The organism is Streptomyces sp. NPDC101237 (assembly GCF_044767465.1).
Lineage (GTDB): Bacteria > Actinomycetota > Actinomycetes > Streptomycetales > Streptomycetaceae > Streptomyces > Streptomyces gramineus.
Genome location: NZ_JBIWNY010000010.1, coordinates 56,698 through 155,682 on the forward strand (window position 1 = coordinate 56,698; position 98,985 = coordinate 155,682).

General features: G+C 72.7%; 92 protein-coding genes and 1 pseudogene (1 of these 93 only partly in view). 35 read left to right on the top strand and 58 right to left on the bottom strand.

Annotated elements, in window-relative coordinates:
* The 3 genes in view from ACIRQ9_RS17410 to ACIRQ9_RS17420 are tightly spaced (at most 23 nt apart) and all read left to right on the top strand, a layout consistent with a single transcriptional unit that may run on beyond the window.
* Positions 1 to 1,307, top strand: the 3' portion of a protein-coding gene (locus tag ACIRQ9_RS17410) for a sugar ABC transporter ATP-binding protein (protein WP_404173353.1). Its footprint begins 244 nt before the window's first position; 1,307 of the gene's 1,551 nt are visible here — the last part of the coding sequence; the start codon falls outside the window, past its left edge; it ends in the stop codon at positions 1,305 to 1,307.
* The gene (locus ACIRQ9_RS17415) at positions 1,300 to 2,262 is read left to right on the top strand and encodes an ABC transporter permease (RefSeq protein WP_404173356.1); all 963 of its coding nucleotides are present in this window, start codon (positions 1,300 to 1,302) and stop codon (positions 2,260 to 2,262) included. Before ACIRQ9_RS17410 ends, ACIRQ9_RS17415 begins: the two co-directional genes overlap by 8 nt.
* Before the next feature lie 23 nt (positions 2,263 to 2,285).
* Positions 2,286 to 3,290 (top strand): ABC transporter permease, encoded by a 1,005-nt coding sequence (locus ACIRQ9_RS17420; protein ID WP_404173868.1) that lies wholly within the window; start codon positions 2,286 to 2,288, stop codon positions 3,288 to 3,290.
* Between the two features lie 103 nt (positions 3,291 to 3,393).
* Here ACIRQ9_RS17420 and ACIRQ9_RS17425 read toward each other — a convergent pair whose 3' ends face one another.
* Positions 3,394 to 5,253 (bottom strand): glycoside hydrolase family 2 protein, encoded by a 1,860-nt coding sequence (locus tag ACIRQ9_RS17425; RefSeq protein WP_404173359.1) that lies wholly within the window; start codon positions 5,251 to 5,253, stop codon positions 3,394 to 3,396.
* Positions 5,254 to 5,468: 215 nt separating this feature from the next.
* Here ACIRQ9_RS17425 and ACIRQ9_RS17430 point away from each other — a divergent pair, with 215 nt between their 5' ends.
* The 4 genes from ACIRQ9_RS17430 (at position 5,469) to ACIRQ9_RS17445 (ending at position 9,880) form a co-directional block, all read left to right on the top strand.
* The gene (locus tag ACIRQ9_RS17430) at positions 5,469 to 6,533 is read left to right on the top strand and encodes a LacI family DNA-binding transcriptional regulator (RefSeq protein WP_404173362.1); all 1,065 of its coding nucleotides are present in this window, start codon (positions 5,469 to 5,471) and stop codon (positions 6,531 to 6,533) included.
* Between the two features lie 165 nt (positions 6,534 to 6,698).
* Complete coding sequence (locus ACIRQ9_RS17435) at positions 6,699 to 8,042, top strand: extracellular solute-binding protein (protein WP_404173365.1); 1,344 nt, start codon at positions 6,699 to 6,701, stop codon at positions 8,040 to 8,042.
* A 12-nt stretch (positions 8,043 to 8,054) separates the two neighbouring features.
* Entirely contained in the window at positions 8,055 to 9,002 is a 948-nt protein-coding gene (locus tag ACIRQ9_RS17440; RefSeq protein WP_404173368.1) for a carbohydrate ABC transporter permease, read from the top strand.
* 11 nt (positions 9,003 to 9,013) lie between these two features.
* Entirely contained in the window at positions 9,014 to 9,880 is an 867-nt protein-coding gene (locus ACIRQ9_RS17445) for a carbohydrate ABC transporter permease (RefSeq protein ID WP_404173371.1), read from the top strand.
* A 48-nt stretch (positions 9,881 to 9,928) separates the two neighbouring features.
* Here ACIRQ9_RS17445 and ACIRQ9_RS17450 read toward each other — a convergent pair whose 3' ends face one another.
* On the bottom strand, positions 9,929 to 10,606 hold the full coding sequence (locus ACIRQ9_RS17450; RefSeq protein ID WP_404173374.1) for an alpha/beta hydrolase: 678 nt from the start codon (positions 10,604 to 10,606) through the stop codon (positions 9,929 to 9,931).
* 40 nt (positions 10,607 to 10,646) lie between these two features.
* A complete protein-coding gene (locus ACIRQ9_RS17455) occupies positions 10,647 to 10,871 on the bottom strand; it encodes a hypothetical protein (protein ID WP_404173377.1) in 225 nt (74 codons plus the stop codon).
* Between the two features lie 337 nt (positions 10,872 to 11,208).
* Here ACIRQ9_RS17455 and ACIRQ9_RS17460 point away from each other — a divergent pair, with 337 nt between their 5' ends.
* Positions 11,209 to 12,618, top strand: a complete 1,410-nt coding sequence (locus tag ACIRQ9_RS17460; RefSeq protein ID WP_404173380.1) for a peptidase S8 — start codon at positions 11,209 to 11,211, stop codon at positions 12,616 to 12,618.
* Between the two features lie 61 nt (positions 12,619 to 12,679).
* The gene (locus ACIRQ9_RS17465) at positions 12,680 to 13,204 is read left to right on the top strand and encodes a DUF4232 domain-containing protein (RefSeq protein WP_404173383.1); all 525 of its coding nucleotides are present in this window, start codon (positions 12,680 to 12,682) and stop codon (positions 13,202 to 13,204) included.
* A 123-nt stretch (positions 13,205 to 13,327) separates the two neighbouring features.
* On the opposite strand, the gene ACIRQ9_RS17470 is transcribed toward ACIRQ9_RS17465, so the two are convergent.
* Entirely contained in the window at positions 13,328 to 13,900 is a 573-nt protein-coding gene (locus ACIRQ9_RS17470) for a TetR family transcriptional regulator C-terminal domain-containing protein (protein WP_404173385.1), read from the bottom strand.
* A gap of 184 nt (positions 13,901 to 14,084) precedes the next feature.
* On the opposite strand from ACIRQ9_RS17470, the gene ACIRQ9_RS17475 reads away from it, so the two are divergent.
* Positions 14,085 to 15,104: an alcohol dehydrogenase catalytic domain-containing protein gene (locus tag ACIRQ9_RS17475; RefSeq protein WP_404173388.1), complete on the top strand. Its 1,020-nt coding sequence runs from the start codon at positions 14,085 to 14,087 to the stop codon at positions 15,102 to 15,104.
* Positions 15,105 to 15,250: 146 nt separating this feature from the next.
* On the opposite strand, the gene ACIRQ9_RS17480 is transcribed toward ACIRQ9_RS17475, so the two are convergent.
* From ACIRQ9_RS17480 to ACIRQ9_RS17495, 4 genes are all read right to left on the bottom strand, one after another.
* Positions 15,251 to 16,606 carry a mycothione reductase gene (locus ACIRQ9_RS17480; RefSeq protein ID WP_404173391.1) on the bottom strand — a complete coding sequence of 452 codons (1,356 nt, stop codon included), beginning with the start codon at positions 16,604 to 16,606 and terminating at the stop codon, positions 15,251 to 15,253.
* Positions 16,607 to 16,763: 157 nt separating this feature from the next.
* Positions 16,764 to 17,663, bottom strand: a complete 900-nt coding sequence (locus tag ACIRQ9_RS17485; RefSeq protein WP_404173394.1) for an NAD-dependent protein deacetylase — start codon at positions 17,661 to 17,663, stop codon at positions 16,764 to 16,766.
* 146 nt (positions 17,664 to 17,809) lie between these two features.
* Positions 17,810 to 18,052 (bottom strand): hypothetical protein, encoded by a 243-nt coding sequence (locus ACIRQ9_RS17490; RefSeq protein ID WP_404173397.1) that lies wholly within the window; start codon positions 18,050 to 18,052, stop codon positions 17,810 to 17,812.
* Positions 18,053 to 18,061: 9 nt separating this feature from the next.
* Positions 18,062 to 18,337: a hypothetical protein gene (locus ACIRQ9_RS17495; RefSeq protein WP_404173400.1), complete on the bottom strand. Its 276-nt coding sequence runs from the start codon at positions 18,335 to 18,337 to the stop codon at positions 18,062 to 18,064.
* A 184-nt stretch (positions 18,338 to 18,521) separates the two neighbouring features.
* Between ACIRQ9_RS17495 and ACIRQ9_RS17500 the strand changes: the two genes are divergently transcribed.
* Both ACIRQ9_RS17500 and ACIRQ9_RS17505 read left to right on the top strand, forming a co-directional pair.
* Positions 18,522 to 18,962: a VOC family protein gene (locus tag ACIRQ9_RS17500; protein ID WP_404173403.1), complete on the top strand. Its 441-nt coding sequence runs from the start codon at positions 18,522 to 18,524 to the stop codon at positions 18,960 to 18,962.
* A 286-nt stretch (positions 18,963 to 19,248) separates the two neighbouring features.
* Entirely contained in the window at positions 19,249 to 19,401 is a 153-nt protein-coding gene (locus ACIRQ9_RS17505) for a hypothetical protein (RefSeq protein ID WP_404173406.1), read from the top strand.
* Positions 19,402 to 19,430: 29 nt separating this feature from the next.
* Here the strand turns inward: ACIRQ9_RS17505 and ACIRQ9_RS17510 are convergent, their stop codons facing one another.
* Complete coding sequence (locus tag ACIRQ9_RS17510) at positions 19,431 to 19,994, bottom strand: hypothetical protein (protein WP_404173409.1); 564 nt, start codon at positions 19,992 to 19,994, stop codon at positions 19,431 to 19,433.
* A 147-nt stretch (positions 19,995 to 20,141) separates the two neighbouring features.
* Between ACIRQ9_RS17510 and ACIRQ9_RS17515 the strand changes: the two genes are divergently transcribed.
* Positions 20,142 to 20,447 carry a hypothetical protein gene (locus ACIRQ9_RS17515; RefSeq protein ID WP_404173412.1) on the top strand — a complete coding sequence of 102 codons (306 nt, stop codon included), beginning with the start codon at positions 20,142 to 20,144 and terminating at the stop codon, positions 20,445 to 20,447.
* Between the two features lie 20 nt (positions 20,448 to 20,467).
* Here ACIRQ9_RS17515 and ACIRQ9_RS17520 read toward each other — a convergent pair whose 3' ends face one another.
* The 4 genes from ACIRQ9_RS17520 to ACIRQ9_RS17535 form a co-directional block, all read right to left on the bottom strand.
* Positions 20,468 to 21,400, bottom strand: a complete 933-nt coding sequence (locus ACIRQ9_RS17520; RefSeq protein ID WP_404173415.1) for an aldo/keto reductase family oxidoreductase — start codon at positions 21,398 to 21,400, stop codon at positions 20,468 to 20,470.
* Between the two features lie 43 nt (positions 21,401 to 21,443).
* Entirely contained in the window at positions 21,444 to 22,304 is an 861-nt protein-coding gene (locus ACIRQ9_RS17525; RefSeq protein WP_404173418.1) for an aldo/keto reductase, read from the bottom strand.
* A gap of 159 nt (positions 22,305 to 22,463) precedes the next feature.
* Positions 22,464 to 23,993, bottom strand: coding sequence for a PQQ-binding-like beta-propeller repeat protein (locus ACIRQ9_RS17530; RefSeq protein ID WP_404173421.1), 1,530 nt, complete (start codon positions 23,991 to 23,993; stop codon positions 22,464 to 22,466).
* Positions 23,994 to 24,107: 114 nt separating this feature from the next.
* Positions 24,108 to 25,118, bottom strand: coding sequence for a glycoside hydrolase family 26 protein (locus ACIRQ9_RS17535; protein ID WP_404173424.1), 1,011 nt, complete (start codon positions 25,116 to 25,118; stop codon positions 24,108 to 24,110).
* Between the two features lie 218 nt (positions 25,119 to 25,336).
* On the opposite strand from ACIRQ9_RS17535, the gene ACIRQ9_RS17540 reads away from it, so the two are divergent.
* From ACIRQ9_RS17540 to ACIRQ9_RS17555, 4 genes are all read left to right on the top strand, one after another.
* Positions 25,337 to 25,699 carry a hypothetical protein gene (locus tag ACIRQ9_RS17540; protein ID WP_404173427.1) on the top strand — a complete coding sequence of 121 codons (363 nt, stop codon included), beginning with the start codon at positions 25,337 to 25,339 and terminating at the stop codon, positions 25,697 to 25,699.
* 25 nt (positions 25,700 to 25,724) lie between these two features.
* Complete coding sequence (locus ACIRQ9_RS17545) at positions 25,725 to 27,899, top strand: glycosyltransferase (protein WP_404173430.1); 2,175 nt, start codon at positions 25,725 to 25,727, stop codon at positions 27,897 to 27,899.
* Positions 27,896 to 29,161 carry an acyltransferase gene (locus tag ACIRQ9_RS17550; protein ID WP_404173433.1) on the top strand — a complete coding sequence of 422 codons (1,266 nt, stop codon included), beginning with the start codon at positions 27,896 to 27,898 and terminating at the stop codon, positions 29,159 to 29,161. Before ACIRQ9_RS17545 ends, ACIRQ9_RS17550 begins: the two co-directional genes overlap by 4 nt.
* A 66-nt stretch (positions 29,162 to 29,227) precedes the next feature.
* Positions 29,228 to 30,247 (top strand): hypothetical protein, encoded by a 1,020-nt coding sequence (locus ACIRQ9_RS17555; RefSeq protein ID WP_404173436.1) that lies wholly within the window; start codon positions 29,228 to 29,230, stop codon positions 30,245 to 30,247.
* 39 nt (positions 30,248 to 30,286) lie between these two features.
* Here ACIRQ9_RS17555 and ACIRQ9_RS17560 read toward each other — a convergent pair whose 3' ends face one another.
* The 6 genes from ACIRQ9_RS17560 to ACIRQ9_RS17585 all read right to left on the bottom strand — a co-directional run bounded on the left by ACIRQ9_RS17560 (position 30,287) and on the right by ACIRQ9_RS17585 (position 38,520).
* Entirely contained in the window at positions 30,287 to 31,003 is a 717-nt protein-coding gene (locus tag ACIRQ9_RS17560) for a tetratricopeptide repeat protein (RefSeq protein WP_404173438.1), read from the bottom strand.
* 183 nt (positions 31,004 to 31,186) lie between these two features.
* Positions 31,187 to 31,981: an SGNH/GDSL hydrolase family protein gene (locus ACIRQ9_RS17565; RefSeq protein WP_404173441.1), complete on the bottom strand. Its 795-nt coding sequence runs from the start codon at positions 31,979 to 31,981 to the stop codon at positions 31,187 to 31,189.
* A gap of 910 nt (positions 31,982 to 32,891) precedes the next feature.
* Positions 32,892 to 34,319, bottom strand: coding sequence for a ricin-type beta-trefoil lectin domain protein (locus ACIRQ9_RS17570; protein WP_404173444.1), 1,428 nt, complete (start codon positions 34,317 to 34,319; stop codon positions 32,892 to 32,894).
* A 217-nt stretch (positions 34,320 to 34,536) separates the two neighbouring features.
* Positions 34,537 to 36,630: an NAD-dependent DNA ligase LigA gene (gene ligA, locus ACIRQ9_RS17575; protein ID WP_404173447.1), complete on the bottom strand. Its 2,094-nt coding sequence runs from the start codon at positions 36,628 to 36,630 to the stop codon at positions 34,537 to 34,539.
* 365 nt (positions 36,631 to 36,995) lie between these two features.
* The gene (locus ACIRQ9_RS17580; protein ID WP_404173450.1) at positions 36,996 to 37,907 is read right to left on the bottom strand and encodes a GlxA family transcriptional regulator; all 912 of its coding nucleotides are present in this window, start codon (positions 37,905 to 37,907) and stop codon (positions 36,996 to 36,998) included.
* 10 nt (positions 37,908 to 37,917) lie between these two features.
* On the bottom strand, positions 37,918 to 38,520 hold the full coding sequence (locus tag ACIRQ9_RS17585; RefSeq protein ID WP_404173453.1) for an isochorismatase family protein: 603 nt from the start codon (positions 38,518 to 38,520) through the stop codon (positions 37,918 to 37,920).
* A 372-nt stretch (positions 38,521 to 38,892) separates the two neighbouring features.
* Between ACIRQ9_RS17585 and ACIRQ9_RS17590 the strand changes: the two genes are divergently transcribed.
* Positions 38,893 to 39,249 carry a hypothetical protein gene (locus tag ACIRQ9_RS17590; protein ID WP_404173456.1) on the top strand — a complete coding sequence of 119 codons (357 nt, stop codon included), beginning with the start codon at positions 38,893 to 38,895 and terminating at the stop codon, positions 39,247 to 39,249.
* A 133-nt stretch (positions 39,250 to 39,382) separates the two neighbouring features.
* On the opposite strand, the gene ACIRQ9_RS17595 is transcribed toward ACIRQ9_RS17590, so the two are convergent.
* On the bottom strand, positions 39,383 to 39,940 hold the full coding sequence (locus ACIRQ9_RS17595; protein WP_404173458.1) for a hypothetical protein: 558 nt from the start codon (positions 39,938 to 39,940) through the stop codon (positions 39,383 to 39,385).
* 101 nt (positions 39,941 to 40,041) lie between these two features.
* Between ACIRQ9_RS17595 and ACIRQ9_RS17600 the strand changes: the two genes are divergently transcribed.
* Positions 40,042 to 40,731, top strand: coding sequence for a TetR/AcrR family transcriptional regulator (locus ACIRQ9_RS17600; RefSeq protein ID WP_404173460.1), 690 nt, complete (start codon positions 40,042 to 40,044; stop codon positions 40,729 to 40,731).
* Between the two features lie 36 nt (positions 40,732 to 40,767).
* Here ACIRQ9_RS17600 and ACIRQ9_RS17605 read toward each other — a convergent pair whose 3' ends face one another.
* The 6 genes from ACIRQ9_RS17605 to ACIRQ9_RS17630 form a co-directional block, all read right to left on the bottom strand.
* Positions 40,768 to 41,133, bottom strand: coding sequence for an STAS domain-containing protein (locus tag ACIRQ9_RS17605; RefSeq protein WP_404173463.1), 366 nt, complete (start codon positions 41,131 to 41,133; stop codon positions 40,768 to 40,770).
* Complete coding sequence (locus ACIRQ9_RS17610; RefSeq protein WP_404173466.1) at positions 41,130 to 42,227, bottom strand: B12-binding domain-containing protein; 1,098 nt, start codon at positions 42,225 to 42,227, stop codon at positions 41,130 to 41,132. Before ACIRQ9_RS17610 ends, ACIRQ9_RS17605 begins: the two co-directional genes overlap by 4 nt.
* Positions 42,224 to 43,882 carry a PP2C family protein-serine/threonine phosphatase gene (locus ACIRQ9_RS17615; RefSeq protein ID WP_404173469.1) on the bottom strand — a complete coding sequence of 553 codons (1,659 nt, stop codon included), beginning with the start codon at positions 43,880 to 43,882 and terminating at the stop codon, positions 42,224 to 42,226. The genes ACIRQ9_RS17610 and ACIRQ9_RS17615 overlap by 4 nt, the downstream gene beginning before the upstream one ends.
* A 175-nt stretch (positions 43,883 to 44,057) precedes the next feature.
* Positions 44,058 to 44,732 (bottom strand): 3-oxoacid CoA-transferase subunit B, encoded by a 675-nt coding sequence (locus ACIRQ9_RS17620; protein WP_404173472.1) that lies wholly within the window; start codon positions 44,730 to 44,732, stop codon positions 44,058 to 44,060.
* Positions 44,729 to 45,400: a 3-oxoacid CoA-transferase subunit A gene (locus tag ACIRQ9_RS17625; protein WP_404173475.1), complete on the bottom strand. Its 672-nt coding sequence runs from the start codon at positions 45,398 to 45,400 to the stop codon at positions 44,729 to 44,731. Before ACIRQ9_RS17625 ends, ACIRQ9_RS17620 begins: the two co-directional genes overlap by 4 nt.
* Positions 45,397 to 46,599: a thiolase family protein gene (locus ACIRQ9_RS17630; RefSeq protein WP_404173478.1), complete on the bottom strand. Its 1,203-nt coding sequence runs from the start codon at positions 46,597 to 46,599 to the stop codon at positions 45,397 to 45,399. Before ACIRQ9_RS17630 ends, ACIRQ9_RS17625 begins: the two co-directional genes overlap by 4 nt.
* Positions 46,600 to 46,682: 83 nt before the next feature.
* Between ACIRQ9_RS17630 and ACIRQ9_RS17635 the strand changes: the two genes are divergently transcribed.
* Both ACIRQ9_RS17635 and ACIRQ9_RS17640 read left to right on the top strand, forming a co-directional pair.
* The gene (locus tag ACIRQ9_RS17635; protein WP_404173481.1) at positions 46,683 to 47,600 is read left to right on the top strand and encodes a LysR substrate-binding domain-containing protein; all 918 of its coding nucleotides are present in this window, start codon (positions 46,683 to 46,685) and stop codon (positions 47,598 to 47,600) included.
* A complete protein-coding gene (locus ACIRQ9_RS17640) occupies positions 47,597 to 48,538 on the top strand; it encodes an AraC family transcriptional regulator (protein WP_404173484.1) in 942 nt (313 codons plus the stop codon). The genes ACIRQ9_RS17635 and ACIRQ9_RS17640 overlap by 4 nt, the downstream gene beginning before the upstream one ends.
* A 16-nt stretch (positions 48,539 to 48,554) precedes the next feature.
* Here the strand turns inward: ACIRQ9_RS17640 and ACIRQ9_RS17645 are convergent, their stop codons facing one another.
* From ACIRQ9_RS17645 to ACIRQ9_RS17665, 5 genes are all read right to left on the bottom strand, one after another.
* Positions 48,555 to 49,463, bottom strand: a complete 909-nt coding sequence (locus ACIRQ9_RS17645) for a dioxygenase (protein WP_404173487.1) — start codon at positions 49,461 to 49,463, stop codon at positions 48,555 to 48,557.
* Positions 49,460 to 50,506 (bottom strand): maleylacetate reductase, encoded by a 1,047-nt coding sequence (locus tag ACIRQ9_RS17650; RefSeq protein ID WP_404173490.1) that lies wholly within the window; start codon positions 50,504 to 50,506, stop codon positions 49,460 to 49,462. The genes ACIRQ9_RS17645 and ACIRQ9_RS17650 overlap by 4 nt, the downstream gene beginning before the upstream one ends.
* A 3-nt stretch (positions 50,507 to 50,509) precedes the next feature.
* Positions 50,510 to 52,303: an FAD-dependent oxidoreductase gene (locus ACIRQ9_RS17655; protein WP_404173493.1), complete on the bottom strand. Its 1,794-nt coding sequence runs from the start codon at positions 52,301 to 52,303 to the stop codon at positions 50,510 to 50,512.
* 177 nt (positions 52,304 to 52,480) lie between these two features.
* The gene (locus ACIRQ9_RS17660; RefSeq protein ID WP_404173496.1) at positions 52,481 to 52,816 is read right to left on the bottom strand and encodes a hypothetical protein; all 336 of its coding nucleotides are present in this window, start codon (positions 52,814 to 52,816) and stop codon (positions 52,481 to 52,483) included.
* A gap of 94 nt (positions 52,817 to 52,910) precedes the next feature.
* Positions 52,911 to 53,234: a hypothetical protein gene (locus tag ACIRQ9_RS17665; protein WP_404173499.1), complete on the bottom strand. Its 324-nt coding sequence runs from the start codon at positions 53,232 to 53,234 to the stop codon at positions 52,911 to 52,913.
* Positions 53,235 to 53,508: 274 nt separating this feature from the next.
* Here ACIRQ9_RS17665 and ACIRQ9_RS17670 point away from each other — a divergent pair, with 274 nt between their 5' ends.
* Positions 53,509 to 53,763 carry a Smr/MutS family protein gene (locus ACIRQ9_RS17670; RefSeq protein ID WP_404173502.1) on the top strand — a complete coding sequence of 85 codons (255 nt, stop codon included), beginning with the start codon at positions 53,509 to 53,511 and terminating at the stop codon, positions 53,761 to 53,763.
* Positions 53,764 to 53,801: 38 nt separating this feature from the next.
* Here the strand turns inward: ACIRQ9_RS17670 and ACIRQ9_RS17675 are convergent, their stop codons facing one another.
* Together ACIRQ9_RS17675 and ACIRQ9_RS17680 are read right to left on the bottom strand one after the other, a co-directional pair.
* Positions 53,802 to 54,878, bottom strand: coding sequence for a fatty acid desaturase family protein (locus ACIRQ9_RS17675; RefSeq protein ID WP_404173505.1), 1,077 nt, complete (start codon positions 54,876 to 54,878; stop codon positions 53,802 to 53,804).
* Between the two features lie 403 nt (positions 54,879 to 55,281).
* Positions 55,282 to 56,502, bottom strand: coding sequence for a metallophosphoesterase (locus ACIRQ9_RS17680; protein WP_404173508.1), 1,221 nt, complete (start codon positions 56,500 to 56,502; stop codon positions 55,282 to 55,284).
* 164 nt (positions 56,503 to 56,666) lie between these two features.
* On the opposite strand from ACIRQ9_RS17680, the gene ACIRQ9_RS17685 reads away from it, so the two are divergent.
* Positions 56,667 to 56,873: a hypothetical protein gene (locus ACIRQ9_RS17685; protein WP_404173511.1), complete on the top strand. Its 207-nt coding sequence runs from the start codon at positions 56,667 to 56,669 to the stop codon at positions 56,871 to 56,873.
* Between the two features lie 80 nt (positions 56,874 to 56,953).
* Here ACIRQ9_RS17685 and ACIRQ9_RS17690 read toward each other — a convergent pair whose 3' ends face one another.
* Entirely contained in the window at positions 56,954 to 57,832 is an 879-nt protein-coding gene (locus ACIRQ9_RS17690) for a menaquinone biosynthetic enzyme MqnA/MqnD family protein (RefSeq protein WP_404173514.1), read from the bottom strand.
* 152 nt (positions 57,833 to 57,984) lie between these two features.
* A complete protein-coding gene (locus tag ACIRQ9_RS17695) occupies positions 57,985 to 60,156 on the bottom strand; it encodes a SpoIIE family protein phosphatase (RefSeq protein WP_404173517.1) in 2,172 nt (723 codons plus the stop codon).
* Positions 60,157 to 60,320: 164 nt separating this feature from the next.
* Between ACIRQ9_RS17695 and ACIRQ9_RS17700 the strand changes: the two genes are divergently transcribed.
* On the top strand, positions 60,321 to 60,770 hold the full coding sequence (locus ACIRQ9_RS17700; protein ID WP_404173520.1) for a hypothetical protein: 450 nt from the start codon (positions 60,321 to 60,323) through the stop codon (positions 60,768 to 60,770).
* Positions 60,771 to 60,831: 61 nt separating this feature from the next.
* On the opposite strand, the gene ACIRQ9_RS17705 is transcribed toward ACIRQ9_RS17700, so the two are convergent.
* Complete coding sequence (locus ACIRQ9_RS17705) at positions 60,832 to 61,278, bottom strand: anthrone oxygenase family protein (RefSeq protein ID WP_404173523.1); 447 nt, start codon at positions 61,276 to 61,278, stop codon at positions 60,832 to 60,834.
* An 89-nt stretch (positions 61,279 to 61,367) separates the two neighbouring features.
* Here ACIRQ9_RS17705 and ACIRQ9_RS17710 point away from each other — a divergent pair, with 89 nt between their 5' ends.
* Positions 61,368 to 61,949, top strand: coding sequence for a TetR/AcrR family transcriptional regulator (locus tag ACIRQ9_RS17710; RefSeq protein WP_404173526.1), 582 nt, complete (start codon positions 61,368 to 61,370; stop codon positions 61,947 to 61,949).
* Positions 61,950 to 61,985: 36 nt separating this feature from the next.
* On the opposite strand, the gene ACIRQ9_RS17715 is transcribed toward ACIRQ9_RS17710, so the two are convergent.
* Positions 61,986 to 62,999: a cytochrome P450 gene (locus ACIRQ9_RS17715; protein ID WP_404173871.1), complete on the bottom strand. Its 1,014-nt coding sequence runs from the start codon at positions 62,997 to 62,999 to the stop codon at positions 61,986 to 61,988.
* A gap of 276 nt (positions 63,000 to 63,275) precedes the next feature.
* Positions 63,276 to 64,640, bottom strand: a pseudogene (locus ACIRQ9_RS17720) (NAD(P)/FAD-dependent oxidoreductase); the annotation flags it as partial.
* Positions 64,641 to 65,003: 363 nt separating this feature from the next.
* Here ACIRQ9_RS17720 and ACIRQ9_RS17725 point away from each other — a divergent pair.
* Positions 65,004 to 65,561, top strand: coding sequence for a GNAT family N-acetyltransferase (locus ACIRQ9_RS17725; protein WP_404173529.1), 558 nt, complete (start codon positions 65,004 to 65,006; stop codon positions 65,559 to 65,561).
* 32 nt (positions 65,562 to 65,593) lie between these two features.
* On the opposite strand, the gene ACIRQ9_RS17730 is transcribed toward ACIRQ9_RS17725, so the two are convergent.
* Positions 65,594 to 66,898 carry a cytochrome P450 gene (locus ACIRQ9_RS17730; protein ID WP_404173532.1) on the bottom strand — a complete coding sequence of 435 codons (1,305 nt, stop codon included), beginning with the start codon at positions 66,896 to 66,898 and terminating at the stop codon, positions 65,594 to 65,596.
* Positions 66,899 to 67,330: 432 nt separating this feature from the next.
* Here ACIRQ9_RS17730 and ACIRQ9_RS17735 point away from each other — a divergent pair, with 432 nt between their 5' ends.
* Positions 67,331 to 69,232, top strand: coding sequence for an alkyl/aryl-sulfatase (locus ACIRQ9_RS17735; protein WP_404173535.1), 1,902 nt, complete (start codon positions 67,331 to 67,333; stop codon positions 69,230 to 69,232).
* An 83-nt stretch (positions 69,233 to 69,315) separates the two neighbouring features.
* Here the strand turns inward: ACIRQ9_RS17735 and ACIRQ9_RS17740 are convergent, their stop codons facing one another.
* The 13 genes from ACIRQ9_RS17740 to ACIRQ9_RS17800 all read right to left on the bottom strand — a co-directional run bounded on the left by ACIRQ9_RS17740 (position 69,316) and on the right by ACIRQ9_RS17800 (position 87,173).
* Positions 69,316 to 70,605, bottom strand: a complete 1,290-nt coding sequence (locus ACIRQ9_RS17740) for a cation:proton antiporter (protein WP_404173538.1) — start codon at positions 70,603 to 70,605, stop codon at positions 69,316 to 69,318.
* A 69-nt stretch (positions 70,606 to 70,674) separates the two neighbouring features.
* Positions 70,675 to 77,145 carry an SDR family NAD(P)-dependent oxidoreductase gene (locus ACIRQ9_RS17745; RefSeq protein ID WP_404173541.1) on the bottom strand — a complete coding sequence of 2,157 codons (6,471 nt, stop codon included), beginning with the start codon at positions 77,143 to 77,145 and terminating at the stop codon, positions 70,675 to 70,677.
* 29 nt (positions 77,146 to 77,174) lie between these two features.
* On the bottom strand, positions 77,175 to 78,218 hold the full coding sequence (locus ACIRQ9_RS17750) for a ketoacyl-ACP synthase III family protein (RefSeq protein WP_404173544.1): 1,044 nt from the start codon (positions 78,216 to 78,218) through the stop codon (positions 77,175 to 77,177).
* Between the two features lie 141 nt (positions 78,219 to 78,359).
* A complete protein-coding gene (locus tag ACIRQ9_RS17755) occupies positions 78,360 to 79,031 on the bottom strand; it encodes an HAD family hydrolase (RefSeq protein ID WP_404173547.1) in 672 nt (223 codons plus the stop codon).
* A 26-nt stretch (positions 79,032 to 79,057) separates the two neighbouring features.
* Positions 79,058 to 80,407: an NAD(P)/FAD-dependent oxidoreductase gene (locus ACIRQ9_RS17760; RefSeq protein WP_404173550.1), complete on the bottom strand. Its 1,350-nt coding sequence runs from the start codon at positions 80,405 to 80,407 to the stop codon at positions 79,058 to 79,060.
* Positions 80,408 to 80,432: 25 nt separating this feature from the next.
* On the bottom strand, positions 80,433 to 80,711 hold the full coding sequence (locus ACIRQ9_RS17765; protein ID WP_404173553.1) for an acyl carrier protein: 279 nt from the start codon (positions 80,709 to 80,711) through the stop codon (positions 80,433 to 80,435).
* Positions 80,698 to 81,453, bottom strand: coding sequence for a class I SAM-dependent methyltransferase (locus tag ACIRQ9_RS17770; RefSeq protein WP_404173556.1), 756 nt, complete (start codon positions 81,451 to 81,453; stop codon positions 80,698 to 80,700). The genes ACIRQ9_RS17765 and ACIRQ9_RS17770 overlap by 14 nt, the downstream gene beginning before the upstream one ends.
* The gene (locus ACIRQ9_RS17775) at positions 81,450 to 82,883 is read right to left on the bottom strand and encodes an amino acid adenylation domain-containing protein (protein WP_404173559.1); all 1,434 of its coding nucleotides are present in this window, start codon (positions 82,881 to 82,883) and stop codon (positions 81,450 to 81,452) included. Before ACIRQ9_RS17775 ends, ACIRQ9_RS17770 begins: the two co-directional genes overlap by 4 nt.
* The gene (locus ACIRQ9_RS17780) at positions 82,880 to 84,010 is read right to left on the bottom strand and encodes an acyl-CoA dehydrogenase family protein (protein WP_404173562.1); all 1,131 of its coding nucleotides are present in this window, start codon (positions 84,008 to 84,010) and stop codon (positions 82,880 to 82,882) included. The genes ACIRQ9_RS17775 and ACIRQ9_RS17780 overlap by 4 nt, the downstream gene beginning before the upstream one ends.
* Before the next feature lie 10 nt (positions 84,011 to 84,020).
* A complete protein-coding gene (locus ACIRQ9_RS17785; protein ID WP_404173565.1) occupies positions 84,021 to 85,076 on the bottom strand; it encodes a ketoacyl-ACP synthase III family protein in 1,056 nt (351 codons plus the stop codon).
* Positions 85,077 to 85,582: 506 nt separating this feature from the next.
* Positions 85,583 to 85,951 (bottom strand): hypothetical protein, encoded by a 369-nt coding sequence (locus tag ACIRQ9_RS17790; RefSeq protein WP_404173568.1) that lies wholly within the window; start codon positions 85,949 to 85,951, stop codon positions 85,583 to 85,585.
* Positions 85,948 to 86,607: a hypothetical protein gene (locus ACIRQ9_RS17795; protein ID WP_404173571.1), complete on the bottom strand. Its 660-nt coding sequence runs from the start codon at positions 86,605 to 86,607 to the stop codon at positions 85,948 to 85,950. Before ACIRQ9_RS17795 ends, ACIRQ9_RS17790 begins: the two co-directional genes overlap by 4 nt.
* Positions 86,598 to 87,173 (bottom strand): RNA polymerase sigma factor, encoded by a 576-nt coding sequence (locus tag ACIRQ9_RS17800; RefSeq protein ID WP_404173574.1) that lies wholly within the window; start codon positions 87,171 to 87,173, stop codon positions 86,598 to 86,600. The genes ACIRQ9_RS17795 and ACIRQ9_RS17800 overlap by 10 nt, the downstream gene beginning before the upstream one ends.
* Before the next feature lie 157 nt (positions 87,174 to 87,330).
* Between ACIRQ9_RS17800 and ACIRQ9_RS17805 the strand changes: the two genes are divergently transcribed.
* From ACIRQ9_RS17805 to ACIRQ9_RS17830, 6 genes are all read left to right on the top strand, one after another.
* Positions 87,331 to 87,816 carry an Asp23/Gls24 family envelope stress response protein gene (locus ACIRQ9_RS17805; RefSeq protein ID WP_404173577.1) on the top strand — a complete coding sequence of 162 codons (486 nt, stop codon included), beginning with the start codon at positions 87,331 to 87,333 and terminating at the stop codon, positions 87,814 to 87,816.
* Positions 87,817 to 87,897: 81 nt separating this feature from the next.
* Positions 87,898 to 88,065, top strand: coding sequence for a hypothetical protein (locus ACIRQ9_RS17810; RefSeq protein ID WP_404173580.1), 168 nt, complete (start codon positions 87,898 to 87,900; stop codon positions 88,063 to 88,065).
* Positions 88,062 to 88,475: an Asp23/Gls24 family envelope stress response protein gene (locus ACIRQ9_RS17815; protein ID WP_404173583.1), complete on the top strand. Its 414-nt coding sequence runs from the start codon at positions 88,062 to 88,064 to the stop codon at positions 88,473 to 88,475. The genes ACIRQ9_RS17810 and ACIRQ9_RS17815 overlap by 4 nt, the downstream gene beginning before the upstream one ends.
* A 52-nt stretch (positions 88,476 to 88,527) precedes the next feature.
* Positions 88,528 to 89,184 carry a DUF6286 domain-containing protein gene (locus ACIRQ9_RS17820; RefSeq protein WP_404173586.1) on the top strand — a complete coding sequence of 219 codons (657 nt, stop codon included), beginning with the start codon at positions 88,528 to 88,530 and terminating at the stop codon, positions 89,182 to 89,184.
* 30 nt (positions 89,185 to 89,214) lie between these two features.
* Complete coding sequence (locus ACIRQ9_RS17825; protein WP_404173589.1) at positions 89,215 to 89,823, top strand: alkaline shock response membrane anchor protein AmaP; 609 nt, start codon at positions 89,215 to 89,217, stop codon at positions 89,821 to 89,823.
* A gap of 59 nt (positions 89,824 to 89,882) precedes the next feature.
* On the top strand, positions 89,883 to 90,347 hold the full coding sequence (locus ACIRQ9_RS17830; RefSeq protein ID WP_404173592.1) for a hypothetical protein: 465 nt from the start codon (positions 89,883 to 89,885) through the stop codon (positions 90,345 to 90,347).
* Positions 90,348 to 90,464: 117 nt separating this feature from the next.
* Here ACIRQ9_RS17830 and ACIRQ9_RS17835 read toward each other — a convergent pair whose 3' ends face one another.
* The 6 genes from ACIRQ9_RS17835 to ACIRQ9_RS17860 form a co-directional block, all read right to left on the bottom strand.
* A complete protein-coding gene (locus tag ACIRQ9_RS17835) occupies positions 90,465 to 90,806 on the bottom strand; it encodes an antibiotic biosynthesis monooxygenase family protein (protein ID WP_404173595.1) in 342 nt (113 codons plus the stop codon).
* 320 nt (positions 90,807 to 91,126) lie between these two features.
* Complete coding sequence (locus ACIRQ9_RS17840; RefSeq protein ID WP_404173598.1) at positions 91,127 to 92,134, bottom strand: MerR family transcriptional regulator; 1,008 nt, start codon at positions 92,132 to 92,134, stop codon at positions 91,127 to 91,129.
* A gap of 4 nt (positions 92,135 to 92,138) precedes the next feature.
* Positions 92,139 to 92,810, bottom strand: coding sequence for a HEAT repeat domain-containing protein (locus ACIRQ9_RS17845; protein WP_404173601.1), 672 nt, complete (start codon positions 92,808 to 92,810; stop codon positions 92,139 to 92,141).
* 263 nt (positions 92,811 to 93,073) lie between these two features.
* Entirely contained in the window at positions 93,074 to 94,327 is a 1,254-nt protein-coding gene (locus tag ACIRQ9_RS17850) for an MFS transporter (RefSeq protein WP_404173604.1), read from the bottom strand.
* Entirely contained in the window at positions 94,324 to 95,460 is a 1,137-nt protein-coding gene (locus ACIRQ9_RS17855) for a PLP-dependent cysteine synthase family protein (protein ID WP_404173607.1), read from the bottom strand. Before ACIRQ9_RS17855 ends, ACIRQ9_RS17850 begins: the two co-directional genes overlap by 4 nt.
* 119 nt (positions 95,461 to 95,579) lie before the next feature.
* Positions 95,580 to 96,020, bottom strand: coding sequence for a hypothetical protein (locus tag ACIRQ9_RS17860; RefSeq protein WP_404173610.1), 441 nt, complete (start codon positions 96,018 to 96,020; stop codon positions 95,580 to 95,582).
* A 338-nt stretch (positions 96,021 to 96,358) separates the two neighbouring features.
* On the opposite strand from ACIRQ9_RS17860, the gene ACIRQ9_RS17865 reads away from it, so the two are divergent.
* Together ACIRQ9_RS17865 and ACIRQ9_RS17870 are read left to right on the top strand one after the other, a co-directional pair.
* Positions 96,359 to 97,570, top strand: a complete 1,212-nt coding sequence (locus ACIRQ9_RS17865) for an alkaline phosphatase (RefSeq protein ID WP_404173874.1) — start codon at positions 96,359 to 96,361, stop codon at positions 97,568 to 97,570.
* 263 nt (positions 97,571 to 97,833) lie between these two features.
* Complete coding sequence (locus ACIRQ9_RS17870) at positions 97,834 to 98,880, top strand: cation diffusion facilitator family transporter (RefSeq protein WP_404173613.1); 1,047 nt, start codon at positions 97,834 to 97,836, stop codon at positions 98,878 to 98,880.
* The last annotated feature ends 105 nt before the right edge of the window (positions 98,881 to 98,985 follow it).

The following is a 98,985-nucleotide window of genomic DNA, read 5'->3' on the forward strand; positions in this document are numbered from 1 at the left end:
TGCAGGCCCAGCGGGCGGGCATCTCCACCATCTACCAGGAGGTCAACCTCGTCCCGCTGATGAGCGTGGCCCGCAACCTGTTCCTCGGCCGCGAGCCGCTGAACCGGCTGGGCCTGATCGACTTCCGGCGCATGCACCGGGAGGCCGACGAGGCGCTGCGCGGGCTCGGCATCCGGGTCGACGTGCGCCGGCCGCTGCGCGAACTCGGCGTCGGCGCCCAGCAGATGGTCGCGCTCGCCCGCGCCGTCGCCGTCGAGGCCCGCGTGGTCATCATGGACGAACCGACCTCCTCACTCGAACCGCGCGAGGTGCAGACCCTGTTCGAGGTGATCCGCATGCTGCGCGAGCGCGGCGTCGCGGTCGTCTACGTCAGCCACCGCATGGACGAGCTGTACGAACTCTGCGACACGATCACCGTCCTGCGCGACGGCCGGGTGGTGCACACCGGTCCGCTCGCCGAACTCGGCCGGCTGAACCTGGTGGCCATGATGCTCGGCCGGGAGATCGGCGAGGTGCGCGCGGAGGGCATGACCAAGTTCTCCGGAGCGCACGACACCGAGGCCGAACCGGTCCTGACCGCAACCGACCTGACCATACGTCATCAGCTGCGGAAGGTGTCGCTGTCGGTGCGGCCCGGCGAGGTCGTGGGCCTCGGCGGACTGCTCGGCTCCGGCCGCAGCGAGACCGCGAAGGCCATCGCCGGCGCCCTGCCGACCGACTCGGGCCGGGTCGCCGTGGCCGGTGTCCCGGTACGGGCGGGCTCCACCGCGGCCGCGATCCGCGCCGGCATCAGCCTGCTGCCGGAGGACCGCAAGAGCGAGGGCATCCTGCCGGGCCTGTCGGTCCGCGAGAACATCGCGCTCGCCGCGCTGCCCGGCCTGTCCCGCTTCGGCCTCGTCGACGACGCCCGCGTCGACCGGATCGTCGAGACGTTCATGAAACGGCTCCGCATCAAGGCCGCGGGCGCGCACCAGAAGGTCGGCGAACTCTCCGGCGGCAACCAGCAGAAGGTCCTGCTGGCCCGCTGGCTCGCCCTGCACCCGAAGGTCCTGCTCCTGGACGAGCCGACCCGCGGTATCGACGTCGGGGCCAAGGCCGAGGTGCAGGCCCTCGTCGACGAACTCGCCGACGACGGTCTGGCGGTGCTGCTGATCTCCTCCGACACCGAGGAACTGATCGAGGGCAGCGACCGCGTGGTGGTCCTCAAGGACGGCGTCGTGGTCCGCGAACTGACCGGCGACGCCGTCACCGAGGGCGAGTTGATGCGTGCCATCGCCGCCGTACCCGCGGGGGATCGCGATGACTGACCTCACGCTCGCGCGCGGCGCCCTGGACCGCACCCGGCTGCTGCGGCTGCTCCAGGACTACGGCGTGTACACCGGCGTCCTGGTGCTGCTGCTGTTCAACTTCGCCTTCACCCCGCACTTCGCCTCCGCGGAGAACTTCCGCACCCAGGCCGTGCAGGTGGCGCCGGTCCTGATCGTCGCCCTGGGCATGGCGCTGGCGATCGGCACCGAGGGCGTCGATCTGTCGGTGGGTTCGGTGATGGCGCTGGCCACCTCCCTGCTCTCCCTGTATCTCGGCTACGGGCCCTGGCTCGCCCTCCTGATCGCGGTCCTCGCCGGTGCCGTGGTCGGAGTCGCCAACGGCGCGCTGATCGCGTTCGTCGGCGTTCAGCCCATCGTCGCCACCCTCGCCCTGATGGTCGCCGGACGCGGACTGGCCCTGGTCCTGCTGCCCCAGCTCAAGGACGTGCACGACCCGGGCCTCGCGGCGCTCGGCTCCGGCGCGGTCCTCGGCGTGCCCTACCTGGTCCTCATCGCCGCGGCGCTCGCGCTGCTGGTCACGTTCGTGATGCGCCGCACCACGTTCGGGCGGCAGGTGCTGGCCGTCGGCGACAGCCGTCCGGCGGCCCGGCTCGCCGGACTCCCGGTACGCCGGGTCCTGGTCGTGGTCTACGTCTGCTCCGGCGCCCTCGCCGCGGTCGCGGGCGTGCTGGCCACCGCCCGCCTCGCCGCGAGCGACCCCACCTCCCTCGGCACCCTGATGGAGTTGTCGGCCATCACCGCAGTGGTCGTCGGCGGCACCCCGCTCAGCGGCGGACGGGTGCGCATCGGCGGCACCGTCGCGGGTGCCGTGCTCATCCAATTGCTCACCACCACCCTCATCAAGCACGACCTGCCGCCGTCGTGGACCCAGATCGCCCAGGCCGTGGTGATCGTCCTCGCCGTCTACGCGGCCCGGGAGCGAGGCGGGAGATGACCACACAGACCGAAGAGTCCGGTATGCCGGGCGAGACCGTGAACGGCACGGACGCCGGTCCCCGGCGCATGAACCGCTCCGAGCGGCTGAGCGGGCTCGCGCAGCAGCACGGCGCCCTGGTCACCCTCGTGATCGCCATGGCCGTGGCGTCGCTGAGCTTCGACACGTTCCTGACGGGCGACAACCTGGAGAACATGGCGCTGTCCTCGGCGTTCCTCGCCGTGGTCGCCCTCGGCATGACGTTCGTGATCGTCACCGGCGGCATCGACCTGTCGGTGGGCTCGCTGTTCGCCCTCGGCGGTGTGCTCGCCGCCTGGGGGTCGCAGTACGGCACGGCCGTCGCCCTGCTGCTGCCCCTGGCCGGCTGCGGACTGATCGGCCTGCTCAACGGAGTGCTGATCGCCCGCGTCGGGCTGCCGCCGTTCATCGTCACGCTGGCGGCGATGCTGGGCGCCCGCGGCATCCTGCTGGCCATCACCGACGAGGGCTCGACGACGTACCTCGTCGACAAGGACTCCTTCTTCGCCACCCTCGGACAGGCTTCCCTGGGCGGCATCGGAGTGCCCGTGTGGATCACCGTGGCGCTGTTCGTCGTCGGCGCCGTCGTGCTGCGCGGGACCAGGTTCGGGCAGTACGTCTACGCGGTCGGCGGCAACGAGGACGCGGGCGCCCTGATGGGCGCGCCGGTGGCCCGTACGAAGATCTCCGTCTACACGCTCTGCGGCCTGTGCGCCGGACTGGCCGGCGCGCTGAACGCGGCCTGGCTGCTGTCCGGAGTGACGATCCTCGGCAGCGGGATGGAGCTGGAGGCCATCTCCGCCGTCGTCATCGGCGGAACCCTGCTCAGCGGCGGCTCCGGATTCATCAGCGGCTCCCTGGTCGGCGTGCTGCTGCTGAAGGTCATCCAGAACGTGATCAACCAGATCGGCTCGCTCGACTCCGCCTACCAGCAGGTCGTCAGCGGGGCGTTCCTGGCCGTGGTGGTGGTCGCCCAGACCTGGCTCGGCCGGAGAAGGAGAGTGCTCTGAAGCCCTCCCCGCCGGGCCCCCGGAGCTGCCGTCCCGTGCGGACGACCGGGGCACGGGGACCGGCGGACCTCGGCGCGGTCGGCGCGCCGAGGTCCGCCACCGGTCACCGCTCCGCGCCGTCCAGGGCCGGCGGCTCCGGCTTCACCTCGGGGGCGGGCTCGGCGCCGGTGACGATACGGCGGATCGTCTCCAACGGCAGCTTCGGTGAACCGTCCGTGCAGAGCAGGCCGTTGGTCTCCTGGGCGGTGTCCATGAACTGCGTGTAGCAGAAGCCCGCGACGATCGGGCTCGTGTGCAGCACCCCGAAGATGTCGCCGAGCAGAGCGGCGTACTGCGTGTCCGACGTGGTCCGCGTGTAGGAGAACTCGTCCTCCTCGGCGCCCACCGACAGGCCGCCGAACTCGGTCACCATCAGGGGGACTTCGCCGGTGCGGTAGCGCTCCGTCTGCCGCGCGTCGAGGGAGAGGGTCCGGCCGGCCGGACCCGGCGAGGCCAGCAGCGCCTCGAACCCGGCGGCGTCGCCGTAGCGGCGGGTGAGCAGTGCGGGGTCGGACGCGTAGTCGTGCACGCCCATGATGTCGCTGTCGGTGTGCTCCCAGCCCTCGTTGGACATGACCGGGCGGGTCGGGTCCAGGGCGCGGGTGAGGTTCGCGAGCGCGACCGTGTAGGCCCGCTGGGCCGGGTCGTTCGCGATGTCGGAGCAGCCCCAGCTCTCGTTGACCGGCACCCAGGTGACGATCGAGGGGTGGCTGCGGTCCCGCCGCACCAGGTCCAGCCACTCGCGGGTCAGCAGTTCCACGGCCTCGGTGCCGTACTCGTAGGCGGCCCCCGTCTCGCCCCACACCAGCAGGCCGAGCCGGTCGGCCCAGTACAGGAAGCGGGGGTCCTCGGCCTTCTGGTGGATCCGGACCGCGTTGAAGCCCATGGCCTTGATCAGCTCGACCTCGCGGCGCAGTGCGGCGGTGCCGGAGTTCGCGATCAGGGTGTCGGGGCGGTAGCCCTGGTTGAGGACCGAACGTACGTAGTAGGGCCGGTCGTTGAGCAGGAAGGCGCCTCGGCCGACACCGGCGCTGCGCAGGCCGACGTAGCTGTCGACGGTGTCCAGCACCTCCGAGGTGGCCGCGTCGCGGACCGTCACCCGGGCGTCGAGCAGGGTGGGCCGCTCGGGGCTCCACAGCAGGTCCTCGCGGTCGATCCCGTTGCGCAGGGCGGGGACGGCGAGGTCGACGCGGCCGCGCGGGGTACGGACGGCCGTGGTCGATCCGGCGAGCACCGCGCCGTCGTGGCTCAGCTCGATCTGAACGCTCACCGGGCCTGACGGCGCCGCGGCCAGGGTGATCTCGGCCGTGACACCGCGCGCCGGATCGGGGATCCAGGCCAGGTCGGTGACGTGCTGAGCGCCGACGGTCTCGGTCCACACGGTCTGCCAGATGCCGGTGGTCCGCTCGTACCAGACCGCGTGCGGGCGGTCCTGCCAGTCCTGCTTGCCGCGCGGCTGCGCCAGGTCGGCCGGGTCGTCCTCGGCACGGACGACGAGCACGTGCTCCTCGGCCCCCGGGCGCAGCGCGTCGGTGACGTCGGCGGTGAACGGCGTCTGGCCGCCCACGTGTTCGGCGACCAGCCGGCCGTCGAGCCAGACCTTCGCGCGGTGGTCGACGGCTCCGAAGTGCACGAGCGCCCGGTCGCCGCCGCCGACGGCGAGGATCCCGTGCGGGATGCGGCGGCGGTACCAGACCACCGCGTGGGCGGCGGTCTCGCCGATGCCGGAGGCGGGGGCCTCGGGCGGGAACGGGACGGTGATCTCGCGGTCGAACCCGTCCGTGGACGCGTCGGAGAACCACGCGTCGCGCTCGCCCACGCGGGAGTCGTCGTACCCGAACTCCCAGACGCCGTCGAGGCTGTGCCACAGCTCTCGCCGCAGGATCGGCCTCGGATACGTCCCGTCCTGCTCGCTCGCCTTCACGGACCCTCCTCCTGCCTTTTCCGGAATTCCCGGCACAGGCGTTTCTACGATCGAAGCCCTGCCATCATGAGTGATCGTTTGCATCGATGCAAGGCCCTCGTGAGATGCGACGATGGGCCGGGACCTCCCGGTGCGGCAGACTCGGAGGGCCCGCCGGGCGCCCCATCGAGGCCCCGGCAGGCTCCGAGTGCCGACACGACGGGAAGGAGGTCCCAGTGGCCAAGGTGCGCATGCGGGACGTGGCCGAGCACGCCGGAGTGTCGGTGCGGACGGTGTCGAACGTGGTCAACGGCTTCTCCCACGTCAGCCCCGACACCCGCGCCAAGGTGCAGCGCTCGCTCGACGAGCTGGGCTACCGCATGGACTACCTCGCGCGCGGCCTGCGTTCGGGCCGTACCGGCTTCATCGCGCTCGCCGTGCCGTTCCTCGCCGAGCCCTACTTCGCCGAACTCGCCCAGGCCGTGATCAGGGCCGCAGGCCGGCGTGACATCACGGTGCTCGTCGAGTCGACGGCGGGCGACAGTGCGGTGGAGCGGCGGATCATCGAGGGCGGTCTGACCAACGTCGCCGACGGCGTGCTGCTGAGCGCGCTGACCCTGCCGGCCGGTGACATCGCCGCGAAGAAGCCGGACTTTCCGCTGGTCATGCTGGGCGAGCACAGTGTCGGCGACCAGTTCCCGCGGGTCGGCATCGACAACGTGGCGGCCGCCCGGACGGCCGTCGAGCACCTGCTGGAGCAGGGCTGCCGCCGGATCGTCGCGCTCGGCCGCAACGGCAGCGAGAACGGCCGCCAGCGCACCGAGGGCTACGAGCAGGCGATGTCGGCGGCCCGGGTGCGGCGGGTGAACTGGCTGGTCGTGCCCGTCGAGGACTGGACCAGGGAGCAGGGCTACATCGCCGTGCGCGAGCTGCTGGAGGGCGACGGCCCGCTGCCCGACGCCGTCTTCGCCTTCAACGACGCGCTCGCCGTCGGAGCGCTGCGGGCCCTGGACGCCTTTGGGGTGCGGGTGCCCGAGGACGTCGCGGTCGTCGGCATCGACGCCGTCCAGGAGTCCGCCTACACGCACCCGCCGCTCACCTCCATCGCCCCCGACCTCGACGCCATCGCCGAGCGTTCACTGGCCCTGCTGGAGGAGCAGATGCAGGCGGCCGGCCGGTCCGGGGAGCCGGCACCCGGCGAGGAAGCGCAGGCGGGAGGCGGTGCGGCGGCTCCCCAGGTGGCCACGCCGTACCGGCTCGTCGTCCGCGAGTCCTCGCGCCGCGGGCCCCTTCCGGAGTGAGCCGGAGGCGGGTCCGGCAGTGACCCCGGACCCCTTCCGAGGCGGGTCGCGGGCCCCGGCGGCGCCTTCGGGGACTTCTTCGCGGCGGTCTATTGCATCGTTGCAAAACGTGTGCGAGGGTCTGCGCCATCGAGTTCACATCGAATTAACGAGGTGAATACCCCTATGAGCGGAGCGATGGCACGCCGGCGGTTTCTGGCCCTCGGCGGTGGCCTTGCCCTGACCGGAGGGCTCGCGGCGTGCTCCTCCCCGCTCGTGTCCGGCCTGACGGGCTCACAGCCGAACACCGCGGACGTCATCTTCTGGAACCTCTTCACCGGCGGTGACGGCGCCAACATGGTGCTGATGGAGAAGGCGTTCCAGAAGGCCCACCCGGGAACCACGGTCGAGGCGACCGTCCTGGGATGGGGCAACCCGTACTACACGAAGCTGGCGCTGGCCATCGCGAGCGGCACGCCGCCGGACGTGGGCATCACCCACCTCTCGCGGCTCCCGCTCCTCGCCGCCTCCGGCCTGCTGGAGCCGCTCGCACGGACGCCGCTGTCCGAGCTCGGCGTCACCGAGGACAAGTTCACCCCGGCGGCCTGGCAGAAGGCCACCGTGGACGGCACCACGTACGCGGTACCCCTCGACACGCATCCCTTCGTGCTCTATTACAACGCGGACATCGCCCGCAAGGCGGGCCTGCTGAACTCCGCGGGCGACGACCTCGCGCCCCTCAAGGGCAGGGAGGACTTCGTCGGCGCGGTGAAGGCGATGCGGGACGCGGGCGGCGCCCAGTACGGCGCGGTCATGTCGATCACCGCCGACCCGTCCACGGCCTGGCGCTTCTTCAGCATGGTCTACTCCGGCCTGGCCGGCCCGATCGTCACCGACTCCGGGACGAGGATCGCCGTCGACGACGAGGCGATGCGCGAGACGGTCGCCTTCATGCAGAGCCTGACCGGTCCGGACCTGATGCCGAAGAACCTCACCGGAGCCGGCGCCAACGCCCTCTTCAGCACCGGCAAGGCCGGCTTCCTCTTCGACGGCGAATGGCAGATTCCCACCTACCGCCAGGTCAAGGGCCTCGAGTTCAACGTCGTGCCGTTCCCGGCGCTGCTCGGCCCGAAGCCGGTGGCCTACGCCGACTCGCACGCGCTCGTCCTGCCGCGCAACGACCGCGGCGACGAGACCCGCACCCGCAACGCGGCGACGTTCGTCAAGAGCCTCCTCGACAGCAGCGCCGTGTGGGCCGAGGGCGGCCACATCCCGGCGTGGCTGCCGACCCAGCGCGGCAAGGCGTTCCTGGACCAGTCACCGCAGCGCAACTACGTCCGGGCCGCGTTCGACGCCCGGTACGACCCGGTGGCCTGGTACACCGGCGCCGGCTCGGACTTCCAGAGCGTGATCGGCGGCACGGTCATCGAAGCGCTCGCCGGGCGCATCACGCCGACGGGCATGGCGGCCGCGATGCGCTCCGCCCTGAAGCGCTACACCACGTCCCGACCGCCGGTCACGATGAAGTAGGAGGCAGTCACCATGACGACCGTCGTCCCGACGCGACCGGCACCAGCCCCATCCCCGGCACCGACCGCCGCCGACCGGCCCACCCCGTCCGAACGCCGGGCGGGCAGACTCCTGGCCGCCCCCTTCCTCGTGATCTACCTGCTCTTCCTGGTCGGTCCGCTCCTGGTCGGCGTGGTGCTGAGCTTCTTCAACACCACCACCGTCAAGAGCGGCCTCGGGGACTTCGTCGGCCTGTCGAACTACCACGAGGTGCTCACCGACTCCCTCTTCTGGGAGAGCATGTGGCACTCGGTGCTCTTCACCCTGCTCACCACGCCCCCGCTGGTGATCCTCGCGCTGGGCGTCGCCATCCTGGCCTCGCGCATCCGCCGCGGCCGGCTCTTCCACCGCATCGCCTTCTTCGTGCCGTACGTGGTGCCGTCGTCGGTGGTCACCCTCGTCTTCCTGTGGATGTACACCCCGCAGATCGGCCTCATCCCGAAGGTGTTCGACGCCGCCGGACTGCCGGTGCCCGACTTCATCGGCAGCACCTCGGGCGGCTGGACCGCCGTCGTGCTGATGACCGTGTGGTGGACGTTCGGCTTCAACTTCGTCCTCTACACCGCCGCCATCCAGGACGTCCCCGCGGACGTCTACGAAGCGGCCGCCATCGACGGCGCCAGTCCCTGGCAGCAGATCCGCCACATCACGGTCCCACTGCTCGGCAGGACCACCAGCCTGGTGCTGATCCTGCAGATCCTCGCCTCGCTGAAGGTGTTCGACCAGATCTACCAGCTGCTCGGTGGCGGCCCCGACCAGTCCACCCGGCCGGTCATCGAGTACATCTACGACACCGGCTTCACCGCCTACCGAGGTGGCTACGGCGCTGCCGCCACCATGGTGTATTTCGTCATCATCGTCGCGATCTCGGCGGCCTGGTACGGGCTGCGGCGCCGTCGCGCGACCGGCAGCGCGGCCTGAGCGGAGGACCCATGACCACCATCACCCAGCCGCGCACCACCGAGCCGAAGGGCGCGGTCAACGGCGCCAAGCTCTTCAACCGGCTCTGCGCCACCTGCCTGACCCTGTTCGCCCTGATCTGGCTGGTGCCCTTCGCCTGGGCCCTGATCACCTCGCTGCGCGACGACGCGGCCATCACCCGGAGCCCCACGTCGATCTTCGCCGGCGGCTGGTCGCTGGACGCCTACTCGACCGCCTGGGACAACCATCCGATCGGCACCTGGTACCTCAACAGCCTGGTCATCTCGGTACTCGCCGTGATCTTCACGGTGACGTTCTGCTCGATGGCCGGATTCGCCCTGGCCTTCCTGCGGTTCCGCGGCCGGGCCCTGGTCATGGCCGTCGTCACCGCCGGCCTGATGCTGCCCACCGAGGCGCTGGTGCTGCCCCAGTTCATCGAGTACCGGTCCTTCCATCTGCTCGGCACGTTCTGGGCGCTGGTCCTGCCGTCGGTCGCGGCACCGATCTCGGTGTTCGTCTTCCACTCCTTCTTCCGGGGCATCCCGACGGCGCTGATCGAGGCGGCCCGCATCGACGGCGCCGGCTGGTGGCGGGTCTACGCCACCGTCTGCATGCCGATCTGCCGCCCGGCGGTGTCCACGGTCGCGATCCTCACCTTCATCGGCTCCTGGAACTCCTTCCTGTGGCCGCTGCTGGTGCTCAGCCAGACGAAGTCCCAGACCATCCCGGTGGGCCTGGCCTCGCTGGTGGACCCGACCAGCCCCCAGTACGCCGAGGTCATGGCCTCCTCGGTCCTCGGGTTCATCCCGCTCATCGCGGTCTTCCTGGTCTTCCAGCGGCAGATCGTCCAGGGCATCGCCACCACCGGCATCAAGTGACACGGGCCGGGGCCGCCAGGCCCCGGCCCGTCCCGGAGCCTCCGCCGCTCAGGCCGGCCCCGGCGGCAGAGCGCCGAGGACGGCCGCGAGGCCGTGCGGGTCGCGGCGGGCGATGTTGTGGCCGACCGGAATCTCGTGGACCCGCCATCCCGGGTCGGCCCGCAGCCGTTCGGTGAGCGACACGAACGGGCTGCCCGCCCAGGGGCCTCCGCTGACGTACGTCCGGCCGTACGTGCCGCCGCTGCCGCCCTCCAGCCTGACGGACTGGACGAAGCTCGCCATCGGGTGCGGGCGCGCACGAGGATCGAGGCCGTCCGGGACCGCGACCCACCGGCCGTCGCCCCGCGCGCCGGCCACGAACAGCTCCCGGAACACGTCGCTGGTCAGCGACCAGCACGAGTCGCCGTCGTCGGGGACGTAGGCGTCGATGAAGACGAGATGGGCGAGCCGGTCGCCGAGCCGGTCCGCGACACCGGCGATCACCATTCCGGCATAACTGTGCCCGCACAGGGCGAGGGGCGATCCGTCGCTCCGCTCGACCGTCCCGGCCACCTGCGCGATGTGGTCGTCCAGATTCGGCGGACGGTCCGCGTCGGCCGGGGCGTCCGGCTCCAGACCGGACAGGGTCACCGCCTCGACCTCGTGACCGTCCCGGTGCAACTCGGCGGCCACGGCGTCGAACACCCAGCCGCCCTGCCAACCGCCCGGCACCATGAGGAACTTCACCGCGTCATCGTAGAACGGGCGATCCCGCCGGGGGAGGGGGTCACCGTACGACGATGCTGAACGCGGGGAGGTCGTCGCCGGCGACCTGGTCGCCGTTGGGGGTCAGGGTGACGTGGTCGCTCTTGGCGATCGGGTCCTTCGGGCCCCGTACCGTGATCGAGGCGAGCGCGGGCTCGACGGTGTACAGGAGGTCGCCGTCGTCACCGATGCGGACCGGCCCGAAGTGGCAGAAGCCGCCCTGGTCCGCGGGCGCGTACGCGGGCATCCCGGCACCCGAAGGGTGTCTGGAGCCGTCGCGCCGGGGGAGTACCCGCTCGTTCGCCCGTTTCCGCCGCGCCCGGCGGCCGTGTGCCGACGGCCGTGATGCCCGCGCGGCGAAAGGGCGCTTCGTGAGGCGCAGTTGGTCTCCGACGCCGTTGCGCTGACGGCCGGACCAACTCCCGAGGCCGTCGACTCGCCGTGCGATACGCGCCTGTGACGCTCCATCAGAAAAAAAGGCCCCCCTGCGGCGAACTCTTCCGCGTCGGTGTGGATCACACGTGCGTGACGCGTCGTCTCGCGTCGCACCCCCTCAGGGGAACGCAGAAGGGATTCGTGGATCCGTGGATCGTAGAAGAGCAAGAACCGCCCTGCGCGCGGGCGTACGCGCGATCGTCGGCGGCCGTCGGGCGACCGGCGGAGCGGCCGTCCTGATCGTGGTCTCCGCCCTGCTGGCCGGAGCGCCGTCCGCCGCGCAGGCCGTGGCCGCGGCACCCGCGGCAGGCGGCACCGCACGGACGGCCGCCGCCACCGACGGCGGCGATCCGGTCGTACGGCTGCGGCAGGAGGTGCGGGCCGGGTCCCTGCTGGACGCGCACGGCACGCGCAGTGTCTGCCCCCGGTGCGCGGCCCTGATCGTCACGGAGAAGAAAGGCGGCGTCACCCCGCTGAGCGCGCCCGCGCCCGCCGGTTACGGGCCGCAGGACCTCGCCAAGGCCTACGGTCTGCCCGCCAAGTCGAAGAGCACCGCGACCATCGCGATCATCGACGCCGGCGTCGACCCCACCCTGGCCTCCGACCTGGCCACCTACCGCGCCGCCTTCGGGCTGGCCGCCTGCGGCACGGCGTCCGGCTGTCTGACGCTCAAGAACTACACCGGCGGCAAGCAGCCCGCACCGCAGAAGAGCGGCCCCGGCGCGGCGCTGGAGGAGGACGTCGCCGTCGAGACCTCGCTCGACCTCGACGCCGCCTCCGCGGCCTGCCCCACCTGCCATCTCCTGGAGATATCCGTGCCCTGGCAGGACGGCGAGGACGACAACGACGTCTCCACCGGTGACTTCGCCAAGGCGGTCGACACAGCCGTGGCCGCCGGCGCCTCGGCGATCAGCATCAGTTACGGCTACACCGCGGACGTGACCAACACCAGCGGCGCCGCTCTCAAGGCGTTCCGGCACAAGGGCGTCGCGATCACCGCCTCCACCGGCGACTCCGGCTTCAACGGCGGCATTCACCAGGCATGGCCGTCCGACCTGCCCTCGGTGACCGCCGTCGGCGGCGTCACCCTGCCCGCCGACGCCCCCGCGACGGGCTGGTGGGCCGCCGGCAGCGGCTGCGAGACGAACTTCGCCGCGGCCACCGGCCAGCCCGCCGCGGTCACCGCCGCCTGCGGCCACCACCGCGCGTCCGCCGACGTCTCAGCGGACGCCGACCCGGCGACCGGCCTGGCCGTCTACGACACCTACGCGCCGAGCAGCGGCGAACCCTACGACTGGACCATCGTCGGCGGCACCAGCGCCTCCGCGCCCTACATAGCGGGCCTGTACGCCCGCGCCGGGCACCTCTCCGCCGTCCAGGGGCCCAACACCCTGTACCAGGCCCCGGCGTCCGACGTCACCGACGTCACCGGCGGCTCCAACGAGGACTACCACCAGTGCGCCGACTACCCCGGGATCCGCGCGTCGCTGTGCACCGCAGGTCCCGGCTGGGACGGGCTGACCGGAATCGGCATGCCCCACGGTCTCGGCGCGTTCTGACCCACCCCATCCGGCACCCCTGATCCGGCTTCCCCCGACGAGAAACGAGAGGACCCTCCCCATGCGCAGAAGAACCCGGGCCACGGCCGTAGCGGCGGCCCTGTCCGTCATGCTCCTGACCGGCTCCGCGATGGCGAGCGCCAGCCCCGCCAAGCCCGCCGTACGTCCCTGCACCACCGGCAACGTCTCGTTCTACTTCGGCGGCTACTCCTACGGACTCGGCCACCGCAGCTTCGACCTGACCCTGCTCGCGCACGACGGCATCACCTGCAGCCTCAGCGACACCCCGCTGATCACCCTGAACTCTCCGCCGGACCAGACCGACAAGATCCCGGTGACCGTCAACGGCCGCGGCGGCACCCTCGTCCTGCGCCCGGACTCGCCGCTGCACACGACCATCGCCTACTCGGTCCCTGACGCACCCGAGAACAAGGCGCAGGTCAGCGGGCTCCAGCTGGCCATGCCCGACGGCAGCAGCCGTGCGACGAGCTTCCTCTTCCCCGGCACCACCGACATTTACAAGGGCGGGGTGTACATCACGTCCTGGACGACCGGCATCGGCCTGGGCCAGGAAGAGCAGCGCTGACCCTCGCCCGCGGCCGTCCATGACGTGCGGCCCCGGGCGGGGTGATCCGACGTGATCGTGTGGCCGGCGGCCGACCGCCGGCCACACGACCGTGACGCGCGTCGGTGACCCGCGCGGGCGGGCTCAGCGCAACAGGACGTCGAACACCAGCTGGAAGAACGCGTCGATGGGGGCGGAGGACTTGTCGGCGCGGGTCGCGATCAGAGCGCCCTCCCAGGCGCTGAGGACGAAGAGCGCGGTGGCCCGTACGTCGAGCGTGGCGCTGATCTGGCCCGCTTCCTGTGCCTCGGTCAGCACGCGCGCGATGTGCGCGGCCCACTGCTGGAAGCCGCGCTGGACCGCCGATCGGATCTCCTCGGAGTGGTCGGCCACCTCGGCGCCGAAATTGCCGACCAGGCAGCCCCGCGCGAAGCCGCTGTCGACCGTGTCCGCGCCCATGAACGCGAAGTGCGCCCGCAGCCGCTCCAGCGGAGGCTGTCCGGCCGCGTCGAGCATGTCGAAGCGCAGACCGACGCCGTAGCGTTCGAGCGCCTCCAGGGCGCTCTCCTCCTTGCTGGCGAAGTGGTTGTAGAACGACCCCTTCGGTGCGCCGGCGGCCGAGGTGATGTCGCTGATGCCGGTGGCGTTGAAGCCCCGGGCACGAAACTGCTCCAGGGCCGCCCGCGCGATCTCCTCGCGCTTGGATGCGCGTGCCATTCTGATCACCTCCTCATTAATATGGCCGGTCGTCTTGCCTGCCGTCAAGCCCGGTCCGGAAGCCCGCTCCTGCCGCAGCGGCAGAGCTTGACGCCTTCCAAGACGACCGGTCATATTGAATGGGTCGTCTTCACCCGGAGGCCCGCCGGTCCGTACCGGCCGGGCGCGCTACCAAGGAGTTTCCATGTCCACCACCTACCGGGCCTTCGAGGCCACTGGCGTCCACCATCTCCGTCTGGTCGAGCGCGAACTGGCCGACCCGGCGCCCGGACACGTCCGCCTCCGCGTGGAGACCTGCGGCGTCTGCCACACCGACGTCCTCGCCGTGGAGGGCCTGCGCGCCGACCCGTCGAGTCCGGTCGTGCCCGGCCACGAGATCGTCGGCGTGATCGACGCGGTGGGGCCCGGCGTCACCGCCTGGCATCCCGGCGACCGCGTCGGTGTCGGTTTCCTCAACGGGCACTGCGGGGAGTGCGAGCCGTGCCGGCGCGGCGACTTCGTCAACTGTCTCGACCAGGCGCAGACGGGCACGACCACCGACGGCGGGTACGCCGAGGTGACGTACGCGCGCGCCAGCGGACTGGTCCGCATCCCCGACGGCATGCCCGCGGCCGAGGCCGCCCCGCTGCTCTGCGCCGGGCTGACCACCTTCTCCGCGCTCCAGCAGGACTCCGTCCGGGCGGGCACCCTGGTGGCCGTGCAGGGCATCGGCGGTCTCGGGCACCTCGCCCTCCAGTACGCCCGCAGCCTCGGCTTCCGGGTCGCCGCGGTCGCCCGAGGCAAGGAGAAGGAGCCGCTCGCCCGCGAGCTGGGCGCGCACGAGTACATCGACAGCGCGGAGACCGACCCCGGCGAGGCGCTGGCGGCCCTCGGCGGCGCGTCGGTCATCGTCGCCACGGCGGCGAGCGGTGCCTCCATGAGCCCGCTGGTGCGCGGACTCGCGCCCGGCGGGAAGCTCGTCGTGGTCGGCGCCGCGCCGGACCCGCTCTCGGTGACCACCGCCGACCTGATCTTCGGCACCCGGAGCATTGTCGGCAGCCTGACCGGCTCGTCGATCGAGAACGAGGACAACCTCGGCTTCACCCTGGCCCACGGCATCCGTCCCGCCATCGAGACGATGCCCTTCGAGCGGGCCATGGACGCCTACGAGCGGATGCTCTCCGGCAAGGCACGGTTCCGCGTCGTCCTGGAGGTCACCGCCTGACCGTCCGCGCGGGCGCGGGGTGCGGGAGGCGCCCGCCGGGCGGCAGGCCTGAGCGTCACCGGCCGGGCGTCCGCGATGGCGGAGACGGCCGACGGCCGGGCACCGTTCGGCACACGACCCGCCCGGGCCTCTCCGCTCGGGTCGGGCTACAGCTCCAGCAGCGCCTGCTCGACGGCCTCCGTCAGGGCCGGGTGGATGTACATGACCTCGCGCCCGATCCGGTCCACCGTCAGCTTCAGGGACATGGCCTGGATCAGGGACTGGATGAGCGTGGCGGCCTGCGGCCCGATGATGTGCGCGCCGAGGAGCAGGCGGTCGGCGGGACTCGCGAGGAGCTTGACGAAACTGGTGGTGTCCTCCAGGGCCCAGCCGTAGGCGGTCTGGGAGTAGTCGCGGACGCTCACCACGAAGTCCACGCCGCGCTCCCGGGCCTCCTGTTCCGTGAGGCCGACACAGGCGATCTGCGGGCTGGTGAACACCGCGTGCGGGGCCACGTCGTTCGGCAGTGTCCGCATGTCCTGCGGATGGAGGATGTTGTGCCGCACCACCCGCGACTCGGCGTTCGCGACATGCTTGAGCTGGAAGTGGTTCACCGCGTCGCCCAGCGCCCACACGCCGGGCACGGACGTGCGGTAGGCGCCGTCGGTGACGATGTGACCGTGGGCGTCGAGTTCCAGACCGCCGTCGGCGGCCCGCAGCCGGTCGGTGTTGGGCCGGCGGCCGACGCACACCAGCATCATCCCGGCCTCGACCGTCCGCTCGCCGTCCGGCCCCGCGACCCGGGCCGACACGCCGTCCCCCTTCGGTGCCACCGAGGTGATCTCGGAGTCGAGGAGCACGCGGTGCCGACGTGAGGCGAGTTCGGTGAAGCGCTGCGAGATCTGCTCGTCCTCCGTCATGAGCAGGCGCGGGCCGCGCTGCACGATCGTGACGTCCACCCCGAACGACTGGAACACGTGCCCGAACTCGGCCGCGATGAAGCCGCCTCCGAGCACCAGGAGGGACGCGGGCAGGTCGTCGATCCGCATGATCGTGTCCGAGGTGTGGAAGGACACGGTGTCGAGGCCGGGGATGTCGGGCACGATCGGCCGGGCCCCGACCGCGACGACGAAGGTCTCGGCGGTGATCCGTTCGGACCCGACCTCCAGCACCTTCGGGGCGACGAAGTGCGCCGCCTCGGTGAACACGTCGACGCCCTGGCCCCTGCGGTACTCCACCGCGCTCTCGTGCAGCGGATCGATGCGGTTGAACACGCGGTCCCGGACCGACTTCCAGTCGACGTGCTCGACGCTCGCGTGGACACCGAGGCGGCGCGCCGCCCGCGCGTCCTCGGCGGCGTCCGCGGTGACGACGAACATCTTGCTCGGGATGCAGCCCCGGTTCAGACACGTGCCGCCGAAACGGTCCGGCTCGACGATGGCGGTCCGCAGGGTCGCGAATTCCTCGGACAGCAGCATGTTCCCGCTGCCTGCCCCCAGGATGACTAGATCGTAGTGCCGCATGTCCTCCACCTTCCGCCGGCGGGACACCGGCCTCGCGGCGACTGACTGTGAGAAGCGGTCGTGACTGGGCAAAGCAGTCGAACTGATCACAATTCTGTCCGCATACGCCGCCCGCCACCACCGCCGGGCGGGAGCCACCGGAAGGATCGGCGCGGCGTCAGCCCGTGAACCCGCCGCCGACCGGGATGCCCAGTCGGCGGGCCACGGTGGTCAGAGCGGGCCCCAGGGGGAGCGCGACCCGGGTGACGGCATGCGGGTCGCCGCGGGTCGGGTCCTGGTTGACGATCAGCACCGGCTTGCCCTCCTGGTGCGCCTGGCGGACGAACCGGAGCCCGGACATCACCGTCAGCGAGGAACCCAGGACCAGCAGCGAGGACGCCTCCCGGACCAGCCGGCGGCAGTGCTCGACACGGTGCGGGGGCACCGCCTCGCCGAAGAACACCACATCCGGCTTGAGGACGCCGCCGCAGTCGGCGCAGGGCACGACCCGGAAGTCGCCGACCTGCGCGTCGGTGAGGTCGGCGTCGCCGTCCGGGTTGATCCCGGCGGCCACCGGGTCGAACCCCGGGTTCTCGGCCTCCAGCCGCCGGGCGAGGTCGCGGCGCGCGCTGAAGGTGCCGCAGGAGAGGCAGACGACCCGGTCGAGGCTGCCGTGCAGCTCCACGACGTCCTCGCTGCCCGCGGCCTGGTGCAGGCCGTCGACGTTCTGGGTGATCACACCCGTGAGGTGCGCGTGCCGTGCGTAGGCGGCCACGGCCAGGTGCCCGGCGTTGGGAAGGGCGCGGCCGAAGGTGCGCCAGCCGAGATGGCTGCGCGCCCAGTAACGCCGCCGCGCGTGGACGCTGCCGGTGAAGTCCTGGTAGGTCATCGGGGTGTGCCGGGTCAGGCTCCCGTCCTTGCCCCGGTAGTCCGGGATACCCGACTCCGTGGAGATGCCCGCCCCGCTGAGCACCAGCACACCACCGGTGCTCAGCGCGTCGACGACCGGTCCCAGGTCGGTGGTGCCCGGCGGCAGATCCGCGGTCGGGGTCCAGCTCAGGGTGGGGCGCATGCGCATGCCGCCAGGGTACGGAATCGGCTCGGGGTCAGGGCCGGGCGGGCGGATGCCGAATCGGCGCACGGCGGCCGGGGTGCGCCCTGCCCGCGGGGCGGATGCGGCGGAACGCGTCGACGGCCGGTCTCACCGGGGGCGGCGGCGCGCTCTCATCCGTCGCCGTGACAACGGAACTGCGCGTCGATCTGCGCGGCGGTCCTGGCGCCGGCGCGGGTCCAGTACTGCCCGTCGCGGAGGTGTGCGGTCCGGGCTCTGCGGATGTCGAGCAGGTCGCCCGTGCCGTCTCCCGTGCCGGCGAACGTCACGGAGACGTCGAGGTTCGCCGGCAGGGCGGCGGGCCGGGTGCCCGAGGTCGCCTCGCGGAAGCCGTCCGCGTTCCACAGCGTGATCACGCCCCGCCGCTATTCCGGGGTCCTGGGGCCGGTCGCCCGCCACAGCGGAGTCTCGGAGTCGACGTCGTAGACCTCGACCGTCGCCACCTCGTCCGTGCGGCAGGTCGGCATCTTGACCGAGACACGGGAGCCGTCGACGCGGACACCCGCCAGGAAGGTCGTCGCGGGGTCCGCCATGCGGTGGACGACCCACACCCCACTGGCCACGGCGGCGAGAGCCGCCAGACCGAGGACCGGCCCGATCAGCACGAACGGCCGGACCGGTCGGTGCCGAACCGTGTTCACCAGCGAGATCCCCGTCCCTTCGACCCGGCGCGGCAGCCCCGCTCCGGCCCCGCGACCACTGTACTCAGAGGAGACCTTTTCGGTGCTCGGCGGTCCGCCGTCGGATGTCGAGAACGTGCCACCGGCTCCGTCCCGGGGACGTCAGCGGCCTCGAGCGGCCGCAGAAGCAGAAGGAGGGATCATCATGGCGATTCAGCGGATGGACAACGTCGGCATCGTCGTCGAGGACCTGGACGCCGCCGTCGCGTACTTCGAGGAACTCGGCATGGAACTGGAGGGCAGGGCGCGGGTCGAGGGCCTCGTAGCCGACCGCTGCACCGGGCTCGACGGCGTCCGGTGCGACATCGCGATGCTCCGGACACCGGACGGCCACAGCCGCCTCGAACTGGCCAGGTACCGCAGCCCCGCGGCGATCGGCGACGGACCGCGCGACCGCCCGCACAACATCCTGGGCACGCACCGCGTCATGTTCGCCGTCGACGACATCGAGGACACCGTGACCCGGCTGCGCCCGCACGGCGCCGAACTCCTGGGCGAGATCGCCCGGTTCGAGGACAGCTATCTGCTCTGCTACGTCCGCGGCCCGGAGGGCGTCATCGTCGGCCTGGCCCAGCAGCTGAACTAGGCGCCCTTCCGCACGCCTCACCGCTCAGCGGCATGCTGATGACGCCATATATCGCCACTTCGGTGTCGGTGCGGCGTGGGTGGCCGGCGCGGTTGCGTCATCTGACGCGTTCGGATGCGGCGCGGGCGGCGGGGCTTGCGGTGACGGACCGTACGGTGCGGGCGTGGCCGGCGGGTTCGCGTGCTCCGTCGCGGGGGAGTCTGGAGCGGATCGAGTGGGCGTACCGTGCGGTGCGGCGGGCGAACGTGGCGCGTCGTCTGCCGGCGCGTCTGAACCGGGGTGGGCGGTGACCGAACTCACCCGGGCGCGGACGACCGGTCCGGACCGCTTCGTCGCCACCCAGCACCTCCAAGGCGACTTCCCCGGCGGGGTGGTGGACCTGCACCACCGCCTCACGCTCGTCGACGGCCGCGTCGCATCCCTCGTCATCGAACCCTGAGGGACCGTCACCCCGGTGGCGCCGGGGTGTCAGCGCGGTGGAGCGCCCGCCCGGCACGGACGGCCGGCGAGCCAGAAGCAGGTGCCCGTTCCCAGGCCGAACAGGAGGTGGGCGCTCAGGTCCTCGGCCAGGGTCCGCGGGCTGTACTTCCAGATCGGTTGGTAGAGCCCGGTCTCCGGCAGGGCCAGGTACGCGGTGGTCCACACGGCCGAGCCGAAGGGAACGCCGAGCAACGGGTTCGGACGCCGGACCGATCCGGCGACGATCCCGTACACCGCGCCCCACGCGGCCCCGTACGACCAGTGCATCGCGGTGCTGACGAGCCAGGCCCACCGGTCGGGGACCTCGCGCTGCGTGAACCCCTCCAGCAGCCGCTTCCCCACCTTGCCCGGATCCGGGGCCTGTGCCCAGTCCGTGACCGGCGCGAACTCCCATCGCCACGGACTCTCGGTGCCTCCCGACCGCCGATAGCGCAGATACCGCGCGGCATCCATGCAGACGGTCCCCGCGACGCCCGCGACGGCGCCGTACGCGACGGCGGCCAGCGGCGTGAGGGACCCCCGTGGTGGACGTCCCGTCCTCGTGATGTCCATCGCTTCCACCGCCTCGGGCTACGGCCGGCGCCCACTGTCGGGCCGGCTTCCCTCGCGTTCCGGGAAGTTCAGAATCCCACCGGTCGTCATCGCGCGCACGGCGTGCCGCCGTCCGGCGTGCTCGGGCTCGAACCCGGGGAAGCGGCGGTGATCCGCGACGTCGGCGGACGCGTCACACCCGGGCCGGGCTCGGTCGTCCGTGACCGGGACGGCCAGGTGCTCGGCACTTGGGCACTGGACGTCGTCGACGGACGGATCCAGACGATCCGCGCGGTCAACAACCCGGACAAGCTCGGCCACGTCGGCCCGGTGGCGGACGCCTGGGAGGCACTGCGCACGGCGACGAACCGGGCGCAGCGCCCGGCGGCGAGCGTGATCCGGGGCCCCGGACGTGACCGCCGGTCCCGGATCGGCCCGGCGCCTCAGGACGCGTCCGGCATCGGCGATGCGTGACGGAGCGGCGCCGGTGACGGTCAGGGCACGATGTGCCCGGCGGCGCGGAACAGTTCGTACCACTCCGCGCGGGTCAGCGGCACGTCGGAGCCGAGGGCGGCGTCCGCGACGCGCTGCGGTGTGGTGGTGCCGATGACCACCTGCATCCGGGCGGGGTGGCGGGTGATCCAGGCGGTCGCGATGGCAATGGGCGGTACAGCGTACCGCTCCGCCAGGCGGTCGACGACGGCGTTGAGTTCGGGGTGGCGCTCCGAGCCGAGGAACGGGCCGTCGAAGAAGCCGGCCTGGAACGGCGACCAGGCCTGCACGGTGATGTCGTGGAGCCGGCAGTAGTCCAGGAGCCCGTCGTCACGGCTGACCGACTGGTCCAGGCCCTGCATGTTGGCCGCTACGCCCTGGGCGACGAGCGGGGCGTGGGTGACGGACAGCTGGAGCTGGTTGACCACCAGCGGCTGGCTCACGTGGCGCTTCAGCAGGTCGATCTGGCGGGGGGTGTGGTTCGAGACGCCGAAGGCCCGCACCTTGCCCGCCGCGGCGAGGTCGTCGAAGGCGCGCGCGACTTCCTCGGGCTCCACCAGGGCGTCGGGGCGGTGCAGCAGCAGGATGTCGAGGTAGTCGGTGCCGAGCGCCTTGAGCGAGCCCTCCACCGACTCCACGAGGTGGTCGTAGGAGAAGTCGAAGTAGGGGCCCTCGCGGACGATGCCCGCCTTCGACTGGATGATCAGGTTCTCGCGATGTGCCGGGGTCAGCCGCATGGCCTCGGCGAACCGGCGCTCGCAGCCGTGCAGTTCACGCCCGTACACGTCGGCGTGGTCGAGGAAGGTGATGCCGGAGTCCATGGCGGTGGCGAGGAGTTCGCGCACCTCGGCGTCGCTCTTGTCCTGGATGCGCATCAGGCCGAGCACGATGTTCGGCACGACCAGGTCGGTGCCGGGCAGCTTGAACGTCTTCACGAGCGGGTCCTTGTCGTTGAGCGGGTGTGCGGTGCCAGGCGTCTCAGGCCGCCGACAGCCGGGCGATCTGCTCGGGCGTGAGGTCGAGGGCGGCGGCGGCCGCCGAGTCGCGGATGCTCTCGGGACGGGAGGCTCCGGGAATCGGGACCACCACAGGCGCGAGGGCGAGTTCCCAGGCCAGGGCCACGCGGTGGACGCCGGCGCCGGTCTCCTCCGCGACCTCGCGGAAGGCGGCGTGCCGTGCCGAGAGGTCGGGGGCGTTCGCGATGCCGCCGAGCGGACTCCAGGGCAGGAACGCGATCCCGAGGGCGGCGCAGTGTTCCAGCTCGGACAGGCTGGAGCGGAAGCCGGGGGAGAACTGGTTCTGGACCGAGGCGAGTCGGCCGCCCAGGATCTCGTCGGCCTCGTCGATCTGCTCGACGGTCGCGTTGGAGATGCCCGCCATCCGGATCACGCCCTCGTCCAGCAGGTCACGGAGCGCACCGATCGAATCGGCGTACGGGACGCGCGGGTCGGGGCGGTGGAACTGGTAGAGGCCGATGGCCTCGACGCCGAGGCGTCCGGCCGACTCCTTGGCGGCCCGCTTCAGGTGGAGCGGATCGCCGTTCACGGTCCAGCTGCCGTCGCCGGGCCGCAGGTGGCCGCCCTTCGTCGCCACGAGCACGTCGTCGGCCGCCCGGCCGTACGCGCGCAGCGCTTCGGCGATGAGCTCCTCGTTGTGCCCGACCTCGCCGGCGTCGCGGTGGTAGGCGTCCGCCGTGTCGATGAGCGTGACACCCGCGTCCAGCGCGGCGTGGATCGTCGCGATCGACCTGCCGGTGTCGGGACGGCCCTCGATGGACATCGGCATGCCGCCGAGTCCGATCGCCGAGACCGTCCGTCCGCCGATCGTGCGCTGCTTCATCGGACGTCTCCTTTGGACGTGGAAGACAGGTGGCCGAGGCCTTCGCGTACGGAAGGCCTGCCCGACCGAGCCTAGGAACCGATGATTCAGAGGTCCAACATTTGTTTCGCATGGGACTGAGAAACCGCGTCGCTGAATGCGGCGGTGCGGGTGACGGCCCTACCGGTACATCCGCACGCCGCCGTTCGTTCCGAGGGCGTTGACTTCCAGCACACCGCCGTCCGCGGTGACGTACACCGTGCCCGAGGCGAAGTTCCAGGGGCCGGCGCCCGTCGGCAGGCCCGCGACCGGCGTGGTGCGGCCGGTGCGCGGGTCGATGCCGACGAGTTGCGGGGGACCGGACGTGGTGACGGCGTACACCGTGTCGTCGGCGCCGGGGGCGGACGCGGCGAGCACGGCGGAGTGCAGGGTCCAGAGTTTCGCGCCCGTGGCGGTGTCGAAGCCGTCGATGACGGTGCCGGCGTTCGTGGCGGGGGTGACCAGGACGTCGCCGTGGACCCGGGCGGAGTGGTCGGCTTCGGTGCCGTTGCCGCCGGTGAGCTCGTCGTCGCCGACGGCGAGTTTGCGGCCGGATCCGGTGGAGTCGAAGACCCGTACGGCGTCCCGGTGCGCGGTGTGGACGGCGGCGACCAGCGGTGAGCCGGACAGGATGTGCGTCACGTCGGAGTGGGCGCTCTCCGGCCTGCGCCAGATCTGCTTTCCGGTCCTCCCGTCGTACGCGGTCAGCGTGAACCTGGTCTTCCGGTCGAGGCAGAAGTCGCTCACCATCACGGTGCCGTCGGTGCCCCAGTCGTAGGCGTTGCAGTAGTGGCCGCGGGCCCGGTAGCCCCAGACGCGGCTGCCGGTGCGGACGTCCACGCCGCCGAGGAAGTTCTCGCTCACGACGGTGGCGACGTCGCCCTGGAGGTAGGTCGAGGCGGTCATGGCGCTGGGGTGCTTGTCGTCGGTCAGCGGCATGGTCCACAGGATCCTGCCGGTGGACGCCTTGACGCCGGCCAGCCAGGTGCAGGTGCTGCCGTCCTTGCCGAAGGCGACGGTGCCGATGCCCCGGCTGCCGAGCGCCGGTGACATGGCGCAGGGGACCGTGCCGCGTCCGGCGGCGCGGGCTGCGGGCGCGGCGCTCCAGACCTGCTTGCCGTCGGCGAGGGCGTAGGCCCGCAGGCCGCCTCGGGTGCTGGCCCGGACGAGCAGGCCGTCGGTGAGCCAGCTGCCGGTCAGCGTGTCGTCGGCGGCGGCTGCCGGTATCTGCCAGGCCTGCGCGCGGGTCTCGGAGGCGACGGCCGCGGCGTCCTCCTGCCTGAGCAGGACGGCGGCGGTTCCGCAGGCGGCGACGAGGACGGCGAGCACGAGCGCGATCCGGCCCGTCGGCCGGGCCCTTCGGACGCCCTTGCCGTCCGCGCCGGCGTGCGGGACCTGCGGTGCGGCGGCCGGAGGGTCGAGGACGGCGGTGGCGGCCGGCGAGGGGCCGGGCTCGTGGTCTGCCGTGCCCGCGCGCCGGGGCCGGCGGTCCGGCTCGGGCACCGCCTCGTGGGAGCCGTCGCGTGGCTGCGGCATGCGCAGCGGCATGGTGGAGTCCCACCGCGTGCCGGAGGCCGTCGCGTGCGGCCGGTCCGACGGCGTGCGGGGCCTGAAGGCCCAGCCGGGTTCCTCCGGCGGAGTCCCCTGGCCCGGTGACGAATCGTTCGTCATCTCCGTGATCCCCCCTGGTCGGGTGTTCGCTTGCGCATGCGCCGATCGCATCGCCGCGCGGTGGAAAGGGTCGTTCTCGCGGGTGCGTTCCCGGTTCGTCCTGCCCGCTCCGGATCAGCCGTTCCGGAAGGAGTGCCCGAAGCCGTTGCGGGCCGATTCCACCTGGAACGCGGCCAGGGCTCCGGTCGAGGTGCCGATCCGCCAGTCCATCAACTGGTCGCTGCCCGGCCAGTCCTTGCGCTGGTCGTACCAGACGAGTCCGATGACGCCGGCCTTCGCCGCCCCCTGGAACAGGTCCCGGATGTGCGCCTCTTTGTCCTTGCTCTGCGCCACGCCGGTCTCCGCGATCAGCACCGGTTTGCCGGAGAAGCGCGAGACCTGGCGCAGGGTGGGGGTGAACAGGGTGGCGAAGGCGGCGCCGTCGATCGGCCCGTAGTAGCCGATGAGGCCCACCCAGTCGACGTAGGCGTCGCCTGGGTAGTAGGGGCGCAGGGGTGCGGTGGCGCCGGTGTCGACGACGTGCGGGGTCCACACCCAGATCACGTTGGTGACGCCCTGCGCGGTGAACAGGTCGTGCACGTGCTTCCATGCCGCGACGAAGTCGGCGGGACTGGTGTGCCCGGGACCCCAGGAGTTCCAGGGGCCGTTCATCTCGCCGGCGAAGGAGAGGGCCAAGGGGCCGTCGTAGGCGGCGATCTGGTCCGCGAGCCGGTGGACGTACGCGTCGTCCGCGCCCTTCGCGATGTCGGCGAGCGAGGTGTCGGAGGGCACCAGCGCCATCATGGGCAGCCGCCCGTGCTTCCACAGGAAGGCGTTGCCCTCCGGGTCGAAGTCGTCGCTCCAGGAGCTGTAGTACTCGCGGATGTCGGGGGCTCGTCCCGTCTCCCGGGTGAAGGCGGTGACGATGCCGTACTGCCAGGGCGTCTTGTCGTCGACGACACCCAGCGCGCGGCCGGACGGCCTGAGCATGGACGAGACCCGGAAGTGCGCGGGCGCGGCGGTGGCCCGGCCCTGCTCGGTGCCGTCCTCGCCGCCCGCGCCGCCGCAGGCGTTCGCCAGCAGGCAGACGACGGCCATGAGGAGCGCGGCGGCCGTGAGGCGGCTGCGGGGGCGGGCTGTGGCCATGCGGGAGGTGTCCGATCGAGCGGGAGTCAAGGTGACTAGCAGGGACTCTACGAGACCCGCGTGACATTCACTGAATCTCCATACTAATCTTGCCGCAAGATCGGGAGGCCCGAGATGGCCTCCCCTTTCGGTGAGTTGAACGCTTTTCCGTACTATGTACCGTTCTCGGCAGCTCCGGGCCGGCAGTTGTACCACGACTAGGAAGCCTGAGGCTGTCGATGACCAGTGCCTCCACGGAGGTCGAGTCGGCTCCCGTCTTTGTGGACCAGACCGGTCTGCGCGGCCGCCGTCTGCGCGGCCTCGGCTGGGTGCTGGGCCTCGTCTGCGCCGGCTTCGTGGTCGCGATGATCTCGGGCCTGGCCGGAACCCAGTCGCAGGCGCCCGCGCTCACCGTCCCGGGCACCGCGGACACCACACCGCCCGGCCGGTACCTGAACGCGCCGCTGCCCGCGGCTCCCGGTACCGCCGGGCCCGCACCGGACACCGCCGCCGTGACCACGCCCGACGCCACCGCGTCGGACGCGGCGACGGCGACGGCCGGTACGGCGGACCCAGGCTCCGCCCCCGCCACCGCGCAGTAGCCCGACGCGACCGACCAGGAAGTCCATGTCCCGCTCCCGCCGTCAACGTTCCCGGCAGTCCATCGCGCGGCCGCGCAGACTGGCCGCCCCTCCCTTGCGTTTCTTCCTGCCGGTGACCGTGCTGGCGACCCTGCTGGCGCTGATGGTGCTGCGCGGCATGGCGAACAACGAGGTCTTCCACGACGAGCGCATAGCCGTCTCGGTGGACAAGGGCACCGTCCCCACCCGGGTGCTGGAAGGAGGGCCGGTCGTCGACGCACGCGGCGACAAGAACGGCAGACCGGTCAACTACACCGTCCCGGACAAGACCGTCGTCCTCTCCTTCGACGACGGGCCGTCCGCCCAATGGACCCCCAAGATCCTCCAGGTGCTCAGGAAGGAGGACGTCCGCGCCGACTTCTTCGTCACCGGCTCGATGGTCACCCGCAACCCGGAGCTGATCCGCCGGATCGTCTCCGACGGCCACGAGATCGGACTGCACACCTTCACCCACCCCGACCTGGCGCTGCACTCCGGCACCAGGCTCACCTGGGAACTGGGCGAGACGCAGCTCGCGCTGGCCGGCGTCGCCGGCATCCACTCCAGCCTGTTCCGGCCGCCCTACTCCTCCACCGTGGACGCCCTGGACGACTGGTCCTGGCCGGTGACCCGGCAGGCGGGCTCCGAGGGCTACCTGACCGCCTTCATCGACAAGGACACCGACGACTGGAAGCGGCCCGGCGTCGACTCCATCGTCAAGTCCGCGATGCCCGACCTGCCCGGCCAGGGCGAGATGATCCTGCTCCACGACGCGGGCGGGAACCGGGCGCAGACACTGGCCGCGCTGCCGGTCATCATCGCCAAACTCAAGGCGCAGGGCTACGCCTTCAAGACGATCGGCGAGGCGCTCGGCACCGGTTCCGCCAACACCGCGGTCACCGGCTACAACCTGTGGGTCGGCAAGGCGTTCCTGTGGTGCACCACCTTCTCCGTACGGCTGCTGCCGTGGCTGGTCGGGCTGCTCGCGGTCGTCGGCGTCCTCGTCATGGCGCGGTTCGCGCTGATGCTGGTGCTCTCGGCCGTCCATGTGCGGCGCATCCGCAGACCGGGCTTCTCCTGGGGCGACCCGGTCACCGGACCGGTCACGGTGGTGGTGCCCGCGTACAACGAACAGGAGTGCATCACCAACACCCTGCTGTCGCTGGCCAGAAGCGACCATCCCGTCGAGGTGATCGTGGTCGACGACGGGTCGACCGACGACACGGCGGCCATCGTGGAGGAACTTGACCTGCCGATGGTCCGGCTGATCCGGCAGCAGAACAGCGGAAAGCCCGCCGCCCTCAACACCGGTGTGGCCGCGGCCTCCTACGACCTGATCGTCATGATGGACGGCGACACGGTCTTCGAAGCCGCCACCGTCCGCGAACTGGTGCAGCCCTTCGGCAACCCGCGCGTCGGCGCGGTCGCCGGGAACGCCAAGGTCGGCAACCGCGACACGCTGATCGGTGCCTGGCAGCACATCGAGTACGTGATGGGCTTCAACCTCGACCGCCGCATGTACGACGTGCTCGGCTGCATGCCGACCATCCCCGGTGCCGTCGGCGCCTTCCGCCGCACCGCGCTCCAGCAGGCCGGCGGCATGAGCGACGACACGCTCGCCGAGGACACGGACGTGACCATGGCGCTGCACCGGTCCGGCTGGAAAATCGTTTATGCCGAGGACGCCCGCGCCTGGACCGAGGCACCCGTCAGCATGAAGCAGCTGTGGTCGCAGCGGTACCGCTGGAGCTACGGCACCATGCAGGCGATGTGGAAGCACCGGCACGCGGTGCTGGAGCGCGGCCCGGCCGGCCACTTCGGCCGCGTGGGCCTGCCGTTCGTCGCCCTGTTCATGGTCGTCACGCCGATGCTCGCGCCCGCCATCGACATCGGCATGGTCTACGGCGTGGTCTTCGTCGACGCCTACCGGACGCTCGCCGCGTGGTTCGCGGTGATGGCGCTGCAGGCGGTCTGCGCCTGGTGGTCCTTCCGCCTGGACAAGGAGAAGGCGTGGCACCTGATCACGCTCCCCGCCCAGCAGGTGGTCTACCGGGTGCTCATGTACATGGTGCTGATGCAGTCCTTCATCACCGCGCTGACCGGGGGCCGGCTGCGCTGGCAGAAGCTGCGGCGCACCGGCGAGGTAGGGCTCGACGTCACGACGGGGGCGACTTCTTCATGAGTACCGCGGAACCGGGAGCCCTCGGCACCCAGGACGCATCCACCGTCGCCCTGCGGGTGATCGACCCCGCCGCCACGCCGGTCCCGCGGCCCTCCCTCCCGGCCGAGGAGACCGCGACGGCGCCCGCGCGCCGACCCGGCCGGGACCGCTACCTCGACCTGCTGCGGGCGCTCGCCCTGGTCCGCGTGGTCGTCTACCACAACTTCAGCTGGAACTGGCTGCCGATCGTCTTCCCCTCCATGGGCGTGATGTTCGCGCTCGCCGGGTCGCTCATGGTGCGCTCGCTCCACCGGCCGGCGCTCAGCGTGATCCGCGGCCGGCTGCGCCGTCTGCTCCCGCCCATGTGGCTCTTCGGAGCCGTGGTGGTGCCGCTGATGCTCCTGGAGGGCTGGCGGCCCGACGTCCACCACCCCACCTGGTGGTGGGCCGACCTGGCCTACTGGGTCCTGCCGCTGAGCGAGCCGCCGTTCGGCGCCACGCTGCACACCTTCGGCGGACACCTGCCGAGTTCCTGGGCCGAGCAGATATGCGTACCGCTGTGGTACCTGCGCGCCTACCTCTGGTACGTGCTGCTGTCGCCGCTCATGCTCAAGGCGATGCGGAGACTGCCGTGGGTCACCCTGCTGGTGCCCGTAGCGCTCGCCTTCCTCGTCAACTCCGGCCTGGTCGACCAGTCCGGCCGGCTGATGGAGGCCGTCACCGACTTCACCACCTTCGGTGCCTGCTGGCTGCTCGGCATGGCCCACCAGGAGGGGCTGCTCCGCAGGATCCCCCAGTACGTCGTGCCGTCCCTCGCGCCGCTGATGATGGTGTTCGGCTACTGGTGGCTGCTGCGGTCGCCGGTCGACAACCCGCGGCTCGGGCACGACCTGGAGGCGGTGCCGGTCGCGCAGGCGATCTGGTCGCTCGGCGCGGTCCTGCTGCTGCTCCACCTGAGCCCCTCCTGGGAGACCTGGCCCAGACCCCTGGAGCGGTTCAACGGCGTGATCAGCCTGCTCAACTCCCGCGCGGTCACCGTCTACCTGTGGCACTCCTTGGCGCTGGTGCTGACCGAGCCGCTGATCGACCCGCTGTGGAGCAACGGCTTCTTCTACGACCACCTGCAATGGCTGCTGGCCAGCCAGTGGACCCCGCTCGTGATCGCCGTGCCGCTCATCTGCCTCGCCGTCCTCCTCTTCGGCTGGATCGAGGACGTGGCCGCGAAGCGCCGCCCACGGCTCTTCCCGTACCCCCGCAGGCCCAAGGGCCGCCGACGCGGGTAGGGCGTGGTCGAGTCACCGAACCGGGAGGACGCCGGCGGCCGGGTGGACTCCGCTACGGTTCGGGCCGTGGACGCAGACGTGAAGCCGGACGCGGAGTCCGACGAGGACCGCTGGGAGGCGCGGCACCGGGCCGCCTACGGGTGCGGTGCCTGGGAGCGGGCGCGGCGTCAGGGCGGCCTGATGACCGCCTGGCACCGGGAGCAGGATCCTCTTCTCGGCCCGGCGGCTCGGCGATCCGGTGCCTCCGCCGCGGACGCACGGGTGAAGTGGCCGTGGGGCAGCGGCCCGCACACCCTCGGGCTGCTGCTCTGGCGGGCCGCCCACGAGGCCGGGATCCTGGTCGACGAGGTCCTCCTGGCCGACGTCCTGCCCTACTGCGACCCCGCGTCCGCCCCCGCGGCGGCGGCCGCGACGCCCGACGGGGCCCGTGACGGCGGGATCGGGGTCGGCGGCGCCGACGCGGTGGCCGCAGCCAGGCAGGTACTGCTCGCCCACCTCACTCCCGACCGCCCGCGCGCGGTCTTCGCCGACGCGCGGCCCGCCGCGACCGTCGGTTACCGGGTCAGGGAACTCCTGGCGTCACCCGACTGGGAGGCGGGCGACTGGCCCGCGGTGATCGCGTCGGCCCGGCAGGCGATGCGACGGGCGGACGACCTGCGGGAGCGAGGTGCCTGGCGGCCCGGCGCCGGGGAGCGGTCCCTGTACGGACGCCTGTCCCTGGACCGGGAACCGGCCGACGGGACCGGCGCGCCCGAGGACCGCCTCCCGGACTGGCCGGCCCGGGCGACGCACCTGGCCGGCCTCGCCGACGTCCTGTCCGAGGCCGCCGCCGCGCTGCCGGTGGGCGACGGAGGGGCACCGGCACCGGCGGCCCAGGTCCTGGCGGCCACGGCACGCGCCTGCGCCGGACTGCGGTCGGGCTCCGAGGAGACACGGTTCCTGTGGGCGGCAGAGCCGCGCCGGCCCCGGGACCCGGCCGCCTGGGAGGCGGCCCATGTTCCGGACGCCCTGCGGGTCCAGATCGAGGAGACGCGGGACCTGGTGCGGTCGCTCTCCGCCTTCCTGTGGACGCTGGCGTGCGCCTGACCTCTCGTCGCGCCGTGCCGGGGTCCCGGGTCCGCCGTCTCAGATGAAGTCGCCGCGTCCTTCCATCGGGTTGACGGCCTCGCGTCGCTGCCGCGCCGCGCGGGCGGCCCGCGTCGCGGCCTCCTCCCGCAGGTGCGCCTGGCTCTGCAGGGCCATCATCGAGCCCAGCGCGTGCCGGCCGGTCATGGGGTTGTCGATGCACGCCCGGTACAGGACGGCGGCCCGCTCGATGTCCTGGTAGAGGGTCCGGTAGATCTCCGCGGCACGGTACTGGGCATAGGGATGGCCGCACTCGGCCGCCGCCAGGAAGTACTCCAGCGCGTGCTCCGCGGGCGTCCGCGTCAGCGGCAGCAGGCGCTCCAGATACAGCTCGCCCAGGGCCAGCATCGCCTCGGGTTCGCCCAGTCCGGCCGCGGCCCGGTAGTGGTGGGCCGCCTCGTCGAACGACTGCGCAAGCCCGGCCTCGGGACAGCCCTGTTGGTACAGCGTGGCGAGGTAGTAGGCGGCACGCGGCGAACCGGTGCTCCGCCGCAGCAACGGCACCGCGATCGCGTAGTGCCCCTGCGAGTAGGCGATGTGCCCGAGGAGTTCGACGGCGGCCTCGTGACCGGCGCCGGCCGCGGTCTCCAGGAAGTAGGGGGCCGCGGCGCGGTGTGGTGCGCTGTTCCAGCAGTGCAGGCCGATCCGGTAGTGGTCCTCGGCGCTCACCGGCTCGCGGCCGTCCACGGTGAAGTCGGTTCCTTGCCAGTGCGCCACGTCGCGGCCCCCTCGCCCCGGCCCGCCACGGCGGGCGTCCAGGGTCAATTCTGCCTCAGTTCGGCGCGTTCGCCGGGCCGGATCGGCGCGGCGACCGGCCGAGCCGTGGCCTGTCCGCCGGACAGGCAGACGGTCCGCGCGCGGGTGCCCGGGTGACCCGGACGCCCGCGCGCGGTGCGCCGGTCAGCTGTTGGCGTTCAGGACGGGGTAGAAGCCGGAGGCGTGGCCGGTGGCGGTGGGGTGGTACGACTCCCAGCTCGGCGAGATGACGATGGAGTGCAGCCAGTCGTCGCCGGAGCACAGCTCGTGCCCGTTGAACGTGGTGCGGACGTCGCCGAAGACGAAGCCGTGGGCGGCGGCCCGGCCCTGGATGACGCTGTCCAGGACGTCCGAGGCCTCGTCGATCTTGCGGTGCTTGGTGTCGCTGAGTCCGACGCAGAAGACGTTGAGGGTGTACAGGTGCGGGTAACCCAGCACGACCACCTTGGCGTTGGGTGCCTTGGCACGGATCGCGGCGTAGGTGGCGTCGAGACGGGCGGGCAGGGTGTTGCGCGCGTAGGTCTCGGCCTGGTTGACGCGGTTGACGCAGTCGGAGTCCGAGTCCGTGGCGCAGGCCGTCATGACGTCGGCGAAGCCCGCGTCGTTGCCGCCGATGGTGACGGAGACCAGGGTGGTGGCGGAGTTGAGCGGGCCCAGCTGGGAGTTGGTCACGTCGGTGGTGAGCGCGCCGGAGCAGGCCGTGTCCGCGAAGGACGACGGGGCGTGCGCGTTCTTCCAGAGGTAGGGGTAGGAGCTGAGGCTGCGGTGGCAGCTTCCGCTCGCGCTGTCGTAGTTGCCCGCGCCGTTGCCGGCGGAGTACGAGTCGCCGAGCGCGACGTACACCGGGCCGGCGGCCTCGGCGGGAGCGGCCAGGCCCAGGCCGACGAGTACCGCGGCGCCCAGGGCGGCGAGCAGGGACAGCGACTTGGTCGATCTCACGGGACCTCCAGAAGGGGGAATGCCGGTCTGCTGCGGGTGGCGCACGAACGGAGTGTGTGAGTGACGTGGGCATGACATTTCAACCCTCGGGCGACACCCCGCGTTAGCCCCTGGTCGGCCCCGGAGCGGGGTCAGGGAGCGGATGAGCAGGGAGAACCGCCGCGAGGGCGCGATGGGCGCCCCCGGCGGACCGGGTGGGGGCGGTGCGGGTGCCGCGGGGGCGCGGCCGATCGGACGTCAGCGCATGCCGGTGCCGTGCGTGTCCGGTGAGGCGGTCACGGGCCGGGGTGGCGGGAGGGGGAAGGTGCGCTATGCGCCCGGTGCGGGTGCGGGTGCGGGTGCGGGTGCGGGTGCGGGTGCGGTGGCGGGCGGACGCGTCTGCGTCGCGGGCGCTGCCCTCGCGACGGCGGGCCGGGGCCCGGCGGAATGAGGGTGGGGTGCCGGCGGGGAGTCGCCGGAGCCGGCGGTGGTGTGCGGGGCGGGGGCCGTGGGTGCGGCTTCCGTCGTCGGGTCGGACGCTGTGAGGATCGGTCCCGTGCGTCTCGCGGTGCTGGGCTTCTTGATCCGCATGCGTTCCTCCTGTGGGGGGATGCGGGTCAGAGGGGCGAGCGGGTACAGCACGAGCCCGCCGGTGGGCGGCTCGGACGTGCTCCTGACAAGTTCAATCCTGAATTGTCGTCAGTCCAGGGGGTGTCGGCAAGGCATCGGCGGCAGAATTTACGCGCGTAACACCAGGGCTGCCGGGGGCGCGCGTGGACCGCGCTGTCGCGGAGTGCGGGCAGGCTGAGCCGGTCGCGGGACGGACCGCGCGCGCTGCCGCCCGGCGCGTGGAGTGCGCGCCGGGCGGCAGCGGGTGTTCCTCTTGATCGGTCAGCCGGTCAGCCGGTCAGCCGGTCAGGCCGGCAGCCGGTCAGGCCGGCAGGTGGAACTGCTGGTTGGTGCCGCCGGCGCAGGTCCAGATCTGCAGCCGGGCGCCGTTGGCCGTCGACTTGTCGGTGACGTCGAGGCACTTGCCGGACGCGGGGTTCACCAGGGTGTCGCCGGTACCGTGCTGCCAGACCTGGGCGCCGGTGCCGTTGCAGTCGTACAACTGGACCTTCGTGCCGTTGGCCGTGCCGGCGGACGCGAGGTCCATGCACTTGCCCAGGCTGCGGAGGGTGTTGTCGGAACCGACGGTCCACTGCTGGGCGGTGGTGCCGTTGCAGTCATACATCTGAACGGCGGTGCCGTTGGCGCTGTTCGCGGCGGCCACGTCCACGCACTTGCCGCCGAGGCCGGTGATCTGCCCCGTGGAGCCGGTGGGCGGCGGGGTGGTGGTGCCGCCGGTCAGGGTGTTGAAGGTGCTGGAGAACTGCCAGGCGCTCTGCGGGGTGCCGCTGCAGGTGTCCGAGAGCTGGCCGTTGGTGGCGCAGGCCTTGTCGCGGCCGAGCGCCCAGAAGGCGAGTTCCTGGATGCCCTTGGACTTCGCGAAGCCGGTGAGCGTGGTGGCGTTGCCGGTGGTGAAGATCTCGCTGGTGTCGTCGTTGACCCCGATCATCGGGGTGTTGCCCTCCATCGCCCACAGCTGGGCGTCGGACTTCTCCGGCCAGATGCTGCCGAGCTGCGAGCGCAGGGCGGTGGCGGCGTCGGTGGCCGCCTTGCCCATGTCCCGCGTCCCGTCGTAGTAGTCCATCGTCATGATGTTGACGAGGTTGACGTTCAGCCCGTTGCTCTTGGCGTTCGAGAGCAGCTTCGTGCCGTTGCCGTCGAGGCCGTTGGGCATGGACGGCAGCGTGTACTGGACGTCCAGCTTGTGTCCCGCCGCGGCGTAGTCCTGCTGGAGCTGCGCGAGGGCCTTGTTGCGGCGGTCGTTGGCGGCCGTGTCCGCGATCGCGCTGCCCTCGATGTCGAAGTCGACCCGGGTGAGGTTGAGGGTGTCGATCACCTTCTTGTACTGGGCCTTGAGCGTGGCCACGGTGGTACAGGCCTGCGCCTCCTCGATGCCCGAGGCGCCGCCGAAGGAGGCGATGACGTCGCCGCCCGCGCCGCGCAGGGAGTTGATCGCCGACGTCCAGCCGGCGTCGGTGACCGGCGTGTCGCCGTTGAACATGGCGTTGCAGCCGCCGCCGTCGATGACGAAGGCCAGCGTGTAGTACTTCAGGCCGGTGGCGTTGCGGGCGTTGGTCATGGCCGAGGGCGAGTTCCACGTCTCGACGTACGGCGCGGCGTAGTGGGCGGGGAAGCCGGGCCCGGGGTTGGCCGCGGCGCTCGCGGAGCCGCCGGCGGCGACCAGGACGGTGGCGGCCGTCGCGAGGACGGCGGGAACGGCGACGAGGGCTCTGGCAGCGGATCTGATCACAGGACGGCTCCTGTCATGAACGCGGGGCGCGCGAGGTGGGGGTGACGAGACACGTTCGGAACCTGCAGCAGCTGTTCACACAGCTGAACGATGGTTCCTCTGTTGAACCATCGACGGGTGATGACGGTATGGACTAGACCAGCTGCGCGTCAATACCCCGTACGCCGACAGCAGTTCGGCTCGTCGCCCCCTAGGCGCGGACAGCGCTCGCGACGGCTCAGGCCAGGAGCTCCGCGACCAGAGCGCCGAACTCGTCGGGTGTGGCGAGCCGGACGCCGAGCTGCTCGGCCTTGGCCCGCTTGGACCCGGCGTTCTCTCCGGCCACGACGAGCGTGGTCTTCTTGGAGACGCTGGAGGAGGAGCGCCCGCCCGCCCTCTCGATCAGTTCGTTCATCTCGTTGCGGGAGAGCTTCTCCAGGGCTCCGGTCATCGCGCCGGTGACGACCACGGTCATCCCGGCCAGCGGCCCGGCCGCCGTGGTGGGTGCGGGCGTCCCGTCGCCGGCCATGTCGTCGGAGACCGGCGGGAGCGGCGGGACGGCGCCCGGTTCGGTCATGTTGACGCCGGCGGCGGCGAGCTTGTCGATGAGCGGGGCCAGTCCGGCCAGTTCCGTGACGATCGACGGCGCCTTCTCCGTCCCGATGCCGTCGACCTGCCGTATCGCTTCGGCGTCCGCGGCACGGAGGTGGTCCATCGTGGCGAAGTGGCGCGCGATGCGCCGGGACATGGACCGGCCGGTGCCGCGCACACCGAGGGCGCACAGCACCCGCGCCAGCGGCTGTCGCTTGGCCCTCTCGATCGCGGCGAGGAGGTTGTCGGTGCTGGTGGCGCCCATCCGCTCCAGGCCGAGGAGTTGGTCACGGGTGAGGGTGAACAGGTCGGCCAGGTCGGCGACAAGGCCGGCGTCGACGAGCTGGACGACCCGGGTGCGGCCGAGGCCCTCGATGTCGAGCTGGTCGCGTCCCGCCGCGTAGGAGAGCGAGGCGACGAGATGGCAGGTACGGCCCTGCGCGCACCGCCAGCGCTCCTCGCTCCTGTCGATCTCCGATCCACAGCGCGGGCAGACCTCGGGGAACTCGACGGGCCGCTCCTCGCCGGTGCGCAGGTGGGCGACGGGGGCCTGGACACGGGGAATGACGTCACCGGCGCGGTGGACCATGACCTGGTCGCCGAGGCGCAGGTCGCGACGGGTGATGTCGGCCGGGTTGTGCAAGGTGGCGTAGGTGATGGTGGAGCCGTCGATGACCACCGGTTCCAGGACGCCGCGCGGGGCGATGATCCCGGTGCGGCCGACGTTCCACTCCACCGCCAGCAGCCGGGTGATCTTCTCCACGGCCGGAAGCTTGTAGGCGATCGCCCATCTGGGCGCGCGCGATCCGGATCCGGCTGCCTGCCGGTCCGCCGCGAGATCGGCCTTGACGACGATGCCGTCGATCCCGAACGGCAGTCCGGCACGGGCCGCGGCGATCTCCGCCACGCGCGCCAGGACGTCCTCCGCCGTCCCGGCCACGGTGTCAGGGACCGCGGTACCGGCGCTGGTGTGGACGCCGAGGTCGGCGGTCAGACGCATCAGGTCGCCGTGCGCGGACCCGGTCAGCCGCTCGGCCAGCAGCGGGTCGGTGCCGGGCAGGGGCAGCAGCCCGTAGCCGAAGAACGTCATCGGCACCGTGTAGACGCGGTCCCTGGCGCGCAGGGTGCCCGCCGCGGCGTTGCGCGGGTTGGCGAACGGCAGCCCGCCGTGCTGGGTGCGCACCTCGTTGGCGTACTCGAACTGGGCGTCGGTCATGAGGACTTCGCCGCGCACCTCCACGGTGACCGGCTCGGCCAGTCGCTCGGGCAGCCCCTCGACGGTGCCGATCGCGTGCGAGACGTCCTCCCCGGCCGTCCCGTCGCCGCGAGTGACCAGCCGGGTGAGGCGGCCGCCGGTGTAGCGGGCGGCGATCGCGAGGCCGTCCAGCTTCGGGCCGACGTGGAAGCGGGTCACCTCGTGCCCGACACGGCGGGCCAGCGACTCGGTCCAGGCGGTGAACTCCCGCGCGGAGAACACGTTGTCCAGGCTGAGCATCGCCACCGTGTGCGGGACGTCGCCCTCCGCCGCGCCGCCGGCCACCTTTCCGGTGGGGGAGTGCGGCAGCACCTGCCCGGGATGCGCGGCCTCGTACGCGGCGATCGCGCGCACCGTCCGGTCGTAGGCGTCGTCGTCCCAAGACGACGTGCCGCCCGCGTAGTACGCGGCCGCCGCCGCGACGGCGTCCTCGATCGCCCGCGCGTAGGCGGCGGCGTCGACGATCTCTGCTGCAGGTGATGTCATGCCCCGCATCCTGCCGCCCACCACTGACAACGCCTGCGGACGGCGCTCGGCGCGGCCGAACTCCGCGGCCGCGCCCGCTCCTGCGGCGCCGTCGTCGGGGCCGCAGTGACGTGGTTCAGCAGCGGCACGGTGCAAGGGACGCTCCGCCCACCGCGCGCGGCAACCGGCCGCGCCGTGCTTCGCGACCAGGTTCCGGGCGGCGAGCGAGACCTCTCGTCCCCCTCGACCAGCCGGAACCTGGCCGAACCACGGTTCACCGGTTGCCACTTCACCCGTCAGCCGCCCTCAGGGGCCTGTTCCGCGGACATGGTTCCGGACCGCCGCGGCCCACCGGCCGCCGTCCCGGGCCCGAGCACCTCTGCCCGTCACTTCCCGCGCGCTCGCAGGCGGCGCAGCATGCGGGGGTCCTCGAAGCCGACGGCGCGGGCCGCGGCGTCGGTCGTGGCGCCGTGGCCGATGAGGTGCTCGGCGCGTTCGAGCCGGAGGGTCTGCTGATAGCGCAGCGGGGTCAGACCGCCGGTGGCGCGGCTGAACAGACGGGTCAGGGTCCGCTCGCTCACCCCCACCGCCGCGGCCAGGGCGGACAGCGGCAGCGGCTGGTCGAAGCGGGCGTCGAGCAGGTCCTGCGCGTGGTGCACGGTGTCGTCGAGGTGGGACCGGTAGCGGAGCATGGCGCTGGCCTGCGGATCGTGGCCGTTGCGGCGTGCGTAGACCACCATGTCCCGGGCCACCTGCGCCGCGAGGGCGGGGCCGTGCCGGGTGGCGATCAGGTGCAGGGCGAGGTCGATGCCGCTGGCGATGCCGGCGGAGGTGACCACACGGTCGTCGGCGGTGTACAGGACGTCGCGGACGACCGTCGTCCGCGGGTAGCGACGGGCGAGTTCGTCCTGGACGTCGTGGTGGGTGGTGCAGCGGCGGCCGTCGAGCAGACCGGCCCGGCCGAGCGCCTCGGCTCCGGCGCAGACACTGGCGACGGTGCCGCCCGCGGCATGGTGCTCCCGCAGGCGCCGCAGGGAGGCCTCGCCGACGGTGGGGCTGCCCGCGAGGGTGGGTGCCCGCCACCCGGGCACCACGATCAGGTCCTCGGGGCCGAGGGCGGGCCAGTCGAGCCGGGCCACCAGCGGCAGGCCCTGGGCGGTGGGGACCTCCGGCCGCTCGGCGACGTAGCCGAGGGTGTACGGCTGCCCGAAGTCGGCGGCCGTGGAGAAGACCTGGGCCGGACCAGCCAGGTCCAGCAGGTGGAGTCCCGGCAGCAGGAGGAAGACGATGTGGCTCACGATCCGGTCATCATGCCGGAGATCCGGCCGTCGCCTCCAGTTGCTCGACGGTGGCGATGGTGGCGAAGCGCCCGGCGAGGGCGTACTCGGTCCGCCGGATGATCTCCTCGGCGCTCAGGGTGCGGGGATCCGACAGCATGTCGGCGACGCTCAGGTCGGCGGGAGCGTCGCGGTGCGGGATCGGGTTGGTCGCGGTGGCGTCGATGACGAGGGTGACCAGGTAGCCGAGGTCGGAGGCGACACGGGTGGTGGTCTCCACGCACTGCTCGGTGCGGATCCCGCAGACGGTGAGGTCGCGGATGCCGCGCTCGGTCAGGAGTTGCTGCAGGTTGGTGGTGGTGAACGCGTTGTGCGAGGTCTTGTGGATCAGAGGCTCCGTGTCCTCACGGCGCTCCAGCTCGGACATCAGCCGGACATGGCCGAGGGCGGGATCGAAGACGTCCCCGCTGCCGGGCTCCGCGTGCAGCACCCACACCACCAGGTCGCCCGCCCGCCGGGCCAGCCGAACCAGCCGGTCCACCCGGCCGGCGATCTTCGGATCGGAGATGGTCTCCCACAGCGGGCGGGCGCGGAAGGATTCCTGGACGTCGATGACGATCAGTGCTCGGGTCATGCGGCCCAGCCTGACGGACGGGGCGTACGCGGCGACAGGCCTCATCGGGTCCGGAGGCGGACCGATCCGGTCACCGGACGAGGCGGCCGCGTGCCGTGCGTGCTTCCGCCGTGGAGCGTTCACCCCCGGTATCGAGTCCGCGGCGGACCGCGCCGACCGGAATCCGTGATTTCCCCGGTCGGCCGCCGAGGCGGCGTTCGGTCGCGGCTTCACCCGTCTGCCGTCCGAAGGATCGATTTGCCGGCCCTCGCACGAGTGATCCTCCGTATCCGGGCGCCGTTGCGCGGGGGAGGGACCTCGTGGCGGTCACGGCCGCCTCAGGAGTCCCCGGGCTCTCCCGGGAGTCGTCCCTTCGACCGGAACAGGGTTCTCATGCGTCTTCTCCGTAGTGCCGCCGCCGTCGTCGGCGCGCTCGCCCTCGTCGTCACCTTGCCGGCCTCCGCGAGCGCCGCCACGGGTGACTTCTCGTACCAGTTCGTGGGTCTGGACGGCAAGGCCCAGGCGGCGACCGTCCACGACCCGCGGAGCCCCGGCTGCCTCGTGCTGCCCGAGGTCGCGGACCCGGGCTCCTCCGCGCCCGCGTTCGCGCCGCACAACGACACCGACGAATGGGTGGTCGTGTTCACCGGACCGGAGTGCACCGGTGACTCCTGGAGTCTGCGGCCGCACGGCAACCCGGCTTCGGACCGCCTGAAGCTGCGTTCGGTGTTCCTGACCGGCAGTCACTGACCGAAGCGCCTGCTCTCCCGGTGGCGCGTGGCCGGCGGTCCCGGTCGTCGCCACGCCGCCACCGGCCGGGACGGCGCGCGAGCACCGCCGTGGCCGTCCGCGCGCCCGCCCCGCGCTCGACGGCCGGCTCGGGTCAGCCCCTGGAGGCCGCGCGGGACAGGCGGATCGCCGAGACGAGGAAGAAGACCCCGCCGAGTGTCGCGTAGCCGGCCAGGGCGGTCAGGGAGGGGTCGTCCTGTGCCGCGCTCCGGAAGAACGAGGCGCCGGCGAGGACGGAGAGGGAGCCGCTGAGGATCATGGCCCACTGGCCGCCCATGGCGCGGCGCGCGAGGCCCACGAGGAGCTGCACGAGTCCGGATACGACCGCCCAGGCACCCCAGACCCGCAGCACGTCGGCGGCGCCCGAGGTGCCGGCGACCGCGATGCCGACGGCGGCGAGCACGCTGACGGCCATGTTGGCGTACAGGGCCTTCACCGGACCGGCGGCCTGTGCCGACCTCGCGTCCACGACGGCCGCGGCCACGTCGAAGGCCGGGTAGAGGACGAGCAGCAGCTTGGTTCCGACGGTGAGGTGGGAGCCGGACGCCAGCAGGAGCGCGGCCCACACGGCGGCGAAGACGAAACGGGCGAGGTACAGCCGGCGCAGGGCGGGCGCGGCACCGACGGTCTGGGCGGGGGCGGTGGATGCCATGGGGTTCTCCAGTGACGGGATAGAAGAGAGAACGTTCTCTCTTGAGCGCAGCCTGGCACAGCTCGGTCAGGGAAACAAGAGAGAGCGTTCTACCCGCTACCATGGGCGATATGACCACGACGGCAGCAGGCGCAGGCACCGGCAAGCGAGTCTCCGAGGCACGGGCACGGCTCCTCGCGACCGCCGCACGGCTCTTCTACGCGGAGGGCATCCACACGGTGGGCGTCGACCGTCTGGTCGCCGAGGCGAAGGTCACCAACGCCACCTTCTACCGCCACTTCCGCAGCAAGGAGGACCTCGCCGTCGCCTACCTCGACAGCGTCGACCAGGCGATCCGCACGCAGATCGGCTCCCTGACGGCCTCCGAGGTACCGCCCGACGGCATCCTGCGCGGCATCGGCGCCTCCCTGGTCGAGCAGATCGGCTCGCCCGGCTACCGCGGATGCGCCTTCCTCAACGCGGCGGCGGAGTTCCCCGATCCCGGGCATCCGGTACACCGCGCCGTCGTCGAGCATCGCGCGTGGTTCCTGCGGACGATCACCGGTCTGTTCGCCGAGATCACGACGGCGCAGGCCGACCGCGCCGGACGGCACTTCGTCATGCTCCGGGACGGCGCGATGAGCGCCGGCTATCTCGGCGATCCCGTCCTGGCCGGCGAGACCCTGCTGCGCGGCATCGAGGGCCTGCTCCGGGTCCACACCGCGCGCGGTGGCGACGACGAGTCCGGCACCTCCGCACCCGTGCAGCCCTCCCCGGCGGCCACGACGGTTCCCGACGTCCCGTGCCGGTGACGCCCTGACCGGCGCCGTCGGCGAGCGGCCCCGGCGTCAGCCGGAGACCACCGGTCCGGCGGGGGGCGGTGCCGTGAGGAGTTCGAGGGTTCCGGTGATGTCGAGGAGGCGCTCCAGGTTCGCGGGCCGGTCCTGCAGGCGCAGGCACACGTCCGCGGCGGTGGTCCTGCGGTGGATCATCAGCAGGACGGACAGGCCCGTCGAGTCGATGGTGCCGAGTCCCGCGCAGTGGATGTCCAGGTGCCTTACACCGGGCCGGCCGGTGAGCCGGACGGCGACCTCGTCCTGGAGCAGGTACGCGTTCTCGTAGTCGAGGTCTCCGTGGATCTCTATGCGGACCCGGTCCTCGGCGTCGACCGTGGCCAGACGCAGGTGGTCGGACGGCATTGGCATCGTGGTCATGCAGGATTCCCGGCGGCGGTGATGTGGTCGGTCGTGGTGAGGGCTTCGGTGCCCCGCTCAAGGATGCGGGCGGCCCGCGGGAAGTCCTTCAGCTCATGGGCGAGCAGAGCGAGCGCGGGAGGCAGTGACCGCGCGGGCACTCCGCGGGCGACGAGGATCCGGGCCGTCCAGGTGAGGAACGACCGGAACAGCTCTTCGTCGCCGAGATACAGGGCGGTGGCGAGGAACTCCACGATGTGCGCGAGATCCTCGGCGGTGCGTTCGCGCTGCGGCTCGTCGTAGCCGCGCATGGCGGGGAACGCGTCCTCCAGAGCGGTGAAGACGGTCCGCACCAGGGCGGGGGCGCTCCGGGCGACCATCGTGTACTCCTGGTCGGCCAGGTGCGGCAGGTCGTCGACCTGCTGGTGGTCGAAGTGCGGGCGCGGCAGCGGCCCGCGCGCTAGCCGGTCGGCAGCGGCGCGGGCGTCGGGGGCCCAGGCGTCGGCACCGAGCAGGCGGGCGTAGCGTCCGTCGGGGCCGAAGGCGGCGCCGCCGACCAGGACCGGGACCCCGACCGCCTGGCAGGCGGTGATCGCGGCGTGCGCGGTCGGCAGGCGGGTGGCGATCGAGCTGGACAGGGCGACCGCGTCGGCGCCGGTGGCGTGCAGGTGGGAGATGAGGTGCGGGGTGGGCACCTGGGCGCCGAGGTAGTCGATCTGCCAGCCCCGCAGCTTCAGCACCTCCGCCAGGAGCCGGGCGGGCAGCGCGTGCCACTCCCCGTCGACGCACGCCACCGTGACCCGGCCGCGGGAGGGCGTGGTGCGGGCGACGGGGTGGGTCGCGAGCGCGCCGACGGCCCGTTCGTTGATCGCGGTCGCGGCGTGCTCCTGGGCGACGGTGATCCGGTTGGCGGCCCACTCCTCGCCGACGCGTCCCTGTACGGCGGCGACGACGTCCAGCAGCACGCTCTCCGGGTCGACGCCCTCGTCCAGGGCGTGGGTGACGAGTTCGGTGGCGGCGTACTCGTCACCGGCGTGGACGGCGTCCCACAGCCGGCCGGCGAGCGCATCGAGGCCGGTGGTGCCGGGGGAGCAGGGCGGGGTACTGGTGCTCATCCGGTCAATGTGCCCCGGATGTGCCCGTTCACCGCGCTCGGACGACGGGTGCGGGGCGCGGAGATCACGACGACCGCCATGTCGTCGTGCCGGCGGTCGCCCAGCCACTGCGCGGCCAGCATCTGCACGTGCTCCGCGATGCCCTCCGACGGCATGCCCGCGCATCCGGCGAGGGCCTGCTTGAGACGCGCCTCACCGAACAGGGCGTCGCCCATCGGGCCGCCCTTGGCCTCGGTGATCCCGTCGGTGTAGAGCACGCAGGACTCGCCCTCCGCGAGCGTGACCGAGGCGGTGCGGGCGTTGACGTGCGGGACGGCGCCGACCAGGGTGCCGCGCGTGTCCGCCTCCTCCACGGTGCCGTCCCCGCGGATGATCAGCGGGGCCGGATGTCCGCCGCTGGTCACCCTCAGGTCCACGCCGTCCTCCTTGCGGGACACGGAGGCGAGCACCAGGGTGGCGAACCGGGTGTGCTGGGAGTTCAGCAGTGCCGTGTTGAGCAGGTTCAGCATCCGCTGGTGGTCGTCCGCCAGCGGCAGCAGCGCGTGCAGCGTGTTGCGGATCTTGCCGGTGAGGACCGCGGCCTCCAGACCTTTGCCGCATACGTCCCCGAGGGTCACCAGGGACGGCTCGCCGTCCACGGCGGCGGGGTGGACGTCGTAGAAGTCGCCGCCGATCCGCTCCTCGTCCGCGGAGGGACGGTAGCGGCCCGCGAAGTCGACGCCGGAGATCCGGTGCAGGGTCGGCGGCAGCAGCTCCTGCATGAGCACGTCGGTGATGGCCGTCTGCTCGGCGTACAGGCGGGCGGCCGACATCGCGGCGCCGGCGCGGGCGGCGAAGAGCCGGACGAAGACCTCCTCCTCCTCGGTGAAGGCGGCGGTCCGCACCTTGCGCAGCAGGACCAGCGCACCGGCGGGGACGCCGTGACCGGGCAGCGGGGTGATCACGACCGAGCCGACCGCGCCGAACCCCTCCGGGACCATCCATTGCGGGGCCGTGGTCGGATCGATCCACCGGGAGGGGACCGGCGGGAACCCGCGCAGGGCCTCCCCGAGGCCCGGGATGTCGTCCGGGTTGACCCGCTCCTGGCTCTTGGTCGGCTTGCCGCCGCGCAGGCAGGTGACCACCGGCAGTTGCTTGCCGCGCGAGGGCGCGATGGCCAGTGCCGCGTCCGCGAGGCTCTCGGCGGCCATCTGCGCGGTCACGTCCATGCAGCGGCCCAGGTTGAGGGAGGCGAGCAGGGTGTTGGACGCCTTCGCCAGGAACGCCGTCCGCTCCCGTTCCACCCGCAGGGCCTCCCGGGCCAGTCGGTGGTCGGTGTCGTCGACCAGCCACCAGGCCACCGTGCCGTCGTCGTGGACGCTGGGGTGGGCCTCGAAGTGACGGCCGTCGATCGTGCCGGTCAGCGGCTGCGGGGCGTCGAGGTCCGACTCCCTGCGCGGGCCGGGGAACAGCAGCGCGTGATGGGCCGCGGCCAGCCACGGCGGAGCCACGTCGTCCAGGCGGGCTCCCGGCTCGGCCCCGGGCAGGAGCGCGGCGGCGATGTCGTTACGCTGGACCAGCGTGCCCCGCGGGTCGGCGACCAGAACCGGATAGGGTGCACTGCCCCACGGGAAGTCCCTAGCCGGTACGGGGGTCTGCGCTTGCGTGGAAGCCAAATATCGAGGACCCGCTACGCGAATCCCTCACCTCTTCGTCTCGATGGAAACATTGCACTAAGGCAACCATCCATCACTGTGGTGCTTTGTGGCAAGCAGCCACCTCCGTCTCCTCGGGATGCACACAACGTGAAGAGCGGCAGGTGCGTGCGCGGCACCCCGGCCGACCGTGCCCCTACCGGGACGCGCCGGTCTCCAGCGGGAGGCCGAGGCGGTCGGCGAGTTCGGGGACGCCGATGCCGAAGGTCTGCCGCACCCGCACCCCCTCCGGCGTGATGTCGAAGACCGCCAGGTCCGTGTAGACGCGGTCCACGCAGCCCAGGCCGGTCAGCGGATAGCCGCACTCGGGGACCAGCTTGGGCGCTCCGTCCCGGGCGAAGAGGTTCATCATCACGAACACCTGCTTCGCGCCGATGGCCAGGTCCATGGCGCCGCCCACGGCGGGGATGGCGTCGGGTGCGCCGGTGTGCCAGTTGGCCAGGTCGCCCCGTGCGGAGACCTGGAAGGCACCGAGGACGCAGATGTCCAGGTGACCGCCGCGCATCATCGCGAAGGAGTCCGCGTGATGGAAATAGGCGGCGCCCGGCAGTTCGGTGACGGGCACCTTGCCCGCGTTGGTCAGGTCCGGGTCGATCCGGTCCTCGGAGGCCGCGGGACCCATGTTGAGCATGCCGTTCTCGGTGTGCAGAACCACACCCGAACCGGGGGAGAGGTGGTCGGCCACCAGGGTCGGCTGGCCGATGCCCAGGTTGACGAACGATCCGTACGGGATGTCCCGGGCGATCAGGGCGGCGATGGCGTGCTTGTCCAGCGGGCCCTGGCCGCCGGCCGTCGGAGAGGTCGAGGTCATGAGTGATCAGCCACCTGCACCACGCGGTCGACGAAGATACTGGGTGTGACGACGGTCTCGGGATCGATCGCGCCGGTCTCGACGACCTCGCGGACCTGGGCGACCACGGTGGTGGCCGCGGTGGCCATGACGGGACCGAAGTTCCGCGCGGTCTTGCGGTAGACGAGATTGCCCATGCGGTCCGCCCGATGGGCGCCGATCAGCGCCACGTCGCCGTGGATCGGGTATTCGAGCACGTGGACGCGTCCGTCGATCTCGCGCACCTCCTTGCCCTCCGCGAGCAGGGTGCCGGCGCCGGTGGGGCAGTAGAAGGCGCCGATGCCCGCGCCGGCCGCCCTGAGCCGTTCCGCGAGCGTGCCCTGGGGGACCACTTCGAGTTCGACGCGGCCCGCCCGGTACAGCCCGTCGAACACCCAGGAGTCCGTCTGACGGGGGAAGGAGCAGATCACCTTGCGGACGCGCCCCGCGGCCAGCAGCGCGGCCAGGCCGGTGTCGCCGTTGCCCGCGTTGTTGGAGACGACCGTGAGGCCGGTGGCGCCCTGCCGGATCAGCGCGTCGATCAGCGCCACCGGCATGCCCGCCATGCCGAAGCCGCCGACGAGCACCGTGGCGCCGTCCTGGACACCGGCGACCGCCTCGTCGGTGCCGGCGCACAGCTGCGTGGTCACCGGCTGCTCCCGGCGACGTTCTCCAGGACCACGGCGAGCGCCTGCCCGACGCCGATGCAGATCGCCGCGACGCCCCACCGCCCGCCGGACTCCCGCAGCCGGCGGCTGAGCGTGCCCAGCAGCCGGCCGCCGGACGCACCGAGGGGGTGGCCGAGCGCGATGGCCCCGCCCTTCGCGTTGACGATCTCCGGATCGACGCCCCACGCGTCCACGCAGGCCAGCGCCTGCACGGCGAACGCCTCGTTCAGCTCGACGGCGTCGACGTCGGACCAGGCGATGCCCGCCCGCTTCAGCGCCCTGTTCACGGCCTCGACGGGCGCGTAGCCGAACATCTGCGGGTCCACCGCGGCCACGCCGCGGCCCGCGACCCGGGCCAGCGGGTCCGCGCCGATGCGGTCGGCGGCCGCCGCCGAACCGAGCAGCACCGCGGAGGCGCCGTCGTTCAGCGGCGAGGCGTTCCCGGCCGTGATACGGCCGTCGGGCCGGTAGGCGGGCTTGAGGGTGGCGAGCTTCTCGAGGGTGGAGCCGGGACGGATGCCCTCGTCGCGCTCCAGTACCGTGCGCCCGCCGTCGGAGACGGGGACGGTCAGGTCGTCGTAGAAGCCCGCGTTCCAGGCGTCGTCGGCCAGCCGGTGCGAGCGGAGGGCGAAGGCGTCCTGGCGTTCGCGGGAAACGTCGAAGCGGTCGACGAGCTGTTCGTTGGCCTCGCCCAGGGAGACCGTCCACTCCGCGGGCATGCGCTCGTTGACCAGCCGCCAGCCGAGGGTCGTGGACACGGCGGTGACGTCCCCGGCAGGGAAGCCGCGGCCGGGCTTGGGCAGTACCCACGGGGCACGGGTCATCGACTCGACTCCGCCGGTGAGGACGATGTCCGCGTCGCCGGTCTCGATGTGGCGCGAGGCGATGAGCGCGGCGTCCAGGGAGGACCCGCACAGGCGGTTCACGGTGGTCGCTGGCACCGAGGTGGGCAGGCCCGCCAGCAGGACGGCCATCCGGCCGACGTTGCGGTTGTCCTCGCCGGCGCCGTTGGCGTTGCCCCAGACGACGTCGTCGATGCGTCCTGGATCCAGCGCGGGGGTCTTGGCGAGAACCCCGCTGATGACCTGTGCCGCGAGGTCGTCGGGCCGGACCTCGGAGAGGGCGCCCCGGAAGCGGCCGAAGGGCGTCCGCACCGCCGAGTAGAGGTAGCTGTCCGTCATACCGTCACGGTAGGAGCGCCGACTGCACGGCGTCCAAGACCTAATCCATATGGATTGATAAGCCGCTCTTATAGGATCGGGGCATGGAGCTGCGACAGATCCGGTACTTCCTCGCGCTGGCCGAGGAGTGCCACTTCGGACGGGCGGCCGCGCGCCTGCACGTGGCCCAGCCCGCGCTGTCCCAGCAGATCAAACAGCTGGAGAAGGAACTGGGGACCGTCCTGTTCACCCGCTCCACCCGGCACGTCGCGCTGACCGAGGCCGGACACCACCTCCTGGACCACGCCCGCATCCTGGTCGCGGAGGAGGAGCGCGCCCGCCGGCACATGACCGAGCTGGCGGACGGCCACACCGGACGGGTCTCGACCGGCTTCATCGGGACCGCCACCTACGACCTGCTGCCACAGGTCGCCCGCACCGTACGGGCGAGGCTGCCCGGGATCACCATGGACCTGCACGGCGAACTCCTCACCCCCGACCTGATCGACGGACTCCTCGCCGGCACCTACGACCTCGCGGTCCTGCGCGGCCCCGCCGACCACGAGGACATCCGCACCACACCCCTGCGTTCCGAGTCCCTGGTGGCCGTCCTCCCCTCCCACCACCCCCTCGCGGGCCGCCCGCGCATCCCGCTCGAAGCCCTCGCCGACGAGCCCTTCGTGGTCCACTCCTCGCGTTCCTCCATGTACGGCCGGGTCCTGGCCGCCTGCCGGCGCGCCGGATTCCGGCCCGCCTCGCTCATGGAGGTCGGCGAGACGGCCACCCTGGTCGTCTTCGTGGCCGCGGGACACGGCGTCGCGCTCGTCCCCGCGCCCGTGCAGAGCCTGCGCCTCGCCAGCGTCGCCTACGTGCCCCTGACCCGGACCGAGTCCGTCGACCTGGTCCTCGCCGGCCACGCCCGGCGCGCCACCCCGGCCACCGACCAGGTCGCGGCGGTGATCAGGGAATGTGTGGACGGTCCTCACCGACGACCGGCCCCGCCCTCTACGCTGGGGGAATGACGAGCGGCACAGCTGCGCCGGTGCGCTTCAGCACGACCGGTCTCCCCGAGGCGGAACGCATCGCCCTGTGGGAGGAGCACAACGCGCAGGCGCTGATAGGCCTGCGCTGCCGTTCCCTGCACGACACCGCCCTCGACGCGACGGAGTTCAACCTCCAGCTGTCCCGCGCGCATCTCGCCCGCGTCCTCGGCAGCCCCCACATCGTCGAACGGCCCGACGCCGAGATCCGCCGGGTGCCCTCGGGCGCCGTGGCCTGCTACCTGACCCTGGCCGGCGACGCCTTCTTCTACTGCGACGACGGGGTACGGCTGCTGCGCCCCGGCCAGCTGCTCGTCTGCGACGCCGACCAGCCCTTCGTCCGGGGCTTCTCGCACGGTCTGGAGGAGCTCGCGGTCAAGATCCCCCACCAGGTGTGGCGGGACCTCGGCGGGCCGCCCGCCCTGCCCCGGCCGCTGGTCGTCGACGCCGGCGCCGTCCACACCCGGACCCTCGCCGCGCTCGTCGCCCAGGCGCTGCGGCCGGAACCCTCCGACGCCGTCCTCGTCGACGAGGACACCGTCCTGGACCTGCTCGTCTCCTCCGCCAACGGCCGCGCCCCGGCCCTGTCCACCGTGCACCTGACCGTGGCGAAGACCTACGTCGACGAGCACCTGGCCGACCCAGGCCTGTCGGCGGCCCGCATCGCCCGCGGCATCGGGATCAGCGAACGCCATCTGTCCCGGGTGTTCGCCGCGGGCGGCACCAGCGTGCCGCGGTACCTGCTGGTGCGCCGCCTCGAACGTGCCCGCACACTGCTGGGCGCCGGCGGCGAGACGACCGTGGCGGAGGTGGCGGCACGCTGCGGTTTCGCGTCGGCTGCCCACTTCTCGCACCGGTTCCGGGAGCACTTCGGCCTGCGCGCCGGCGACGTCCTGCGCGAGACCCGCGCCCGGTCGTGACGAGGGCCCCGCGCGCTCACGTGCCGTCGGGCGCCAGCACGATGTCGAAGCGGACCCGGGACCAGGACCGCTCGCCCAGGTCCCGCCCGTCCGGGGTGGGCGTTCGGGCCGGCTGGGTCACGAAGTCCTTCACCAGCGACTCCTTCACCCCGAACACGGAGTCCCGGTCGAGCAGTTCGTCACCGCGGACGAAGATGTGCGTGACCAGCGTGCGCCGCGCGGGCGCGCTCACCATGAAGTGCAGGTGCGAGGCGCGCATCGGCGACCGGCCGGTCGCCGCCAGCAGCCCTCCCACCGGACCGTCGTGCGGAATGGGATACGGCGTCGGCGTCAGCCCCCAGAACCGGTAGCGGCCCTCGGAGTCGCTGAACAGGTGCGCCCGTGCCGCCGTCCGGTCGTCCCCGTACTGCGTGTCGTAGAAACCGTCCTCGTCGGCCTCCCACACCTCGATCCGGGCGCCGGCCACCGGTGCGCCCGCGTCGTCGGTGACGGTGCCCTCCACCCAGCAGGGCTCTCCGGCGGCGCCGAAGGCGAGGTCGCCGCCCTGGGCTATCTCGGGGCTGTCCTCGACGAAGAACGGACCGAACACGGTGGCCTCGGTGGCGTCGCCGTACGCCTCGTTGTTCACGGCGACCGTCTGCATGGAGGCGCCGAGCACGTCGGACAGCAGGATGAACTCCTGGCGTCGGTCGTCGGTGATGTGACCGGTGCGGGTGAGGAAGTCGATGCCCTTCGTCCACTCGTCCTCGGTGAGCCTGACGTCCCGGACGAACGCGTGCAGGTGGCTGACGAGGGACCGCATGATCTCGCGCAGCCTGGGGTCGGCGCAGCCGTCGAAGGACGCCAGCACCTGCCGGGTGACCTGCTCCTCACGCTCCCGCTGCTCGGCCGTTACCGGCTCGCGGTCGGTGCGGGTGTCGTTCATCGGTCCTCCCAGGCGTTCCGTACGAGAGCGGTGATCGCGTCGAGGGTGACGGGCCGCGGGTTGTCCGCGGGCGCGGCGGCCACGACGGCCTCGGCCGCGGCGGCCACACCGTCCCGCGGCATCCCGAGGGAGGCGAGCGAGCGCGGCGCGCCGAGGCGGTCGCGGAGGCCGACGAGCCCCTCGACGGCGGTCGGGGAACCGAAGGCCGCGGCCAGGCGCCGCTCCGCGTCCGGGGCGGAGGGCGCGTTGAAGGCGAGGACGTGCGGCAGGACCACGGCGTGCGTCTGGGCGTGCGGGAGGTTGAACATGCCGCCGAGCACATGGCACACCTTGTGGTGCAGTCCCGACCCGGCGGAGGCGAACGCCGCGGCGGCCAGGTAGGCCCCGTACAGGGTCTGTTCCCTGCCGTCCAGCGCCCCGGGGTCCTTCACGACCAGCGGCAGCCCCGTCCGCAGCGCCCGCACGCCCTCGGCCGCGAGGGCCTGGTCGATCGGATCCGTGCGCGGGGCCCACATCGAGTCCACGCAGTGGGCCAGCGCGTTGAGCCCGGAGGCCACGCTGAGGCCGACGGGCAGCGAGAGCGTGAGCGAGGCGTCGTAGACGACGGCCCGCGGCAGGACCCTCGGGTCCGTGCCGGTGGTCTTCACGGAGTCCTCGGTCAGCCCCCACACGGCGGTGGCCTCCGAGCCCGCGTACGTGGTGGGGACGGCGACGATCGGCAGCCCGGTGGTCAGGGCGACCGCCTTGGCCAGTCCCGTGGCGGAGCCGCCGCCGACACTGACCAGGGCGTCGACGTCCCGCTCGGCGGCCGCGGCGCGGGCCCGCGCCGCGACCTCGGCGGGAACGTGCATGACGACGTCGTCGTGCCGGTGGACCACCGGCAGCCCGGCGGTGACACGTTCGGCGGCCTCCCGCGCGCTCGCGCCCGCGACGACCATCACCCGCCGGGCGCCCAGCGCGGCGACCTCCGCGGCCAGGGACTCCGCGGCCGCGCCGGAGGCGAACCGCACCCGCTGCGGCAGCGTGTCGTGAACGAATCGCATGGATCAGTCCCTTCCCAGGACGGAGAGCAGGGCGGCGCGCAGCCGGTCCTCGGGATCCTCCGGCAACTCCATGGAACGCCACGCGATGTGCTTGTCGGGCCGCACCAGCAGCGCTCCGCTCTCGTCGATCTCGCGCAGCTTGGCCCAGTCGTAGTAGAGGTCTGTCACCTCGCGTCCGGGACCGATGACGACCGCCGTGAGCGGGACGCCCAGCTCCTCGCCGACCTTCTGGGCCGCCCGCTCCCACGCCTCGCCGGCGATACCGGTGAGCAGCGTCCAGCGGTCGTACGGCGCGAGGTCCATCAGCGCCTGACGCCGGGCGCTGTCCCCGACCCAGGCGTGCGGAAGGTGCGCGCCGGGGACGGTCGACATCTCGTAGTACAGGTCGGCGTCGCGTGCGGGCGCGGGGAGTTCGCTGCCGTCGGACACCACGGCCGTCGAGGCGTAGTGCTGGCCCAGCTCCACACCGTGCGCGTTGAACTCGTAGTTCTTCAGCTCCATCGCGCGCACCAGCGCGGCCCGCTTGGCGGCGCCCGCCGGGGTGTTGGCCTTGCGTTCCTCGATGGCGGCGGTCATCGACGCCTCGTCCGGCGCGCCCAGGATGCCCAACGCCTCGAAGATGTCGACGAATTCGCGGCTGGACTTGTTGGCACGCCTGACGATCCGCTCGGCGACCGGTGCCCGTTCGGCGGTGTAGGTCTCCAACAGCCCCGCTCCCGCGTGGCCCTTGAGTACGGCCGCGAGCTTCCAGGCGAGGTTGTACGCGTCCTGGACGGACGTGTTGGAGCCCAGGCCGTTGCTCGGCGGGTGCCGGTGCACGGCGTCGCCCGCGCAGAACACCCGGCCCTGCTGCAACCGGGTCGCGTACATCTCGTTGTTGCCCCACAGGCTGGTGCCGGTGATCTCCACGTCCAGGTCGGGCGCTCCCAGGAGGCTGCGGACGATCTGGACGGCGGCGGCCTCGTCGACGACCGGGGGCTCGCCCGCGATGTCGTAACCCCACACGATCAGCCACTCGTTCCACGGGCGCACCATGCGCACGAGCCCCGCGCCGATGCCGCCGACGTTCGAGCCGGGCTGGACGACCCAGTACAGGACGGACGGGCGGTGGGCGACGTAGCGGCTGATGTCGGCCTTGAACGTGATGTTCATCGAGCCGGCGATGTCCATCGCGCCCTCGAAGGGCAGGCCGAGGTCCGCGGCGACCTTGGAGCGGGCGCCGTCCGCGCCGATCAGGTACTTCGCGCGGATGCTGTACTCGTGTCCGGTGAGCCGGTCAAGGACCCGGACGGTGACGCCGTCGGCGTCCTGGGTGTGCGACAGGTACTCGCTGGAGAACCGCGTCTGCGCGCCGCGCTGGGCCGCGTTGCGGACCAGGATCGGTTCCAGGTACGTCTGCGGGATGTCCACGGTGAGGCACGGCGAGGCCAGCCGGTAGTCCGCCTCGCGGTCCGGCCGGGTGCCCCAGGTGTGGATACGGCCGATCTCCTCACCGGTGATGCTCGTGCAGAACACGGTGTCGCCGACGAGGGAGTGGTCGGTGGCGTCGGCCAGCACCTGCGCCTCGATGCCCAGATCGCGGAAGATCTCCATCGAGCGCTGGTTGGTGATGTGCGCGCGGGGGGTGTTCGCCGTCCACCGGTACTTCGTGATCATGATCGTGTCGACACCCAGCGTCGCCAGCAGCAGCGCCGCCGAGGCGCCCGCGGGACCGGAACCGACGACCACGACGTCGGTGCTGACGGCCGAGTCGGCCGGCGGCTCGGTCTCGGACATCCCGTCGTTGAACATGGGCATCGTGCTGACCTTTCCTCGCGATCCGGCGGCGTTGCCGGCTGGGTCAGTGTGGGGCGGACCCGGGCGGGGCGGAACGGCTCGGCGGCGAGGTCGGCGGATCCGCCAAGAGATGGCGGATCCACGAAGTCCATTCAATGAGTAGGTATTACTTTTGTTTTCTTTTCGCGGCGGCCGGTCTCATCTGAGATAGATGACCACTCCGTTCCTCCCGTGCCTGCCCCGCCGCCCGTCATGCCCCTGCCGGCCGTGGTCGCCGTCGCTGCCGGGGCGTCCCGGCACGCCCGTCGGGCCGGTGGGGCCGGCCTCCCCGGAGGGACCGGAAGGGCCGGGCGGCCCCGGCAGGCCCTGGTGGGCGGCGCTTCCCTGGAGGCCGATGCGCCGTTCCCGCAGTTCGTCGAGCTGCTGCTGATGGGCGACGAGCACGGCCGTCTGCGCGACGAGCAGCACGGCCAGCGCGGCACCGAGCACGAGGCGGCGTCGCGGACTCCGCCAGGCCTCTTTGATCCGGATCACAACATTCCTCACGTCATGCGACGAACAGGGGTCAGGGATGAGCGCCCGGCGCGGACGAGCCGCTGCGCCGGGCGCTCCTTCGATGGCGGACGTCCTAGCCGGCCGGCGGGGCCACCGCGTCCTTCCCGTCCTTTCCGTCCTTCCCGTCCCGTCCGTTCGCGCCGTCCTGGCCGTCCTGTCCGTCCGTGCCGTCCTTGCCCGGCGGGCCGATCGGACCGGCGGGGCCGGTGGGTCCGGGCGGACCGGACGGGCCGGGCGGCCCGGGTTCAAGGCTTTCCTGCGCGTTGACGGGGTGCAGCTGCAGATCGTCGATCTGCACCTGCTGAGAGATGATCAGCGCCGACTGCGCGACAAGAGCGACGGCCAGCACGGAGCCGAGCACGAGGGGGCGCCGCGGACCACGCAGCGCTTCGATCACGCTTCTCACATCAATCCTCACGTTATGCGGTGAAGAAAGCGTAAAGGACGAAAAGGGATGAAAGGGGAATGGCGCGGCGAGTGTCTTTTCGTGCGCAGCGCCTTTCCTCGGCCGGTCCTTTTTCGCGATCGCATCGCAAATGCGGCGGGCCGCGCACGGCCATGGTCTGCCGCTGTCCGTTGCCCGGTCCCGGAGCCCGGACCGTGCCGGAGGGGGCCGCGTGCCACACTGGACCGGATCGTCACAGGTGGCGACGGCGGCGGAAGGTGGCATCTTGCTGACATTGGATCTGCATCCGGTCTTCCGGAACAACCGCGACATCGAACTCTCGCTGCGGCAGATCGTCTTCCAGGCGAAACACACGGGCGAGCCCGTCGTGCAGATCATTCACGGAAAGGGCACCGGGCAACTCAAAGGACGCGTCCTGGCGTTCCTCAACCAGAAGCACATCAGGCGGCTGTACGACAGGCTGGAAGTCGACACGGCCAACACGGGCCGGATCCTGGTCCACTTCACGCCCCGCTCCTGAATCCCCGCCCGCCGCCCCGCGCTTTTGCCCGCTGTGCCTCAGGACTCCCTCCGGCGCTGCCTGATGGGCACCCCCACCCGGTGCAGGTGCGTCAGTGCCTCGCGGTAGGACCGGAGCAACCCGGTCTCGTGGTACGGCACGCCGATCTCCGCGCAGTACGCGCGGACGAGGACCTGTGCCTTCCGCAGGTGAGGAGAGGGCATGCTCGGGAACAAGTGGTGCTCGATCTGGTAGTTGAGCCCGCCGAGCATCACATCGGTGAACCGGCCGCCGCGCACGTTGCGGGAGGTGAGCACCTGGCGGCGCAGGAAGTCGGGCCGGTCGTCGCCGCTGAAGGTCGGCATGCCCTTGTGGTTGGGCGCGAAGATGCTGCCGAGGTACACACCGAACAGGCACTGGTGCACGACGAGGAAGGCCACCGCCTTGCCGGGGGAGAGGACGAGGAAGAGCACGGACAGGTAGGCCGCGATGTGCAGCAGAAGCAGGCCGCCTTCGAGCCGACGGCTCTTCATGGACGGCGAGAAAAGCGCCCGCACGCTCGACACGTGCAGGTTGAAGCCTTCGAGGGTGAGGAGCGGGAAGAACAGGAACGCCTGGTGGCCACCGATGAAACGCGCCAGGCCGTTGCTGGCGCGGGCCTGCTCGGTGGACCACACCAGGATGTCCGGGGCGACGTCCGGGTCGAGTTCCTCGTGGTTGGGGTTGGCGTGGTGGCGGGTGTGCTTGTTCATCCACCACCCGTAGCTCATGCCGATGCCGAGATTGCCGAAGAGCCTGCCCCACAGCGCGCTCGCCCGCTGCTGCCGGAACACCTGCCGGTGCGCCAGGTCGTGGGCCACCAGCGCGATCTGGCCGAAGACCAGGGACATCGAGGCGGCGACCGCCAGTTGCCACCAGGTGTCGCCCAGCGCGGCGAACACCGCCCAGGCCGCCGCCAGCGCTCCCGTCACGACGGTGAGCCGCACCGCGTAGTGGGCCGTGCGGCGCCGCAGCAGCCCCGCGTCGGTGACGCGCTGGGACAGCCGCGCGAAGTCGCTGCCCCCCGTGGGGTGTTGTCCGCGGGAACGGAGCGGGGCCGATGAGGTGGAGGGCGGGGCGGCGGAGGAAGGTGTCATGCGGTCGAGTCTCGCTACGGCCGTCCCGCACGGACCAGCCTGGCAGCCCGAGATCCGGTGGGGGGCCGGGCCCCCACCACGGCATGGGGCTGTCCCCACCTTCGCACCCGCTGACCTGGTCTTTCTGTGGGCTGACGGGGTCCGGATGCGGGCTTGCGGAAGATCAGGTCCGGTCCCCGCGGCGGCGCTTCGATCTGCGGATCTCGCCGGCGACGGGGAGCCGGCAGGAGGGGAAGAACGCGACGATCACGGCCGCACCGAGGGCGGGGAGCAGGGCGCATTCTCGGACAGAGCGGGCCTTTTTCCGCGCGGCCGTGCACTGCCCGGCTCGTGCCCGGCAGTCCGGCCGGGCACGAGCCGGGGGCCGCCGGATCAGTCCACCCGGCCCCACGCTCTCCCTGCGCTACGCCGCGGCGGCCCGCTGCGGGGAGCGGAGGACGAGCAACGTGATCTCGCTCGGCGCGAAGACGCGGAACGGCGGGCCCCAGAACCCGGTGCCGCGGCTGGTGTACAGGAGGGTGCGGGCGCCGTGCCGGCTCAGACCGGCCAGGACGGGCTGGTCGATGCGGACCAGGTGGTGGAAGGGCCAGATCTGACCGCCGTGGGTGTGGCCGGAGAGCTGGAGGTCGATGCCGTCTGCGGCGGCCTGTTCGACGAACTTGGGCTGGTGGGCCAGGAGCAGGACGGGCAGGTCGGGGTCGGCTCCGGCCAGGGCTCCGGCGAGGTCGGTGCGGTGGCCGGCCAGGCCGGAGGACTCGGCGGTGACGTCGTCGACACCGGCGACCACGAGCGTGTCGCCGCCGCGTTCGAGCAGCACGTGACGGTTGCGCAGCGGTTCCCAGCCCAGCTCGTCCATGAGGTCGACCCAGCCCTGGGCCTCGCTGTAGTACTCGTGGTTGCCGGTGACGTAGACCCGGGCCCGGGTCGCCCGCACGGTGCCCAGCGGGGCGGCCTGGGCGCGGCGGCGTTCGGCCGTGCCGTCCGCGATGTCGCCGGTGTGGCAGACCAGGTCCGCCTCCAGGGTGTTCACCGTCTCACAGACCCGTTCCGACCAGCGGGCGCGGTCCAGCGGGCCGTAGTGGGTGTCGGTGATCAGAGCGACGCGGGTCCCGTCCAGACCGACCCCGAGGCGGGGCAGTTCGACGTCGAGGCGGCGCACGCGGGGCACCCGGCGGGCCTCCGCGTAGCCCCAGGCGAGCAGCACCGCGGCGGTGCCGAGGACGGACCAGGTGACGATGCGCGCCCGGTCCTGTCCGTCGCCGACGCCCGCCAGGCTCAGGGCCGGCCGCAGCAGGACGCCGAGGAGCACGGACCAGGTGAACAGCACCCAGCTGATGCCCAGCAAGGCGTCACCGGCGATCGCCGCCCGGTCCTGCTGCCGCCTGCCGTGGCCGTGCATCATCGCGAGCGGCATACCGACCAGACCGAGGACGAACACGGCCGTGCCGGCCAGTCTGACGGCCGCCGGCCACTGCTGGCCGGCGTGGAGCAGCACCCAGCACGGCACGGCCCACAACAGGACGGGGGCGATCAGCGGGATGTACCGCATCAGGCGGCGCAGCAGGCTGTGCTCGGGCTCCTGCGCCGCGTCGTCGGCCAGTCGGGTTTCACTGCTGTTGGTCACGTTTCCCCTCCTCGCACGGCACAACTGCCGTCGCGCGCACTGTATCCGCCGACCCTGGGTCCGGCCGGACGGACGTGCGCTTTCGGTCGGGCGGCGGCGCTCACTCCGAGACCGCCGGCCTCTGGCCCTCCTCACCGGCGCGACGCGCGCCGGTGAGGAGGGCCGTGAGCGGTGCCGGGTGCTCCCGCGGCCGGGCCTCGGTGTGTTCCCGTACCGCCTCCCGCGAGGTCGAGGCCAACACCCCGCCCGTCGGCAAGACCCCCTACAGCTCGCCCGGCCAGGGCGGGTTCTTCGGGTGGATGCGGGTCGCCGTCGACCCCCGGCCGGCCCGGGTCAAGGCCGGTGGGCCCAGCCCGCGGACCCTCGGCTGACGGCCGGGCCGGGAGACCACCCGACCGGTCCGTCTCCCGGCCCGCCGCGCCCGCCGGCGGACGGCACACCGAGGGGACGACTACGGCTCCAGGACCGAGATCTCCAGCTCGGGATCGAAGCCGGAGTCCGGGGCGACCCTGCGCGCGAACTCGCGCACACCCGCCAGCTGGCGTTCGCCGAAGGAGAAGTCCAGCGCCTCGGTGTAGTAGCGGCGCAGCGCCTGCTCGTCGAACGCCTCCCACCGGGCGGCCTGCTCGCACACCTTGTCGACCTCGGCCATCGACAGGTCCCGGGACTCCAGGAAGGCCTGGTGCACCTCGCGCACGATCCGCGGATTGCGCTCCAGGTAGTCCTTGCGGACGGCCCAGGCCGCGAACACGAACGGCAGGCCGGTCCACTCCTTCCACATCTCGCCCAGGTCGTACACCCGCAGGCCGAGGTCCTCGGCCTGGTGGAGGTAGGCGCGCAGCGCGGCGTCACCGATGACGACCGCGGCATCCGCGTCCTGCATCATCACCGGCAGGTCCGGGGGACAGGTGAAGTACTCCGGGCGGACCCCTTCCCGTTCCTCCAGCAGCAGCCGGGCCAGGCGTACCGAGGAGCGCGAGGTGGACCCCAGGGCGACGCGGCGCCCGTCCAGCTCGCCCAGCGGGACCTGGCTGACGATCAGGCAGGAGGTCACCGCACCGTCGCTGCCGACCGCGATGTCCGGGAACAGCACCAGGTCGTCGGCGTGCCGCAGGTACTCCATGCAGGCGATCGGACCGATGTCCAGGCTCCCCTCGACCAGCTGACTGTTCAGCCGGTCAGGCGTGTCCTTGGTCAGCTCCATGTCGAGCAGGGTGCCGGTGCGGGCGAGTCCCCAGTAGAGCGGCAGGCAGTTCAGGAACTGGATGTGCCCGACCCGGGGACGCTTCCCGTGTGCGTGCGGGGCGCGAGACGCGTGTGAGTTTGCCACCTCGACAGGCTACGGGCAGGGGTCCGGGCGGCCGCGCGCGGGCTGGGTGCTCCGCGCGGCCGTCGGCAGAACGCCGGTCGCGGCCCGGGGCCGCCGGTGCCGTCCGGTGCCGTCCCGGAGCCCGGACGGCACCGGCGCCGCGGTGCGCGGCTTCACGGCGGCGGCTGCACCGGCACCCGCGCCCAGACCGTCTTGCCGTCCGGGCCGTAACGGGTGCCCCAGTTGTCCGCGAGGCTGGCGATGATGAACAGGCCGCGTCCGTCCTCGTCGACGGTGCGAGCGTGCTTGAGGTGCGGGGCGCACTGCGCGGCGTCGCGGACCTCGCAGGTCAGGTCCCGGTCCAGGATCAGTCGCAGCCGCAGCGGCGGAGCGCCGTAGCGGACCGCGTTGCCGACCAGTTCACTGACGACGACCTCGGCGGTGAAGGCCTGCTCCTCCGCGACGGTCCAGGCGGCGAGCCGGCGCCGGGTCGCCGCCCTCGCGAGCGGCGCCGCCTCGTTCCTGGCGGGAAGGCCGAGGACCATCACCCGGTCGGCAGGGAGAGCCCTGACGCGGGCCAGGAGCAGCAGTTTCTCCGTCTCGTCGCGCCCTCGCAGGGCGTACGCGACGGTGTCGCACACGTCGTCCAGGGAGTCCTCGGTGCCCGCGACGAGCAGGGGTGCCACCCTGCCCGTCGGCACCAGCAGGTCATCGTTGCTGAGCGCGAGCGTGCTGTCCTCGGGCAGTTCGACGGTGACGGCGGGGAACGGGGCGTCGTGCCCGTGCCCGGCGAGCACGGGCCCCTCCGGCACCGGCACCAGGCCCGCCGTGCCGTCCGGACGGACCACGAACGGGTTCGACAGCCCGGCGCGCACCATCGTGCAGTGCTGTTCGACCGCGTCGTACACCGCGATCAGGCATCCCGCGGTGAGCGGCTGGGCCTGGAGGCTGTCCCCGGCCGGCAGGGCCGCGCGTTCGTCCGCGAGACGCGCGGCGGTGTCGCTCAGCCGGGCCAGCAGCTCGTCCGGTTCCAGGTCGAGGGCGGCCAGCGCGTGGATGGCGGTCCGCAGCTGGCCCATGGTGGTGGCGGTCGCGACGCCCCGGCCGGCGACGTCCCCGAGCACCAGGGCGGTCCGGGCGCCGGCGAGCGCCAAGACGTCGAACCATGCGCCGCCCGCGCCGGGACCGGGCAGGTGCAGGCGCGCGATGTCGACCGTCGGGGTCGCGGCGGGCCGCTGCGGCAGCAGTCGGCGTTTGAGGGTGGCGGCTATCGTGCGTTCGCGCGTGTACCGGCGGGCGTTGTCGATGGACAGCGTGGCGTGGGCGCAGACGTCGGCCGTCAGCGCGAGGTCGCTCTCCTCGAACGGCTCCTCGGTCCCGGCCCGGTAGAAGCTGACCACGCCCATGGCCTGGCCGCGCAGCGCGAGCGGGGCGACGATCAGTGAATGGGCCCGGGACCGCGCGATCGAGGCCGCGCGAGCCGGGTCCGCCGACAGCCACGGGGCATCGGGCTCCACGCGGACGAGCCTGGGACGCAGGTCGGTCAGTACCCGGGAGAACGGCGTGGCGTCGGGCAGCCCGCTCACCTCGCCCACGGGGTGTGCCGAGACCACACCGCGGAACGCGGCGCGCAGCAGCCGTACCGTCCCGTCGACCGGTGCCAGCGGCGGGTCCTCGCCGCGTACGATCCCGTCGATCACCTCCACCACCGCGATCCCGCAGAATCCCGGCACGACCGCGTCGGCCAGCGCCCGGCAGACGGCGATGACGTCGAGCCGTTCCCCGATGTGCTCGCGCAGCGCCTCCAGGACGGTCAGGCGGTGCACGGCTCGGACGCGGTCGGTGACGTCGAGCGCGAGCACGACGAGCGCGCTCCCCTCGTCGTGCTCATCGTCCACCCGGATGTACGACAGGGAGTAGTACCGGGACCGGGGGCTGCCGGGCACGCGGGCCCGCACCACGTGGTCGAGCACCGGCTCACCGGACCTCAGCACCTCGCGCGCGATCTTCTCCTCGGAGGGACCGGCGAGGCCGTACGCCTCGGGGAACACCTCGCCGACCGCCGGATCCGAGCAGGCGGACCCCTGTGCGGACGCCCGGCCGGTCTCCTGGACGCGCAGGTCGGCATCGAGCACGTGGAAGATCATCGGCGCGCACGCCGACATGGCGTCCAGGACGGCGGAGGCCCGCCGGCCCTCGCCGCCCGCCGCGCGCGCCACCAGCTCACCGATGTGTCTGCCCACGGCTTCCTGCGCGGACCACCCGAAGGTCTTCTCGGCCGAGGCGGACCACCCGGTCACCCGTCCGTCCCGCGCGACCAGCATGAACGACCCGTCATCGGGCACGACACACACCTCCAGGGCGGTCACTGTTGCGAGGCCACCCCGAACGGCCACCCGGGCTCCTGCCCGTTTTCACCCTATAGCGCCCTTGGAGGCGCGGCCTCGGGGCGCCCGCCGCGCCGAGCGCGGAAGGCCGGGACCGGACCGGCCGGCACATCCCCCTGGGCGTGTACTCCCACGCCTACGCGGGCGAGGTGGCCCTGGGGTGCGTCCTGGCCGACCCCACCGGCGAGCTGCGATCCCTGCGGGAGCAGACGCGCGTCTGTCCGGAGCCCCTCAGGGAGGCGCTGATCGACAACGCCCGCTGGGAGGCGCCGTTCATCCTGGCCGGCGCCCGCAAGGGGGCGGCGCGCGGGGACGCCTTCTACGTCGCCGGCTGCCTCTTCCGCGCGGTCGGACTGCTGGCGCACGCCCTGCACGCCCATGCCGGGCGCTGGGTGCTCAACGAGAAGGGAGCCGTCCGGGCCGCGGGTGAACTCGCCGGTGCGCCCGCGGACTTCGCCGTACGGGCGCACGCGCTGTTCGCCGCGCTGGGCACCACTGCGCGGACGCTCGGCACGGCGCTCGACGACGCCGACGCGCTGGTCGCCGAGGTGTGCGCCGCGGTCACTCGCTGACCTGCTCCCCGAGCGGGAAACCGGGACCCGGCGGGTGCCCCCCCCGCGGTCCCGGCCCGGCTCAGGCGAGTGCGGCGGCCAGCAGGGTGAAGGCGGCGACGATGACGCCGACCCGCACGTGGTGGAGGCGGTCCCAGCGGTTCATCTGCCGCTTCCAGTCGGCCGGCAGGCCGTCGGCGGTCCACGTCTTGACCCGGTTGTTGATCGGAACGAGCAGCAGGACGGACATCACCACGCTGACGACCAGCAGCGCGACGGCGATGACGACCAGGCCCGCGCCGTCGCGGTGCCGGCCGGCGACGGCCCAGACCGCGGCGAGGGCGAGCGCGCCGACGTACCAGAACGGCATCACGGCGCCGAGCAGCCGCGCCCCGTGGGTGCGGGCCCGCAGGCCGCCGTCGCCGGGGAGCCCGTCGAAGATCGGGTTGACGAAGAAGGCGACCGAGAACTCCACCCCCACCATCACGCCGACGACCACGGTGGTGAAGACCTCGAGTGCGGTGAGCATGACGACCCCTCCGGTCCTAGCAGTGCTAGATGTTGGCGCAATGCTAGCTCTGCTGTAGCTCGATTGTCTAGCGATGCTAGGATCGGGTTATGTCCGTACAGGAACGCAAGGAGCGCGAACGAGCGCACCGCGAACGCCTCATCGTGGCGACGGCCCGTGAACTCGCCGAGCAGCAGGGCTGGGACGCGGTCACCACCCGCCGGCTCGCCGAGCGCATCGAGTACAGCCAGCCCGTCCTCTACAGCCACTTCAGCGGCAAGCGCGAGATCATCGGCGCCGTCGCCCTGGAGGGCGCCGCCGAGATGGCTGCGGCGGTGCGGGCCGCGGCCTCCGCCGCCGACGGCCCGAGCGACCGGGTCGTCGCGCTCGCCCGTGCCTATCTCGGCTTCGCCGAACGCAATCCCGCGGTCTACGACGCCATGTTCCAGCTCGACGGCGGCCTGGCGTTCGCGCGGGAGGACACCCCGGAACCTCTGAAGGACGCCTTCGCGGCCCTGCTGGAGAGCCTTGCCGAGGTCGCCGGAGAAGGCGTCCAACCGGGCCTGTTCACCGAGGTGTTCTGGGCGTCCCTGCACGGACTGGCCACCCTGACCCGGGCGGGGCGGCTGCCGCCGGAGGACGCCGAGCGCAGGGTGCGCCTGCTGGTGGACCGGCTCGCCGTCGTGGCGTGAGGCGTCCGGTCCCGGCGGGCCGCCGGCCGGCATGAGTCAGCCGCCGCCCTGTTCGACCACCAGATGGACCGGACCCCGGAGCACGGGGCTGCGCCGGTAGGGCGGCGGGTCGGCGACCAGCCGGGGCCGGTCCAGCCTCCGCGCCAGCTCGGTCAGCGCGATCTGCGTCTCCCGCCGGGCCAGCGCGGCGCCGAAGCACAGGTGGCTGCCGCCGCCGAACCCCAGGTGCTGGTTGTCCCGCCGGTCCGGGTCGAAGCGGTCCGGATCGGCAAAGCGCCTCGGGTCCCGGCTGCCCGACGCCAGCATGAGCATGATCCGCGAACCGCGGGGGATGACGGTGTCGGCGACCGTGATGTCGCCGTACGCGGCCCGCCAGGGAATGATCTGCACGGGCGGCTCGTAGCGCAGCAGTTCCTCGACCAGGGGCACCACGAGGTCCGGTTCCTCGCGCAGCCGCCGCAGTACCCGCGGGTGGCGCAGCAGGGTCAGCATGCCGTTGGCGACCAGATTGACTACGGTCTCGTTGCCGGCGACGAGGAGCAGTTTGGCGGTGGCGACGATGTCCGCGTCGGTCATCCGCCCGTCGGGCCCGTCGCCGTTGGCGAGCCGGGTCAGCAGGTCGTCGCCGGCCCGGCCGTGGCGTTCGGCGACCAGCTCGGCGAGGCGCCGGCGCAGGTCCTCACGGGCCCGTACGCCGCTGTCCAGTCGCTCCTTCGGGTCGGTCTCCGGGTCGTAGTCGACCGAGTTCATGAGGGCGTTCACCCAGCGGTGGAACCAGGGCTCGTCCTCGCGGGGCACGCCGAGCAGGTGGCAGACGACGGTGACGGGGAACGGCACCGCGAAGTCGTCGACGACGTCGACGCGTTCCCTGTCGGCCAGGGCGTCGACCAGGCCGGCGACGGTGGCGGTCAGGAAGGCGTCGAGCCCGGTGACCAGGCCAGGGGTGTGCGGGGGACCGAAGGGACGGGTCGCCAGGCGCCGCAGCCGGTCGTGCTCGGGCGCGTCCCGGTGGATGAACGACGACGCGGCCTCGCCGCCGGCCGAGGGCATCCGCCGCGCCAGATTGCGTACGTCGGAACTGAGATGCGGGTCGTCGAGGACGTCCTTGATCTCGCGGTAGGTGCTGACGACGTAGCTGCCGTCCTCCTGCCGGGCCACCGGGGTCCTGCGCAACTCGGCGTACAGCGGGTAGGGGTCGGACCGGGCGGAGTGGTCGAAGAGGCGTTCCAGGGTACCGTCCGTCCCGGACGCGGCCGTCCGGCCGCCCGCCCGCCGGTGCGGACGCCGATGCCGCTGCACGGCTGTCACGCGGTCACGATCCGCGCCTGTCACGCGGTCACGCTCCGCGCAGGACGGTCCGGCGTCCGGCGCGAGAGGTGCCGGGTCGGCGCCGGGGAAGTCGACGGGCACCGGCCGCGCGCCGTCCGGTCGGTCCGGTGCGGGATGGGGCGGAGGGAACGGCGCGCCCGTCTCGATCAACCGCCGGTAGTGGCCGAGCCACTTGCCGCTGTCGAAACTCACGGCCGCCGTGACGCGGCCCCGGCAGCCGTACACGGCGACGAAACGGCGTGCGTCCAACGACCCCTGGGTGACCACCACTTCGTCCGCGAGGGCGGGTACGCCGACGGACTTGATGCCGACATCGAACTGGGTCGACCAGAACGCCGGGACGGGCAGCTGGCACCGGTCGTCCGACCGTGCGCTGACCATGTTGTGTGCGGCGACCTCCGCCTGTTCCACGGCGTTCGCCCAGTGCTCCAGCGCGATGAGCCGGTTCCCGTAACGCGGGTGCGGGCAGCGCGCCACGTCACCGGCGGCGAAGACGTCGCCGGTGACCCGGCCCTCGACGTCGAGGGCACGGCACCCCGCGTCACAGGTGACTCCCCAGGCCCCGGCCGCCAGTCCCGCCCCCCACAGCCACTCCGTGTTGCGCACGCTCCCGGACGCCACCACCGCCACGTCGGCGTCGACCGTGGTGCCGTCGTCGAGGTGGGCACGGCGGAAGCGTCCTCGCGCGTCGCCCTCCAGCCGGACGACGCCCGCACCGCACCGCAGATCGACACCGTGAGCACGCTGGACGCCGCCCGCGACCTCGCCGATCACGGTGCCCAGCGCCCCGGCGAGCGGCGCCGGACCGACTTCGGCGACCGTCACCGGGATGCCCCGCTCGCGGCAGGCGGAGGCGATCTCGCAGCCGGTGAATCCGGCACCGACGACCAGCACCCGGGAGGGCCCGGCGGCCAGGGCCCGCCTCAGGCCCTCGGCGTGCTCGCGCGTCCGCAGCACGAACACCCCTTCCAGTGCGGCCTCGGACTCGGCGCACCAGGGCCTGGCCCGTACGCCGGTGCTGATCAGCACCCGGTCGAAGGGAACCGCGCGGCCGTCGGCGAGACGCACGTGATGCCCCGCCAGGTCCAGCGCGATCGCCGGCACGCCCAGCAGCCACCCCGCGTCGACGTCACGGCGGCGGGGCAGGGCGGTGTTCGCGGCGGGCACCCGCCCGGTGAGGACCTGCTTGGACAGGGGAGGCCGGTCGTAGGGTTCGCAGGGCTCGTCGCCGATCAGGGTCAGCGAGCCGGTGAAGCCCTCGTCCCGCAGGGCCTCGGCGGCCCGCAGTCCCGCCAGCGAAGCCCCGACGACCACGACGGAGCCGGTCCGCCCGAGCGCCCACAGCCCGCCGGTACCGGTCACGGCGCCCCCGCCCCGTCCGGTCCGTGCCGCGCCGTCGGCAGGTCGACGGGGAGCGCCGGGACCGGGCGGGCGGCGGCGGCCCGCGACATCCGGCCGCGCCGGGCATCACCGTGAGACAGGCCCCGCGCGCGTGCCTGCGCGCCCCGCATCCGGAACGCCTCCGGAGCCGGGAGCGCGCACCGCGCGCGACCCGCGCATGGGGAAAGGCCGAGGACGACTCTCAAACCGGCCTCCCTTGGATCTCGGGAGATGGTGACCCGCAAGCCGGTGTCGAACCACCAAGGCTAACGCGGGACCGCCATCCGCGCGTACGGCGCGGATCGACCGGATGCCCGCTCCCGGCACCGCGTGATCGAATGAGGCATGGCATCGTCCTGGAACGGCGACCGGGTACGCCTGCGCGCCGTCGAACCCGAGGACTGGACGGCATTCCTGAGCTTCGCCGACGACGACGGAGCGCCGGGGAGCGGGCGGGAGCTGCCGCGGTCCGCCGAGAGTCACCGTGCCCGGGCGAAGGAGCAGGCCGTCGCCCCGGGCGATGACGACCTCTTCCGCCTGGCGGTCGAGGCGACGGCCACGGGAGAGCTGGTCGGCCTGGTCGGCTCGCACCGCACCGGGCGCCGCTCCGGCTGGTTCGAGTGCGAGGTGACCATCGGCGCCGAACACCGGCGCCGGGGCTACGCGGCGGAGGCCGTGTCGCTGCTGCTTCGTTTCATGTTCGCCGAGCGCCGCTACCACAAGTGCCTGGCGGCGGTCCTCGACCACAACAGGGCGTCGCTGGCGCTCTTCCGCCGGCTCGGCTTCACGGAGGAGGGACGCCTGCGCGAGCACGTCTTCGCGGCCGGGCGGCACCACGACCTCGTCCTGATGGGCATGCTCGTCGACGAGTTCGACCGGCGCTACGCCACGAGCGGGCCGTGAGGTGGAGGCTGCCGCCGCAAGCGGGATCGTTCTCAGCCGCGCGCGGTGGCGCGCAGGCGCAGGCCGGCCGTCGCGAGACCTTCGAGGGTGGTGACCTGGTGGCTGGGCCGCGGTCCGGCCGGCTCGCTCAGGCGGTGGCGGCGGGCGGTCTGCGCGGTCAGGAGCGTCAGCATCGTCATGGCCAGAGCGGTTCCCTCGCAGCCGTGCGGCCCGGTGCCGAACGACAGGAACACCCCGTCTCCCGAAGGCGTGCCCTCCTCGTGAAGCCAGCGCTCGGGCCGGAACGCGTCCGGCTCGGCGTACTCCCGGGGGTCCCGCTGGGCGGTGTACGGGCAGACGAGGACCGTGGATCCGGCGTCGAGCGTGTACTCGGCGAGCCGGGTCCGCCGTGCGACCTGCCGGGTCAGCAGCCAGCTCGGCGGATACAGCCGCAGCACCTCGCTCACCAGGGCCTGGGTGTAGCGCAGGCCGCCCAGGTGGGCGCCGGTCGTCGCGGCCGGGTCCGCGGGCAGCGAGCCGGCCTCCGCCGCCACGCGGTCGGCCGCCTCGGGATGCCGGGCCAGCTGGAGCAGGATCCACCCGGCCGCCCGGGTGGGCGTCTCGAAGGTGGCGACGGTGATGCCGGGGAGCGTGTCGAGGACGGCCTGTTCCGGCAGCAGGCCGTGGTGCGGGGAGGGCTGGAGGATCTGTCCGAGCAGGTCGTCACCGAGCAGGCCCGAGGAGCGACGCCGGCGTACGACGGGCCGCAGGGCGTCGGTGAACGCCGTCTGCTGCCGGGTGCGGAACCGCCGGGCCGGGGTGGGCACCCAGCGCGGCCAGACCCAGCGCGACGGCTGTACGAGGGCCTCCCGGGCCAGGAAGAGCCCCGCGGCATGGGGCAGCAGGAGGGGAGCGTCCTCGGAGAAGAGGTAGTGCACGCCGATGTCCGCCAGCGCGTGCCGGACCAGGGGCAGGACCTCGACGTCCTCGCCGTCGGGCCACTGCTCGGCGAACCGGGCCGTGCGGGGCGCGATCCGGCCGGTCCGGGCCGCGACCGCCTGCGCCCGCAGCCCGCGCATGCGCGCGGCGTGCGCGTACGACCGTTCCTCGCGGGTCGGTGCTCCTCCGTCGGACCGCCGCAACGGCGGGAAGAGCGGTGCGGACGCCTTGGGGAAGTCCCGCGCGCGGCGCAGGACCGCTTCGCACTCCGCGGCCGCGGAGGCCACGTAGACGCCCGGTTCCAGCTGCCAGACGTCCCCGCACTCCTCGGCGCCCCGGCGCGCGCACGCCAGCCGGTCGCGGCTCCACGCCGCGAAGCCGCCGCCGTCCAGCCGAGGCGGTTCATCCCTTCGGCCCATGAGGTCGTCCCTGGTTCTTCGGCCCCGTCCGGCTCTCCTGTCCCGTCCGGCCCGCTCGCGTCGAGAGCGTGCCCGGGAAACCGGCGGCCGCGCGTGGGCGACCGCCGGCCGTGCGGTCGGTCCTCAGTCCTCGCCGGCGTACACGTCCCACTCGTGGGAGCCGTACGCACCGTAGTGGCGGGTGAAGGACAGCTTGCCGAGCAGCTTGGCGATCATCATCTACTCCTCTCGCCTGCCTTCCGCACCGGAAAACACATGGGACATATTGCCACAAATGTCATATGTGACGTAACGGGCCGGGGCAGGGGATTGCGGTCCCCGGTTCATCCGTACGGCGTGACCGCGGTCGTGCGCGCCCACGTCCCGGGTGAAGGTGGCGGTGGCCGCGTCCGGCGAAGCGACGGCGGTCCGTGGTCCCCGGAGGAGACGCCGATGCCCCAGCGAACCGAGGCCAGGCCCGCCGAACCCGCCGTCGAGCGGGCCAACGCCGAGGTGCTGAGCCGCTTCCCGTTCGACGACACCCGGGACCTGGAGGACGCGCGGCGCGGCTTCCTCGGTACCGCCGCGGACCGCGTCGTCAAGGACGTCGACGGCGGTGTCGTGTGGGACCTGGACGCGTACGGATTCCTCGACGGGCCGTGCCCGGCCACGGCCAACCCGAGCCTGTGGCGCCAGAGTCGGCTCTGCTCCGAGCACGGGCTGTTCGAGGTCACCGACGGCATCTACCAGGTACGCGGCTTCGACCTGTCCAACATGACCGTGGTGGAGGGCGAACGGGGGATCCTCGTCATCGACCCGCTGCTGTGCGCCGAGACCGCGGCCGCCGCCCTCGCCCTGTACCGCGCCCACCGCGGCGACCGGCCGGTGACCGCCGTCCTCTACACGCACAGCCACGCCGACCACTTCGGCGGCGTGCGCGGCGTCATCGGCGACGACGACGTGGCCGCCGGCGTCCCCGTCCTCGCCCCCCACGGGTTCCTGGAGCACGCGGTCAGCGAGAACGTGTACGCCGGTACGGCCATGAGCCGCCGCGCCGCCTACATGTACGGCGCGGCGCTGCCCAAGGGAGAACGCGGGCAGATCGGCGCCGGCCTCGGCCAGACCACCTCGACCGGCGCGGTCACCCTCGTCCCGCCGAACGCGTCCCTCACGCGCACCGGACAGACGGAGACCGTCGACGGCATCCGCATGGTCTTCCAGCTCACCCCCGGCACCGAGGCACCGGCCGAGCTGAACATCCACTTCCCCGACCACGCGGCCCTGTGCATGGCCGAGAACGCCACCCACAACCTCCACAACCTGCTCACCCTGCGCGGCGCCCAGGTCCGTGACCCGCGCGTGTGGTCCCGCTACCTGACCGAGGCCATCGACCTGTTCACGGGTGCCTCGGACGTCGCCTTCGCCTCCCACCACTGGCCCACCTGGGGCCGCGAACGGGTGGTGGAGTACCTGTCCGGGCAGCGCGACCTGTACGCCTACCTGCACGACCAGACGCTGCGCATGCTGAACCAGGGCCTGACCGGCCCGGAGATCGCCGAACGCATGGAGCTGCCCCCGGCGCTTGAGCGCGCCTGGCACACCCACGGCTACTACGGCTCGGTCAGCCACAACACCAAGGCGATCTACCAGCGTTACCTGGGCTGGTTCGACGGCAACCCGGCCCACCTGTGGGAACACCCGCCCGTCGAGTCCGCCAAGCGGTACGTCGAGTTCATGGGCGGGGCGGACGAAGTCCTGCGCCGCGCCCGGCAGTCGTACGCCGACGGCGACCACCGCTGGGTGGCGCAGGTCGTCGGGCACGTCGTGTTCGCCGACCCGGACCACGCCGAGGCCCGCGCCCTCCAGGCCGACGCCCTCGAACAGCTCGGCTACGGCAGCGAGAACGGCACCTGGCGCAACTTCTACCTGATGGGCGCCTACGAGCTGCGCAACGGCCCGGTCGGCACCCCCACCGCCACCGCCTCACCCGACGTGCTCGCGGCCCTGACCCTGGAACAGCTCTTCGACTCGCTCGCCATCCGCGTCGACGGACCGCGCAGCTGGGACGCGGACATCACCGTGCGCTGGAACGTCACCGGCGGTGACACCGTGACGATGAGACTGCGCAACGGCGTCCTCACCCATGTCACGGGTACCGGTCCGGCCGCGGCCGACCCGGACGTCGAGATCAGCCTCACCGAGGCCGACCTGCGCGCACTCCTGACCGGCGCCGTCGGCCCCGCCGACCTGGCCGCCCGCGACACCGTCGAGATCAGCGGCGACGCCGCCCGGCTGACCGAGCTGACCGGCCGCCTCGCCGCACCCGACCCGGACTTCGCCATCGTCACCCCGTGAGCGCGGGCCCCCGGCGAGCGCGGCGGCACCACGGGCGTACGGCCCTGGACGGCACCTGGCGGCCCCCGCCGGTGTCCAGGCTCCTATGACCGCGGCGTCGATTCGGCGTCCGGCGCCGGAGTCCGCGCGGGTGTGCCGGGAGCGGCCCCGGCCGGGCGGTGCAGCCACGCCGACAGCGGGCCGGTGGCCGCCGTGGTGACCAGGGCCATGATGACGAGCAGGGCGTACAGCCGCGGCCCGATCACCCCGGCCTGGAGGCCCACGTTGAGCACGATGAGTTCGGTGAGTCCCCGGGTGTTGAGCAGCACTCCGATCAGGAGGGAGTCCCGCCAGGGCAGCCCCGCGCCGCCGCGGGCCGACAGCGAGCCGGCCGCCACCTTGCCGACGACCGCGGCGACGCACAGCGCGACAAGCAGCAGCAGGTCCTTCGCGTGCAGACCGTCGAGCCGTACCGACATCCCCGAGACCGTGAAGAACACCGGCAGCAGCAGGCCTCCGGTCTCCTGAAGGGGCCGCAGCACCCGGCTGTCCGGAACGCCGTCGCGCTGGCGGGGCATGATCACGCCGGCCAGCAGGGCACCGAAGATGACGTGCAGTCCGAGCGCGCTGGTGGCCCAGGCGGAGACCAGGGTCAGCGCGGTGGCGAGCGGGACGGGATCGGCCAGCAGGGCGCCGGACCGGTTCAGCCACCGGGCCAGCGCCCGCCGTACGACGAGAACCATCACCAGGACGTACGCCGCCAGCAGCGCCGTCCTGGTGAACCAGGCCCGCAGGGAGCCGTCCTCGCCGCCGATCAGGCAGACCGCGAGGACCGGCCAGCTCAACGCGTCGATGACGCCCGCGGCGGCCATCGCGATCGTCGCGGGCCGGCTGCCGGCCAGCCCCTGGTCCCGGATGATGCCGGCCAGCACCGGCACCGCCGTGATGGACAGGGCGACCGCCATGTAGAGGGTGAAGGTCGCGTCGATCGGGTGGCCGCCGTTCACGGAGCGGAAGGCGCCGGGAAGGAGGACGACGAGGCCGGCCCCCACCAGCATCGGCATGGCGAACCCGCTCAGCGACACCGAGGTCACCGCGCGCCGGTGCCGCAGCTGGCCGAGGTCGAGTTCGTAGCCGACGGCGAAGAGGAAGAGCGCCAGGGCGACCTGGGCCACCGCCGTCAGGACCGGTTTGATCTGCTCGGGGAACAGGGTGTCGTACACGCCGCCCGGCGCCAGCCCGAGCAGGCTGGGGCCGAGCGCTACACCGGCGAGCAACTGCCCGACGACGGGCGGCTGTCGGAGCCTGCGGGCCGCCGTCCCGAAGACCCATGACGCCGTGATCACCAGCGCGAGGGCCGCGACCACGTGAGTGACGAGCGAGTCCGTGCTCACCGGCATCTCCTTGTCGGTACGTGCTCCGGGTGCGAGCGGGTGCTGAGGTGACGCCGGGCACGGTGGGCCCTACTCCGGTGGGACGGCCGCGAGCAGGTGATCCGTCAGCTCCCGCAGCGTCGCGCGGCTGAGGATCTTGCCGACCGGCAGCAGCACCCCGTGCGAGCGCTGCACCTGCCGGCGCAGCTGGGCCGCCATCAGCGAGTCGAGGCCCTGGCTGGTCAGATCCAGCTCCGGGTCGAGGAGTTCGGAGTCGACACGCAGGATGGACGCGACGCCGTCCCGGAACAGCGCCGCCCGGTCCGCGGCGACCGGCTCGCCGCCGGATTCCGGCGCGGTGGCCGCCGCGGGCTTCGGCGGCGGAGCGGCGGACGCGAGCGGTACCGGCCGGGGCGCGCTCCGCCGCGGGGCAGGCACCGCCGCACGGGCAGGGAGGGGCGGTGCGGGAGGCGCGGTCGTCGTGACCGGACGCGTGGGCGCCGTGACCGGAGGTGCGGGCGTCGGGACGGGAGGTGTGGGCGTGCCGTCGACGACGTCCCGCAGGAACGGGGAGGCGGCCGCCGCCGGGTAGGTGTCCCGCCACCGCGTCCAGTCCACCGGCATGACCAGCGTGTCGCCGGCCCCGGTGGCCAGGAGATGGTCCAGCACCGCGAGCCCCTCCGCGGACGTGAACCCGCTCATGCCGCGCGGCATCAGGTCGCGTCCGAGCTCGGCGCCCGCTCGCGCCGCCATCCCCCGGTCGGTCCAGAAGCCCCAGTTCACGGCGAGTGCCGTACGGCCTCGGCCGCGGCGGCCGCGGGCGACGGCGTCCAGGCCCGCGTTGGCGGCGGCCGCCGCCGCGACGTGGGGAGAGGCCAGCAGGGCGTTCCCGGACGAGAAGAGGACGAAGTGATCCAGGTCGTCCTCGAAGAGCCGGTCCAGGACCCGGGCGCCCTCCAGCTTCGGCCGCAGCACGGCCTCCAGGTCGCGCAGCGTGGTGTCGCCGATCGGCTTGTACAGGAACACACCGGCGGTGTGGAAGACGCCCCGGACCGGCGGCTTGTCCGCGCCGGCGCGGTGGTCGACCAGTCGGCGCATCGACCGTTCGTCCGCCGCGTCCACCGGCGCGTACTGGACGTCGGCGCCCTGGCCGCGCAGGTCCGCCAGCAGCCCGGACAGGCCGGCACCCGACTCGGACGCCGCGCCGGGCACCGAGCGGCCGGTGAGCAGCAGGTGCCGGGCACCGCGTGCGACCAGCCAGCGGGCCAGTTCGGAACCCAGGCCGCCGGCGCCGCCGGTCACCAGATAGGTGGCGTCCGGCCGCAGCCGCGTCGGTTCCGGCGCGGGCCGCTCCACGGAAGGCGTCCGCAGGTCCACCAGCACCCTGCCGACCTGACGGGCCCCGAGGATGTCGTCGAAGGCACGGCCGACCTCGTCCGGCGGGTACACCTCGGCGGGCAGCGGCGCGAGTTCACCGGCCTCGACCAGGCGCAGCACCCGGCCGAGCAGTGCCCCGGCACGCTCGGGACGCTCGCGGCAGAACGCGTCGATGTCGAGGCGGCGGTAGGAACCGTTGCGCGGCAGGCCGGCGCCCGGGATCGTCGATCCGGTGCCGGCCGGATCCCGCTCGGCGAGGTCCACGTAACGCCCGTACGGCGCGAGCACGTTGAGGTTCTGGTCGACGTCCGTCCCGGTCGGGGAGCCGAGAATGACGTCCATCCCCGTGCCCTGCGTCAGTTCCAGCAGCGGACCGGCGAAGTCGCCACGGGAGTCGGCGACATGGGCGACACCCATCGTCCGCAGCAGGGCCCGCCGCCGCTCGCTGCCCGCCGTCGCGTGGATCTCGGCGCCGCGCCACCGCGCCACCTGGATCGCGGCCAGCCCCACACCGCCGGTCGCCGAGTGCACGAGGACCTTCTCCCCCTCGCGCAGCGCGGCCAGTTCCATCAGGGCGTACCAGGCGGTCAGGTACGGGATCGGCAGGGCGGCGGCCTCGGCGAGGCCCAGCGCGTCGGGCAGTCGGTGGGTCAGCCGCCGATCGGCGAGGACGCGCGTGGCCAGTCCCGGCCGGACGAGGGCGACCACGCGGTCGCCCGCCGCCAGCCCGCGCACGTCGGAGCCGACGGCCGTCACCACACCGGACGTCTCCCGGCCCAGCGGTCCGTCACCGTCCCGCTCCGGGAGGTCCCCGGCCGCCCGGAGCGCGTCGCGGAGGGACACCGAGCCGTAGGCGGACTCGATCCGCACCTCGTCGGCGGCCGGCGGCCGTGCCGCGGAGACCGCGCGCACCGGGTGCGCGCCGCGCTCGCCGGCCGGCACGATCTCGGTCACCTCGTCGGACCCGCCCGCCGGTGCGCTGCGGTGCAGCCGCAGGACGTACCGTGCGCCCGCGCGCAGTGCCACCTGGTCCTCGGTCCCGTCACCGGCCGCGATCTCCCGGGCCAGCGCCCCGGCCTGTTCCGTGCCCCGGGCCGGATCCAGGTCGACGAGGGTGTGCGGAACCACGGACAGCTCGCTCGCCGCCGTACGCCCGAAGCCCCACACGGTGTACTGCTCCGGATCCGGCGCCGTGTCCGCGTCCAGGACCGTCTCGGCGCCCCGGGTGACGAGGACGAGCCGGGGCAGGTCGCCGTCCCAGCGGGTCGTGGACAGCGCCCGGTCCAGCAGCAGTGCGCTGCCGAGGCCCAGCGGGACCGTTCCCACCGGACGCGGCGCCCGCAGACTCCACAGGTGCACGACGGCGGCGACGCCCCCGGGGTGCTCGCGGCGGACCTCGTGCAGCAGCCGGGCGTAGTCGTCGAGACGGGACGGGTCGATCCGGTACGTCCCGTCGGCATCGCGCCGGTACCTGTCGCCGGGCCGTACGAGGATCCGCACGCCGCCCGCCGGTGCGAGCCGCGGCCCGAACTCCTCGTCGTCGAGGACCAGCCAGGCTCCGCCGGCCGGTCCCGGCACCGGCTCGGGCGGCCCGGCCGGCAGCCAGCGTGGCCGGTAGAGCCAGTCGGCCGGAGCGCCGGGCTCCTCCCCGCGCACCAGCCAGCGGATCCGCAGGCCGCGGAACTCCGCCACCAGGGTGCCCTGTTCGTCGCGGACGACGACGTCGCCGCTGAACGAGTCCGCGGTCAGCTCCCGTTGCACCACATGGCTGTACAACGTCCCGGCGAGCGGCGCGTACCGGCGGAAGGCGTCGATGGAGCCCAGCACGAAGGCGTGCTGGTCGCCGGGTGCGGCGGTGTCCGGCAAGGTGGCCGCGAGCACCTGGCCGCAGGCGTCGAGCACCGCCGGATGGACATGGTGCCGGTCGGCGCCGGTGAGGTCCGCCGGGACGGCGATCTCGGCCAGCGCCTCGGTGTCGCTCCGCCACACCTGCCCGATGCCGCGGAAGACACCGTGCCAGTCGTTGCCGCGGGCGGCGAACCGGCGGTAGAACTCGGCGCCGGTGAGATGGTCGGGGACCCGTTCGGCGATCCGGCGGGGCGGGTCCTCGGGCACGGTGAGCGTGCGCGTGTCGGCGGCCGCCTCCGCGACGCGGCCGTGCGCGTGCCGGGTCCACGCGGCGCCGTCGCCCGCGGTCTCGGCGGTGGAGACCTCGAAGGACCATCCCCGTCCGTCCGGCCCGAGCGTCACCCGGAGCCGGGGCGGTGCCTCGGCGTCGAGGAAGAGCGCCTTGTCGTAACGCACGTCCACGACGACGACGTCGGTGCCGACGGCCTCGGCGGCGGCCGCCACCGCCAGCTCCAGGTAGGCGGTACCGGGCAGAATGACCAGCCCCTGCACCTGGTGGTCCAGGAGGTAGGCGTTGCGGTCCAGGTCGACGGTCCCCTCCCACCGGTGGGTGCCGTCGTCGAGGACCCTGTGCGCGCCCAGCAACGGGTGCCCGGCCGGGGCTGCTTCGGCGGCCGGTGCGGCGTCCGGCGCGAACCAGAAATCGGTGCGCTGCCACGGATACGCGGGCAGCCCCACCCACGCGGCCGGACCGTCGAACAGCGCCTCCCACCGCACCGGGTAACCGGCCTGGTGGAGCTGGCCCACCGAAGTGAGCAGCGCGGTCGGCTCGTCGGTGTCCCGCAGCAGCGACGGCACCACCTGGTCGCCCGCGCGCTCCGCGGGCAGACACTCCTTCACCGCCGACGCGAGCACCGGGTGCGGGCTGATCTCGACCACGGCCGCCGCCTCGCAGCCGGCGGTCTCGGCCTCCACGGCCGCGTGGAAGCGGACCTCGTCGCGGAGGTTGCGGACCCAGTAGCCCGCGTCCAGTTCCGCGCCGGTCAGCAGCTCTCCGGTCACGGTCGAGCGCAGGGGCGTCCGGCCCTCGCGCGGCCTGATCGACTCCAGCGCGGTGCGCAGTTCGTCCAGCAGCGGGTCGACGTGACTGCTGTGCGAGGCCACGTCCACCTTCACGGTCCTGGTGAAGACGTCCCGCTCGGCCAACGCGTTCAGCACCTTCTCCACCGCCGGGGTGCGGCCCGAGATGATGGTGCGCCGCGGGCCGTTGCTCACCGCGACGTCGACGTCCGGCACGTCGGCGAGTTCCCGCCGCAGCTCGTCGGCGGGCAGGTCGACCGCGGCCATCGTCCCGGTGCCGGCGATCCTCTTGAGCAGAGCGCTGCGGCGGCAGATGACGGCCGCGCCGTCGGCCACGGTGAGCGCGCCCGCGGCGCAGGCGGCGGCGACCTCGCCCATGCTGTGACCGATCACGACGTCCGGCGTGACACCCCACGACCGCCACAGCGCGGCCAGGCCCACCTCGATAGCCCACAGCAGCGGTTGGACGACGTCGATGGGCCAGTCCGCCTCGTCGCCGTCGGTCAGCCGCTCGACCACGGACCAGCCGCGTTCGGCGCGGACGTGCCGGTCGCACTCCTCGACGGCCTCCCGGAAGACCGCGGAGGTGGCCAGCAGCCGCCGTCCCATCCCGGACCACTGGGAGCCCTGGCCGGGGAAGACGAAGACGCTCCGCCATCGTGCGCCCGGCCGTGCCGCGACGATCGGCCGGCCGTCGCGCAACTGCCCTACGGCCTCGTCGTGGTCGGTGGCGAGCACGGTCATGCGGTGCCGGTGGTGGGTGCTGCGGGCCAGGGTGCCGTAGCTGACATCACGCAGGTCGTGGCCACGGCCCGCACCGTCGGGCCCGAGGAAGTCCGCGTAGGCCGAGGCGAGTTCACGCAGCGCGGTGGGTGTCTGGGCGGACAGCGCCAGCAGGTGGGGGCGCGGCTCGTCGTCCGGCGGTGCGGCCGGAGCGGGCCGGTGCTCGCCGAGGACGACGTGGGCGTTGGTGCCGGAGATGCCGAACGAGCTGACGGCGGCGTACCGGACGGCGCCGTCGCGGCCCCACTCCCGGGCGGTCTGCGGGATCTCCAGCGCCATACCGTCCCAGTCCACCGCGTCGGTCAGGCGGGAGCTGTGCAGGCTGGGCGGGACGACGCCGGAGGCCACGCACTGCGCCGCCCTGATGAGCGCCGCTATCCCGGCGGCCGCCTCGGTGTGCCCGATGTTCGTCTTCACGGAGCCCACCAGCAGGGGATCCTCGGAGGTGCGGCCCGCGCCGGTGCCGTAGACGGCGTCCAGGCTGCGCAGCTCGATCGGGTCACCGGTGGGCGTGCCGGTGCCGTGCGCCTCCACGAACCCGACGGCGCGCGGCTCCACGCCCGCCCGCGAGCACGCGTGCCGCATGGTGTCCATCTGCGCGGTCTGCGAGGGCGTCATCAAGTACCCGCTGCTGCGCCCCTCGTTCTCGACCGCCGAGCCGTGGATGACCGCGTGCACCCGGTCGCCGTCCGCCTCGGCCCGGGAGAGCGTCTTGAGGACGACGACACCGATCCCGTCGCTGCGCACGAACCCGTCGGCGTCGTCGGCGCCGAACTTGCACCGGCCGTCGGCGGAGAGCATGTCGGCCTGGGAGAACGTGATGCTCTCCTCCGGCGTGAGGACCAGGTTGACGCCCGCGGCCAGCGCGAGGGTCGCCTCCCCGCCGCGCAGCGCCGCGCACGCCTGGTGCACGGCCACCAGCGAGGACGAGCAGGCGGTGTCGACCGAGGTGCTCGGGCCGCGCAGATCGAAGAAGAACGACAGGCGGCCGGAGAGCACGCTGCGGGACGTGCCCGTGTTGGCGTAGATGTCCAGTGCGCCGGCCGCCCGCAGCAGGTCCCAGTACTCGGCGGTCCGCTGCCCCACGACGACCGCGGTCGGGCTGCCCGCCAGCTCGTCCAGGGTCAGTCCGGCGTCCCGCACCGCCGCCGCGGCCGTCTGCAGGAGCAGCCGCTGCTGCGGATCCATGTGGGCGGCCTCGCGGCCCGAGATGCCGAAGTAGTGGGCGTCGAAGCCCCGGATGTCGGGCAGGAAGCCGCCACGGCGGCTGATGATCCGGCCCGGCGTGCGCGGGCGGGGGTCGTGGAACACGTCGACGGGGAACCGGTCGGCAGGGACGTCCGAGGTGGCGTCCACCCCGTCGAGCTGCATCCTCCAGAACGGCCCGACGCCGTCGGCGCCGGGAAACTCGCATGCCATTCCCACGATGGCGATCGGCTGCGGGGCGGCCGGATCCTGTTGCTGCGCGGTCACGCGGCACCTCCTGTCGGCGTCGTCAGTTCCTAGGTCCAGGACGGCTGTTCGGTGATCGTCAGGACGACGGCCACGGCGGACCAGCCCGGCGCGCCGCCGAACAGCAGGACGTGGTCGCCCGCGTCCAGACGACCGGTGCGCAGGAGATGGTCGAGCGCGATGAACTGGTCGCTGGAGGAGGCGTGTCCGATGCCGCAGCCGAACTCCCACTGGGACTGGGCCACATCGAGACCGAGCGGTTCCATGACGCAGTTGCGGGTGGTCGCCTCGTCGCCGTTGGGCACCAGGACCCAGCGCAGCTCCGAGGGCTTGATCCCGGCCTCCTCCAGCGCGGCCAGCGCGGTCTCGGAGCATGCCTTCGCGATGCCGTCGGCGACGCTCATCCCGCCGACCTCGCGCACCCGTTCGTTGAACTGCTGGGCGCGCTCGACGGTGTCGATGCGCCGGCCGGCGGATCCGGTGGGCGGGAACAGCGGTTCGTCGCCGCGCGCCATCGCCTCGAACTCCGGATACACCCGGGAGACGACCGACTCGACGCGGGCGAATCCGGCCTCGGGGCTGATCACGACGGAACTGGCCGCGTCGGCGGCGATCACGCCCATCGGCCCGCTGTCCCACCGGTTGAACAGCGGCGAGCTGAAGTTGTCCGCCGTGGTCAGCAGGATGTCGGGCCGGCTCTGCGACTGGTACGGCAGCAGGCCGGCGGCCAGCTCCACGCCGCTGAGCATGCTGTTGCACCCGTTGCGGATCTCGGTGCTGCCGGCTCCGGTGATGCCCAGCTCCCGCATGATGTACGCCGACGGCGACCACATCTCGGGACCCTGGTAGAACGTCGAGCCGTGCAGGACGGTGCCGATCGAACCGGGGCCGCCGGGGGCACGTTCGAGCGCCGTGCGCGCGGCCCGCACGGCCATCTCGGGCGGTGACTCGGACCCGGCGATCAGCACACCGCGCAGACCGCTCTCGGCGAAGACCGTCGCGTCGTACAGGCCCGCGGCGACCGCCTCGGACGCCGGGTAGGCGTCCGGCAGCCAGCAGCCGAGGCCGGCGAGGAAGACGTCGGCCGGCTTCATGCGGGCGTCCCGGTGGGGCGGACGCGCGCCGGGACCTGCGGGAGGCGTGCGGGGCGGGCTCTGGTCACGGTGAAGCACCACTCTCTGCTGAAGGATCGGACGGGGCCGGCGGGTTGCCGCACCCCGGTGCCCGCGCGGGGCCTACGACGCCGGGCGCTGCCGGCCGGCGGGGGCCGGGGCCCGGCTGCCGGGGCCGTGGGACCCGGCGGCCACCAGACGCGCCAGCCCTTCCACGGTCAGCCCGGTCAGGCCCGCGACCGTGAGGGCGACCGGCTGGGCCGTCGGCGCGACCGCGACGGTCACGCATCCGGCGGCCAGTCCCGAGCGGAGGCCGGTCGACGAGTCCTCGACGACGACACAGTTCCCCGGCGCGACACCGAGCCGGGCCGCCGCGGTGAGATAGCCCTCCGGGTCGGGCTTCGGGCGCCGCACCTCGTCACCCGCCACGGTCGCGGCGAATGCGGCCGCGCCCAGCGAGGGCAGGACCGCGTCCACCATCGCCCGGTACGACGACGACACCAGCGCGCACGGAACGCCCGCCCGCCGCAGCGCCCCGAGCAGGCCGACGGCACCGGGCAGCGGAGCGACACCGGCACGCAGCCGGTCGAGCATGCGGTCACCGACGCGCGCGTACAGCTCGCGCGCGGGCATCGGCGATCGCATCAGGCCGCTCAGCCGGGTCAGGTTCTCCTCGACGGCCCGCCCCCGCAGCTCCTCCGGACGGATCGCCGAAGCCGGCACACCCGACGCGGCGAGCACCGCCGCCAGCGCTTCGAGGAGCAGGACCTCGGTGTCGACGAGCGTCCCGTCCATGTCGAACAGGACCGCCCACGGCGCGGTCAGAACAGTGCCCGGGAGCTGAGCGACACCTTCATCTTTCCCAGCAGGGGGTGCCAGAGATGGGTGGGATCGGCCTCCACCGCGGCGATGAACTCGCGCATCGCCGTCAGCGCGGCCGGCTCCTGCTCGTCGTAGACGTCGCCCTGGAGCAGTTTCAGGACGTCGATGCGGTAGCGGGGGTCCTGGACGAAGGCGGTGAACAGGATGTTCAGGCGGTAGTAGATGGAGATGAACTCGTACCAGCTGGAGACGCCGCGCCGCAGCTTCGTCACGTAGTTGTCGAACCGGGCGGCCTTGAAGTCACCGGCCTCGGCGGCGGCGACGATGTCGGCACAGGCCAGCCGGGCGCTGTTCATGGCGACGCTGACACCGCTGGAGAAGATGGGGTCGACGAACCGGGCGGCGTCACCGATCATCACCATCGAGTCGTCGCACACCTTGGTCATGCCGTAGCTGTAGTCGCCCTCGGCCTTGAACGGTCGGACCCTCGACGTCTGCTTCAGGGCGTCGTGCAGCAGCGGCCTGCTGGCCACCGTGTCCCAGAAGAACCCCTCCAGGTCGTCCTTGCCCTCGCGGAACCGGGCCTTCTGCGTGACGACGCCGACCGACGTGATGGTGTCGGTGATCGGGATCTGCCACACCCAGGTGTCACTGAGCGGCAGGAAGTGGATGAAGATGTACTCGGCCTGGTGGTCGTCGTTCGCCAGGGCCTCGCGGTCGAGCCCTTCGAACCAGCTGTGCACGGCGTACTGGTTGAACACCGGATCGGGCACCTTGACCTTCAGCTGCCGGCCCAGCAGGGTGCCGCGTCCGCTGGCGTCGACGACCATCCGCACCGGCACCTCGGCGGTCGTGCCGCCGAGTCCGACCCGCAGCACGGGACGGTCGGGCTCGGCGAAGTCCACGCCGCGCACCCGCACGCCGGAGAACACCTTCGCCCCCAGGCTCTCCGCGTGCTTGAGCAGGATGTGGTCGAACCGTCCGCGGTCGACGTGGAAGGTGTAGTCGCGGTCCACCCCGAGCTGGTCGCGCTCGTTGAACAGCACGTCGGCCGCGCCCAGGCCGTGGTCGTGGACCTGGAAGCCGAGCGGGTCCACGTCGTCCGCGTTGGCCGACGTCCAGGCGGCGCCGTACTTGCGCGGAAAACCCGCCGCCTCGACCTTGTCCATGGCGCCGATCTCCAGCAGCACCGGCGTGGTCGCCGGCACCAGGGACTCGCCCACGTGCTCGCGCGGGAAGAACTCGCTGTCGAAGACCGCGACCGACAGACCTGCCTTGGCCAGGTAGGACGCGGCGGTCGAACCGGCCGGTCCGCCGCCGATGATGCCGATGTCGTAGTCGTACGTCATCTGTGCTCCTGTCAGCGCGTGTTGTTCAGAGGGAGGCGGTCTGCGACCGGAGAAGCAGGATCAGGTCGGTGATCGTCTCCAGCGTGCGGAAGTGCTCACCGGTCATGTGCACGGGCGGTACGCGCACGCCGTACGTGGTGCGGATGTGCGCGAGCAGACGGGCGGTGCGCACCGAGTCCAGCACCCCCAGCTCCAGCAGCCGGCTGTCGACGCCGATCCGGTCGGACGGCACGCCCGTCGCGAGTTCCTCTCGCACGTAGCGGAGCAGCCCGTCGAGCAGCGTCGCGCGGTCAAGGTCCGTCATGGTTGCGGTTCCTCCGGGTGGTGTCGGTGCGCGCCGACGCGCGGGCCACGACGTACCTCGTGGGCAGCTCCAGCGGCCGGCCGTCGGGGGTGCGTTCGGTGGTGTGCAGGGCGATGTCGCCGTCGGCGACGACGTCGAATCCGTTGTCCTCGAACAGCAGCCGCAGGCGCCCGTCGTGGGCGGGCGCGATGCGGGCGCCGAAGTCGAAGTGGGCGGCGAGCCCCGCCGTCTTCGGCAAGTGGGCTCCGCTCGCGAGCAGTTCGGCGACGTACCAGCCGGTGCGCTCGGTCAGCTCCTGGGCGAACAGGACACCGGTCGCGCCGAGCAGGAGCCGGATGGTCGCCAGCATCCCGGCGCGGTCGGCCGGCGCGAGCTGGTGCAGCACACCGCGCATGTAGACGTTGGCGTCGCCGAGGTCCGCGCGCACCGCGGCCACGGTGTCGCCGTCGAGCAGGTCGGCGCGGCGGTAGACGACGTTGGGTGCCGCGTGCGACGCGGCGGCCAGCTCGACCGCGGCCTCGGCGATGTCCAGCCCGACGACCCGCCCGAAGTGCCCGGCCAGCCAGCGCGTCTGGCGTCCGCTGCCGCATCCGAGGTCGACGAGGGGCAGCGCGGGGTCGGCGTGGTCCCGGAACAGTGGCAGGTGCCGGGCCGCGGTCAGCTGCGGCGACGAGTCCCACAGGGCGGCTCCGGGCTCGGCCGGCAGAGTGGACCAGAAGGCGTCCCAGACGGTGCCCGTCATACGGCGGCTCCTTGGGTCACCAGGCCGTCGAGCGCCGCCCGGTCGACCTTTCCGTTCGCGGTGCGGGGAAAGCCGGGGACGGTGTGCAGCGCGTCGATGGTCATGTAGGGCGGCAGGAAGTCCGCGCAGTGCCGCCGCAGTTGCGCCAGCTCGGGCGTGGAACCGGCCGCCGGGACCACGACGGCGTGCAGCCGCGCGTCGAGACCGCTGCCCACGACGAGCACCACCGCGTCGCGCACCGTCTCGTGCGCCACCAGCACCCCGCTCACCTCGGCCGGCTCGACCCGGTGCCCGCGCACCTTGGCCATGTCGTCGATCCGGCCCCGGTACTCCAGCATGCCGTCGGCGTCGTACCGGCCGAGGTCACCGGTACGGTACGGTCCGGCCTGCGGCCGCGCGCCCCAGTAGCCGAGCATGACGGTCGGGCCGCTGACCACGATCTCGCCGTCCTCCAGGGACACGGTGTCCCCGGCGACGGGCGATCCGATGGGGATGTCCGTGGTCCGGGCGAGATCGGCGGCCGTCACCTCGTAAGAGGTGCACACGTTGGTCTCCGTCGGGCCGTACCAGTTGAGCAGGCGGACGTCCGGCCACGCCCGGCGCAGGTCCTTGAGCGGTTTCAGCGGGAACCGCTCGCCCGCGAAGACGCAGGCGCGCAGAGCTCCCGGTCCGCGCTCCAGCAGCTCGCCGTACTCGGCCATCAGCACCAGCGCGGAGGGCACCGAGTACCAGACCGTGATCCCGCTCTCCAGCAGGAAGTCGACGAGCGGTTCCGCGGCCCGGGCGAGCGTGTCGCCGACGAGGTGCACCGACGCGCCGGCCCGGAAGGCGCCGTAGAGGTCGAGGACCGACAGGTCGAAGCTGAACGCGGCATGGTTGGCGAGCCGGTCCACCGTGGTCAGACGCAGTTCCCGGCAGGCCCAGTCGACGAAGGCGAGCGCGTTCCCGTGGCTCACGCAGACGCCCTTGGGCGTCCCCGTCGATCCCGAGGTGTAGAGGATGTACGCCGGGTCGGACGGCACCACCGGGTGCGGGGCGGCGGGCGAGCCGTGCGCTCCTTCGCGGAGGAGGTCCGCGCAGGGTGCGTGGACGGCACCGGGGACGCGGTCGTCGTGGTCGGTGACGATCAGGGCCGGGCGGGCGTCCGCGGCGATCCTGGCGACCCGCCCCGGCGGGTTGCTCCGTGGCACGGGGACGTGGATCGCCCCGCACCGCAACACCGCCTGGGCGACGGCCACCGACTCGGCCGTCTTGTCCGTCCAGACCAGGACGCGGTCGCCGGGCCGCACGCCGCGGCCGCGCAAGGCGGTCAGGAAGGTGTCCGCGCGTGCGTCCAGTTCGCCGTAGCGCAGCTGCGTGGCAAGGTCGCGGACGGCGAGCGCGTCCGGTGTCCTGGCGGCGGCCTCGATGACCGGGCTGTAGAGGCTCACAGTCCCATCTCCCGTGCGATCAGCTGCCGTTGGATGTCCGATGTGCCGGAGAAGGTGGTGGCGGGGGCCGCGTCGCGCACGTGTTCCTCGATCCCGTACTCCGTCAGGAAGGCGCGGCCGCCGAAGATCCGGGCGGCGTCCAGCGACGTGGCGACCGCGGCCTCGGAGACCGCGAGTTTCGCCATGGCCACCCACAGCGCGGGGTCCTGGCCGTCGTCGATCCCGGCGCACGCCCGGCGGAGCAGGAGCCGTCCGCTCTCCAGTCGCAGCCGCATCTCCGCGAGCCGGTCCGCGACCGGCTGGAGGTCGGCGAGCTTCCTGCCGAACTGCTCGCGGTGGCGCACGTGGTGGACGCAGCGTTCGATGAGGCGTTCCTGCTGGCCCAGGTAGATCGCGAACAGGCAGGAACGCTCCCACAGCATCGACGTCTGGAACACCAGCTGCCCCTGGCCCGGGCTGCCCAGCACCCGTTCGTCCGGGACGAAGCACCTGTCGAACCGCACCTCGCCGGCCTGGCAGGCGGTCAGCGCGGACTTGTCCAGCGGTGGGCCGGCGACCAGCCCGGGGGAGTCGCGGTCCACGGCGAACGCGGTGGTGCCGAAGTAGCCGCCGGCCGGATCGGTGGTCGCGTAGGTGACGTAGAGGTCGGCGACCGGACCGTTGCTGACGAAGCTCTTGGTCCCGTCGATGAGGTAGCCGCCGTCGACCCTGGTCGCGGTGGTCGCGAGCCGGGAGACGTCCGATCCGGCGTCCGGTTCCGTCATGGCGTTGCCCGCGATCAGCTCGCCCGAGCACAGGGCGGGGAGCAGGGCCTTGCGGGTCCGCGGCAGCGCGAACTCCAGCACCGGCCGGACGCAGGCGAAGAGGTGGGCCGCGGCGGCGAACAGCAGCCCGGTGTCCGCGCCGCCCTCGCTCGCGCCCTCGTACAGCAGCGCGGTGTCGAGGGCGCCCAGTCCCGCTCCGCCGTGCTCCTGCGGCACGGCCGCTCCCACCAATCCCAGAACGGCCATCCGCCGCCAGGATTTCTCGCGGAATTCGGCGGGAGAGGCCCCTGGGAGAAGTTCTCGCGCGGCCGTCCTTATTCGATCGTGACGCCGCTGCTGTTCAGCGCTGAGGCTGAAATCCATGAGGCACCTTTCATGAAGCGGCGACCGGGCGGACGGCGGCCCAGTGCGGAGTGTCGATGACCTCGATCACGGCGCACGCGATATTGAGTCCGGGCCCTACGCCGAGCATCAGGAAATGGTCTCCGGGTCCCAGTTCACCGGAGAGCAGGAGTTGTTCCAGTGCCACCATTTGGTCGCTGGCGCCGATATGGCCGACGGTGCGTCCCTGTTCCCAGGTGGAAAGGGACATCGGCAGGCCCAGCGGTATCATCGCGCGTCCCTCGACGCGTTCCCGTGAGCCGTTGGCATAGGCGACGCGGGTGACGTCGTCCATCGTGATCCCGGATTCGTCGAGGGTGCGGCCGACGAGTTCGTCCTGCGCCGCCACGAGCTTCAGCGGTCCTGCCGGGTCCCGGTCCGGGCCGTCGAGCCAGCGGTCCTTGGAGTCCCCGAAGTCGAGCTTGCCCGGCCGGCCGGCTCCCGGCGGGAACAGCGGCTCGGGCCCGCGGTGCATGGCCTCGTACTCGGGAAGGGTGATGGCGTTGACGGACTTGAGCCGGGCGAACCCCTGCCGTCGGCTCAGGACCACGGCGGAGCCGGCGTCGCCCATGACGAAGTGCGGGCTGAAGCGCCAGCGTTCCAGCAGGTCGGAGGTGAAGTTGTCGGCGGAGGTGACCAGCGCGGCCTCGTGGTCGGCGGACGCCATGAGGTGACCGGCCGCGAGTTCCAGCGCCGAGAACATGCCCATGCAGCCCTGCCGCAGCTCGGCCGCCGTCGCCCGCCCGGCGCCGGTGTGCCTCTGCACGTAGTACTGCGGACACCAGCCGTGGGGGCCCTGGTACCACACGCTGACGTAGAGGACCAGACTCAGGTCCGCGGGGTCCTGGCCGGCCCGTTCGAGCGCTTCGCGGCACGCCCGCACCGCCATCTCGGGGGCGGGCACCTCACCCGCGACGGTGACGCTGGTGATGCCGTAGGACTCGGCGGCGGCCCGGTCGATCAGTCCGCGCTCGACGGCCCATCCCATGGGAACACGGTCGGGCAGATATGCTCCCAGCCCGCTGATCAGCACGTCGGACGCTTTCATGACCCACCCCGGAATCTCTCTCGTTCGCTTTTCGTGAGAACTGATCAGGAAATGCTCGAGGGCATGCGGAATCGCGACTCCGCTCGTTGTGACAACGTTTTCCGTCGGGGTGGGAAAGGGTCAGGAAGTGATGGGGGGAGGCGTCGGCCCAGTGCGGATCGAACCGTCTCGTCGGTCGTCCGGGGGCGCGCCGTGCCGTCTGTGAGAAGCGGGTGGGAATCTTTTGAGCGTCGACTCGCTCATGCGCCAAACTCTCGGAACCCGTCATGATTCGGCAGGGGGTGTGAATTCCTTCGAGTAAGGGTGCACTCCGTTTCAGTGTGCGTCAAGATGCTGACGACATGAGGGAGGCGATAAGGGCACAACGAGGGCATCGAGGTTTAAAACGACAGCTGGTTCGCGTGAGGACCTTAAGAAGGTCGAACGGCACCATGGTCTCGGCGGCGTCCGCGCGCGGGCGGGACCCGGGCCGAGCGGGCTGCGCGACACACCGCTCGCAGGCTCCCTCATCCCCTGCCGTCACGGGCGGCGACGCGGGTCACGGTGACCGTGACGGTGACCGGCTCGGCGGCGGCGAGGCGCGAGACGAGCGCGGTGCGTACCCGGTCGTGGACGTCCCGGGCTACGTCCAGCGGCCGCCGGCCCTCGGCCAGGGCGCAGCGCACCTCGACCTTCCATCCCGAACCGTCGCAGGCCCGTTCCGCCCGGATGCCCGCCTCGGGGGGTGCCCGGTGGGACATGGTGTACGTCCGGGCGGGTACGGCGGCTGCCGCGAGGCGGCGGGCGAGCCGGGCCGGAAGGCCGGTCACCCCGGGAACGCGGAGGGCCGCGTCGGCCGCGACGCCGACGATCACGGCCGCCCCCGCGGTCGTCATGGGGCACCGCCGCCGACGTGCGGCGGCCACGGCTCCAGGACGTCGACCACGGTGATGTCCACGGCCGTCACGGCGAGTCCCAGCTCCTCGGTGGCCGAGCGGAGGACCGCCCGCCGTACCCGCTGCACGGTCTCGGGCAGCGGACGGCCGAGGGCGGCGGCCACGGTCATGGTCACGAGGACGTTCAGGCCCTCGCCCGCGGGCGCGAGGCGGCAGGCCGCGGCCCGCGTGCCGGGGACCGTGTCCGCGGCCCGCCGCAGGATCTTCGCCGCCGCGCTCTCGGCGATCCGCAGGTCGCGGTCGGGGTCGGCCAGGCGCAGCAGTCGTCCCAGTCTCGCCTCCGCCCTGACGGCGGCCATGACCCGGTCGGCGAGCGCGCGAAGTCCGGGCGGGTCCGTCGCGCGCAGGACCCGGGTGGCCGCGTCCACCGTGGCCAGCCCCTCCACGGCCTCGCGGCAGTACGGGCAGGTCAGGGTGTGCGGGTCCGCTTCCGGTGCGTCGTCCCGGGCCTGTTCCCAGACCCGGCTGAGGAGGCGGCCGCAGGGCAGCGACTGGTCTCCCGGGAGCGGCGGTGTGTCACGGGTGGCCGGTTCGGTGCGGGTGCCGTCGGTTCCGGGCCGTCCGCAAGGGCGGGTGTACGGGCGGTCTAGCGCCATGGGCCCATCGCCTCCTGGAGGGATCGGCGTGCCCTGAACAGTCGTCCGCGGACCGTCGGCTCGGAGGTCCGTGTCACGTGGGCGATCTCCTTGTAAGGCAAGCCTTGCACCTCTCTGAGGATCCAGCAGGCCCGCTGGGCGGCGTCCAGTCCGGCGAGGGCGCGGGTCAGGTCGGCGGCGGCCGCGTCCTGCTCGGCGACCCGGTCGGGCTGGCTCCACGCGTCGCCCGCCACGGGTTCGGCCGCGGTACCGAGCGGGAGGGGCGCCGGCCGTCGCCCGCGCATGGTGAGGCAGCGGTTGACGGTGATCCGGTACATCCAGGTGCGGAACTCGGCTCCGTGCCGGTATTCCGGCAGTCGTCGCCACGCGCTGACGAAGGCCTCCTGCACGGCGTCCTCCGCGTCCTGGGGGTTGCCGAGCATGCAGAGGGCCAGGGTGAGCAGGGGCCGGCTGTGCCTGCGGACGAGGACGGCGAACGCGTCCTCGTCCCCCTCGGCCGCGCGTACCGCCAGCAGTCCGTCCGGCAGGTCGTGTTCCGGCCATGTCGAGGCGGTGCGTTCGATCATGACAACTCCCGCACAGGGCTCGGGATCGCCAGGTACCCACCCGTCCGTGTGTGATGCGTGTCACACGAGAGGGGTGTGAGAAATGCGCCGCCGCGCGTGTCCAACGGTGTGACGAGACCACTGAGGTGTCTCCCACCGACCGATCGAGGCGACCGCCATGACGGACAACATCACCAGTGTGAGCGGAGGCGGCCGGGCGAACGAGGGCGTGAGTGCGCTGAAGGGCCGCACCGGCGCCGGGGCTCCGGCCGAGACGCGGGGGAGGACCACCATCGCGGACGGCGTGGTGGCGAAGATCGCGGGCATGGCCGCCCGCGAGGTACCGGGCATCTACAACCTGGGAGCCGGGATGGCCCGCGCCCTCGGCGCCGTACGGGAACGCGTCCCGGGCGGCGGCGGAGGTGTCACACGAGGCGTGAAGGTCGAGGTCGGCGAGCGGCAGGCCGCCGTGGACCTGGATGTCGTCGTCGAGTACGGCGTCCCCATCGTGGACGTCGCCGGGGGCGTGCGGACCAACGTGATCAGCGCCGTGGAGCGGATGACGGGGCTGGAGGTCGTCGAGGTGAACGTCGTGGTCGACGACGTCCACCTCCCCGACGAGGACGACGGGCAGACCGAACCGGACGAGAGCCGGGTGCGGTGAGCGCCGTGACCGCCGTCGAACGCCCCCGCACGAGCGGGCGCTCACGGCGGGACGGACGCTCGCAGGACGGGTGAGTGCGACATGAACACAGCGATGACGGGCCTCGCGGCCGGGATGGCCCTCGGCTTCGCCGCGTACTTCGGCGGCTTCTGGGCGTTCCTGCTCGTTCTCGTCCTGGGCGCGGTGGGGCTGATCGTCGGTCTCGCCGTTCAGGGCGACCTCGACCTGCGTCCGCGGAGGCAGCGGTGAACACCCGGCCCGGCGCCCCGCCCGGCGACGGAGGGACCGGGCTGCCGGCGCGGGACCTCGGCTTGCCGCCCCCGGCCGAGCGGGGCGCGACCGTCATCCCCGACAGGGTGGTCGCCCGCATCGCCGTCCAGGCCGCCCGAACCGCCCAGTCCCGGCGCGCGGCCGTACCGCCCGACCGGGACGCACCGGCGGCCCCCGCCGCCACCGCGGTGACCCGCACCGGCACCGTGCGCCTCCACCTGGCCATGGACCTGCCCTATCCCACCGACATCCCCGAGGCCTGCGCGCGGATACGGCAGGACGTCTCCGGGCGGGTCGCCCAGCTCACCGGCCTGGAGGTCAAGGAGGTCACGCTCACCGTCCGGCGGCTGGTGACGGCCGCCGGCGCGAGGCGGGGACGGGTCCGGTGAGCCGTCCCGCACTCGGTCCCGCCGGCCTCACCACCCACCGAGGAGGACCGCCATGACACCCGACCCGGACCCGCCCACCGAGCCCGTCACGGTCCCGCCGGCCGAGGAGCGAACGGCGGAGCCGGGTCCGCCCGGCATGCGGCCGACGGACGGTGAGCCCGCCGAAGGACACCGGACCCACCGGCCGTGGTCCGCGCGACGTCTCCCCGCCGCGCTGGTCGCCGCGCTCGTTCTCCTGGCGTCCGGCGCGGCCCTGGTCGACGTCATCGCCGTACGGGCGGGACGTCCCGCCGCGGCCTGGCGCCGACAGCTCGCCCACGCACTGGCGACCCGCCCGCTGGACGACGTGTGGATGCTCACCGGAGCCGCCGTGGCGGCCGCCGCCGGCCTCTGGCTGATCGTGCTGGCCCTCACGCCCGGCCTGCGGAAATGGCTGCCCCTGCGCTCCCCGCTGCCCGGCCTGCGGGCCGTTCTGGACCGGAACGGCGCGGCCGATCTGATGCGGGACGCGGGCCTGCGGGTGCCCGGCGTCGGCGACGCCCGCGTCCGGATGGGCCGACACCGCGTCACCGCGCGCGCGTACGTCCGTTTCCGCGACCCCGGGCGGGTGAAGGAGGACCTCACCGCCGTCCTCGACGACGAACGCGACCGGCTCGCCCTCGCCCACCCGCCCCACATCGCCGTACGCGTACGGCGAAGTTCCCACTGACCGACCCTCAGCAGCTCCGGAGCGCGCACCATGACGCGGCAACCCGTGGTCAACCGATTCCTGCTGGGCCTCTCCGGCCTGATCCTGCTCGGCGGCGGCCTGCTGATCCTCTTCGCCGGGCTCGACCTCTACCGCCGCCACGACCTGGCGCCGCCCGCAGGCTGGCCGCTGACCGTCCCGGGCGACGTCCTGCTCAGCTCCGCCGACCGGGACCGCTGGAGCGCCCAGGGCTGGTGGTGGTGGCCCGCGGTCATCGCGGCCCTCGCCCTGGTCTTCTTGCTCGCCCTGTGGTGGCTGCTCGCCCAACTGCGCGCACGCCGCCCCAAGACCCTGCCCGTCGGCGGCGCTCCCGGACAGGACGGCGTCGAACTGCGCGACCACGCGCTCGGCAACGCGATCGCCGCCGAAGCCGGCGCCCTGCCAGGCGTCGAGCGATCCGCCGTACGCATCACCGGCCGTCCCGCCCGGCCGCACACCCGCGTCGGCCTCACCCTCGCCTCCCGGGCGGAACCCCGTACCGTTCTCGACGCCCTGTGCGAGGGCCCGCTCCGCACCGCCCGCCGCTCCACCGGCTCCGCCCGGCTGCCCACCGAGGTCCGCCTGCGGGTCGCCGGCCACCGACCGCACCGCGTGGAGTGAGAAGACGGGCACCCGCTCCGCCGCGCAGGCCCACACGGAAGGAGCCGTCGGCGTTCGGTGTGAAGTCCACCCGGCAGGAGCAGCGCGACGACCTGGTGCTGCCCGAGGGCGTGCCGGTGATCAACCCGGATGTGACGGCGGCCGAGGCGGCCGCGGACCTGAGGGCGCTGCCCTGGTGGACGTACGCCCTGCTCATGGTCGCGGCCCCGCTCATGGGCCTGGTGTTCGCGCTGCGCGGTCCGCGTGCCTTCCTCGACGAGGACCAGGAGGTCCAGGACCTGCCGTCGACGTCCCGGGCGGAGATGCTGGCCGACAACCCCGTGGAGCACGCGATGACCGACCGGCGCGACCAGCGCCTGCTGGACGCGCTCGGCGAGATCCACTCCGAACGCCACCAGGAGGAGATCCGGGTGGCCGTCGTCTACGGAGCCGGTCACGTCCCGGCGATCGTGTCGGGACTGTGGAACCGTTACGGGTACCGGCCGCGTGAGGCGGAGTGGCTCACCGTCCTCGTCCCCGGGTAGGCCACCGCGCGAGGTCCGGCACTCCGGCCGTGAGCCGCCCGGCCGGTCCTCCTCACCGGTGCGGCGTCTCCCGGAGGCGGCCCTCGGTCCATCCGCCGCACGCCGTGTGCCGTCCGGTCACCGGGATCTCTCGCCGTGGGTCGACAGCACGTGGAACAGCCGTGGCTGGACGTCGGTCGCGATGGTGGCCGCCTCGTCCATGTGCACGCGGGCCTCGGGGTTGGCGAGCATCGCGCGGTAGTGCGCCTCGGACTCCCACTGGGCGTAGTTGATGACGCGTTCGCCGTCCTGGGAGGCGTGGAAGTTGGCGCAGATGAAGCCCGGCTGGTGTTTCATGGTCTCTTCCGTGGCCCGGACGAGCAGTTCGAGGAGTTCGCTCTGGCGCGTGGGCGAGACGCTGAAGACGTTGATCAGTGTCGCCACGGGGCGCGTGCTGTCGATCTGTGCGGTAACGGTCATAGTTCTTCCTCTCCCCTTACTCGCGTGGGCTGTGCCCTCGGCGAGGCCACATTCCCCCGATCGGATGCGGCCCCGCGCTCCGGGCAGCCGACCGCCGCCGGGCGAGCGGTGGGTGGCCCGCGCCCAGGCGCGGTGGAGGTGCCCGGAACGGTCCTCAGACCGCCACCGTCGCGCCTGCCGGGACGGGGTGGAGAGTGCCGCGAACTCCAGGGGTGCCGACGGACCGACCGATACGTCCGGCGGGGCGGGCTCGGCGCCCGCTCCTGTCCTGACACCCCTCCACCCCGGCGAAGCGCTGGCCCGCCACCCCGTACGACCGGTCAGCGGGCCTCGCGGAGCCGGAGCAGGTAGGCGGCGGTGAGCGCGACGGCACGGTCGTCGTCCCGCGACAGCTCCACGAGGGCACCCGACGCCGTATCCCCCGGGATGCCCGCCAGCGCCTGGGTCAGCCGTCCTCGTGCGGGCGCGTCGGCCGTGGCACCGGCGAGACGGTCGACGAGCGCGCTCGCGATCCGGTCGGCCGCCGCGGGGTCGCTCGCCAGCGTGCTCAGGGCGTCCGCCGCCTCGGTGTCGTTCCCGCCCGCCACGATCATGCCGATGAGCGTCGGGACCGCCTCGACCACGCCACGGGCGCCGAGCGCCAGAGCCGCGTACCCGCGGACCACGACGTCGGCGTGGGTGAGGGCGTCCCGCAGGTGGACGGCCGCCTCGTCGCCGGGCAGCTCGGCGAGCGCCTGGACGGCACGCTTGCGCACGGCGGCCACAGGCGACCCGAGTCCGTCCGCCAACAGGGCCGGTCCGCCGCCGTCGTCCGCTCGTGCCAGTGCCCAGCGAAGGGCTCCAGCCACGTTGGGATCGGTCTCGCCGAGTGCCGCCTCGACCAGTGCCTCCACCGGAACCGGAACTCCCCGGGCCGAGGCGAGGGCCGCGCGCTGCCGGGCGTCCGCGCTCTGCGACCCCAGCCCCTGGAGCAGCGCGACGACCTGCAGGACGTCCTCCCAGCCGGCGGGATCGGCCGCGTCGATCCGGCTCAGTCGCGTGAGCAGTTCGGTCTCGGCGGCGATGCGGTCGCGCGTCCGACGCACGAGGTCGCCGACGAGCGCCGAGGGAGCGAACCCCGGATCGTCCAGCGCGCGCCCGATCTCACGCAGCGACAGGCCCAGCGACCGCAGGCTCTCGATGTGGAAGATCCGCCGGATGTCGTTCGCGTCGTACTCCCGATAGCCGGAACCGGTGCGCCCCGAAGGCCGCACCAGCCCGAGCGATTCGTAGTGCCGGAGCATGCGCGCACTGACCCCGGACCGTCTCGCCACCTCACCGATCAACACCGCTCTATCGTCCGTCCCCCGGCGCCCCGTCGAGGGCGACGACGCGCTTGGCCTCCTCGATCGCCGGCTGGAACCCGGCGTCCGGGTCGCGCAGCAGCCGCTGGGTGGCGAGCGCGTGGGCACGCACACGCGGGTCGCCGGCCGTCGCCGCGGCGTCCAGGGCGGGCACGCTCACCTCACCGAGCGCGGTGAGCGCCTGACCGAGGCTCAGCTGCGTCTCCTGTCCGCCGCGCCCGAGCTGGGCCGCCAGGACCGCGGCCAGGGCGGACCTCTCGCCGTCGGGTACGAGCACGACCGCGGCCCGCCAGGCGCTCCGCGCCACCGCGTCGTCGGCGTCGGACAACAGCGCCGGTGTGACCGCCGGCCACGCCCGCCGGTCCCCGATCTTGGACAGGGTGTGCAACGCCTGGCTGCGTGCCTGGGCATGCTCCGACGCCGTCTCGCGGAGCAGCCGGGGGAGCGTCAGGGACACCGGGTGACGGACAAGGGCCCAGGTCAGCATGTCGCGGACGAAGAACTCGGGCTCGACCGCGCAGCGCTCGACGAGCTTGTCCACGAAGTGCGGGCCGGGCGCCGTACCGGCCGCCAGCGCGGCTCGCAGCCGCACCGCCGACCGACCGTCCGCCAGCCCCTGGAGCGTCCGCTCCGTATCCGCAACCCTACGCGTCCTGGTCATCGGGACCACCTCCTCACGCGGCAGTCAAGGCCTTGCCACCGTGTCAAGGTCAAACCCCGCCGGGCGCCCGCGGCGGAATGAACCCGGCCGCCGCTCTGGAGGACACCGACCGACCTGGTCCGTTCCTACGGTCACTCACCTGCCGCCGGTCTCAGTGGAAGGACCGCGATGCCCGAGCAGACAAGCGCCTCGCCGGGGGGCCACACCACCGTCGCGCCCTGGGCCGTCACCGACGGCACGGGGGCCTTCTTCGACTTCTGTGCTCAAGCGGTGAGCAGCCTCCCCTCCTCCCGCAGCGCCAGCCCTCCGGCGCGGGCGAGCGCGGCGACCGAGGCCGCGCAGGCGAGGCCGGTAGCGGTCAGCCCGCACCAGGGCAGCCAGCGGGCGTCATGGCGGACGGCGAAGTCCCACAGGACCCCGGTGGCGAGGTTGCCGACGGTGATGCCCAGTCCGGAGACCGTGTTGTAGAGGCCGTAGTGGGTGGCGACGAACCGGTTGCCCGAGAGGGTGACGACGGTGTCCATCTCGAACGGGTAGACCACCGCGCCGCCCGCCGCGAGCAGCGCCACCGCCACCGCGAGGGCGGCGAGGACGGCTGCCGTGGCGTCGGGCGGGGTGAGGGCGAGCGGGAGAAAGGCCAGACCCATGGCGGCCAGTCCGCGCACCAACGCCTGGTCGGCGCTCCAGCGTTGCTTCGCCCACCCGGTCAGCCGCAGCTGCCCCGCCACGGCCACCACGGCGGAGACCACGAAGAGACCGCTGGTGGCCCAGGTGCCCCGCGCGCCGAGCGTGTCCTGCGTGGCGAGGGGCAGCGCCAGGTAGACCTGGAAGGTGAGGACCTGCGAGCCGATCATGGCGGTCGCGAAGAGGAGAAAGGGCCGGTTGGCCACGACCGTCCGCCACTGCGCGAGGACGTTCTCCGACGCCGGACCCTGGTCGTCGCCGCGACGGCCGGGCAGGGCGCGCCACTGGAGCACGGTGAGGACGGCGAAGATCGCGGCGGCGATCGTGCACACCAGGCGGAAGTCGGCGGCCAGCAGGGCGAGTCCGACCAGCGGACCGAGGAGCATCCCGGCCTGGTAGTAGACGTTGAACGTCGCGAACGCGTCCACGCGACGCTCGCCGGCCTCCCCGGCGAGGCACGCCCGCACGGCCGGGTTGAAGAGGGCGCCCGCGAACCCGGTGGCGGCCGAGGCGGCGATGAGGGCGGGCAGGTTGTCGACCCAGCCGAGCAGCCCGAAGCCGACGGTGCGCAGCAGACAGCCGGCGATGATCGGCGTCTTGTAGCCGAAGCGGTCGGCGATGGTGCCGCCGATGAGGAACATGCCCTGCTGCGAGAAGTTGCGTACCCCGAGGACGAGTCCGACCGCCCAGGCGGCCAGGCCGAGGCCTCCGGAGAGGTGGGCCGCCAGGTAGGGCATGAGCATGAAGAACGCGAGGTTGATGGCGAACTGGTTGGCCATCAGCAGCCGTGCGGTGGGCGGGAAGGAGAGCGTCTGGCGCCAGAGCGTCTTCATCGTGCGACTCCGGCGAGGGCGTGCCGCGTGGCGGCGAGCGGGTTGGTGATCCGGGTGCAGCGGGTCCAGCGGGTGACCACCCGCTCGTCGGGGCGGGCGATCTCGTCGGGGTCGTCGGCGGGCAGGTGGCCGAGCAACCGGTGCTCACGGCCGTAGGCGTCGTCGAAGACCGTGCCGACGTAGCGCTGGGGCCCGTCCGGGAAGACGGCGACGATCCGGTCCTCGGCGGGCAGCGTGCGGCTCAGCCAGCGGGCCACCAGCGAGACCGCGCCGACGCTCCAGCCTCCGGTGGCGTAGTGGTCGCGGGCCAGTCGGCGGGCGGCCCACACCGCCTCCGGCGCCGCGACCCAGTGGACCTCGTCGAAGAGGTCGTAGGCGACGTTGCCGGGATAGATGCTGCTGCCCAGGCCGCGCATCAGCCGGGGTCCTGCGGGCTGGCCGAAGATGGTCGAGCCGGTCGTGTCCACGCCGACCACCCGCAGGCCGGGGGAGAAGCCGCGCAGGACGGAGGCGATGCCCGCGGAATGCCCGCCCGTGCCGACCGAGACGACGAGCGTGTCGATACGGCCGAGCTGGGCGACGAGTTCGTGCGCGAGCGGCCCGTAGGCGGCCACGTTGTCGGGGTTGTCGTACTGGTCGGGACACCACGCGTCCGGGTGTGCGGCGAGGAGTTCGGCGACACGGCCGCGACGCGCCTCCTGCCAGCCTCCGGCGGGGTGCGGGACGTCGACGAGGTCGATCTCGGCGCCGTACGCGGTGAGCAGACCGGTCATCATCGGTTCCATGCCGGGGTCGGTGACCACCGTGACGGGGTGGCCGTGGATGGCGCCGGCGAGCGCGAGCCCGAGACCGAGGGTGCCGGAGGTGGACTCGACGATGCGGCCGCCCGGCGTCAGCTGTCCGCGGTCGCGGGCGGCGCGGACCATGTACAGGGCGGCGCGGTCCTTGATGCCACCGGGGTTGTGGCCTTCGAGCTTGGCCCAGAAGCCGCGGCCGGCGGCGGTGAAGGGAGCGCCGATCCACAGGACGGGCGTGTCGCCGACCAGGTCGGCGGGGGTGTGCACCGGACGTTTGGCTTCGGCGGGCGGCTGGGCCGGGGACGTGGGCACGGCGCTGCGGACGGTGTGGTTCATGGCGTGCTTCTCCTGCGGCCGGCACGCAGGACGGGGGCCGGCCGGGTGTCGAGGGAGGGAGGCTGAGGTGTTCGGCTCGCCTGCCGCGGGCACGCGAGGGCGCGCGGCGGCGGGGCCGCTCAGGTCCGCCACACGCCGAGGCGGGCCCGTGCGCCTGTGGGAGAGAGGTCGTCGGGGACGGGGCGCGAGCGCCGTGAGGCCGGACCCACGGCGGGCCGCGCGTCGAACGGGCAGGTCGCCGGGGCGCCGTGGACAGCGGCGGGGACGGTCAGCGGCACGACGCGCGGAGGCTGGAGCGTCGGCTCGTCCGCACCGCAGCAGTGCGTGGTGCCGTCCTGCTCGGGAGCGGTCCGTCCGACGGCCGTGCGCAGGCTCGGGCCGGGCGTCTGCGCACCGCCCGCCGACGGCGTCAGCAGGAGGGTGTCGGCCCGCTCGGTCAGCCCGGGGTTCGGCCCGTGTGCGCAGTCCAGGACGTGCGTGAGGGCGGCCAGCAACAGCAGGAGCACCGCTCCGGTCCGTGCCACGGAGCGGCCGCCGCGCACGACCGGGCCAGCCCTCATGAACGCACAGGGTAGTCAATCGATCACTCAGGGCTCGCGTGCGAAACGCGTACGGTGTCTCTGCGTCCGCCGGCCGTCCCGCGGGTGCGCCCGGCGGCCGGACCCCGGCCGACGGTGACCTGTCCGGACAAGTTCGGGACCTGCGCCTTTACCCCACGGTGGAGATCCCGTCGCGCGTTGGCCATCTGTTCTTGGTCAACGACCTCCAAAAGGACCTTATGTTCGCGGTCAAGCAATGGGCAAGAACAGTAACGGAGGACGTTGTGTCCCTGGATGTTCGTAGGGCTCGGCGGTTCGCCGCTCCCGCAACCGCCGCGGTCGCCGCCGCGGTCGTCACGATGGTGGTCAACCCGACGCCTGGCGCCTCGGCCTCGGCCGGGCACGCCTCGGCCAAGACCCCGACCGCCAAGAACGTCATCTTCATCAACGGTGACGGCATGGGCGCGGCCACCCGCCAGGCGGCCCGCCTGCACCTGGCCGGCCTGGGCGGCCGGCTGGCGATGGACAAGCTGCCCACCTCGGGCCAGCTGACCACCGAGCCGGACGACCCGAAGGCCGTGGTCACCGACTCGGCCGCCGCGGCGACCGCGTGGGCCACCGGCGAGAAGACCTACAACGGCGCGATCAGCGTCGACGTGGACGGCAACCCGCTGGCCACCCTCGGCCAGCAGGCCAAGGCGGCCGGCAAGGCCACCGGCCTGGTCACCACCGCACAGGTCACCGACGCGTCGCCGGCGGCGTTCTTCTCGAACACCGCCAACCGCTCCGCGCAGGACGAGATCGCCCGCCAGTACATCGAGGTCAGCAAGCCGGACGTCATCCTGGGCGGTGGCGAGGACTGGTGGCTGCCCGCGGGCAGCGCCGGCGCGTTCAAGGACCAGCCCGCCGAGGACCCGTCCGAGGCGAGCAAGGGCACCAAGGGCAACCTCATCGCCAAGGCCAAGAAGGCCGGTTACTCCTATGTCTCCAGCGCGGACCAGCTCAGCCGCGCCAAGAGCGGCAAGCTCCTGGGCCTCTTCGCCAACGAGGAGATGTTCCAGCAGCGCGCCGAGGGCCAGGGCGACGTGTACAGCCCGGTGGTGGGCCTTTCCACCATGACCAGCAAGGCGCTGAGCACGCTGGACAAGAACAAGAAGGGCTTCTTCCTCATGGTCGAGGAAGAGGGCGTGGACGAGTTCGCCCACTCGAACAACGGCACTCGCGTCCTGCAGTCCATGCAGGAACTCGAGAAGGCGGTGGCCGTGGCCCGTGCCTACGTCGCCACGCACCCCGACACCCTGCTGGTCGTGACCGGTGACCACGAGACCGGCGGCCTGGCCGTCGAGGACTCGGACGCCACCGACGAGTCCGGCACCGGCATCTCCGCCGAGGACGGCCCGTTCGCCATCCGCGGCAGCGAGAAGAGCTTCTACATCGACTGGACCACGTCCGGGCACACCGGTGTGGACGTTCCGGTGACCGCGGCCGGCCCGCTGTCCGACCGCTTCACCGGCAAGCACGCCAACACCTACGTGTACGACGTGCTGCACCAGGCTCTCACGCGCCGCTGAACGAAGTACTGACGACGCAGCCCCGGGCCATCGTGCCCGGGGCTGCGCCGTACGCCTCAGCCCTGTGACGGCGGCGAGCCGCGCCGCTCACCGGGTGGCACTCGCCACGACATGGTTCCGCCGTGCTCCCGCCGGGCAGGTTTCCGCAGGTCAGAGCAGAGTTATCGGAGATGACAACGGTCACCGGTGCAGCCTTTGGCGATCGGGAACCCGGTGGGTTTCACTGCGGTTGGAGCACTTGTCGGGAGAGGGAAGGCCTCGCCATGAGCGATCACGATCACGGGCATGATCAGGGGCACGCGCACGATACGGGTCACGGCGGGGGCGGCCACGCCGGACACTCCCACGGTGTCTCGGCCGACGCCGACCGCCGCTGGCTCGCCCTCGCCCTCACCCTGATCACCGCGTTCATGGCGATCGAGGTCGTCGTCGGCATCGTCGCCCGCTCCCTGGCCCTGATCTCCGATGCGGCGCACATGCTCACCGACGCCGCCTCGATCGTCCTCGCGCTGGTCGCCATGCGGCTCGCGGCCCGCCCGGCCAAGGGCGGCTTCACCTACGGCCTCAAGCGCGCCGAGATCCTCTCCGCCCAGGCCAACGGGCTGACTCTGCTCCTGCTCGGCGCGTGGCTGGCCTACGAGGCAGTACGGCGTCTGATCAGTCCGCCGGAGGTGGCGGGCGGGCTCATGCTCGCCACGGCACTCGCCGGCATCGTGGTGAACGTGGCCGCGACCTGGTGCCTGTCCCGGGCCAACCGCTCCTCTCTCAACGTGGAGGGCGCCTACCAGCACATCCTCAACGACCTGTTCGCCTTCATCGGCACCGCCGTCGCCGCCGGGATCATCGTGGTCACCGGTTTCGCCCGCGCCGACGCCATCGCCACCCTCGTCGTGGTCGCCCTGATGGTGAAGGCCGGTTACGGCCTGCTGCGCGAGTCCGGCCGCATCTTCCTGGAAGCGGCACCGGCCGACGTCGACCCGGACGCCCTGGGCGACGAACTGGTCGCCGAACCGAAGGTGGTCGAGGTCCACGACCTGCACGTCTGGCAGATCACCTCGGGGCAGGCGGCCCTTTCGGCGCACATCCTGGTCGAACCCGGCGGTGACTGCCACGCCGTCCGCCGTGACCTGGAAGAACTCCTGCGCCACGACCACGGCATCACCCACACCACCCTCCAGGTCGACCACGCCGCCGCCGTCCTGCTCGACGGCCCCCTTCCCGGCGACCGCGACCTGCTCCCCCTGGACGACGACGGCCACTGCGAGGAGGCCCACGGCCCGGTGCACCGGGACGAGCCCCACGAACACTGAGTCCCGGGGGGGCGGCGGCCGCCGCGGGCGGGCGCCGGGGGGGGGGGGGGGGCCGGCGCACGGGGGGGGGCGGCGGGGCCGCCCCCACGCGGCGGCGGGAATGAG

Excerpts from the sequence above, each read along its gene's own strand:
- ACIRQ9_RS17415 (WP_404173356.1), top strand. The coding sequence starts at position 1,300 with ATGACTGACCTCACGCTCGCGCGCGGCGCCCTGGACCGCACCCGGCTG.
- ACIRQ9_RS17420 (WP_404173868.1), top strand. The coding sequence starts at position 2,286 with ATGCCGGGCGAGACCGTGAACGGCACGGACGCCGGTCCCCGGCGCATG.
- ACIRQ9_RS17435 (WP_404173365.1), top strand. The coding sequence starts at position 6,699 with ATGAGCGGAGCGATGGCACGCCGGCGGTTTCTGGCCCTCGGCGGTGGC.
- ACIRQ9_RS17440 (WP_404173368.1), top strand. The coding sequence starts at position 8,055 with ATGACGACCGTCGTCCCGACGCGACCGGCACCAGCCCCATCCCCGGCA.
- ACIRQ9_RS17445 (WP_404173371.1), top strand. The coding sequence starts at position 9,014 with ATGACCACCATCACCCAGCCGCGCACCACCGAGCCGAAGGGCGCGGTC.
- ACIRQ9_RS17455 (WP_404173377.1), bottom strand. The coding sequence starts at position 10,871 with ATGCCCGCGTACGCGCCCGCGGACCAGGGCGGCTTCTGCCACTTCGGG.
- ACIRQ9_RS17465 (WP_404173383.1), top strand. The coding sequence starts at position 12,680 with ATGCGCAGAAGAACCCGGGCCACGGCCGTAGCGGCGGCCCTGTCCGTC.
- ACIRQ9_RS17470 (WP_404173385.1), bottom strand. The coding sequence starts at position 13,900 with ATGGCACGCGCATCCAAGCGCGAGGAGATCGCGCGGGCGGCCCTGGAG.
- ACIRQ9_RS17475 (WP_404173388.1), top strand. The coding sequence starts at position 14,085 with ATGTCCACCACCTACCGGGCCTTCGAGGCCACTGGCGTCCACCATCTC.
- ACIRQ9_RS17480 (WP_404173391.1), bottom strand. The coding sequence starts at position 16,606 with ATGCGGCACTACGATCTAGTCATCCTGGGGGCAGGCAGCGGGAACATG.
- ACIRQ9_RS17485 (WP_404173394.1), bottom strand. The coding sequence starts at position 17,663 with ATGCGCATGCGCCCCACCCTGAGCTGGACCCCGACCGCGGATCTGCCG.
- ACIRQ9_RS17500 (WP_404173403.1), top strand. The coding sequence starts at position 18,522 with ATGGCGATTCAGCGGATGGACAACGTCGGCATCGTCGTCGAGGACCTG.
- ACIRQ9_RS17510 (WP_404173409.1), bottom strand. The coding sequence starts at position 19,994 with ATGGACATCACGAGGACGGGACGTCCACCACGGGGGTCCCTCACGCCG.
- ACIRQ9_RS17525 (WP_404173418.1), bottom strand. The coding sequence starts at position 22,304 with ATGAAGCAGCGCACGATCGGCGGACGGACGGTCTCGGCGATCGGACTC.
- ACIRQ9_RS17530 (WP_404173421.1), bottom strand. The coding sequence starts at position 23,993 with ATGACGAACGATTCGTCACCGGGCCAGGGGACTCCGCCGGAGGAACCC.
- ACIRQ9_RS17535 (WP_404173424.1), bottom strand. The coding sequence starts at position 25,118 with ATGGCCACAGCCCGCCCCCGCAGCCGCCTCACGGCCGCCGCGCTCCTC.
- ACIRQ9_RS17540 (WP_404173427.1), top strand. The coding sequence starts at position 25,337 with ATGACCAGTGCCTCCACGGAGGTCGAGTCGGCTCCCGTCTTTGTGGAC.
- ACIRQ9_RS17545 (WP_404173430.1), top strand. The coding sequence starts at position 25,725 with ATGTCCCGCTCCCGCCGTCAACGTTCCCGGCAGTCCATCGCGCGGCCG.
- ACIRQ9_RS17550 (WP_404173433.1), top strand. The coding sequence starts at position 27,896 with ATGAGTACCGCGGAACCGGGAGCCCTCGGCACCCAGGACGCATCCACC.
- ligA (WP_404173447.1), bottom strand. The coding sequence starts at position 36,630 with ATGACATCACCTGCAGCAGAGATCGTCGACGCCGCCGCCTACGCGCGG.
- ACIRQ9_RS17585 (WP_404173453.1), bottom strand. The coding sequence starts at position 38,520 with ATGACCCGAGCACTGATCGTCATCGACGTCCAGGAATCCTTCCGCGCC.
- ACIRQ9_RS17590 (WP_404173456.1), top strand. The coding sequence starts at position 38,893 with ATGCGTCTTCTCCGTAGTGCCGCCGCCGTCGTCGGCGCGCTCGCCCTC.
- ACIRQ9_RS17595 (WP_404173458.1), bottom strand. The coding sequence starts at position 39,940 with ATGGCATCCACCGCCCCCGCCCAGACCGTCGGTGCCGCGCCCGCCCTG.
- ACIRQ9_RS17600 (WP_404173460.1), top strand. The coding sequence starts at position 40,042 with ATGGGCGATATGACCACGACGGCAGCAGGCGCAGGCACCGGCAAGCGA.
- ACIRQ9_RS17605 (WP_404173463.1), bottom strand. The coding sequence starts at position 41,133 with ATGACCACGATGCCAATGCCGTCCGACCACCTGCGTCTGGCCACGGTC.
- ACIRQ9_RS17610 (WP_404173466.1), bottom strand. The coding sequence starts at position 42,227 with ATGAGCACCAGTACCCCGCCCTGCTCCCCCGGCACCACCGGCCTCGAT.
- ACIRQ9_RS17620 (WP_404173472.1), bottom strand. The coding sequence starts at position 44,732 with ATGACCTCGACCTCTCCGACGGCCGGCGGCCAGGGCCCGCTGGACAAG.
- ACIRQ9_RS17630 (WP_404173478.1), bottom strand. The coding sequence starts at position 46,599 with ATGACGGACAGCTACCTCTACTCGGCGGTGCGGACGCCCTTCGGCCGC.
- ACIRQ9_RS17635 (WP_404173481.1), top strand. The coding sequence starts at position 46,683 with ATGGAGCTGCGACAGATCCGGTACTTCCTCGCGCTGGCCGAGGAGTGC.
- ACIRQ9_RS17640 (WP_404173484.1), top strand. The coding sequence starts at position 47,597 with ATGACGAGCGGCACAGCTGCGCCGGTGCGCTTCAGCACGACCGGTCTC.
- ACIRQ9_RS17645 (WP_404173487.1), bottom strand. The coding sequence starts at position 49,463 with ATGAACGACACCCGCACCGACCGCGAGCCGGTAACGGCCGAGCAGCGG.
- ACIRQ9_RS17650 (WP_404173490.1), bottom strand. The coding sequence starts at position 50,506 with ATGCGATTCGTTCACGACACGCTGCCGCAGCGGGTGCGGTTCGCCTCC.
- ACIRQ9_RS17655 (WP_404173493.1), bottom strand. The coding sequence starts at position 52,303 with ATGCCCATGTTCAACGACGGGATGTCCGAGACCGAGCCGCCGGCCGAC.
- ACIRQ9_RS17675 (WP_404173505.1), bottom strand. The coding sequence starts at position 54,878 with ATGACACCTTCCTCCGCCGCCCCGCCCTCCACCTCATCGGCCCCGCTC.
- ACIRQ9_RS17705 (WP_404173523.1), bottom strand. The coding sequence starts at position 61,278 with ATGCTCACCGCACTCGAGGTCTTCACCACCGTGGTCGTCGGCGTGATG.
- ACIRQ9_RS17710 (WP_404173526.1), top strand. The coding sequence starts at position 61,368 with ATGTCCGTACAGGAACGCAAGGAGCGCGAACGAGCGCACCGCGAACGC.
- ACIRQ9_RS17715 (WP_404173871.1), bottom strand. The coding sequence starts at position 62,999 with ATGCCCTCGGCCGGCGGCGAGGCCGCGTCGTCGTTCATCCACCGGGAC.
- ACIRQ9_RS17725 (WP_404173529.1), top strand. The coding sequence starts at position 65,004 with ATGGCATCGTCCTGGAACGGCGACCGGGTACGCCTGCGCGCCGTCGAA.
- ACIRQ9_RS17730 (WP_404173532.1), bottom strand. The coding sequence starts at position 66,898 with ATGGGCCGAAGGGATGAACCGCCTCGGCTGGACGGCGGCGGCTTCGCG.
- ACIRQ9_RS17735 (WP_404173535.1), top strand. The coding sequence starts at position 67,331 with ATGCCCCAGCGAACCGAGGCCAGGCCCGCCGAACCCGCCGTCGAGCGG.
- ACIRQ9_RS17750 (WP_404173544.1), bottom strand. The coding sequence starts at position 78,218 with ATGAAGCCGGCCGACGTCTTCCTCGCCGGCCTCGGCTGCTGGCTGCCG.
- ACIRQ9_RS17755 (WP_404173547.1), bottom strand. The coding sequence starts at position 79,031 with ATGGACGGGACGCTCGTCGACACCGAGGTCCTGCTCCTCGAAGCGCTG.
- ACIRQ9_RS17760 (WP_404173550.1), bottom strand. The coding sequence starts at position 80,407 with ATGACGTACGACTACGACATCGGCATCATCGGCGGCGGACCGGCCGGT.
- ACIRQ9_RS17765 (WP_404173553.1), bottom strand. The coding sequence starts at position 80,711 with ATGACGGACCTTGACCGCGCGACGCTGCTCGACGGGCTGCTCCGCTAC.
- ACIRQ9_RS17770 (WP_404173556.1), bottom strand. The coding sequence starts at position 81,453 with ATGACGGGCACCGTCTGGGACGCCTTCTGGTCCACTCTGCCGGCCGAG.
- ACIRQ9_RS17780 (WP_404173562.1), bottom strand. The coding sequence starts at position 84,010 with ATGGATTTCAGCCTCAGCGCTGAACAGCAGCGGCGTCACGATCGAATA.
- ACIRQ9_RS17785 (WP_404173565.1), bottom strand. The coding sequence starts at position 85,076 with ATGAAAGCGTCCGACGTGCTGATCAGCGGGCTGGGAGCATATCTGCCC.
- ACIRQ9_RS17790 (WP_404173568.1), bottom strand. The coding sequence starts at position 85,951 with ATGACGACCGCGGGGGCGGCCGTGATCGTCGGCGTCGCGGCCGACGCG.
- ACIRQ9_RS17795 (WP_404173571.1), bottom strand. The coding sequence starts at position 86,607 with ATGGCGCTAGACCGCCCGTACACCCGCCCTTGCGGACGGCCCGGAACC.
- ACIRQ9_RS17800 (WP_404173574.1), bottom strand. The coding sequence starts at position 87,173 with ATGATCGAACGCACCGCCTCGACATGGCCGGAACACGACCTGCCGGAC.
- ACIRQ9_RS17805 (WP_404173577.1), top strand. The coding sequence starts at position 87,331 with ATGACGGACAACATCACCAGTGTGAGCGGAGGCGGCCGGGCGAACGAG.
- ACIRQ9_RS17810 (WP_404173580.1), top strand. The coding sequence starts at position 87,898 with ATGAACACAGCGATGACGGGCCTCGCGGCCGGGATGGCCCTCGGCTTC.
- ACIRQ9_RS17820 (WP_404173586.1), top strand. The coding sequence starts at position 88,528 with ATGACACCCGACCCGGACCCGCCCACCGAGCCCGTCACGGTCCCGCCG.
- ACIRQ9_RS17825 (WP_404173589.1), top strand. The coding sequence starts at position 89,215 with ATGACGCGGCAACCCGTGGTCAACCGATTCCTGCTGGGCCTCTCCGGC.
- ACIRQ9_RS17835 (WP_404173595.1), bottom strand. The coding sequence starts at position 90,806 with ATGACCGTTACCGCACAGATCGACAGCACGCGCCCCGTGGCGACACTG.
- ACIRQ9_RS17845 (WP_404173601.1), bottom strand. The coding sequence starts at position 92,810 with ATGACCAGGACGCGTAGGGTTGCGGATACGGAGCGGACGCTCCAGGGG.
- ACIRQ9_RS17850 (WP_404173604.1), bottom strand. The coding sequence starts at position 94,327 with ATGAAGACGCTCTGGCGCCAGACGCTCTCCTTCCCGCCCACCGCACGG.
- ACIRQ9_RS17855 (WP_404173607.1), bottom strand. The coding sequence starts at position 95,460 with ATGAACCACACCGTCCGCAGCGCCGTGCCCACGTCCCCGGCCCAGCCG.
- ACIRQ9_RS17860 (WP_404173610.1), bottom strand. The coding sequence starts at position 96,020 with ATGAGGGCTGGCCCGGTCGTGCGCGGCGGCCGCTCCGTGGCACGGACC.
- ACIRQ9_RS17865 (WP_404173874.1), top strand. The coding sequence starts at position 96,359 with ATGGTGGTCAACCCGACGCCTGGCGCCTCGGCCTCGGCCGGGCACGCC.
- ACIRQ9_RS17870 (WP_404173613.1), top strand. The coding sequence starts at position 97,834 with ATGAGCGATCACGATCACGGGCATGATCAGGGGCACGCGCACGATACG.